The sequence below is a fragment of the Lysobacter sp. Root983 genome, from assembly GCF_001429345.1.
Taxonomy (GTDB): Bacteria; Pseudomonadota; Gammaproteobacteria; order Xanthomonadales; family Xanthomonadaceae; genus Lysobacter.
The window spans coordinates 169,080-284,422 of sequence record NZ_LMJO01000016.1 but is presented as its reverse complement, the minus strand read 5'-3'; the positions used below and the strand labels follow the sequence as shown (position 1 = coordinate 284,422).

At 69.3% G+C, this 115,343-nt stretch carries 92 protein-coding genes, 1 tRNA gene, 1 pseudogene and 1 riboswitch (2 of these 95 cut by a window edge); of the genes and pseudogenes, 64 read left to right on the top strand and 30 right to left on the bottom strand.

Features of this window, described 5'->3' with window-relative positions; translation table 11 throughout:
* A protein-coding gene (locus tag ASE43_RS13465) for an EAL domain-containing protein (protein WP_157499923.1) crosses the window boundary here: on the bottom strand, positions 1–4,524 show its 5' portion. The gene continues 15 nt to the left of window position 1, outside the view; 4,524 of the gene's 4,539 nt are visible here — the first part of the coding sequence; the start codon lies at positions 4,522–4,524; its stop codon lies beyond the left edge, outside the window.
* A gap of 120 nt (positions 4,525–4,644) precedes the next feature.
* Between ASE43_RS13465 and ASE43_RS13460 the strand changes: the two genes are divergently transcribed.
* Both ASE43_RS13460 and ASE43_RS13455 read left to right on the top strand, forming a co-directional pair.
* On the top strand, positions 4,645–5,184 hold the full coding sequence (locus ASE43_RS13460) for a UPF0149 family protein (RefSeq protein WP_200944038.1): 540 nt from the start codon (positions 4,645–4,647) through the stop codon (positions 5,182–5,184).
* A 19-nt stretch (positions 5,185–5,203) separates the two neighbouring features.
* Positions 5,204–6,532 (top strand): aminopeptidase P N-terminal domain-containing protein, encoded by a 1,329-nt coding sequence (locus ASE43_RS13455; protein WP_057160847.1) that lies wholly within the window; start codon positions 5,204–5,206, stop codon positions 6,530–6,532.
* Positions 6,533–7,705: 1,173 nt separating this feature from the next.
* On the opposite strand, the gene ASE43_RS13450 is transcribed toward ASE43_RS13455, so the two are convergent.
* Positions 7,706–8,596 (bottom strand): LysR family transcriptional regulator, encoded by an 891-nt coding sequence (locus tag ASE43_RS13450; protein ID WP_057160846.1) that lies wholly within the window; start codon positions 8,594–8,596, stop codon positions 7,706–7,708.
* A 98-nt stretch (positions 8,597–8,694) separates the two neighbouring features.
* On the opposite strand from ASE43_RS13450, the gene ASE43_RS13445 reads away from it, so the two are divergent.
* On the top strand, positions 8,695–9,291 hold the full coding sequence (locus ASE43_RS13445; protein ID WP_057160845.1) for a short chain dehydrogenase: 597 nt from the start codon (positions 8,695–8,697) through the stop codon (positions 9,289–9,291).
* Positions 9,292–9,374: 83 nt separating this feature from the next.
* Here ASE43_RS13445 and ASE43_RS13440 read toward each other — a convergent pair.
* Together ASE43_RS13440 and pepQ are read right to left on the bottom strand one after the other, a co-directional pair.
* Positions 9,375–9,686: pseudogene (locus tag ASE43_RS13440) on the bottom strand (phosphotyrosine protein phosphatase).
* 37 nt (positions 9,687–9,723) lie between these two features.
* Positions 9,724–11,049 (bottom strand): Xaa-Pro dipeptidase, encoded by a 1,326-nt coding sequence (gene pepQ, locus ASE43_RS13435; protein ID WP_057160844.1) that lies wholly within the window; start codon positions 11,047–11,049, stop codon positions 9,724–9,726.
* 360 nt (positions 11,050–11,409) lie between these two features.
* On the opposite strand from pepQ, the gene ASE43_RS13430 reads away from it, so the two are divergent.
* From ASE43_RS13430 to ASE43_RS13395, 8 genes are all read left to right on the top strand, one after another.
* Positions 11,410–11,979: a sigma-70 family RNA polymerase sigma factor gene (locus tag ASE43_RS13430; protein WP_162250682.1), complete on the top strand. Its 570-nt coding sequence runs from the start codon at positions 11,410–11,412 to the stop codon at positions 11,977–11,979.
* A gap of 82 nt (positions 11,980–12,061) precedes the next feature.
* Entirely contained in the window at positions 12,062–13,138 is a 1,077-nt protein-coding gene (locus ASE43_RS13425) for a FecR domain-containing protein (protein WP_057160843.1), read from the top strand.
* Positions 13,139–13,451: 313 nt separating this feature from the next.
* On the top strand, positions 13,452–16,865 hold the full coding sequence (locus ASE43_RS13420) for a TonB-dependent receptor (protein ID WP_082607284.1): 3,414 nt from the start codon (positions 13,452–13,454) through the stop codon (positions 16,863–16,865).
* A gap of 231 nt (positions 16,866–17,096) precedes the next feature.
* A complete protein-coding gene (locus ASE43_RS13415; protein ID WP_056182505.1) occupies positions 17,097–17,657 on the top strand; it encodes a hypothetical protein in 561 nt (186 codons plus the stop codon).
* 296 nt (positions 17,658–17,953) lie between these two features.
* Complete coding sequence (locus tag ASE43_RS13410) at positions 17,954–18,880, top strand: hypothetical protein (protein ID WP_200944035.1); 927 nt, start codon at positions 17,954–17,956, stop codon at positions 18,878–18,880.
* Positions 18,881–19,034: 154 nt separating this feature from the next.
* Positions 19,035–20,003 carry a hypothetical protein gene (locus ASE43_RS13405; protein WP_056182500.1) on the top strand — a complete coding sequence of 323 codons (969 nt, stop codon included), beginning with the start codon at positions 19,035–19,037 and terminating at the stop codon, positions 20,001–20,003.
* 88 nt (positions 20,004–20,091) lie between these two features.
* On the top strand, positions 20,092–21,075 hold the full coding sequence (locus tag ASE43_RS13400) for a hypothetical protein (protein WP_056182497.1): 984 nt from the start codon (positions 20,092–20,094) through the stop codon (positions 21,073–21,075).
* A gap of 494 nt (positions 21,076–21,569) precedes the next feature.
* Positions 21,570–24,182, top strand: a complete 2,613-nt coding sequence (locus ASE43_RS13395; RefSeq protein WP_235568750.1) for an EAL domain-containing protein — start codon at positions 21,570–21,572, stop codon at positions 24,180–24,182.
* Between the two features lie 219 nt (positions 24,183–24,401).
* Here ASE43_RS13395 and ASE43_RS13390 read toward each other — a convergent pair whose 3' ends face one another.
* The 7 genes from ASE43_RS13390 to rph form a co-directional block, all read right to left on the bottom strand.
* Positions 24,402–24,752 carry a PilZ domain-containing protein gene (locus ASE43_RS13390; protein ID WP_056182494.1) on the bottom strand — a complete coding sequence of 117 codons (351 nt, stop codon included), beginning with the start codon at positions 24,750–24,752 and terminating at the stop codon, positions 24,402–24,404.
* On the bottom strand, positions 24,749–27,010 hold the full coding sequence (locus ASE43_RS13385) for a DUF1631 domain-containing protein (RefSeq protein ID WP_056182492.1): 2,262 nt from the start codon (positions 27,008–27,010) through the stop codon (positions 24,749–24,751). The genes ASE43_RS13390 and ASE43_RS13385 overlap by 4 nt, the downstream gene beginning before the upstream one ends.
* Before the next feature lie 207 nt (positions 27,011–27,217).
* Entirely contained in the window at positions 27,218–28,372 is a 1,155-nt protein-coding gene (hemW, locus tag ASE43_RS13380) for a radical SAM family heme chaperone HemW (protein ID WP_057160842.1), read from the bottom strand.
* 4 nt (positions 28,373–28,376) lie between these two features.
* Positions 28,377–28,919: a hypothetical protein gene (locus tag ASE43_RS13375; RefSeq protein WP_057160841.1), complete on the bottom strand. Its 543-nt coding sequence runs from the start codon at positions 28,917–28,919 to the stop codon at positions 28,377–28,379.
* Positions 28,920–29,156: 237 nt separating this feature from the next.
* On the bottom strand, positions 29,157–29,753 hold the full coding sequence (gene rdgB, locus ASE43_RS13370; RefSeq protein WP_056182482.1) for an RdgB/HAM1 family non-canonical purine NTP pyrophosphatase: 597 nt from the start codon (positions 29,751–29,753) through the stop codon (positions 29,157–29,159).
* Complete coding sequence (locus ASE43_RS13365; protein ID WP_056182611.1) at positions 29,750–30,142, bottom strand: VOC family protein; 393 nt, start codon at positions 30,140–30,142, stop codon at positions 29,750–29,752. The genes rdgB and ASE43_RS13365 overlap by 4 nt, the downstream gene beginning before the upstream one ends.
* 11 nt (positions 30,143–30,153) lie before the next feature.
* Positions 30,154–30,906, bottom strand: coding sequence for a ribonuclease PH (gene rph, locus ASE43_RS13360; RefSeq protein ID WP_056182608.1), 753 nt, complete (start codon positions 30,904–30,906; stop codon positions 30,154–30,156).
* Between the two features lie 68 nt (positions 30,907–30,974).
* Between rph and ASE43_RS13355 the strand changes: the two genes are divergently transcribed.
* The 4 genes from ASE43_RS13355 to ASE43_RS13340 all read left to right on the top strand — a co-directional run bounded on the left by ASE43_RS13355 (position 30,975) and on the right by ASE43_RS13340 (position 35,707).
* Positions 30,975–31,850 (top strand): YicC/YloC family endoribonuclease, encoded by an 876-nt coding sequence (locus ASE43_RS13355; RefSeq protein WP_056182480.1) that lies wholly within the window; start codon positions 30,975–30,977, stop codon positions 31,848–31,850.
* Between the two features lie 123 nt (positions 31,851–31,973).
* Entirely contained in the window at positions 31,974–32,594 is a 621-nt protein-coding gene (gene gmk, locus ASE43_RS13350; protein WP_056182477.1) for a guanylate kinase, read from the top strand.
* Positions 32,595–32,860: 266 nt separating this feature from the next.
* Positions 32,861–33,160 (top strand): DNA-directed RNA polymerase subunit omega, encoded by a 300-nt coding sequence (rpoZ, locus tag ASE43_RS13345; RefSeq protein ID WP_055900332.1) that lies wholly within the window; start codon positions 32,861–32,863, stop codon positions 33,158–33,160.
* Positions 33,161–33,523: 363 nt separating this feature from the next.
* Entirely contained in the window at positions 33,524–35,707 is a 2,184-nt protein-coding gene (locus tag ASE43_RS13340) for a bifunctional (p)ppGpp synthetase/guanosine-3',5'-bis(diphosphate) 3'-pyrophosphohydrolase (RefSeq protein WP_057160840.1), read from the top strand.
* A gap of 279 nt (positions 35,708–35,986) precedes the next feature.
* On the opposite strand, the gene ASE43_RS13335 is transcribed toward ASE43_RS13340, so the two are convergent.
* On the bottom strand, positions 35,987–36,874 hold the full coding sequence (locus tag ASE43_RS13335) for an outer membrane protein assembly factor BamD (protein WP_056182472.1): 888 nt from the start codon (positions 36,872–36,874) through the stop codon (positions 35,987–35,989).
* Positions 36,875–36,954: 80 nt separating this feature from the next.
* Between ASE43_RS13335 and rluD the strand changes: the two genes are divergently transcribed.
* The 9 genes from rluD to clpB all read left to right on the top strand — a co-directional run bounded on the left by rluD (position 36,955) and on the right by clpB (position 47,041).
* Entirely contained in the window at positions 36,955–37,929 is a 975-nt protein-coding gene (gene rluD / locus ASE43_RS13330) for a 23S rRNA pseudouridine(1911/1915/1917) synthase RluD (protein WP_056182469.1), read from the top strand.
* A gap of 3 nt (positions 37,930–37,932) precedes the next feature.
* Positions 37,933–38,694: a peptidoglycan editing factor PgeF gene (gene pgeF, locus ASE43_RS13325; protein ID WP_057160839.1), complete on the top strand. Its 762-nt coding sequence runs from the start codon at positions 37,933–37,935 to the stop codon at positions 38,692–38,694.
* Positions 38,694–39,512 (top strand): hypothetical protein, encoded by an 819-nt coding sequence (locus tag ASE43_RS13320; protein WP_157499919.1) that lies wholly within the window; start codon positions 38,694–38,696, stop codon positions 39,510–39,512. Before pgeF ends, ASE43_RS13320 begins: the two co-directional genes overlap by 1 nt.
* Before the next feature lie 100 nt (positions 39,513–39,612).
* A complete protein-coding gene (locus ASE43_RS13315) occupies positions 39,613–40,146 on the top strand; it encodes a DUF4166 domain-containing protein (protein WP_162258793.1) in 534 nt (177 codons plus the stop codon).
* Positions 40,136–40,585 (top strand): thiol-disulfide oxidoreductase DCC family protein, encoded by a 450-nt coding sequence (locus tag ASE43_RS13310; protein ID WP_057160836.1) that lies wholly within the window; start codon positions 40,136–40,138, stop codon positions 40,583–40,585. The genes ASE43_RS13315 and ASE43_RS13310 overlap by 11 nt, the downstream gene beginning before the upstream one ends.
* Before the next feature lie 391 nt (positions 40,586–40,976).
* Entirely contained in the window at positions 40,977–41,423 is a 447-nt protein-coding gene (locus ASE43_RS13305) for a DUF3574 domain-containing protein (protein ID WP_057160835.1), read from the top strand.
* A 74-nt stretch (positions 41,424–41,497) separates the two neighbouring features.
* Complete coding sequence (locus tag ASE43_RS13300; RefSeq protein WP_057161128.1) at positions 41,498–43,090, top strand: hypothetical protein; 1,593 nt, start codon at positions 41,498–41,500, stop codon at positions 43,088–43,090.
* A 55-nt stretch (positions 43,091–43,145) separates the two neighbouring features.
* Positions 43,146–43,676 carry a lactoylglutathione lyase gene (gloA, locus tag ASE43_RS13295; RefSeq protein WP_057160834.1) on the top strand — a complete coding sequence of 177 codons (531 nt, stop codon included), beginning with the start codon at positions 43,146–43,148 and terminating at the stop codon, positions 43,674–43,676.
* Positions 43,677–44,455: 779 nt separating this feature from the next.
* Positions 44,456–47,041 (top strand): ATP-dependent chaperone ClpB, encoded by a 2,586-nt coding sequence (clpB, locus tag ASE43_RS13290; RefSeq protein WP_057160833.1) that lies wholly within the window; start codon positions 44,456–44,458, stop codon positions 47,039–47,041.
* A 232-nt stretch (positions 47,042–47,273) separates the two neighbouring features.
* Here clpB and ASE43_RS13285 read toward each other — a convergent pair whose 3' ends face one another.
* Both ASE43_RS13285 and ASE43_RS13280 read right to left on the bottom strand, forming a co-directional pair.
* Positions 47,274–49,319: an amidohydrolase family protein gene (locus ASE43_RS13285; RefSeq protein WP_057160832.1), complete on the bottom strand. Its 2,046-nt coding sequence runs from the start codon at positions 49,317–49,319 to the stop codon at positions 47,274–47,276.
* Positions 49,320–49,538: 219 nt separating this feature from the next.
* Entirely contained in the window at positions 49,539–51,938 is a 2,400-nt protein-coding gene (locus ASE43_RS13280) for a TonB-dependent receptor (protein ID WP_057160831.1), read from the bottom strand.
* A gap of 249 nt (positions 51,939–52,187) precedes the next feature.
* A riboswitch (cobalamin riboswitch) is annotated at positions 52,188–52,419 on the top strand.
* A gap of 151 nt (positions 52,420–52,570) precedes the next feature.
* Here ASE43_RS13280 and btuB point away from each other — a divergent pair.
* The 13 genes from btuB to ASE43_RS13215 all read left to right on the top strand — a co-directional run bounded on the left by btuB (position 52,571) and on the right by ASE43_RS13215 (position 65,110).
* Complete coding sequence (gene btuB / locus ASE43_RS13275) at positions 52,571–54,388, top strand: TonB-dependent vitamin B12 receptor (protein ID WP_057161127.1); 1,818 nt, start codon at positions 52,571–52,573, stop codon at positions 54,386–54,388.
* 49 nt (positions 54,389–54,437) lie between these two features.
* The gene (locus ASE43_RS13270) at positions 54,438–55,028 is read left to right on the top strand and encodes a hypothetical protein (protein WP_057160830.1); all 591 of its coding nucleotides are present in this window, start codon (positions 54,438–54,440) and stop codon (positions 55,026–55,028) included.
* Positions 55,029–55,034: 6 nt separating this feature from the next.
* On the top strand, positions 55,035–55,649 hold the full coding sequence (locus ASE43_RS13265) for a hypothetical protein (RefSeq protein WP_057160828.1): 615 nt from the start codon (positions 55,035–55,037) through the stop codon (positions 55,647–55,649).
* Positions 55,646–56,263 (top strand): cob(I)yrinic acid a,c-diamide adenosyltransferase, encoded by a 618-nt coding sequence (cobO, locus tag ASE43_RS13260; RefSeq protein WP_056182434.1) that lies wholly within the window; start codon positions 55,646–55,648, stop codon positions 56,261–56,263. The genes ASE43_RS13265 and cobO overlap by 4 nt, the downstream gene beginning before the upstream one ends.
* Before the next feature lie 127 nt (positions 56,264–56,390).
* A complete protein-coding gene (locus ASE43_RS13255; protein ID WP_057160826.1) occupies positions 56,391–57,710 on the top strand; it encodes a cobyrinate a,c-diamide synthase in 1,320 nt (439 codons plus the stop codon).
* Between the two features lie 23 nt (positions 57,711–57,733).
* A complete protein-coding gene (cbiB, locus tag ASE43_RS13250; protein ID WP_057161126.1) occupies positions 57,734–58,645 on the top strand; it encodes an adenosylcobinamide-phosphate synthase CbiB in 912 nt (303 codons plus the stop codon).
* Between the two features lie 35 nt (positions 58,646–58,680).
* The gene (cobD, locus tag ASE43_RS13245; RefSeq protein ID WP_057160825.1) at positions 58,681–59,679 is read left to right on the top strand and encodes a threonine-phosphate decarboxylase CobD; all 999 of its coding nucleotides are present in this window, start codon (positions 58,681–58,683) and stop codon (positions 59,677–59,679) included.
* Positions 59,676–61,166 carry a cobyric acid synthase gene (locus ASE43_RS13240; protein ID WP_057160824.1) on the top strand — a complete coding sequence of 497 codons (1,491 nt, stop codon included), beginning with the start codon at positions 59,676–59,678 and terminating at the stop codon, positions 61,164–61,166. Before cobD ends, ASE43_RS13240 begins: the two co-directional genes overlap by 4 nt.
* Entirely contained in the window at positions 61,154–61,675 is a 522-nt protein-coding gene (cobU, locus tag ASE43_RS13235; RefSeq protein WP_057160822.1) for a bifunctional adenosylcobinamide kinase/adenosylcobinamide-phosphate guanylyltransferase, read from the top strand. The genes ASE43_RS13240 and cobU overlap by 13 nt, the downstream gene beginning before the upstream one ends.
* A 20-nt stretch (positions 61,676–61,695) precedes the next feature.
* Positions 61,696–62,745 (top strand): nicotinate-nucleotide--dimethylbenzimidazole phosphoribosyltransferase, encoded by a 1,050-nt coding sequence (gene cobT / locus ASE43_RS13230; RefSeq protein WP_057161125.1) that lies wholly within the window; start codon positions 61,696–61,698, stop codon positions 62,743–62,745.
* Positions 62,742–63,311: a histidine phosphatase family protein gene (locus tag ASE43_RS13225; RefSeq protein ID WP_057160820.1), complete on the top strand. Its 570-nt coding sequence runs from the start codon at positions 62,742–62,744 to the stop codon at positions 63,309–63,311. Before cobT ends, ASE43_RS13225 begins: the two co-directional genes overlap by 4 nt.
* Positions 63,308–64,051 carry an adenosylcobinamide-GDP ribazoletransferase gene (locus tag ASE43_RS13220; protein WP_057161124.1) on the top strand — a complete coding sequence of 248 codons (744 nt, stop codon included), beginning with the start codon at positions 63,308–63,310 and terminating at the stop codon, positions 64,049–64,051. The genes ASE43_RS13225 and ASE43_RS13220 overlap by 4 nt, the downstream gene beginning before the upstream one ends.
* 105 nt (positions 64,052–64,156) lie before the next feature.
* The gene (locus ASE43_RS13215; RefSeq protein ID WP_057160819.1) at positions 64,157–65,110 is read left to right on the top strand and encodes an AraC family transcriptional regulator; all 954 of its coding nucleotides are present in this window, start codon (positions 64,157–64,159) and stop codon (positions 65,108–65,110) included.
* 7 nt (positions 65,111–65,117) lie between these two features.
* On the opposite strand, the gene ASE43_RS13210 is transcribed toward ASE43_RS13215, so the two are convergent.
* Both ASE43_RS13210 and ybaL read right to left on the bottom strand, forming a co-directional pair.
* Complete coding sequence (locus ASE43_RS13210) at positions 65,118–65,798, bottom strand: YceH family protein (RefSeq protein ID WP_082607277.1); 681 nt, start codon at positions 65,796–65,798, stop codon at positions 65,118–65,120.
* A gap of 89 nt (positions 65,799–65,887) precedes the next feature.
* On the bottom strand, positions 65,888–67,579 hold the full coding sequence (ybaL, locus tag ASE43_RS13205; RefSeq protein ID WP_057160817.1) for a YbaL family putative K(+) efflux transporter: 1,692 nt from the start codon (positions 67,577–67,579) through the stop codon (positions 65,888–65,890).
* Positions 67,580–67,866: 287 nt separating this feature from the next.
* Here ybaL and ASE43_RS13200 point away from each other — a divergent pair, with 287 nt between their 5' ends.
* A complete protein-coding gene (locus ASE43_RS13200; RefSeq protein ID WP_056182590.1) occupies positions 67,867–69,735 on the top strand; it encodes an ABC-F family ATP-binding cassette domain-containing protein in 1,869 nt (622 codons plus the stop codon).
* Positions 69,736–70,513: 778 nt separating this feature from the next.
* On the opposite strand, the gene ASE43_RS13195 is transcribed toward ASE43_RS13200, so the two are convergent.
* Complete coding sequence (locus ASE43_RS13195) at positions 70,514–72,610, bottom strand: NHL repeat-containing protein (RefSeq protein WP_057160816.1); 2,097 nt, start codon at positions 72,608–72,610, stop codon at positions 70,514–70,516.
* Between the two features lie 217 nt (positions 72,611–72,827).
* Between ASE43_RS13195 and ASE43_RS22920 the strand changes: the two genes are divergently transcribed.
* Positions 72,828–75,299 (top strand): zinc ribbon domain-containing protein, encoded by a 2,472-nt coding sequence (locus ASE43_RS22920; RefSeq protein WP_343123560.1) that lies wholly within the window; start codon positions 72,828–72,830, stop codon positions 75,297–75,299.
* A gap of 81 nt (positions 75,300–75,380) precedes the next feature.
* Here ASE43_RS22920 and ASE43_RS13185 read toward each other — a convergent pair whose 3' ends face one another.
* Complete coding sequence (locus ASE43_RS13185; protein ID WP_235568748.1) at positions 75,381–76,295, bottom strand: DUF3011 domain-containing protein; 915 nt, start codon at positions 76,293–76,295, stop codon at positions 75,381–75,383.
* Positions 76,296–76,547: 252 nt separating this feature from the next.
* Here ASE43_RS13185 and aspS point away from each other — a divergent pair, with 252 nt between their 5' ends.
* Positions 76,548–78,314, top strand: coding sequence for an aspartate--tRNA ligase (gene aspS, locus ASE43_RS13180; RefSeq protein WP_057160814.1), 1,767 nt, complete (start codon positions 76,548–76,550; stop codon positions 78,312–78,314).
* 205 nt (positions 78,315–78,519) lie between these two features.
* Entirely contained in the window at positions 78,520–79,047 is a 528-nt protein-coding gene (locus ASE43_RS13175) for a GNAT family N-acetyltransferase (RefSeq protein ID WP_057160813.1), read from the top strand.
* A 183-nt stretch (positions 79,048–79,230) separates the two neighbouring features.
* Here ASE43_RS13175 and ASE43_RS13170 read toward each other — a convergent pair whose 3' ends face one another.
* Complete coding sequence (locus ASE43_RS13170) at positions 79,231–80,697, bottom strand: DUF4832 domain-containing protein (protein ID WP_057160811.1); 1,467 nt, start codon at positions 80,695–80,697, stop codon at positions 79,231–79,233.
* A 341-nt stretch (positions 80,698–81,038) separates the two neighbouring features.
* Between ASE43_RS13170 and ASE43_RS13165 the strand changes: the two genes are divergently transcribed.
* The 17 genes from ASE43_RS13165 (at position 81,039) to ASE43_RS13085 (ending at position 94,877) form a co-directional block, all read left to right on the top strand.
* A complete protein-coding gene (locus ASE43_RS13165; protein ID WP_057160810.1) occupies positions 81,039–81,671 on the top strand; it encodes an alpha/beta hydrolase in 633 nt (210 codons plus the stop codon).
* 105 nt (positions 81,672–81,776) lie between these two features.
* Positions 81,777–82,508 (top strand): YebC/PmpR family DNA-binding transcriptional regulator, encoded by a 732-nt coding sequence (locus tag ASE43_RS13160; RefSeq protein WP_057160808.1) that lies wholly within the window; start codon positions 81,777–81,779, stop codon positions 82,506–82,508.
* A 9-nt stretch (positions 82,509–82,517) separates the two neighbouring features.
* Positions 82,518–83,045 carry a crossover junction endodeoxyribonuclease RuvC gene (gene ruvC / locus ASE43_RS13155; protein ID WP_056182394.1) on the top strand — a complete coding sequence of 176 codons (528 nt, stop codon included), beginning with the start codon at positions 82,518–82,520 and terminating at the stop codon, positions 83,043–83,045.
* A 34-nt stretch (positions 83,046–83,079) separates the two neighbouring features.
* The gene (gene ruvA / locus ASE43_RS13150) at positions 83,080–83,670 is read left to right on the top strand and encodes a Holliday junction branch migration protein RuvA (protein WP_056182392.1); all 591 of its coding nucleotides are present in this window, start codon (positions 83,080–83,082) and stop codon (positions 83,668–83,670) included.
* A gap of 36 nt (positions 83,671–83,706) precedes the next feature.
* Entirely contained in the window at positions 83,707–85,671 is a 1,965-nt protein-coding gene (locus ASE43_RS13145; protein ID WP_056182388.1) for a potassium transporter Kup, read from the top strand.
* A 126-nt stretch (positions 85,672–85,797) separates the two neighbouring features.
* Positions 85,798–86,289, top strand: a complete 492-nt coding sequence (locus ASE43_RS13140; RefSeq protein ID WP_057160806.1) for a cupin domain-containing protein — start codon at positions 85,798–85,800, stop codon at positions 86,287–86,289.
* Between the two features lie 68 nt (positions 86,290–86,357).
* Positions 86,358–87,386, top strand: coding sequence for a Holliday junction branch migration DNA helicase RuvB (gene ruvB / locus ASE43_RS13135; protein ID WP_057160805.1), 1,029 nt, complete (start codon positions 86,358–86,360; stop codon positions 87,384–87,386).
* Positions 87,387–87,390: 4 nt separating this feature from the next.
* Positions 87,391–87,825, top strand: a complete 435-nt coding sequence (gene ybgC, locus ASE43_RS13130) for a tol-pal system-associated acyl-CoA thioesterase (protein WP_235568746.1) — start codon at positions 87,391–87,393, stop codon at positions 87,823–87,825.
* A gap of 37 nt (positions 87,826–87,862) precedes the next feature.
* On the top strand, positions 87,863–88,642 hold the full coding sequence (gene tolQ / locus ASE43_RS13125; protein WP_057160802.1) for a protein TolQ: 780 nt from the start codon (positions 87,863–87,865) through the stop codon (positions 88,640–88,642).
* A gap of 95 nt (positions 88,643–88,737) precedes the next feature.
* Positions 88,738–89,187 (top strand): protein TolR, encoded by a 450-nt coding sequence (gene tolR / locus ASE43_RS13120; RefSeq protein ID WP_056182375.1) that lies wholly within the window; start codon positions 88,738–88,740, stop codon positions 89,185–89,187.
* On the top strand, positions 89,184–90,128 hold the full coding sequence (locus tag ASE43_RS13115; protein ID WP_057160801.1) for a TonB C-terminal domain-containing protein: 945 nt from the start codon (positions 89,184–89,186) through the stop codon (positions 90,126–90,128). Before tolR ends, ASE43_RS13115 begins: the two co-directional genes overlap by 4 nt.
* Before the next feature lie 124 nt (positions 90,129–90,252).
* Positions 90,253–91,566, top strand: coding sequence for a Tol-Pal system beta propeller repeat protein TolB (gene tolB / locus ASE43_RS13110; RefSeq protein WP_057160800.1), 1,314 nt, complete (start codon positions 90,253–90,255; stop codon positions 91,564–91,566).
* 82 nt (positions 91,567–91,648) lie between these two features.
* On the top strand, positions 91,649–92,191 hold the full coding sequence (gene pal / locus ASE43_RS13105; protein ID WP_056182367.1) for a peptidoglycan-associated lipoprotein Pal: 543 nt from the start codon (positions 91,649–91,651) through the stop codon (positions 92,189–92,191).
* A gap of 15 nt (positions 92,192–92,206) precedes the next feature.
* Entirely contained in the window at positions 92,207–93,046 is an 840-nt protein-coding gene (ybgF, locus tag ASE43_RS13100; protein ID WP_057160799.1) for a tol-pal system protein YbgF, read from the top strand.
* A gap of 165 nt (positions 93,047–93,211) precedes the next feature.
* Positions 93,212–93,889: a 7-carboxy-7-deazaguanine synthase QueE gene (gene queE / locus ASE43_RS13095; protein ID WP_057160798.1), complete on the top strand. Its 678-nt coding sequence runs from the start codon at positions 93,212–93,214 to the stop codon at positions 93,887–93,889.
* Between the two features lie 121 nt (positions 93,890–94,010).
* Entirely contained in the window at positions 94,011–94,709 is a 699-nt protein-coding gene (gene queC / locus ASE43_RS13090; protein WP_056182358.1) for a 7-cyano-7-deazaguanine synthase QueC, read from the top strand.
* 92 nt (positions 94,710–94,801) lie between these two features.
* Positions 94,802–94,877: transfer RNA gene (locus tag ASE43_RS13085), tRNA-Lys, on the top strand.
* An 87-nt stretch (positions 94,878–94,964) separates the two neighbouring features.
* Here the strand turns inward: ASE43_RS13085 and ASE43_RS13080 are convergent.
* Positions 94,965–95,840 (bottom strand): MBL fold metallo-hydrolase, encoded by an 876-nt coding sequence (locus ASE43_RS13080; protein ID WP_162258792.1) that lies wholly within the window; start codon positions 95,838–95,840, stop codon positions 94,965–94,967.
* A 52-nt stretch (positions 95,841–95,892) separates the two neighbouring features.
* Entirely contained in the window at positions 95,893–96,312 is a 420-nt protein-coding gene (locus ASE43_RS13075; protein ID WP_057160796.1) for a nuclear transport factor 2 family protein, read from the bottom strand.
* A gap of 153 nt (positions 96,313–96,465) precedes the next feature.
* Between ASE43_RS13075 and ASE43_RS13070 the strand changes: the two genes are divergently transcribed.
* Complete coding sequence (locus ASE43_RS13070) at positions 96,466–97,965, top strand: PLP-dependent aminotransferase family protein (protein ID WP_057160795.1); 1,500 nt, start codon at positions 96,466–96,468, stop codon at positions 97,963–97,965.
* 50 nt (positions 97,966–98,015) lie between these two features.
* Here ASE43_RS13070 and ASE43_RS13065 read toward each other — a convergent pair whose 3' ends face one another.
* On the bottom strand, positions 98,016–98,741 hold the full coding sequence (locus tag ASE43_RS13065) for an alpha/beta hydrolase (protein ID WP_057160794.1): 726 nt from the start codon (positions 98,739–98,741) through the stop codon (positions 98,016–98,018).
* A gap of 96 nt (positions 98,742–98,837) precedes the next feature.
* On the opposite strand from ASE43_RS13065, the gene ASE43_RS13060 reads away from it, so the two are divergent.
* Together ASE43_RS13060 and ASE43_RS13055 are read left to right on the top strand one after the other, a co-directional pair.
* Positions 98,838–99,710, top strand: coding sequence for a LysR family transcriptional regulator (locus tag ASE43_RS13060; protein ID WP_057160792.1), 873 nt, complete (start codon positions 98,838–98,840; stop codon positions 99,708–99,710).
* A 286-nt stretch (positions 99,711–99,996) separates the two neighbouring features.
* The gene (locus ASE43_RS13055; protein ID WP_057160790.1) at positions 99,997–101,100 is read left to right on the top strand and encodes a hypothetical protein; all 1,104 of its coding nucleotides are present in this window, start codon (positions 99,997–99,999) and stop codon (positions 101,098–101,100) included.
* A gap of 19 nt (positions 101,101–101,119) precedes the next feature.
* Here ASE43_RS13055 and ASE43_RS13050 read toward each other — a convergent pair whose 3' ends face one another.
* Entirely contained in the window at positions 101,120–101,905 is a 786-nt protein-coding gene (locus ASE43_RS13050; RefSeq protein ID WP_057160788.1) for a GAP family protein, read from the bottom strand.
* A 210-nt stretch (positions 101,906–102,115) separates the two neighbouring features.
* On the opposite strand from ASE43_RS13050, the gene ASE43_RS13045 reads away from it, so the two are divergent.
* Positions 102,116–102,709, top strand: a complete 594-nt coding sequence (locus tag ASE43_RS13045) for a hypothetical protein (RefSeq protein ID WP_057160787.1) — start codon at positions 102,116–102,118, stop codon at positions 102,707–102,709.
* A 152-nt stretch (positions 102,710–102,861) separates the two neighbouring features.
* Here ASE43_RS13045 and ASE43_RS13040 read toward each other — a convergent pair whose 3' ends face one another.
* The 5 genes from ASE43_RS13040 to ASE43_RS13020 form a co-directional block, all read right to left on the bottom strand.
* Positions 102,862–103,377, bottom strand: a complete 516-nt coding sequence (locus tag ASE43_RS13040; protein ID WP_057160785.1) for a hypothetical protein — start codon at positions 103,375–103,377, stop codon at positions 102,862–102,864.
* Between the two features lie 47 nt (positions 103,378–103,424).
* Positions 103,425–103,847 carry a hypothetical protein gene (locus ASE43_RS13035; RefSeq protein WP_157499914.1) on the bottom strand — a complete coding sequence of 141 codons (423 nt, stop codon included), beginning with the start codon at positions 103,845–103,847 and terminating at the stop codon, positions 103,425–103,427.
* Positions 103,848–103,889: 42 nt separating this feature from the next.
* Complete coding sequence (gene pip, locus ASE43_RS13030; protein WP_056182318.1) at positions 103,890–104,843, bottom strand: prolyl aminopeptidase; 954 nt, start codon at positions 104,841–104,843, stop codon at positions 103,890–103,892.
* A 444-nt stretch (positions 104,844–105,287) separates the two neighbouring features.
* On the bottom strand, positions 105,288–107,099 hold the full coding sequence (gene recQ / locus ASE43_RS13025; RefSeq protein WP_057160783.1) for a DNA helicase RecQ: 1,812 nt from the start codon (positions 107,097–107,099) through the stop codon (positions 105,288–105,290).
* A 259-nt stretch (positions 107,100–107,358) separates the two neighbouring features.
* Complete coding sequence (locus ASE43_RS13020; RefSeq protein WP_057160781.1) at positions 107,359–107,934, bottom strand: Dps family protein; 576 nt, start codon at positions 107,932–107,934, stop codon at positions 107,359–107,361.
* Between the two features lie 142 nt (positions 107,935–108,076).
* On the opposite strand from ASE43_RS13020, the gene hrpA reads away from it, so the two are divergent.
* A complete protein-coding gene (hrpA, locus tag ASE43_RS13015; RefSeq protein WP_057160779.1) occupies positions 108,077–112,309 on the top strand; it encodes an ATP-dependent RNA helicase HrpA in 4,233 nt (1,410 codons plus the stop codon).
* 265 nt (positions 112,310–112,574) lie between these two features.
* Here hrpA and ASE43_RS13010 read toward each other — a convergent pair whose 3' ends face one another.
* Together ASE43_RS13010 and ASE43_RS13005 are read right to left on the bottom strand one after the other, a co-directional pair.
* Positions 112,575–113,081, bottom strand: coding sequence for a hypothetical protein (locus tag ASE43_RS13010; protein WP_057160777.1), 507 nt, complete (start codon positions 113,079–113,081; stop codon positions 112,575–112,577).
* Between the two features lie 498 nt (positions 113,082–113,579).
* Positions 113,580–114,074 carry a hypothetical protein gene (locus tag ASE43_RS13005; RefSeq protein WP_056182307.1) on the bottom strand — a complete coding sequence of 165 codons (495 nt, stop codon included), beginning with the start codon at positions 114,072–114,074 and terminating at the stop codon, positions 113,580–113,582.
* A 76-nt stretch (positions 114,075–114,150) separates the two neighbouring features.
* On the opposite strand from ASE43_RS13005, the gene ASE43_RS13000 reads away from it, so the two are divergent.
* Positions 114,151–115,343: the 5' portion of a bifunctional (p)ppGpp synthetase/guanosine-3',5'-bis(diphosphate) 3'-pyrophosphohydrolase gene (locus ASE43_RS13000; RefSeq protein WP_057160775.1), read on the top strand. The gene runs 988 nt beyond the window's last position; only the first 1,193 of its 2,181 coding nucleotides appear in the window; it begins with the start codon at positions 114,151–114,153; the stop codon falls past the right edge of the window.

Sequence of the window (115,343 nt, the reverse complement as noted above, 5' to 3'; positions counted from 1 at the left end):
CGGGGGCGCGGCCACGGCGGGCGTGCGCGCGAGGATGAAGGCCAGGCATTGCTCGACCTCCAGCGGCCGCGCCAGCCAGTAGCCCTGGATCTCGTCGCAGCCGTGTTCGCGCAGGAACTCCATCTGCGCCTCCGACTCCACGCCCTCGGCGACCACGTTCAGGCCCAGCGAGTGGGCCATGGTGATGACGGTGCTGGTGATCGCCTCGTCGTCGGGGTCGCGGCCGAGGTCGCCGACGAACTCCTTGTCGATCTTGAGGGTGTTGATCGGCAGGCGCTTGAGGTAGGCCAGGGAGGAGTAGCCGGTGCCGAAATCGTCCACCGCCAGGCCGACGCCGAGGTCGCGGATCGCCTGCAGGGTGGCCGCGGTCTGGACCGCGTTGGCCATGATGACGCTCTCGGTGAGTTCCAGCTCCAGGCGCCAGGCGGGGATGCCGCTTTCGTCGAGCGCGCGTGCGACCGTGCGCGGCAGATCGCTGCGCAGCAGTTGCAGGGCCGAGACGTTGACCGACATCGACAGCTGGTCCAGGCCCTGTTGGCGCCAGCGTTCCAGGGTGCGGCAGGCCTCGTGCATGGCCCATTCGCCGATCTCCAGGATCAGCCCGCTTTCCTCGGCCAGGGGGATGAACTGCGCCGGCGAGATGTCGCCGTACTCGGCGCTGCGCCAGCGCAGCAGGGCCTCCACGCCGGTGATGCGTTGGTCCTGCAGCGACAGCCGCGGCTGATACACCAGGCGCAGCTCGCCGCGGTCGAGGACCTTGCGCAGCGCCGCCGAGATGGTGGCGCGGCGACGGATCTCGACGTCCATCGCCTCGGTGTAGCGCATGTAGGTGCGGCGGCCGGCGGCCTTGGCCTGGTACATCGCGGTGTCGGCGTGCTTGAGCAGGTCGGTCGGGACCTGGGCGTGATCGGGGTAGAGGCTGATGCCGATCGAGGGCGAGATCGACACGTCGTGGCGCTCGTCGAAATCCAGCGGGGTCTCGAACGCGCGCATCAGCCGGCGCGCGACCGCCTCGGCGTCCTCGGGCGTGTCGATGTTTTCCAGCACCACGGTGAATTCGTCGCCGCCCAAGCGCGCGACGGTGTGCTCGGCGCCCACGGTTTCCTGCAGGCGGGTGGCGGCGGCGCGCAGGATGCGGTCGCCGGCGGCGTGGCCCAGCGAGTCGTTGATGTCCTTGAAGCGGTCCAGGTCCAGGAACAGCACCGCGATGCGGTGACCCTGGCGGCGCGCGCGCACGATCGCGCGCGACAGCCGCTCCGACAGCAGCGTGCGGTTGGGCAGGCTGGTCAGGGTGTCGTAGTTGGCCAGGTAGCGCAGTTCCTGCTCGGCGCGCTTCTGGTCGGTGATGTCGCTGAGCACGGCGACGTAGTGGCTGCGCTGGCCGCCGGTATCCAGCACCGCGCTGCCTTGCAGCCAGCACAGGAACTCGGCGCCGTCCTTGCGCGACTGCCAGATCTCTCCCGACCAGCGCCCGCTGCGCTGCAGTTCGGCGCGCATCTCCTGGTAGAACTCGGGGTCGTGCTGGCGGCTGTCGAGCAGGCTGGCCGAGCGCCCGATCACCTCGGCATCGCCGTAGCCGGTCATGTGGGTGAAGGCGGGGTTGATCGAGACGAAGTTGAAGTCGCGGTCGATTACCGCCACCGCCTCGGCCATGCTGCGCAGGACCTCGCTGGAGATGCGGCGATCGCGCTCGGCGCTGCGGTTGGCGGTGATGTCGCGCGCGGTGCCGGCCACGCGCAGGGCGCGGCCCTTGGGGTCGCGCTCGACCACCCTGCCGCGCGCGCGGATCCAGCTCCAGCCGCCGCCTGGGTTGCGGATGCGGTGCTCGGACAGGAACAGCGCGGCGTCGCCGCGCAGGTGCTGCTTGAGCAGGTCGAGCACGCGCGCCTGGTCGTCGGTGTGGATCTCGTGATCGTCGACCACGTGGGTCTGGACGCCGATATCCGGGGTCTGCGCGTGCTGTTCGTCCACGCGCATGCGGTGCATCTCGCGCCGGCTCAGGTCGTAATCCCAGAACTGCTCGCCCGATGCCCACAGGGCCAGCTTCAAACGCTCCTCGCGCTCGCGGATCTGCTGGAAGTAGCCGCGCTCGCGTTGGCGCGCGCGGTGCCAGCGCCAGCCGGCGCTGGCGAGCAGGGCGACCAGGGCCAGGACCGCGGCCAGGATCACCATCGGGTGCCGCCACAGCGGCGGCGCGACGTGGATCGGGATGACCAGCTCGCGCGAGTTCCACACCCCGTCGCGGTTGGTGGCCTGGGCGCGGAAGGTGTAGCGGCCGGCGGGCAGGCGGGTGTAGGTGATGTCCTGGCGCATGCCGTTCTCGATCCAGCCGCGATCGAAGCCGTCCATGCGGTAGCGGTAGCGGATGCTGGAATCCGGCGCGAAATCCAGCGCGCCCACGCGCAGGCGCAGGATGCCGGCCGCGGCGGGCACGTCCAGGCGCGCGGGCTGCCACAGCGCGCCGCTGTCGACCGTGGCCTCGGCACCGATCCAGGCCCCGAGCAGGCGCACCGGCGGGGTGTAGCGCGAATCCACCATGCGCGCGGGCAGGAACAGGTTCAGACCGCGCACGCCGCCGAACACGAAGCGGCCGTCGCGCAGCTGGGTGACCGCGCCGCCGTTGAACTCCAGGTCCTGCAGGCCGTCGGCCAGGCCGTAGCGGCGCACCCAGCCCGGCGCCACGTCGAAGCGCAGGATGCCGGCGTCGGTGCCCAGCCACAGGCGCCCGTTCGGCCCTTCGGCGACGGTGAACACCACCGGCACCGGGCGTTCGTTCAAGGCCGCGCCCAGCGGATGCACGAAACGGATCTCGCCGCCGCGTTCGACCACGCGGTCGAGCCCGGCGTGGCCGCCGACCCAGACCGTGCCGTCCTCGGACTGGTGCAGGGCGCGCACCAGATTGCCGGCCAGGCTGTTGGGGTTGTCGGCCTGGTGGCGGTAGTGGCGCATGCGCCCGCTGGCGGGTTCCAGCAGGTCCAGGCCGTCGCCGGTGCCCAGCCAGATGCGGTTCTGGCGGTCCTCCAGCAAGGCGTGCACCACCGGATGGCTGAGGCCCTTGGGGTCGCCCTCGCGGTAGCCGTATTGGGCGATCGCGCCGCTGGCGGGATCGTAATGCAAGGCGCCGGTGCCGGTGCTGCCCAGCCACAGCGTGCCGTCGCGGGCGACGATCAGGCTGCGCAGCGCGGTCGCGCTGTACGGCCCCAGGTCGATGCGTTCGAGTTGGCGCGCGACCGGGTCGAGCCGGCGCAAGCCCTGGCTGGTGGCGACCCAGAGCCGGCCGCGGTCGGCGCGGCCGAAGGCCATCACCCGCACGCCTTCGCCGATCAGGCGGGTGTAGTCGTCGAACCGGTCCTGCTGCAGGTCGTAACGCAGCAGGCGCGCGTTGTCGCTGCCCAGCCACAGCGCGCCGCCCTCGTCCTCGATGATGGCGCGCATGCTGTCGTCGGCGGCGGCATTGCGTGGCCGCCCGCTGTCGATATCGAGCACGTAACTGAAGCGGGTGCCGCGCGGATCGGCCAGGGCGACGCCGCGGAAGGTGCCGCCGACCCAGAGCAGGCCGCCGTGATCGACCATCAGGCTGGCGATGGTGTCCTCGGGCAGGCCGGCGCCGATACCGGCGTCCTCGCGCACCGCTTCGATCCTGCCGCTATCGGGGTCGTAGCGGCGCAGGCCATCGCCGAACACCGACAGCCACAGGCGGCGGTCGGGCGCCTCGACGATCGCGCGCACGTCGGCGGGCGACGCCGGCGCGTCGGTGTCGGCCGGCAGGACCCGAATCAGGCTGTGGCCGTCGCTGTGCACGCGGAACAGGCCGTCGTTGCGGCCGACCCAGATCTGGCCGCGGTGGTCGCGCAACAGGCTGGCGACCGGCTGCGGCTCGATCCGCTCGACCCGGTCGTCGGTGCCGATCCGGTACAGGCCGGCGGCGTTGCCGTACCAGACATTGCCGTCCCTGTCCGACACCAGCTTCTGCCAGGGCCGGTCGCGCGTGCTGTCGGGCAGCTTCAGCAGGTTCTGGCGGCGGCCGCTGGCCGGGTCCAGGCGCTCCAGCCCGGCCACGCTGCCGACCCAGACCCGGCCACCGCGGTAGAGCAGGGCCATGACCTGGCGCGAGGTCTGGCTGCCGCCCGCGGCCGAGTAGCGGCGGATGCGGCCGGTGGCCAGGTCCAGCCGGGCCACGTATTCGGAGTAGGTGCCGACCCAGAGCGCGCGCTCGCTTTCCAGCGCCAGCGTGGTGACATAGCTGTCGGGCAGGCTGGCCGGATCGCGCGGATCGTGGCGATAGGGCACGAAGCGCTGGCCGTCGTAGCGGTGCAGGCCGCCCTGGGTGCCGACCCAGACGAAGCCCTGGGCGTCCTGGGCCAGTGCGGTCACCGAGTTCTGGGCCAGGCCGATTTCGCTGCCCAGACGGGTGAAGTAATAGTCCCGGGTTGCCGCTGCGACCGGCAACACCGTGCCCGCCAACACCAGCAGAGCGCTGAGCAGGCCGGCGACGCGAATAGCGGCGATGGAGGATGGACGCACGGACACCGGGGCACAGGGCGTGGCAACGCGCAGTGTAGGCAGGCGTCGTCCGCCGCAACAAGCCGCGTCGCTGCGTTGCTAAACTGACGCAACCCCCACGCAGCCATGCCAGTGCCCTCCATCGAACTGCCCGACCTGTCCGCCGTCGACGCTCAGAGCCGCCAACTCGCGCTCGCCGCGTCGCCTTCCGAACTCCATGGGGCCCTGTGCGGCTGGCTGGCCGGCGGCGGCGCCTCGCTGCGCGAATGGCCGGCCAAAGTGCTGGCCGACGATGCCCTGACCGCGCCGGAGGCCGACAGCGCGCTCGACCAGCTGCGTCTGGCCAGCGCCGCGCAGCTGTCCGACCGCAGTTTCGATTTCGCCCTGCTGCTGCCCGACGCCGAGGCCTCGCTGTCCGAGCGCAGCGGCGCGCTGTTCGAATGGTGCCGCGGTTTCCTCGGCGGATTCGGCCTGGCCGGCGCTTCGGCCAACGCGCTGTCGGTGGAAGGCCGCGAGGCGTTGGGCGATCTGGCCAAGCTCGCCGTCGCCCAGCCGCAGGACGACGGCGACGAAGAGGACGAGGAAGCGCTGGTGGAGATCGAGGAATTCGTGCGCGTGGCCGCGCTGCTGCTGCACGGCGACTGTGTGCTGGCCAGCCAGCACCGGCAACGTTTGAACTGAATCCAAGGGCGTCGCGACGATGACTACCGCCGGCATCGCCAGCCAGATTTCCGCCAAGGCCTACGCGCGCCGCCGCAAGCAGCTCATGCGCATGGCCGGCGACGACGCCATCCTGGTGCTGCCGTCGGCGAACGAGCTGATTCGCAGCCGCGACACCCATTACCCGTACCGGCAGGATTCCGACCTGTGGTACCTCACCGGCTTCCCCGAGCCGGAGGCGGTGCTGGTGCTGGTGCCGGGCCGCAAGCACGGCGAAACCCTGCTGTTCTGCCGCGAGCGCGATCTGGAGCGCGAAGGCTGGGACGGCCCGCGTTTCGGCCCCGAGGGCGCGGTCGAGGCCTTCGGCCTGGACGACGCCTATCCGATCGCCGATCTCGACGACATCCTGCCCGGCCTGCTCGAAGGGCGTTCACGGGTGTACTACCACTTCGGCCGCGATCAGGAGTTCGACCTCAAGCTGATCGGCTGGCTCAACCGCGTGCGCGCGATGGTGCGACAGGGCGCGCAGCCGCCGCACGAGTTCCTCGAGCTGGGGCATCTGCTCGACGAGATGCGTTTGTTCAAGGACCGCGACGAACTCAAGCTGATGCAGCGCGCGGCCGACATCAGCGTGCAGGCGCACGAGGTGGCGATGCGTGCCGCGCGCCCGGGCGTGCGCGAGTACGAACTGCAGGCCGAGCTGGAGCGCGTGTTCCGCATGCACGACGCCGAGCCGGCCTACGGCAGCATCGTCGGCGCCGGCGCCAATGGGTGCGTGCTGCATTACCGCGCCAATAACGGCGTGGCGCGCGACGGCGATCTGGTCCTGATCGACGCCGGCGCGGAATTCCGCGGCTATGCCGCCGACATCACCCGCACCTTCCCGGTCAACGGTCGCTTCAGCGCGGCGCAGCGCGCGCTGCACGATCTGGTTGGCGCGGCCCAGGCCGCGGCGCTGGCGCAGGCGCGCCCGGGCGTGGCCTACGAGGCGGGGCACAATGCCGCGGTCGAGACCTTGACCGAGGGTCTGCTCAAGCTCGGCCTGCTCAAGGGCAAGCTGGAGAAGAACATCGCCGACGGCAGCTACCGCCGTTATTACCGGCACAAGACCGGGCATTGGCTGGGGCTGGACGTGCACGACGTCGGCGAGTACCGAATCGAGGGCGAGTCGCGCCTGCTGGAGCCGGGCATGGTCTTCACCATCGAGCCGGGGTTGTACGTGTCGGCCGACGACACCAGCGTGGATCCGAAGTGGCGGGGTATCGGCATCCGCACCGAGGACGATGTGTTGGTCACCAAGGATGGCTATCAGGTGCTGACCGACAAACTGGCGCGCAGCGCCGATGAGATCGAGGCGTTGATGGGGTAGGGGGCGTTGTTTTCGCTCCGCGCCTCTCGTTCTGGTCGCTCGCTGTCGCTGTAGCCGTCGCCGTCGCTCGGCTGTGCTCACCACCTCTCGCGCTTCGGCTCGGCCTAAGGCCGGCTCTTGCTGTTGCTCGTCATCTCCGCGGGGGCAGGCTCCACTTTAGTTCGGCGGAGCCGAGCATCCAGTGTCTTTAGCATGCACTCACATGCAAGCCCGCTTTCCCTCCTTTGGAAAAGGGTGCAGTCGTGCGTTTACGAACCGCAGGTTCGTGCGCGGCTGAGCGCCGGCAGGCTCTTGCTCCAAGCTCCCTCCTTTGGAAAGGGTGAAGCCGAGCGGCTTACGAACCGCAGGTTCGTGCGCGGCTGAACGCCGGCAGGCTGTGCCTGCTGGCCGGGCGGGTTGGGGAGGATTTGCTGTTGTTTGCTTTCGTCTTTTCTGACCGAAGGTCAAAGGCTTCCGCCTGCTGCGCATGCGGGTTACTTTCTCTTGCTCCTAGCTCCCTCCTTTATCAAAGGAGGGTTGGGGAGGATTTGCTGTTGCTTTGCTTTCGTCTTTTCTGACCGAAGGTCAAAGGCTTCCGCCTGCTGCGCATGCGGGTCACTTTCTCTTGCTCCTAGCTCCCTCCTTTATCAAAGGAGGGTTGGGGAGGATTTGCTATTGCTTTGCTTTCGTCTTTTCAGACCGAAGGTCAAGGGCTTCCGCCTGCTGCGCATGCGGGTCACTTTCTCTTGCTAGCCCAAGAGTCCGTCTGGATTTCCTTCGGTCAAAAGTAACCAAAGAGAAGGGCTAGCGTGACCAAACCTCCCCTGCGGGTTCGGAGCTGGCGCGGGGATTTTTCGAATGGACGTCCCTGTCCATTCGAAAAACGGCGCGCGTCCTGCGCGCCGCCCTTCGGGTCTACGGTTGGTCGGGTTAGTGCGGGGCTTTTGGATTTGAATGCCGCGGCAACGGCAACGGCAACGGCAACGGCAACAGCAACAGCAACAGCAACAGCAACAGCAACAGCAACAGCAGCGGTAACGGTGTGCTGACGCTGTCTTGCGGACGCGATCGGGCTCGTAGGATGTGGTGAGCCGGAGGCGAACCGCATCGTTGCGTGGTGGCCGGTGCCGGCGAAGGGTGATGCAGGCTTTAGGTCGACATGCGCGGCGGCCAGCGCATGCCCGGCCCTCGGGCCTATGGCCCCATGGCGGCCAACACCGCGTCGACGAAGCGGCTGAGTTTGGGCAGGGGCTGGCGGTCGCGTGGGTACAGCAGGTGTACCGGGCGTGGCGGCGGTAGGTCGTGTTCGAACAAGGGCAGCAATCGGCCGGCGGCGAGGTCGTCGGCCAGCAGCACTTCGGGCTGCAGCAGAATGCCGCAGCCGTCCAAGGCCGCGCGACGCAGGGCGTCGCCGTGATTGGAGGCGAAGCGGCCGCGCAGGCGCAGCGGCTCGCCGCCCAGGCTGGCGAATCGCCAGCCCGCGTTGGGGTGCCAGAGCAGATGATTCAGGCAGCTGTGCTGGGCCAGTTCGCTCGGGCTGTGCGGCGTGCCGCGTTCGCGCAGGTACTCGGGCGAGGCGCACACGATCATGCGGTAGGGCCGCAGCGGGCGCGCCACCAGATGGTCGGAATCGGGCAGGGGACCGATGCGGATGGCGGCGTCGAAGCCTTCGGCGATCAGGTCGCTCATGCGGTCGGCCAACACCAGGTCCAGCGACACGTCCGGGTGCGCGCGCAGGAACGCGGTGGCCAGCGGCGCCACCGCGGCGGTGCCCAAGGTCAGCGGCGCGGTCACGCGCAGGTGCCCGCGCGGGCGCGCGTGGTCCTGCAGGCGTTCGGCCACGGTCTCGGCGCGGCGTACTTGCTCCAGCGCCTGCCGCGCCTCTTCCAGGAAGGCCGCGCCGACTTCGGTGAGCCGCTGCTTGCGGGTGTCGCGCTGGAGCAGGCGCGCGCCCAGGTGGGTTTCCAACTGATGCACGTGCTTGCCCACCATCACCGCCGACACCCGCTGCGCACGCGCGGCCGCGGCGAAGCTGCCGGTGTCGGCGACCGAAACGAAGACCGTCATCGCGCGCAGCAGATCCATGGCTAACTCGCAGTTAGGGGTGCCGGAAATGCTAGCGCATGCCCCGGCTCGGGTTCGGCGCGCAAACTGGACACCACTCCTACCGTAAGAGGTCCGTCATGAAGATCCTGCTAGTCGGCGCCAGCGGCACGCTGGGCCGCGCCATCGCCCAGACCCTGTCCCATCACGAGGTGCTGGCCGCCAGCCGCAACAGCGCCGAGTACCCGGTCGATATTACCGACGACGCCAGCGTGGCCGCGCTGCTGCGCAAGACCGGCAAGGTCGACGCCATCGTGTCCGCGGCCGGCGTGCTGCATTTCGGCCCACTGCCGGAAATGACGCCGGCGCAGTTCGCGATCGGCCTGAACGATAAGCTATTGGGCCAGGTGCGCTTAGCGCTGCTGGGCCAGCATGCGCTCAACGACGGCGGTTCGATCACCCTGACCAGCGGCATCGTCGCCGACGAACCGATCCGCGCCGGCGCCAACGCCAGCGCGGTCAATCGCGCCTTGGAAGGATTCGTGCAGGGCGCGGCGTTCGAACTGCAGCGCGGCGTACGCATCAACGCGGTCAGCCCGAGTGTGCTGGCCGAATCCTGGAGCGACTACGGCGCGTTCTTCCCCGGTTTCGAGCCGGTGACCGCCGCGCGCGCCGCGCTGGCTTACCAGCGCAGTGTCGAAGGCGTGCAGAGCGGTCGGGTGTATCGGGTCTGGTAAGAGCTTGCGGCGCCCGCGCGGACAGTGGCGTGGGCGCGGCGGTGCCGCGCAGGGAACCGCACTGGCCGTCGCGCGAACCTAGCTCACAAGTACTGCGGCACCTTCGCTTCCAACAGCCGCACCAGCGCCGGGTCCATATAGTCGTACTCGTCCGGTATATCCAGGCAAACCACGCGCTTGCCCAGCAGCTGCGCGCGAAAGCGCTGCTACAGCTTGGCGCGCTGCGCCTTTTCCATCACGAAGATCAGCTGCGCCCAGTCCACCAGCTCGGCGCCGAGCGGTTGCTCGGCGTCGTGCTTGAGGCCGGCCGAGGCGACCTCCAGATCGGCGCGGTCGCCGAACAGGTGTTCGGCGGTCGGGCTGCGCAGCCGGTTGTGGCCGCACACGAACAGCACACGATGCGGGGGCGTGCGTTGCAAGGGCGCGCGCGTCTCAGGCCGCTTCCGCGAAGCCGTCGCGGGTGAGGTTGATCGGGGCGCCGTCGGTGCAGACCACGTCGTCCTCGATGCGGATGCCGCCGTAGGGGCGGAACTGGTCGATCCGGTTCCAGTCCACCGCGTCGGCATGTGGGCCCTGCTTGAGGCCGTCCAGCAGCAGGTCGATGAAGTACACGCCCGGTTCGATCGTCACCGCCATGCCCGGCGCGAGCTCGCGGGTCAGGCGCAGATAGGGCTGGCCCTCGGGCTTGGCGATGGTGCCGCCGCGGTCGGACGCGGCGAAGCCGGCGACGTCGTGCACCTGCAGGCCGATGCCGTGGCCGATGCCGTGCGGGAAGAACACGTTGCTGACGCCGGTCTCCAGCGCCGACTCCGGCGAAAGCTTGATGACGCCGAAGTCCTTGAGGATGCCGGACAGGGCGAGGTGGGCGTCGAGGTGGATGCGCTTGTAGTCGTGGCCGGCGCGGACCTGGTCGCACATCTTCAGCTGGGCGGCGTCGACCGCGTCGATCAGGGCCTGGAACTCGCCGCCGGCGTCGGCGGCGTAGGTGCGGGTGATGTCGCAGGCGTAGCCGTGGTGGCTGGCGCCGGCGTCGATCAGGAAGCTGCGCAGCTGCGCCGGCGCCTCGCGCTCGAGTTCGGTGTAGTGCAGCACGGCGCCGTTGTGGTTGAGGGCGACGATGTTGTTGTAAGGCAGATCGGCGCCCTCCTGGCGCGCGGCCGCGCAGTACGCCAGATGGATGTCGAACTCGCTGGCGCCGTTGCGGAACGCGACTTCGGCGGCGCGGTGCGCGCGCACGCCGCGGCGGGTCGCCGCGCGCATCATCTGCACTTCGTAGGGCGTCTTGTAGGCGCGGTGGAACTCGAGATAGTCGATCGCGGCCTGCGGATTGTTGGGCACGTACGCACCCAGCGCGCTGCGCGGCTCGCCCAGGATCGCGCAGCGCGCGGGGTCGGCCGGCAGATGGGCCAGGGCTTCCTCGGGCTTGCGGATCACCACGATGTCGTAGTGGTCGACCCAATAGCCGCTCGGCGCCTGCGGCACCACGTGCCAGTAATCGAAAGGCTGCAGGTAGATCAGCTTGGGTTTGCGGCCGGGCGTCGCGACCAGCCAACTGCCGGGGTTGCGAGTCAGCGGCAGCCAGGCCTTGAACTGCGGGTTCACCGCGTATGGGTAGTCGCGGTCGTCGAACACCTGGTAGTGCGAGTTCCCGCTGGGCACGACCAGATGATCGAGGCCGGCGCGCTCCAGGGCCTCGTGTACGCGGCGCTGCAACTCGGCGAGGTGGGCGGGGTACAGGCTCGCTGGATCGTGGGACATCGTGGGAGGTCTCGTGGAGGGGCGTGCGGGGATTTTGACGGATTCCGCTCGCCGCCGCAGGTCGCGGCGATGCGCATCGCCGCGCGCGACTTTGCCGGATCGGTCGCTGCGGGTCGGGCGTGCGCGCGGCGGTCGGATGCGCCACGTCCGTCGAGGCTCCGCCGTCGCCGCAACTGGCTTGCGCGCATCCGAAATGCTGCGCCGCCGCATCGGATGGCGGTCGAATGAATCGCGGTTTTTCCCAGGAAAATCGCCGGTTCTCAACATCCGGCCGGACCGCGTGCGGGCCGATACACCCGCGCCGCTCCGACGGAGTATGCTGCCGGCCTGCGCATACCAACGCGTATGGGAGGGGACTCGATGGCCGATCCGGCGCCGTCTACGCGCGAACCGGCATCGCTCGCCGACTACGGCGAGGATTGCTCCAGTCAATGGGAGAACATCTCCCAGCAGTACCGCGCGCCACTGCGCGGATTCTTCTCCAAGCGAGTCAAGGATCCCGCCGAAGTTGAGGACCTGACTCAGGAAGTGTTCCTGCACCTGCTCCGGCGCGCGCGCGGCGGGCCGATCGAGCACGTCAAGCAGTACGTCTTCCAGATCGCCGCCAACGCCCTGCGCGACTGGGGCCGCCGTCGCCAGGCCCGCGACCAGGACGCGCACGTGTCCTTCGACGAAGAAATTCATCAACCCGCTACGGAAATCTCGCCGGAGCGCGTCTTACTAGGGGAGGAGGCGGTGAAATTGGCTGTCGCCGTCTTGCGCGCGCTGCCGCAGCGTACGCGCGACGTGTTCGTGTTGCGCACCATGGAGAAGCGGAAATATATGGACATTGCCAACATGCTGGGAATTTCGGTGCGCGCCGCCGAAAAGCACATGGCCAAAGCGCTGGCGCAGTTGGGCCGCGCGATGGACGCGGAGAAGCCGGAATGAGCCGGGCCACGCCGATCCGGGCCTGTGCCCCGGGCTCCTGGGGCCGCGCCGCCGGACCGAAGCGGTCGCTAGGGGGTGTCGGATGAAATGGCAGACCACCCCCATCGCCAACGGACCGGGCCCGCTGCCGGACGATATCGACGAAGCGGCCGCGCGCTGGAGCGAGGTCCTGAGCGACGCCGACGGCGCCGACGGCACCCTGCGCGCGGCCTTCGAGGCCTGGCGCGACCGTTCGCAGGCGCACGCCGCCGCGTTCCGGCGCGTGGAAGCCGCGCGCTCGCTCGCGCAGGCGGTCGCCGACGCGCCCGACATGCTGGCGCTGCGGCGCGAGACGCTGGCGCGCGCATCCAAGTCGCGGCTGTCGTGCGCGGCGCGCACCTATGGCTACTCGATCGCCGCCTCCCTGTTGGTGGTCGCCGCGGTCGGCCTGCTGATCCTGCGGCCCGACGCGCCCGGCCGGATGGTTCAGGGCGTGCAGGACGCGATCGCCGGCAATGTCCACGAGACCGCCGTCGGCGAGCGCTCGGAAGTGACCCTGGCCGACGGCTCGGTGATCACCTTGAACACCGACAGCCGCGTGTCCGTGCATTACCAGGGCAAGACCCGCGCGGTCACGCTGGAACGCGGGCAGGCCCTGTTCAAGGTGGCCAAGGACCGCACCCGGCCCTTCATCGTCACCGCCGACGGCCGCCAGGTCACGGCGCTGGGCACCGAGTTCGAAGTCCACATGTCCGAGCGCCTGTTCGAGGTCACCTTGCTCGAGGGCCGCGTAACCGTGACCCGCGAGCGCACTCAGACCGCCGCGATGGCCGCCGCGCCCACCGCGGAGCTGCAGCCGGGCCAGCAGTTCGTCGCGCTGGCCGCGACCGTGCCGCAGGTGCGTGTGGCCGACGTCAGGCGTGAAGTGAGCTGGCGGCATGGCCAGGTGGTGTTCGAGAACGAGAGCCTGGCCGACGCGGTGGCCGAGATCAATCGCTACTCGCGCAACCGCATCGTGCTCGGCGATACCCGTCTGGCCTCGTTGAAGATCAGCGGCGCGTTCAACACCGGCGATACCGACACCTTCGTCGAGGCGGTGACCGCGTACTTCCCGATCGAACGCGCGACCAGCAAGAACGCAGCGATCGTACTCAAGCCGCGCGCGCCCGAGCGCGGCTGATACCCGCGGCATCCCGACGCATGGCGCGGCGCAGCAATGCGCCATGCCGCCATGCGCATCCGCCGCCCCTCGCGCGCCCGCGCGCGGCGGCATTCTCAGGCAATGGGACGACGCAGGCCGATGCTGCGTCGGGGCGATGGCGCGCGCGAATTTGCTGCGCTGCAAAACGATTGCTAGGCGAAACACGCGTTATTCGCGGCCGCGATCGCGCGTGGCACCACGATCGTGCCGGGACGGGTTCGGGTTTTCGGAGACGCTGCGTCCCTATAGAGACCAGGCCACATGAAGTGGGCCCGCAACCGGAGGGGAGTCGATGCGAGTGGGAGACCAGAAGGGACTGTCGAGGCGTGTACTCAAACCCTGCGTGCTGTTGCTGGCGCTGCTGCCGTATCTGAGCGCCCACGCGCGCGGCGATGCGGCCACCGCCAAGTTCGACATCCCGCAGCAGCGCCTCGACGCCGCCTTGTCGGAGTACGCGCGCCAGAGCGGCCAGCAGCTGCTGTACGCGCCCGAGCTCGCGGTCGGCAAGACCGGGCGCGCGGTGCGCGGTGAGAAGCCGGCCTTGCAGGCGCTCGACGAACTGCTCAGCGGCACCGGTCTCCAATACTCCACCAGCGCCTCCGGCGCGATCCTGATCAACGGCAACGCGGGCGGCAGTTCGGCGGCAGGGGACGCCAAACCGCCTTCCGACGCGGTACCGCCGGGAAACGCAGAGGGGACCGCTGAGACGCAGCCGGCAGCGGATTCCCAGGCAGAGTCGACGGCGCCCAATCCCACCGCCGCGGCCAATGCGCAGGCGGCGACCAATCTCGACACCATCGTCGTTACCGCGCAGAAAAAGGTCGAGAACATCCAGAAGGTGCCGATCGCGATCAGCGCCTTCAGCGGCGACGATCTGGGCAGCCGCAAGATCGAAACCGGCGGCGACCTGGTCACCGCGACCCCGAACGTCAGCTTCAGCAAGACCAACTTCGCCAGCTACAACTTCCAGATCCGCGGCATCGGCACCCAGGCCTTGTCGGTCACCACCGACCCGGCCGTGGCGATCAGCTTCAACAGCACGCCGATGATCCGCAACCGCCTGTTCGAGCAGGAGTACTTCGACGTCGAGCGGGTCGAGGTGCTGCGCGGTCCGCAGGGAACCCTGTACGGTCGCAACGCCACCGCCGGCGTGGTCAATATGATTCCCAATCTGGCCAACCTGGATGGCTTCGATGCGGACGTGAAGGCCGAGGTAGGCAACTACAACACGCGACGAATCAACGGCATGATCAACGTGCCGCTCAGCGATACCTTCGCGCTGCGCCTCGCCACCCAGTACACCAAGCGCGACGGCTACGACCACAACACGGTCACCGGCAAGGACATCAACGATCGCGATCTGCTTTCCACCCGCTTGTCGGCCAGCTATACGCCCAGCGACCGCTTCAACGCCAGCCTGGTGTGGGAGCACTTCCAGGAAGACGACACGCGCTCGCGCACGGGCAAGCAGCTGTGTCACAACGATGCCGGGCCGACCTCGATAGGCAACGTGACATTGCGGCCGAACGACGTCGGATTCCTGAGCCAGGCCTGTAAGGACGGATCGCTGTACGACAACGATGCTTTCGGCGTGCCCAACGGCAACAGCCTGCCGTCGGTGCTGGCCGCGCAGACCACGGCGGGCGCCCTGGGATTCTTCGCGGACAACTTCAATCCGGCATACCTGATCTCGCAAGGCGTCGATCCGTATTCCGGAGTCAAGCAATCGCGCGATCTGCGCGAGATCGCGACCAGCTACGATCCGAAGTTCCACGCCACCAACGACATCCTGCAGTTCAATTTCGATGTCGGAATCGGCGACCACCTGAACTTGGTGTCGCAGTCGCTGTATACCCGCGATCAGTACTATTCCACTCAGGACTACGGGCGCTTCCAGTCCAACCCGATCTTTACCGATTCCAACAAAGTGGTTCAGTTCGATCCGGACGGAAACCTCGTTCCCGCCTATCCGCTTACGCCCGGCGGCGTGTTCTGCGACCCGCAATTGGGTTGTTCCGACCGCCTGCTGCTGGTCGATCTGGTCGATGCCGACAGCCGGCAGTGGTCGCAGGAGTTCCGCCTGCAGTCCTCTTACGACGGTCCGTTCAATTTCAGCGTCGGCGCGAACTACCTCGAATTCAAGATCGACGAGAGCTACTACGTTTTCAGTAACCTCTTCACTGCTGCTGCTCAGAACTTTTTCAACGGAAGAGGCGGTGTGCTGAGTCCAGCCACCTGTACGCCAGGGACGGCCCTTTCGGTGGAGACTGACTTCTTCGGAAGGCATTTTCCTTGCGTGTACATCGATCCCAATCCCTTGGGATCCATCAACGGCCAAGGTCACAACTACTTCCGTAGCCGCAACATCGCCAACACCCGCTCCTCGGCGGTCTTCGGCGAGGGCTACTGGCAGATCAACGACAAGTGGAAGTTGACCGCCGGCCTGCGCTGGACTCGCGACGTCAAGACCACCACCCCGGTGCCGAGCCAGCTGCTGCTGGCGAGCTCCACGGATCCGGACTTCCCGCTGCTGGGCGGCGGCTATGTCGGTTACGGCTATCCGGCCGTCGGGACGATCAAGCAGACCTGGAACGAGCCGACCGGGCGTCTGGTGCTGGACTGGTCGCCCGATCTTTCCTTCACCGACAGCACCATGGTCTATGCGTCGTTGTCGCGGGGCTACAAAGCCGGCGGCACCAACTCCCCGGGCATCGGCGCCAATCCGGAGGTGTTGTCCTTCATTCCGAAAGACCCGCGCTTCAAGGCCGAGTACGTCAATGCCTTGGAAGTCGGCATGAAGAACGTGATGGGCGGCGGCCGGTTCATCCTCAACGCGACCGCCTTCTACAACGATTACAAGGGCTATCAGGTCTCGCAGATCATCGACCGGCAGACGGTGAACGAGAACTTCGACGCCAAGACCTGGGGCGCCGAGATCGAAGCGGTGTGGCGGCCTACCTCGCAGTTCCAGCTCAGCGGAAACGTCGGCCTGTTGCGCACGCGTATCGGCGCCAACCAGTACTCCATCGACGTGATGGATAGGACGGCGGGCAATCCCGACTGGGTGGTCGTGCGGCCGTGGATGCAATTGGCGTCGAACTGCATCGCGCCCAAGGCGATGGTGGAGCGGTTCTTCGAGAATTTCTACCAGATATTCGACGAGAGCAGCCTCGCCAATTACTTGAACAGCTTCTGCACGGTCAATCTCCCCACCGGCCTGGGCGGCTTCACCCAGGATCGTGGCCTCAATGGCGGCCCTGGCGACAATGCGTGGTTGCTGGGCGGCGCTTTCTACAATCCGGAAATCGATGCGCCCAACGGAGGCGCCGGATTCGCCAAGAACGTGGGCGGCCACGAATTGCCGAATGCGCCGAAGATCACCGTCAGCCTCAGCCCGCAGTACACGTTCGCGCTGGCGGAAAGCGACCTGACCTTGCGCGCGGACTTTTATTACCAGGGCAAGAGCTGGGCGCGCGTCTATCAGGACCGGATCGATCGCCTGCACGACTGGGGCAACGTCAATCTGTCGCTGACCTGGTACAAGCCCGAGCAGGATCTGACCGTGCAGCTGTACGTCAAGAACGCGCTGGATGGCGAGGCGATCACCGGCACTTTCCTCAACAGCGACGACAGCGGCCTGACGTCGAACGTGTTCCTGCAGGACCCGCGCATCTTCGGACTCTCGATCCGCAAGGGGTTCTTCTGAGTAGCGGTTTCACCCCATCAACCGCCCGCATCCGTGGGCGGTCGATACAGACCAAGGACGCATCTGTTTCAGCGCTCTGGCGAATGAGAGCAAGAGTTCGAACAGGCTGATGTTCGGTGCCCCTCGGTTCGGTGCCGCCACGGCACTTGCCTTTCCCCCGTGGCACGACCTCCGCGCGCTTCGCGTTCGGGGATTTCGATTATCGACTGTGGAGCAAATACGATGACTAAGTTGAAAGCCACCCTTCTCGCCTCCCTGATCGCGGTGGGCCCGCTCGTGGCCTCGCCCGCGTTCGCCGGTTGGGAGTATTGGAACGGTAGCGCCTGGGTGGACACCACGCCCGCCGGTACTTACGTGACGATCACCGGCAGCACCACCGCTACGGTCTCGGGTATCGCGGTTCCGTGTTCCAGCGCCACCTTCAACATGCAGCTGACCAGCGGCGCTGCGTCGATCGCCAGCGCCACCTTCACCGGCGGCTCGGCCTGCACGGGCAACGTGACGGCGGAGAACCTGAGCTGGGGCGTTTCCCCGGGCGTGGGGTCGGGCGCGACGAGCTCGAGCGTGACGATCGGCGGAACGTCCTATCCGAACCCGATCCAGGTCAGGTTCAACACGCCGGCGCGCGTGTGCACGGGCGGCGTCGCCGCCGGTTCGCTCAGTAACCTGAACAACACCGCGACCAACGCGACGTTCACCTTCACCGCGCAGTTCCTCCCCGCACCGTCGCCTTGCACCAACGTCAGGTCCACCTCGACGCTGACGGCCAACGCGCCGCTTCGCTTCATGTAAGTAGGGCGCGAATCTCCTCGCTGCTTGGAGCGATTGCCGAGGGACGCGGGGATGTCGTGGAAATAGCCGCTTAGCCATCCGCTGCATCAGGCGCGCGAGACACGCGCCTGATGCGGCGTTCTTGGCGGGCGGTATCGAAGGCGCTGGGGCGGAGCATCGGGCCCCTCCGGTTGGATGGGGCTCGATCGAACCGGCGCATGCAGCGATAGCCCGGTGATGCGGCGATCGCCAACGGGCGGCGGACTTGCGTCCGCTGGGCGCAGATCAGGATTCTTCCTTAGATTCAGGAGTTCATCATGTCCAAGGCATTGCTATTCACGGCCCTTGCCACGGCGTTGGCCGGAGTCGTCGTCACGCCTGCCGCGACGGCGGCACCACCGGCCGCAGGTTACGAGAGGTTCCAGTTCTGCCCGTACGAAAGCCTGCCCCTTCAGGAAGAAGGGACCGCTTGCGTGCACAGCGTCACCACCTCGGGCTCGTTCACCATCGGCACCACCACCTTGCCGATCGACAAGCCGATCGTCTTGCAGGGCGGTATCACCGGGATCCAGCCTTCGCCGCTGTTCGAGGCGGTAGGCGCGCCGACGCTCAATTCCCCGCCGGGCAAGGTCCCGGGCGGCCTGCTCGGCATCGTCAACCCGGCGCCGAATTGGCCGCTGCCCTTGTGGCAGGCGTTCTGGAGCGTGGTCAATTCGGTCAACGACGTGACCGCCACGATGGAGCCGGTGCAGACGATACAGACCGATTTCGGTGCGGCGCTCAACCCGAACTGGGGTGGCGACCCGACCGCGGTGAGGCTTGCGCTGCGCGTGCGCCTGCAGAATCCGTTCCTCGGCAACTCCTGCTACATCGGTTCCGCGCAGAATCCGGTCGTGGTCAAGCTGCAAACCGGCACCACCGCTCCGCCGGCGCCCACCGCGCCGATCTCGGGCAGCCCCGGCAGCCTGGATTCCATCCAGGTCGGTAACGACCCGTACGCGTATTTCCAGAACACCGGCAATATCCTGGTCGACAATACGTTCGCCGTGCCGGCGGCGAAGGGCTGCGGCAACATCGCCCTGGGTTTGCCGATCCTGACCCAGTTGCTCGACTCGCTGGTCTCGGGCGCGGTTAATCTTAAGGTGGGATTGCCGTCGGCCGCAGGCAAGAACCAGGCGATCTTGAAGGGCGATACCGGCATTGCCGCCGCCGCATACGTGCGGGACGGTTCGCCGTACCAGTAGCGCTTCACCGGTGAGCGCAGGGCGGCCTCGCGAGGGGCCGCCCTGTCCGGTTCGGCATTGATTGGGCGTCGCGACAGCGGCCGGCATCTCGCGACAACGGCAGGCGGCTAGTCCCGTTGCCGATGCTTCTTGCGGTTCTGGAGTGGATTCGGGAATGCAATTGCGCTACATCCTGATCGCCTTGTTCGGATTGGCCGCGCTGATCGGCGCCTACTTCCTGGGGCGAGGCCGGAGCCCGGAGGCACCGGCGGCGGCTGCGTCCATCGCCACCGCTCGGGGGCCGCAGACAGGCACGAATGCCGCATCGATCGACCCGGTCCGGATGATGGCGTCGCTGCCGTCACGCGACGTGCCGTTGAAGCGGATCTTCAACGACCTGCGCTCGCGCGCCGACGCCGGCGATGTCGCGGCGGCCACGCGCTTGTACCAGGACCTGCGCACCTGCGCCGGTCTCGACAATCTGGAATGGTTCCTGACACGGGTAGCGGACGAGACCCTGGCCGACAAGATCGACGGGACCAGCGCGCAGGCCTTGGAGCGCTATCGGGTGCAACTGGAGGCGGTGGAATCACACAAGCAGGCCATCCAGAAGACCCGCGCGCTCTGCGACGGGCTCGATCGCGGCATGCTGGATTCGCAACTGTCGAGTTTGCAAAGGGCGGCGCAACTGGGCGAGGCGCATGCGCGCGCCTGCTATCTCGCCAGCGGCCCAGGCTACGACGCACGCGGGCTCATGCGTCATCCGGAATGGATCCAGGAGTACCGCAGCAGCGTCAAGTCGATGGTGGACGCCGGCATGGCCGCGGGCGATTGGAAAGTGGTGGACATACTGCGCCGCTCGTATGAGCCTGGCGCGGATGGCATGCTCGCCGGCACCTTGGGTTCGGATGCCGTCCAGTACTACCGCTACCTCAAGCTCTACCGCCTCGGCGCGGAACGCGGCCGCGCCGCCGACATGGATCGGAAGTTGGCGCTGGCGGCCGCGCGGATCCAACCGGAACAGCGCGCGGATGCCGATCGGTGGGCGCAGGAAAAATTCCAGAACGAGTTCAGCAGCAGCAACTCCACCGATTCGACCGCACCCGGCTGGGATCCATGCTCATTCGCCACGTCTCAAGAATGAATGCTTTCTGGCTTCCATCGTTGCGGGTTTCGCTACGAATCGGCCACCGAATCGGGCCTGTGCCGGCCCCAGCGAGCAAGACTTCGACATGAGCCGATATCGACTACTGTTTCTGGCCGTCCTGGCCCTGGCGGCCATCGTCGGTGCCTACCTGTACGGCCGCAACCAAGGCGCGCGCGTGCCCGCGCCGCCGGTGTCGGCCGCGGCGACCGAGCAGCCGGTCGGCGGAGCGCCGGGCAGCAACCTGGCCATGGTCGCCCAGGCCTCGCTGACCTTCGATCGCGGCGCGCGGCTGCCGCCCTTGGACGCGCCGCTCAAGTCGGTGTACGCGCAACTGCAGGCGCAGGCGAACGCCGGCGACGGCCGGGCCGCGGCGCGCCTGTTGCGCGACCTCAACCGTTGCAGCCGCCAGCGCGCGATCGAGTGGTCGACGATGCGCAACACCCACGATCTCACCGAACAGAAGACCGAGAATCTGAGCGCGGCGCAGTTGCGCACCTACCAGGCCTTGCTCGACACCGCCGCGATTCGCCAACGCGACGTCGACCAGGGACGGACGCTGTGCGAGGGCGTCAGCGACGAGATACTCGATACCTTGAACGCGAACCTGGCGCAGGCGGCTCGGCTCGGCGACGCCGACGCGCGCGCCTGTTACCTCAGCCGCGGGCCGCTGTACGACACGCGCGGCCTGCTCAAGCAGCCCGGCGCGCTGGGCGTCTACCGCCAGCAGGCGACCCGGCTGATCCAGAGCGGCCTGGCCGCTGGCGACTGGCGCGTGGTGGACTTGCTGCAAAGCGCCTACGAGCCGGGCGCGCAGAGCATGCTCGCGGGCCTGGTCGGCTCCGACCCCTATCAGCACTATCGCTATCTCAAACTCTATCGTCTGGGAGCGGAGAGCTTCCGGATCGCCCAGATCGATCGCCAGCTCGCTCTGGCTGGCGCAAGCCTGAGCCCGGCGCAGCGCGGCGAAGCCGACGAATGGGCGCAGACGACGCTACGCGAGAACTTCAACGGCGATTCCACGGCCGGCACGCCGCAGGGCTGGGATGCCTGCGCCGCGCTCGGCGGATGATCCAGGTCGACCGCTGAGCATGAGCCCCGCCTAGCGCAACCTACGGCCCGATCGCTGCTGCGTTCCGGGTCTATCCAGCCGGCGAGCGTGGCACAGACACCGCCGATGCTCGCCGTGCTGTCGCCCACGTCACAAAATCGTGCTGCCCACGTCACAAAATCGAGCCGGCGCGCCGACACGATCGCGGCGCCTACGTCGCCGATGGCCGCTCGCATCGCCCTGATTGCGTAAGGCTTCTTATAGGTGTGTCGGTACCCGAGGCGCGGACGCAGTTCGCACGTGCCGTCGATGGCCACCGGCACGCCCAGGCTTTGTGAACGCAACGTCGAAGCTCAACGAGATCGACGCGGTATAGGATCGCCGGATCGTGGGACATCATGGAGGGTCGCTTGGGGACGTCCAGGGATTTATCAGGAGTCTCTTCGTCCTCGCAGGCCGGCGCCTTGGGCGGCGCTCGTCGCTATGGCGGCGCAGCCGAGCCGCCGGGCGGGGGCGTGCCCGAGCGGATCGCGCCGCTGGGCATCCCGGCCTGGGCCTGGAGCCTGCTCGCGCTGGCCTTCGGCGTCGGCCTGACCCTGTGGTTGGGCGGCGCGCAGCAGCGCCGCGTGGTCGACGACCGCACCGCCGCGCTCGACAGCAGCGCCGAGCGCGGCTACCACGCCATCGTCGACCGCCTGCAGTCCTGCGAACTGCTGCTGCGCTCGGTCCAGACCCTGTTCCTGACCTCGGACGCGATCACCGCCGAGGAGTACGCCAACCTCTACGCCAACGTGCGTCCGCGCGACCGCTTCCCCAGTCTGGAGGCCATGGCCTATTCGCGCCGCGAGTCGCGCGTGGACGGCGATCACTACATCACCGAGCTGGTCGCGCCGCTGCGCGGCAACGAGCGCCTGATCGGCCTGGACGTGAATCTGCAACCGACCAACCTGGTCGGCGTGCTGAGCTCGCGCGATAGCGACCAGGCGGTGCTGTCGGCGCCGTTCCGCCTGGCCCAGCAGGGCGCGGCCGATCCGCGCCGCGACGGCGTGACCATGCGCCTGCCGGTGTTCTCGGCCGGACCGCCGCCGCTGGATATCCAACAGCGGCGCGCGCGCATGCGCGGCTCGATCGCGATCTCGTTCCATGCCGGGCAACTGATCGAAGGCAGCCTGAGCGAGGACGCGCGCCGCGAGCTGCAGGTCGAGGTCAGCGACATGAGCGACGGCGCGGCGCTGTTGTTCGCGACCGGCCCGGCGCCGGCGACGGACACCGGCTATCGCTTCGAACGCCAGCTCGACTACGGCGGCCGCCGCTGGCGGGTGCGCATGCACGCGTTGCAGCCGATCGCCGACGTGGCCAGCGAGCGCAACTGGATTCTGTTGCCCGGCCTGCTCGCGAGCGTGCTGCTGGCCCTGCTGGTGTGGTCGGTCGCGCGTACCCGCCGGCTCGCGCTGGAGCTGGGCTCGCGCATGAGCCGGCGCTACCGCGAGAGCGAGGAGCGCTTCCGCGCGCTCAACGAACTGCTACCGGCGCTGGTGCTGCTGGCGCGCCGCGACGACGGCCGCATCTCCTACGCCAACCAGGCCTCGCGCGCGCGCCTGGGCGAGACCGTGTACGAAGTGCCGCTGCCGGAGCTGTTCGAGGATGCGCTGCTGCGCGACAAGCTGCGCGCGGCCGATCTGGTCGACTGCGCCAACGCCGAGGCGATGCTGCGCAGCGTCAACGGCGATCGCTTCTGGGCCAACGTGTCGATCACCAGCGTGGTCCTGGAGGGGCGCGCCCGGCTGTTGATGGTGGCCTCCGACATTTCCGAGCAGCGCCAGCTCACCGAACTGCTGACCTATCAGGCCAGCCACGACACCCTGACCGAGCTCTACAACCGGCGCGAGTTCGAGCGCCGGATCGAGCGCGTGCTGGCGGGCGTTGCCGCGGGCGGTTCGCCTTGCGCGCTGCTGTATATCGACCTGGATCAGTTCAAGCTCATCAACGACACCTCCGGCCACGTCGCCGGCGATCAGCTGTTGAGCCAGTTGGCGACCATGATGAGCAGTCACCTGCGCGGCGGCGACGTGCTCGCGCGCCTGGGCGGCGACGAATTCGGCGTGCTCGCCACCGAAGTCCACGACCAGGCCGGCGCGGCGCTGGTCGCCGAACGCCTGCGCGAGCACATCGACGGCTATGTGTTCGTATGGGAGCAGCGCACCTACACCATCACCGCGAGCATAGGCGGGGTGATGCTGGACCGGCCCAACGTGACCCTCAAGGACCTGCTGTCGCAGGCCGACACCGCCTGCTACATGGCCAAGGAGAGCGGACGCAACCGCGTGCATTTCTATTCCGAGCACGACGACAACGCCGCGCGCCGGCGCAGCGAGATGGAATGGGCCAACCGCCTGCGCTGGGCGATCGACGAGGGCCGCCTGCTGCTCAAGTACCAGGAGGTCTGGCCGCTGTCGCCCAGCGCCGAATCCGGCCTGCACCTGGAACTGCTGCTGCGCTTCCGCGACGAGGAGGGCCGGCTGGTGGTGCCCGGCGCTTTCATCCCGGCCGCCGAACGCTACGGCCTGATGCCGATGATCGATCGCTGGGTGATCGAAACCGCGCTGGCCAATTTCGACCGCCTGCATCCTTCGGGCGCGCAATTGCGCACGGCGACGATCAATCTGTCCGGCGCCAGCATCGAGGACGAGACCCTGGCCGATCTGATCCTGGAACTGCTCAAGCGCCACGCGGTCGCACCCGAGCGGGTCTGCTTCGAGATCACCGAGACCGTGGCGGTGCGCAACCTGGCCCAGGTCGCGCGCTTCATCGAGCGCCTGCGCGCGGTCGGCTGCCGCTTCGCCCTGGACGACTTCGGCGCGGGCATGTCCTCGTTCGGCTATCTCAAGAATCTGCCGGTGGACATCATCAAGATCGACGGCGCCTTCATCCGCGACCTGCTCACCGACCCGATGAGTCATGCGATCGTGAAGGCGGTGACCGACATCGGCCATCAGCGCGGCTTGAAGATCATCGCCGAGTGGGTGACCAGCGACGAGATCCTGCTGGAGCTGGGCGCGCTGGGCGTGGACTACGCGCAGGGCTACGCGCTGCACCAGCCCGAGCCGGTGCCGTTCCATCGACGTTGAGCGCCTTGATGCGGCGGTTCGGGCGGATGGCGATGGTGCGGTTGCCACCGCACCCTACGGCGGGCCGGCCAAGCCACCGAATCGGACGACGGACGTAGGATGTGGTGAGCCGAAGGCGAACCGCATCGTCGCGCCATTCCACGCATCGAACACGGCGCGCGTCGCAAGCGCCTCGCGCTCGCTACTCATTTCTCCCCGCTCACTCCTGCCTTACCCGCCTCACTCATAAGTGCCGCCCGGCGAATCCAGCCACTGCCGCAGCTGCAGCATCTCGCTCTCGAGCATGGTGATGAAGCGGAAGCCGCTCCAGGTCTGGCCGGGCATGCTGGTGCGGTCCTGCCACAGCAGGTGCGCGCCGACTTCGATCGGCGAAGCGTGGTGTGGGGCATCGCGCAGACTGAAGCGCAGCTGGTACAGCGCGTCGTCGACCAGCGGCGTGTTCGCGATCAGCAGCATGCCGGTCTCGGACAGATTGCTGAGTTGACCGATCACCACGTCGGTCATGGTGTCCACGACCTGCACGGTGTCCTGCACCCGGCGTCGGCGCACGCGGCGGAATTCCTCGCTCATGCCTGCGCCTCCTCGGTCTTCTGGCCGCCGACGAAGCCGCGCAGCACGCCTAGGGCCGCGTTCCAGGCCCGATCGACCAGACGGCCCTTCTCGGCGGTGACCACGCGCGCCTGGCCCTGCGCCATCATCCGCGCCAGGCTGTCCAGCGACTGCTCGCCGATGCGTTGGCCGCGCTGGTTCACGAACAGCGCGTTGTCGGTGACGGTGCTGAACCACGACAGTCGTCTGCGCACCGCATCGCCCTGCTGATTGACCACGAATTCGAACCAGGTGCCGAAGGGCAGGGTGCGGATGTGCTCCCAGCAGATCTGTTCCTGCTCGCCGCGCGGCGGCAGGTCGCGCTTGACCGCGCTGTTGTCCTCGCCCAGGCGCGCGCGCGCCTTGAGCTTCATCGCCAGCTCGGTGCGCGAGGCCACGTCGTCGTTGGCGGCCGTGGCGCCGACGGTGAGCTGGCGCGAAATCGCGTTGGCCTCGTCGGCGTGGTAGCCGACCAAGGTCAGGGCGTGTTCGATATCGCCGTCCAGTCCGCCGGGCGCCCGTTCGCTGGCGCCGACCACGTTGGCGGCGACGATCTGGCGGGTCGCCTCGACCTGGCGCCGCCATTCGTCCGATTCTTCGCCGTGGCGCAGCAGGGTCAGGGTCAACACGTCGGACCAGGCCTGGGTCAGCAGCGCCTGCACGAACTTGGGCAGGGCCTGGCCGTGCACCGCGGACTGGATCGCCTCGCCGGCCTGCTGCTTGGCCATCTCCAGTTTTTCTTTGCCGCGCGCGGCTTCGACGTGGCGACGTTCGGCGACTTCGGCCTTGCGCGCCATCGTGCGCAGATGGTCCTGCAGGCTCTGGTTGGCCGCCTCGAACACCGTGGCGTCGCCGTCGTAGTGCTCGACCACATGATCGACCGCGCGCCGCAGTTGCTCGTTGAGCTGGGGATCGGATTCCTCCTTCGGAATCCAGCTGGCGCCGGCTTCGGCGACCGCGTTCAACAACTGGCGCGCCGGATGCTGGCTGCGCACGAAGAAGGCGCGGTCCTGCAGCGCCAGGCGCAGCAGCGGCACCTGCAAACGCCCGAGCAGGCCGGTGGTGGCGGCGTCACCGCGCAGTTCGCGCTCGATCTCGCCGTAGAACAGGTCCAGCAGCTCGAAAGCGTCGCTGTCTTCGCGCGACAGGGTCGCGGCCTCGCCGCGTTGCTGGCGGGCCTGGGCGAGCAGGGTCTGGCGCAGGTCGGAGACGCTGCGCTGCGGCGGCGCGGCCTGCGCGGGCGTGGCCTGGAGCGCGCGCAGGGCGTCGATGAGGTCGTCGGTGGGCAGCGGCGGGCGCGCGGCAGGCTGCGCGCCGGGGCGCAGTTTGCCGAGCAGGTCGCGGCGCCCGGACAGCAGTTGCTGCAGCGAGGCGTAGTCGCCGCCCTCGTCGCCGCCGGCCGCGATCGCGGCGACGTCGGTCTGGCCGGTCCAGGCGGTGTACGGGCGCGCGCCGCGCGGCCCGCGGCTGCCGTCCTCGCGCGCGCTGCGCGGGTCTTCGCCGCGCTCGACGTTCTGCGCGGTCGGGCGGGCGCGGATCGGCACGAACGACAGGCTGGGCAGCACGTTCTCGCGCGCCAGCAGGGCATTCATGGTTTCGACCAGTTGCGCGTAGCCGGCCATCACTTGCACGTCGTAGATCCGGTACAGGTCGAGCTTGGCTTCCTGGCCGATCTGCAGCACCGAGCAGGCCTCGGCCAGGATCCGGCCCAGACTGTGCGGGCCCAGCGGCAGGCGCTCGGCGTCGTAGGCGGGTGCGCCGGCGAGCACGCCGAAGCGCTGGCCCAGCAGCATCAGCGGCAGGCCGGCGCGCGTTTCCTGGCGGGTCGCGATCGTGCGCAGGGCGGTGTGTTCGTCGATTTCGCGATCGTCGACCAGGCGCAGGTCGCGGAAGGTCGGCAGGGCTTGCTGATCCTCGGCGGCCACCACCGGCTCGCGCACCTTGGTCAGCGCGGTTTCCAGCCCGACCAGGTAGCGCGGCACTAGGTCGACCCGGTTCAAGCGCACCAGGCGCAGAGTTTCCAGGTGCACCGACTGCAGGCTGGGGTTGCGCGCCTGATCGGCCTGGCGGAACAGCTGCTGCTCGTACTCGATCAGCATCAGGTCCAGCGCCCGCGCCATTTCGTCGGAGACCAGGGCGTACAGATGCTCCAGCACCCGCCGCACGCGCTTGGGCATCGCCGCGGAGGCCAGCGTGGGCCGCGGAAACGATTTGCCTAGCGGTTCGAACGTCGCGGACATGCAGGACTCACCAATACCGAATCGGGCGATCTAATCACGCCCCCTTGAGACCCGCCAGCCCTGTCGCGGCCAAGCGGCCGGAATGGAGCGACCACCGATTCGAACGCGGGCCGGCGGCAGGCGCGGCCAGCGCGCGTTGGACGACAGTCGGGCGCCATGCTGCGGGACAGCACGGCGGGCGCGCGAAACGCGCGCGGTTGCGGGCGCTCAGTCCTCCAGGAACAGCGCGATCACGTCGTTGGTGTAGCGCCGGCCCAGCTCGGTCGGGCGCACGCGCGCGCCGTCGCGCTCCAGCCAGCCCTGGGCGTAGGCGGCCTGCAGCGGCGCGGCGATGCTGGCCTCGGGCAGGCCGGTGCGGGCCTCGAAATCGCTCAGGGCGAAGCCCTCGACCAGGCGCAGCGCGTTGAGCATGAACTCGAACGGGCGCCGCTCCGGCCCGATCCGGTCGTCGCCGCCGATCGCCTCGGCGCTGCCGGCGCGGGCCAGGTACTGGGTCGGATGCTTGAGCTTCCAGCGCCGCAGCACCGCCTGCTCGGCGCCCAGGGTGATCTTGCCGTGGGCGCCGGCGCCGATGCCCAGGTAATCGCCGTAGCGCCAGTAATTGACGTTGTGCGCGCAGCGCCGGCCCGGGCGCGCGTAGGCGCTGACTTCGTACTGGGCGTAGCCGTGCGCGGCCAACAGGGCCTGGCAATGCTCCTGCATGTCCCAGGCGCCGTCGTCGTCGGGGATGCCCTGCGGCGGGCGCGCGGCGAACACCGTGTTCGGCTCCAGAGTGAGCTGGTAGTGCGAGACGTGCGCGGGCTGCAGCGCGAACGCGCGCTCCAGGTCGCGCTCGGCCATGGCCAGGCTTTGCTCGGGCAGGGCGTACATCAGGTCGAGATTGAGGTTGTCGTAGCCGGCGTCCTGGGCCAGCTTGACCGCCGCTTCGGCCTCGCCGCTGTCGTGGATGCGGCCGAGGCGGCGCAGGCAGCCGTCGTCGAAGCTCTGGATGCCGAAACTCAGGCGGTTCACGCCGGCGCCGCGGTAGAGCTCGAAGCGGCCGTGTTCGGCGGTGCCGGGGTTGGTTTCCAGCGTGATCTCGCAGCCCGGCGCGAAGCGCAGACGCGCGCTCGCAGCCTGGAGGAAACGGTCGATGGCCTCGGGCGGGAACAGGCTGGGCGTGCCGCCGCCGAAGAAAACGGTCTGCACGGTGCGGCCCCAGACCAGGGGCAGGTCGTGATCCAGGTCGGCGAGCAGGGCGTCGACGTAGTCCGCGAACGGCAGCGGGCCGCGGCCCTCGTGCGAGTTGAAGTCGCAGTAGGGGCATTTGCGCACGCACCAGGGCAGGTGCACGTACAGCGACAGGGGCGGCAGCGACAGCATCGGCTTAGCGGGCGGCGCGCGGCTGGCGCGCGCCGAGGTCGATGCGGTAGTCGACGATGCGGATGCCGTAGTCGCGGCGCATCGACAGCGCATCCAGCAGGGCCGCGTCGTCGGCTTCGCCGGCGTCCGGGCCGATCGCCACGTAGGAGGGCTGGTCCTGGCCATGGTTGACCAGCAGTTCGCAATCGCCGGGGTCGTAGGCGACCTGGCGGTCCTTGCGCGGCGCGCCCAGGCCCACGTACAGGCCGCGGCCTTGGGCCAGGGACATGCTCCAGCGGTTGGCGTTGTCGCAGTCGCCCAGGTACTCGCGGCCGCGATAAACGCAGATCAGGCTGTTTTCGACCACCCCGCGGCGGCCGTCCTGTTCGTACTCGATCCGGAACGGGAACGCGTAGCGGCGCTGCGCGGGCGTGGCGTCGCCCTGTTCGCGGATCTCGTTGCGGCTGCAGGTCAGCGGCGACAGGCCGTCCAGGGAGCTGCAGGCGGTCAGGAGCAGCGCGCCGGTCAGGGCCAGCGCGGCGGGGCGGAACGGGAAGGAAGGCGGCATGCGGATCGGGTCGGTGGGATGGGGCGGACGCGTCGGCCCGGGGCAGCCGCGCGCTGGCGAAGAGGATACGCGGGTGGCGTTCGTCGGCCGGTGACGCCTGCCGCGTTCCGGCGCCGGGCCTTACTGGCCGCGCCTGCATGCACCGCGACGCGGCCGAGGCGGCGCCGGGACAGGGTCGCTGCGCCTACCTGCGCGTCGATCCGCGGGCAAAGCCGCCAGCGCAACGCGGAATGGTGCTTAACGTATCGCGTCGAGCAACTTCTCGCGCAGCGCGGCCAGGGCGCGGCCGCGGTGGCTGAGGCGATTCTTCAGCTCGGTGTCCATCTCGGCCGCGGTCAGGCCGTAGTCGGGGTCCAGGAACACCGGGTTGTAGCCGAAACCGCCGGTGCCGCGGCGCTGGTCGATGATCCGGCCCGGCCACACGCCCTCGGCGATGATCGGCTGCGGATCGCCGGGATGGCGCAGCAGCACGATCACCGCGTAGAAATGCGCGGCGCGCTGGCCTTCGGGCACGTCCTTCATCGCCAGCAGCAGTTTGTCGATATTGGCCTGGGCGTCGCCGTGCACGCCCGAATAGCGCGCCGAATACAGGCCCGGCGCGCCGCCCAGGGCGTCGACGCAGATGCCCGAATCGTCCGCCAGCGCCGGCAGCCCGGTGATCGCGCAGGCGTGGCGCGCCTTGAGCAGCGCGTTCTCGACGAAGGTGCTGGCGGTTTCCTCGGCGTCTTCCACGCCCAGATCGCTCTGCGCGACCAGTTCTATGCCGGTGTCGGCCAGCAGTTCGCGCAGTTCCACCAACTTGCCTGGATTGCTGCTGGCCAGCACCAGTTTCATCGCTTCAGCTCCAACAGATCCCAGCGGTTGCCGTACAGGTCCTCGAACACCGCCACAGTGCCGTAGGCCTCGTGGCGCGGCGCCTCCATGAAGCGCACGCCCTGCGCGCTCATCGCGGCGTGGTCGCGGGCGAAGTCGTCGGTGTGCAGGAAGAAGCCGACCCGGCCGCCGGTCTGGTGTCCGATCGCGGCCTGCTGCTCGTCGCCGACGGCCTGGGCCAGCAGCAGGGCGGTCTCATTCCCCGGCGAGGGCGACACCCGCACCCAACGCTTGCCGCCGCCCTGGTCGATATCTTCGAGCAGGACGAAGCCGAGCGCACCGGTGTAGTAGGCGATCGCCTCGTCGTAGTCGCGCACGACCAGGGTGAGGCTGCCCAGTGTGCGTCGCATCGCCGTCTCGCTCATCGCGCCAGGGCGTCGCGCTGGTGCTGGATCAGTTCGGCGATGCCGGCCTCGGCCAGGCCTAGCAGGCCGTCGAGTTCCTCGCGCCGGAACGCATGGCCCTCGGCGGTGCCCTGCAGCTCGATGAAGCCGCCGCCGTCGTTCATGACCACGTTCATGTCGGTGTCGCAGTCGCTGTCCTCGGCGTAGTCCAGGTCCAGCACCGGCACGCCGCGGTAGACGCCGACCGAGACCGCCGCGACCGCACCGAAGATCGGGTCCTTGGCGATCTCGCGGCGCGCCTGCAGCCAGCGCACCGCGTCGACCAGGGCCACGTAGGCGCCGGTGATCGCGGCGGTGCGGGTGCCGCCGTCGGCCTGCAGCACGTCGCAGTCCAGGGTGATGGTGCGCTCGCCCAGGGCCTTGCGGTCGATGCAGGCGCGCAGGGCGCGGCCGATCAGGCGCTGGATTTCCAGGGTGCGCCCGCCCTGCTTGCCGCGCGCGGCCTCGCGGTCGCTGCGGGTGTGGGTGGCGCGCGGCAGCATGCCGTACTCGGCGGTGACCCAGCCTTCGCCCTTGCCGCGCAGGAAGGCCGGCACCTTGTTTTCGACGCTGGCGGTGCACAGCACGCGGGTCTGGCCGAAGCTGACCAGCACCGAGCCTTCGGCGTGGGCGGTATAAGCGCGTTCGATGCGGACTTCGCGCATCTGCCCGGGCGTGCGCCCGCTGGGACGCGCGAAGGCGTCGGTGGGGGCGGCGGAAGTGCCGGTCATGGCCATGAGTTACCGTTTTGGTGGCCGGCGAGTTTACCATTCGCTCCCTGTAGGCCTTGGACCACCGCATGATCCGCAGCATGACCGCCTTCGCCAGCGGCGAACGCGTCACCGAATGGGGCACGCTCGGCTGCGAGCTGCGCTCGGTCAATCACCGCTTCCTGGAGCTGGGCCTGCGCCTGCCCGACGAGCTGCGCGCGCTGGAACCGGCGCTGCGCGAACGCATCGCCAGCCGCGTCAGCCGCGGCAAGCTCGATTTCGTGCTGCGCCTGCGCGCGCCCGAGGGCGCCGCCGCGCTGCAGCTCAACCCCAGCCGCCTGCGCGAACTGGGCGATCTGGCGATCGACCTGCAGGCGCGCTTCCCCGGCCTGCGCACCGAACTCACCGACCTGCTGCAGTTCCCGGGCGTGCTGCAGACCCCGGCCACCGACCAGGCCGCGCTGCAGGCCGCCGCGCTGGATCTGCTGGACGGCGTGCTGGACGAATTCCTGGCCGCGCGCGAGCGCGAGGGCGCCAAGCTGGCGACGGTGATCGCCGAGCGCGTCGACGGCATCGCCGCGATCGCCGCCGACGTGCGCGGCATGATGCCGGGCATCCGCACCGGTCAGCGCACCAAGCTGGAGGCGCGTTTGGCCGATCTGGCGCAGTCCAGCGGCGTCGGCGGTTTCGATCAGGGCCGGGTCGAGCAGGAACTGGTGCTGTGGCTGCAAAAGCTGGACGTGGACGAGGAGCTGGATCGGCTCGATTCCCATGTCGCCGAAGCCCGCCGCGTGCTCAAGCTGCGCGAGGCGGTCGGTCGCCGGCTGGATTTCCTGCTGCAGGAATTCAACCGCGAGGCCAACACCCTGGGTTCCAAGTCGGTCGACGCGCGCAGTTCGGCGGCGGCGGTGGAGCTGAAGGTGCTGATCGATCAGGTCCGCGAGCAGATCCAGAACATCGAATAGGGCCGGGATTCGGGATTGGGGATTCGAGATTGGCCAAAGCCATCGCGAATCGGCCGAACGCTCTGATCCCGCTGCTGGTTTGCTGTTGCTAATCCCGAATCCCCAATCACGAATCCCAGCCTAATGCGCGGAACCCTCTACATCGTCGCAGCCCCGTCGGGCGCCGGAAAATCCAGCATCGTCAACGCGGTGCTGGCCCGCGATCCGAATATCAGCCTGTCGATCTCGTTCACCTCGCGCCAGCCGCGGCCGGGCGAGCGCCACGCCGAGCACTACCACTTCGTCAGCGCCGAGGAGTTCGAGGGCATGGTCGAGGCGGGCGACTTTTTCGAGCACGCGCGCGTGCACGGCGATTGGAAGGGCACCGCGCGCCAATCGGTGGAGCCGCAGCTGTCCAGTGGCCGCGACGTGCTGCTGGAGATCGACTGGCAGGGCGCGCGCCAGGTCCGCAACAAGGTGCCCGGCGCGGTCAGCGTGTTCATCCTGCCGCCGTCGCGCCAGGCCCTGGAATCGCGCATGCGCACGCGCGGGCAGGACAGCGAGGAAGTCATCCAGCAGCGGCTCGCGGCCGCGCGCGAGGAGATGTCGCATTACGGCGAATTCGACTACGTGATCGTCAACGAGCACTTCGACACCGCGGTCGACGAGATGTGCGCGATCTTCGTCGCCAGCCGGCTGCGCCGCGATCCGCAGGTGGCGCGCCATTCGCGCCTGATCACCGCCCTGCTCGCCGACGAGGGCTGAGAGAGGTAGGCCGGCCTTTCCGCCTTGGGGTAGGAGCGGCGTGAGCCGCGACCCGGCGGTCCCTGGACCTACCCGTAGTGACGCCGTAGCCCATGGGCGCGGTCCCGGCTTGCGCCGCTCCTACAATCGCCGCACCGCTGTGGCGTGGTTAAGTGATTGATTCTTATTGCTGAAAGGGCCCGAATCTTGCTCTGGACCGCGGGCGGGGCTAAACTTCCCGGTCCCCATCCGCTGTAAAGACGGCCGCACCGGCCGCCAGGAGCCCCATGGCCCGCATTACCGTCGAAGATTGCCTGGAAGTGGTCGATAACCGCTTCGAACTCGTCATGCTGGCCGCCAAGCGCGCCCGTCAGCTGGCCAACGGCGTCGAGCCGCAGCTGGACAACAGCGAAGCCAACGACAAGCCGACCGTGTTGGCGCTGCGCGAGATCGCCGCGCGCCAGATCAACCCCGAATACATCGACGCGGTCGAGAAGTCCGAGCGCGAGCGCAAGGAGCGCGAGGCGCTGGAATGGGCCGCCGCCGAAGTGGTCGCCGACGACGACCTGTCCAAGGGCGACGACTGAATCCGGCCGCGGCCTCAGGGCCGCGCCCGCGAGACCAACGGCTCCGCCTCGGCGGGGCCGTTTTCGTATGCGGATGCGATTGCGGCGCCTTGGCGGCTGTGGCGTCGGTTTCGGGGCTTGATGTGGGAGCGGCGTAAGCCGCGATTGAATCCCGGGTCGGGACCGCGCGATCGCGGCTTACGCCGCTCCCGCAGGAAGCAGGGGAGTGCAGTCGCGGCCGCCGCGAACGGGCCTTCCCTTAGCCCCGGAATACCGGCCTTCCACATACGGATTCCGATAATCGCCACCATATTCATGTTTCCGGCGGCGGATTCGCATGCGACCGCGTTGCAAGCCGCGCCGCCGCCCGCGTAGATTGCCCTTATGACCCCCGCCGAGCCCGCGCTGCAGTCCTATCCGGTTCCCGCCCACGACGACGCGGACCTGCCGGACTATGTGCGCGAGTTCGAGCAATCCGCGCATTACCTGCCCGAGGCGCAGCGCCAGGTATTGCGGCGCGCCTGGGCGATCGGCGCCGCCGCGCACGCCGGCCAGACCCGCAAGTCGGGCGAGCCCTACATCACCCATCCGGTGGCGGTGGCCAAGGTGCTGGCCGACCAGGGCCTGGACGTCGAGACCCTGATCGCGGCGATCCTGCACGACACCATCGAAGACACACCGCTGACCCGCGAGAGCCTGGCGACCGAGTTCGGCGAGACCGTGGCCGAGCTGGTCGACGGCGTCACCAAGCTGGACAAGCTGCAGTTCCGCGACCGTCAGGAAGCGGCCGCGGAGAGCTTCCGCAAGATGCTGCTGGCGATGGCGCGCGACCTGCGCGTGATCCTGATCAAGCTCGCCGACCGCCTGCACAACATGCGCACCCTGGGCGCGCAGAGCGCCGAGGCGCGCGAGCGCATCGCCCTGGAAACCCTGGAGATCTACGCGCCGATCGCGCAGCGCCTGGGCATGAACCTGATCAAGGCCGAGCTGCAGGACCTGGGCTTCCGCGCCCTGCATCCCTGGCGCCACGCGGTGATCGAGAAGCGCATCCGCACCCAGCCGGTGGTGCGGCGCGAATCGCTGGTGCAGATCGAGGCGCACCTGGCCCAGCGCCTGGCCAAGGAAAAACTGCAGCACCGCCTGATCAGCCGGGTCAAATCGCCGTGGAGCATCTACACCAAGATGCACCACGAGCATAAAAGCTTCACCCAGGTCATGGACGTGTTCGGCTTCCGCGTCGTGGTCAAGAGCGTGCCGGACTGTTATCACGCGCTGGGCGTGGTGCATTCGGCCTATAAACCGCTGGACTCGCGCTTCCGCGACTTCATCGCCATCCCCAAGGCCAACGGCTACCAGTCGCTGCACACCGTGCTGTTCGGCCCCTACGGCTCGCCGGTGGAGGTGCAGATCCGCACCGAGGAGATGGACCTGATCGCCGAGCGCGGCATCGCCGCGCACTGGTCCTACAAGCACGGCGGGGAAGGCCCCAACAGCGCCCAGACCCGCGCCCACAGCTGGATCGCCAGCCTGGTCGAGTCGCAGCGTTCGACCGGTTCCTCGCTGGAGTTCCTGGAGAACGTCAAGGTCGACCTGTTCCCGGACGAGGTCTACCTGTTCACGCCCAAGGGCGACATCCTCTCGCTGCCGCGCAATTCGACCGCGCTGGATTTCGCCTACGCCGTGCACACCGACGTCGGCAACCGCGCGGTCGCCGCGCGCGTCGACGGCAAGCTGGTGCCGTTGCGCACCAAGCTGGCCAGCGGCCAGCGCGTGGAGATCATCACCGCCAAGTCCTCGACGCCGAAGCCGCAGTGGCTGGAGTTCGTGGTTTCGGGCAAGGCCCGCACCTCGATCCGCCAGCAGCTCAAGCAGCTCGAACACGAGGATGCGGTCCAACTCGGCCACCGCATGCTCGACCGCGCGCTGGAAGCGCTGGAGACCTCGCTGGACCGGGTGCCGGCGCTGCGGCTGGAAGCCTATCTGGGCGAGAGCCGCTACCCGCGCCTGGAGGCCCTGCTGGCCGACATCGCCCTGGGCAACCGCATGCCCAACCAGGTCGCGCTGGCGCTCGCGCGCGAGACCCCGGGCAAGCCGCGCGGTCGCGCGATCGACCGCCCGCGCATGACCGAGGACAAGATCCTGATCACCGGCGCCGAGCGCGGCGTGATCAGCTTCGCCAACTGTTGTCTGCCCTTGCCCGGCGACGAAATCATGGGCTACCACACCGCCGGCAAGGGCATCGTGGTGCACCGCCTGGACTGTCCCAACGTCGCCGACTACCGCAAGTCGCCCGACCGCTGGGTCGCGATCGGTTGGGACCGCCAGGTCAGCGGCGATTTCGGCGCCGCGCTGCGCATCGAGGTCGACAACCGCCCCGGCGCGCTGGCCCAGGTCGCCGCGGCGATCGCCGAGGCCGAGTCCAACATCGACCGCGTCGAGTACCTGGAGCGCGACTCCAACATCGCGATCATGCGTTTCTCGATCGAGGTCGGCGACCGCCGCCACCTCGCCGATGTGATGCGCAAGGTGCGCCGCCTCAACGTGGTGTTGGGCGTGCAGCGCATGTAAACGCGCCGACGCGCGATGCGGTTCGCCTACGGTTCACCGCATCCTACGGGCCGCGCGTAGACGACAGAGCGACGCGCAGCACCCCAGCAACCGCGCTGTCGGCGGGTTGGGGAGGTCTTTCTCTTTTGCTCGTCATCCCCGCGAAGGCGGGGATCCAGTGACTTCAGCGCCATGCTGCCAAAGCCGTCGGCGCGACGATCCCGAATCCGCCCACCACACCCCGCAAACGCAGACGCCGCCCGAAGGCGGCGTCTGTCGTATCCCGGCGCGGTCGCAGGCTTAGTTCGCCTTGCGGTCCTGGTTGTCCAGCGCCGACTTCTCGCCCGCGAACGGGTTGAGCTTGCGCCAGTTGCCCGGATAGTCCGGCCACTCGCCACTCTGCAGATACGGGTGGTTGGGGTCGTTCTGCTGCAGCACGCGCTTGGCGTCGGCGGCCAGGGTCTCGTTGCCCAGGCCGGCGTAGGCCACGGCCAGGGTGGCGACGGCGTCGTTCTGGTACTTGCTCTGCGGGTAGGTCTCGAGCAGGTACTTGGCGCGCTCGGCCGCGGCCACATAGGCGGTGCGGCGCAGGTAGTACAGGGCGACGTCGAGCTCGTGGCGCGAGAAGGTGTCGCGCAGCGCCATCATGCGCTGGCGCGCATCGGCGGCGTAGCGGCTGTTCGGATAGCGATCGGCCACGATCGAGAAGTCGTTGTAGGCCTGCATCGGCGTGGCCAGGTCGCGGCGGCTGGAGTCCAGGCGCCACACGCGCTGCAGGAACACCGTGTCGCGGCTGGAGTTCACCAGGCCGCGCAGGTAGTACATGTAGGAGGCGTAGCGGTGGGTCGGGTAGGTACGGATGAAGCGGTCGATGCTGCTGATCGCGTCGTCGTGCTTGCCGGACTTGAACTGGGCGTAGGCGGTCTCGACCAGGGCCTGTTCGGTGTAGGGGCCATAGGGGTACTGGGCGACCAGACGCTTGAAGGTGCTCTCGGCGGCGGCCCAGTTGCCGTTGGTCATCGAGGTGTGGGCCTTGTCGTACAACGCCTCCACCGGCTGGCCCTCGTCCGCGTCCTTGTCCTTGAACATCTTGCCCAACCGGCCGCAGCCAGTACCGGCGAGGACCACGATCAGCAGCAGGGACAGCAGTCGGACGAGACGGTGTGAACGGGCGAAACGAAGGGTCATGGCAGGGTTCGCGGGCGCCGGAGGCACGAAGCGCCGATAATAGCAGTCCCCGCGCCCAGCCCCTGAATCCTGCCCATCCGATGAACGAGTCCGTAAACCCCCTCCAGGCCACCGTGCCCGACAGCGCCGCCGGGCGCCGATTCGACGCGGTCCTGGCCGAGCTGTTCCCGGACTATTCGCGTTCCCGGCTGGCCGCCTGGATCAAGTCCGGCGATGCCCGCCTCGACGGCCGCGAAGTCCGCCCGCGCGATCCGGTGCGCGGCGGCGAGACCGTCACCCTGACCGCCGTGCTCGACATCCAGACCCATTCCGAGCCCGAGGACATCGCGCTGGACGTGCTGTACGAAGACGAGCACGTGATCGTGATCGACAAGCCGGCCGGCCTGGTCGTGCACCCGGGCGCCGGCAATCCGGCCGGCACCCTGGTCAACGCCCTGCTGCACCGCGACCCCGGCCTGGCTGCGCTGCCGCGCGCCGGCATCGTCCACCGCCTCGACAAGGACACCTCGGGCGTGATGGTGGTGGCGCGCACCCTGCCGGCGCACACCGCCCTGGTCGAGCAGTTGTCCTCGCGCGAGGTGCACCGCCAGTACCTGGCCGTGGTGGTGGGCGCGCTGGTCTCCGGCGGCACTGCTAACGCCCCGATCGACCGCCATCCGCGCGATCGCATCCGCATGGCGGTGCGCGAGGACGGCCGCGACGCGGTCACCCACTACCGCCTGCGCGAGCGCTTCCGCGCCCACACCCTGCTGGAGTGCCGGCTCGAGACCGGGCGCACCCACCAGATCCGCGTGCACATGGCCCACCTCAAGCACCCGATCATCGGCGATCCGCTGTACGGCGGCCCGCTCAAGCTGCCGCGCGGCGCCACCCCCGAGTTGATCGAGGCCCTGCGCGGTTTCCGCCGCCAGGCCCTGCACGCCGAAACCCTGGAGTTCGTGCATCCGGTGACCGGCGAACCGGTGCGTTGCAGCGCGCCGGTGCCGGCGGACATGCGCGCGCTGATCAAGACCCTGCACGACGACACCGTCGCGGCCGCCGAAAAGGCGCGCTGAGCCATGCGCGACGGCGACGCCTGGCTGCAAGCCGACTGGCCCGCGCCGGCCAACGTGCGCGGCTTCACCACGCTGCGCACGGGGCCGGGCGTATCGGCGCCGCCGTTCGACCGCTTCAACCTCGGCCTGCGCGCCGGCGACGAGACCGATGCGGTGCTGCGCAACCGCGCCGCGCTGATCGAACACGCAGCGCTGCCGTCGCCGCCGCGCTGGCTGCGTCAGGTGCATGGCGTCGAGGTGGCGCGCTTCGAGGGCGAGGCGGATTCCAGCGCCGACGAACCCGAGGCCGACGCCTCGGTGACCGCCACGCCCGGCTGCGTGCTCGCCATCCTCACCGCCGACTGTCTGCCGGTGCTGTTCGCGGCCGACGACGGCAGCGAAGTGGGCGCCGCGCACGCGGGCTGGCGCGGTTTGGCCGCGGGCGTGCTCGAAGTCACGGTCGCGGCCCTGCGCACGCCGCCGGCGCGGCTGCGCGCCTGGTTGGGACCGGCGGCGGGCCCGCGGGATTACGAGATCGGCGCCGAGGTCTTCGAAGCCTTCGTCGCCCAGGACCCCGGTGCCACCGAGGCCTTCGTCGCCACCCGCGCCGAACATTGGCGCGTCGATCTGTACGCGCTCGCGCGCCGCCGCCTGGTCGCGGCCGGCCTGGATTCCGCCCGGGTGTATGGCGGCGGGCTGAGCACGATCTCCGACCCGAAACGCTTCTATTCGCACCGCCGCGACCAACGCGGCGGGCGCATGGCCAGCCTGATATGGATGACGTGATGCGCGCCGCCCGCCGTTGCCTGCTGCTGTCTCTCTTGTCGATGGCCGCGCCGCTGCCGGCGATGGCCGCCGACTGCCAGTCGCGCGTCTACGAGCTGCTCCAGGCCGCCTATCCCGGCGCGCAAGGCGAAACCGGCGACAACGGCGAACTGTTGCGCCTGCCGGAATCGCCCGCGCGCTGGATCAACCTCGGCGAGGTGGTCTGCAAGGTCTGGCCGGCCGCGCCGGACAAGACCCTGCTGGCGTTCAAGCTGCAACACGAAGCCGCCACCGACCTCGAGGTGGAACCGGCCGATCTGGAGCTGCTGGTCGCCGACTCCGCGCACCCCCGAATCCTGCAGCGCTACCGCGAGGCCAATGCGCTGGACTCCGACGCGATCCGGGTCAGCGGCCTGAGCCTGGACACCGCGCGCTACCGCCTCGACGAGCGCACCACCGCCTTCGGCTTGCGCGTGAGCTACACCGGCGCCTCGCGCGCCAATCCCTACAGCAGCACCTCCTTGAGCCTGTACGTGCCCGACGGCGCCCGCCTGCGTCCGGTGCTGAGCCGGCTGCAGGTCGCGCTGGATCGCGGCGAATGGGACACGCAGTGCGCGGGCGAGTTCGAAAGCGTGCAGCGCACCGTCGCCATCGACGCCAAGCGCGATCACGGTTACGCCGGCCTGCTGGTGGCCAGCAGCGCCAGCGCCCATCGCAACGAACAAGCAAGCGACGGGCAGTGTTCGAACGTCGAAAGCCCCGCGCACAAAAGCCGCGAACGCCTGTATTACGACGGCCGCGAGTACGCGGTGCCGCCCGCGCTGCGCGGTCTGGATTGAAGCGAATGGCGCGCGCTGTCCACGCCGGATCTTCGTGCGCGTGCCGATGGATGCGACGGGCGCGTCGACCCGACGGGCGCTCGGCTCGGGGCCCAATCGGATGAGCGTCGCCGCGGTTTCGCTGTATCGGCAACTGCTGGGCGCGCGCTACGACGCTTTACCGCCGAGCGTGCGTGCCTTGCACGAACGCGCCGGCCTGCACCGCTATCGCGGCCAAGTCGAATCCGAGCGCGGCACCGGCTGGCTATCGCGTCTGTGCGCCTGGGCGACGCGCTTGCCGCCGGCCACCCGCGACGCGATCGAAGTGGAGATCGTCGCCAGCCCCGAATCCGAACGCTGGCTGCGCCGTTTCGCCGGCCACGACATGCCCTCGCGCCTGTGGGCGCAGGACGGCTTGCTGTGCGAACGCCTGGGCCTGGTGCGTTTCGGCTTCGCCCTGGACGTGGAGGACGCCGCGGTGCGCTGGCGCGTCGCGCGCGTGCACGCGCTGGGTTTGCCGCTGCCGGCGCGCTGGTTCGACGGCGTGAGCGCGAGCGAGTCCGAGCGCGAAGGGCGCTATCGCTTCGACGTGCGCGCGGCCTTGCCGCTGGCGGGGTTGTTGGTGCACTACCGGGGCTGGCTGGATGTCGCCTGAGACCCGCGAGCGCGCGACGACGACGCAGGATCGCGGCCCGCGCCACGACGCGATCATCGTGTTCGACGGCGTGTGCGCGCTGTGCAACGGCTGGGTGCGCTTCCTGCTGCGCCACGATCGCCAACAGCGCTACCGATTCGCGGCGATGCAGGGCGAGCAGGGCCGTGCCTTGCTGTCCGCGCACGGACTGGATCCGGACGATCCGATGTCGTTCCTGTTGATCGAGGGCGGGCAGGCCTGGATCGACACTGACGCGATCGCGCGCGTGCTGGTCGGTCTGGGCGGCGTCTGGCGCCTCGCGGCGATCCTGCGCTGGCTGCCGCGCGCGCTGCGCGATCCGCTCTATCGCCTGATCGCGCGCAATCGTTATCGCTGGTTCGGCCGTTACGAACACTGCCTGCTGCCGACACCGGAGCAGCGCGCGCGTTTTCTCGATTGAAGCCTTGCCAGCGCAGCGCAGGCCGACCAACGCCCGAATAGCAAATCCTCCCAACCCGCCCGGCCGACAGGCATAGCCTGCCGGCGTTCACTCGCGCACAAACCTGCGGTTTGTAACCCTACGGCTCCACCCTTTTCCAAAGGAGGGTGCAAAGCCCGGTGCCTCCACACTTTGGAACCCTCTAGCGAACCCCGGAATAGCAGCGCCGCCACCGGTCCTCCCCCTTTGAAAAAGGGGGATTGAGGGGGGTTTGCTTTTTTACCGTGCAAGTTCGTCGCGAGGCGCGACACCTCGCTACAAGCACGATGCGACACCCACCAACATCGCCTCCACCCTTGCGCCGCCCCGCCGGCCCGGCAACCATGCAGCGACCGCCCCGGAGCGCCCGACCATGCCACGTCACGGCCTGCTGCTGTCCCTGTGCCTAGCCCTGAGCGCCTGCGCCAGCGTCGCGCCGGCGACCGTCGATCCCGCCCTGCACGGCGATGCCGCGCGCCCGGCCGCGGCGCAGGCCTGGATCCGCAGCGAGCTCTACTTCAGCGTCGGCACCGAAGGCCAGGACCAGACCCGGATCGACGAGGCGCAATGGCGCGCCTTCCTCGACCGCGAAGTCACGCCGCGCTTTCCCGACGGCCTGACCGTGTTCGAGGGCTATGGCCAGTGGCTGTTCCGCGGCGCCGCCGCGCCCGAGCGCCAGCGCGCCAAGGTGTTGGTGGTGCTGCACGAGGACACGCCCGCGCGCAGCGCCGACATCGAGGCGATCCGGGTGGCCTGGAAACGCATGAGCGGGCACCAGTCGGTGCTGTGGTCGCGCCAACGGGCGGACGTTTCGTTCTAGCCCCGGCGCTGTTCGCGCGGCCCGTCCAGCCCGCACAATCCCAGGTCGTGCCCGCGTTCGCCCAGGATCCGCCGATGACCGCTTCCCCCTCGCGCCGCTGGTTCGTCGCCGGCGATTTCAACGGCTTCTTCGGCCTGGTCGTGGACAACCTGTCCATCCTGGGTTTCATCGCCGCGGCCCTGATCGGCATATTCGGCTTCCCAGCCGAGGTGGTGTACACGCGCATGTTTCCGGGCACCGCCTTCGGCGTGCTGGTCGGCAACCTGATCTACACGGCGATGGCGCGCCGCCTGGCCGCCAAGACCGGCCGCGACGACGTCACCGCGATGCCGCTGGGCCTGGACGCGCCGACCAGCATCGGCATGGCCCTGCTGGTGCTGGGCCCGGCCTTCGTCGCCTACCAGCAATCCGGGCTGGACCCGCAGGCCGCGGCGATCGCGACCTGGCAGTTGGGCATGGCTTCGCTGGTGGTGATGGGCGTGCTCAAGTTCGTGCTCTCGTTCGCCGGCGACGCGGTCACCCGCCTGATCCCGCGCGCGGGCCTGCTGGGCTCGATCGCCGGCGTGGCGCTGGTGCTGATGGGCTTCCTGCCGCTGGTGGAAACCCTGCGTTCGCCGCTGGTGGGCTTCGTCACCCTCGGCCTGCTGCTGTACGTGCTGATCGCCAAGGGCCGATTGCCGGTGCGCCTGCCGGGCGTGTTCGTGGCCTTCGTGTTCGGCACCGCGCTGTACTACGGCCTGGGTGCGCTCGGTCTGGGCGCGCCGGGCTTCCATTGGCCGCAGGCGGTGCCGCCGAGCCTGGTGCTGCCGTGGCCGAGCCTGGGCTTCATCGAGGGCCTGCCCGCGACCGTGCCCTATCTGCCGCTGCTGCTGCCGTTCGGGCTGCTGATGGTGGTCGGCGGCATCAACGTCAGCGAAAGCGCGCGCGCGGCCGGCGACGACTACCGCACCCGCGACATCCTGCTGGCCGAGGCCTTCTCGACCCTGGTCGCGGGCTTCTGCGGCGGCGTCGCCCAGACCACGCCCTACATCGGCCAGCCCGCCTACAAGCACATGGGCGCGCGCAGCGGCTACACCCTGCTGACCGGTCTGTTCGTGGGCCTGGGCGGCATGCTCGGCATCGTCTCCGGCCTGGTGCAGTGGCTGCCGCTGGCGGTGCTGGCGCCGATCATCGTCTACGTCGCGCTGGACATCACCACCCAGGCCTTCCAGGCCACGCCCAGCAAGCACGCCACCGCGATGGTGTTCGGTTTCCTGCCATCGGTGGCCTACATGCTGGCGATCAAGACCGGCAATCCGGGCTGGATCGCACCCGAACACCACGCCCAGCTGATGAGCGCGCTGGACGGCCACGGCCTGCCGGAACTGGCGGTGATCGTGACCCTGGGCAACGGCTTCATCATGACCTCGATGATCTGGACCTCGGCGGTCGCGGCCATGGTCGACGGCCGCCTGCTGCGCGCATCGGCCTTCCTGCTGGCGGGCGCGGCGTTGGCGCTGTTCGGCATCATCCACTCGGTGGATCCGCGCGGCGGCATCTATCTGCCGTGGGCGCTGGAAGGCCTGCCGCGCATCATCGCCTGGCAGTTCATCGGCGCCTATCTGGCGCTGGCGGCGCTGATGGCCGTGCTGTCGCTGCAGCGCCGCGGCGACGACGCGCCGGCTTGAGGCGGCCGTCGCGCGTCCTCATATCTTCGACTCCCCCTTCGACTCCGGCCCCGCCATGTCCCTGCAGACCGAACTAGACGCCGTGCCCGGCGTGACCGCCCGGCCCGACGCCGCCACCCGCGACTTCGTGTTCAACCACACCATGCTGCGGATCAAGGACCCGGCCCGGTCGCTGGATTTCTACACCCGCGTGCTCGGTTTCACCCTGGTGCGCAAGCGCGATTTCGCCGAGGCGCAATTCAGCCTGTACTTTCTGGTGCTGGTGGCGGACCCGGCCCAGATCCCGGCCGAGGAGCCCGCGCGCGGCGAATGGTTGCTGAGCCAGCGCGGCGTGCTCGAACTCACCCACAACCACGGCACCGAACACGATGCGGCGTTCGCCTACCACCACGGCAACAGCGAGCCGCGCGGCTTCGGCCACATCTGCGTCTCGGTGCCGGACGTCGCAGCCGCCTGCGCGCGCTTCGAGCAACTGGGCGTGGAGTTTCAGAAGCGCCTGACCGACGGCCGCATGAAGGACATCGCCTTCATCAAGGACCCGGACGGCTACTGGGTCGAGATCCTGCAGCCGACCAGCCGGGTCTGATGCCATTGCTGTTCCCCCCCTTTGAAAAAGGGGGGCTAGGGGGGATTTGCTCCTACCCGCGCAACAGCAAATCCCCCGCGCATCACCATCACAGGGCATCCAGCCATCCCAGGCGCCCGCCCCCTTTTCCAAAGGGGGCGATGACTGATTCTCTTCCCCCCTTTGATAAGGGGGGCTAGGGGGGATTTGCTCCTACCCGCGCAACAGCAAATCCCCCGCGCATCACCATCACAGAGCATCCAGCCATCCCAGGCGCTTGCCCCCTTTTTCAAAGGGGGCGATGACTGATTCTCTTCCCCCTTTGAAAAAGGGGGGCTAGGGGGGATTTGCTCCTGCCCGCGCAACAGCAAATCCCCCGCGCATCACCATCACAGGGCATCCAGCCATCCCAGACGCCTGCCCCCTTTTCCAAAGGGGGCGATGACTGATCCTCTTCCCCCTTTGAAAAAGGGGGCTAGGGGGGATTTGCTCCTGCCCGCGCAACAGCAAATCCCCCGCGCATCACCATCACAGGGCATCCAGCCATCCCAGGCGCTCGCCCCCTTTTTCAAAGGGGGCGATGACTCTCTTCCTCTCCTTTGAAAAGAGGGGAAAGGGGGGATTTGCTTCTGCCCGCGTAAGGGCAACCGATCGCGCCCGTACCGCAGCGCAGCCTGAAGCATCGCCCCAGCCGCGACCCTGCGCCGCTTGAATCGCCCCATCCAGCCCGCATTAACAGGTCATTCGCGGCCGTCGCGCGACACTCGCGCCGGGCCGCCACACCTTTCGGAGAAACCTCCATGCGGATGGACAAGCTCACTTCGCGTTTCCAGCAGGCGCTGGCCGACGCGCAATCGCTGGCGGTCGGTCGCGACCACAGCGTGATCGAACCCGTGCACCTGTTGACCGCGCTGCTGGAGCAGAGCGGCGGCAGCACGCGCCCGCTGCTGGCGCAGGCCGGGGTCAACGTGCCCCTGCTGCGCGAGCGCCTCGGCGAAGCGCTGGAAAAACTGCCCAAGGTCAGCGGCCAGGCCGGCAACGTTTCGCTGGGCAACGACCTGGCGCGCCTGCTCAACGTCACCGACAAGCTGGCCCAGCAGCGCGGCGACGCTTTCATCGCCAGCGAGCTGTTCCTGCTGGCCGCGCTGGACGACGGCGGCGAAGTCGGCCGCGCGCTCAAGGCCGCGGGCGCCAACAAGGCCAAGCTGGAACCGGCGATCGACAAACTGCGCGGAGGCGAGAGCGTGCAATCGGAAAATGCGGAAGAGCAGCGCCAGGCGCTGGAGAAGTACTGCATCGACCTGACCGCGCGCGCCGAATCGGGCAAGCTCGATCCGGTGGTCGGCCGCGACGAGGAAATCCGCCGCACCATCCAGGTGCTGCAGCGCCGCACCAAGAACAATCCGGTGCTGATCGGCGAGCCCGGTGTGGGCAAGACCGCGATCGTCGAGGGCCTGGCCCAGCGCATCGTCAACAACGAAGTGCCCGAAGGCCTGCGCGGCAAGCGCGTGCTGTCGCTGGACATGGGCGCGCTGATCGCCGGCGCCAAGTTCCGCGGCGAGTTCGAGGAACGCCTGAAGGCGGTGCTCAACGACCTGTCCAAGAACGAGGGCCAGGTGATCCTGTTCATCGACGAGTTGCACACCATGGTCGGCGCAGGCAAGGCCGAAGGCTCGATGGACGCCGGCAACATGCTCAAGCCCGCGCTCGCGCGCGGCGAGTTGCATTGCATCGGCGCAACCACTCTGGACGAGTACCGCAAGTACGTCGAGAAGGACGCCGCGCTGGAGCGGCGCTTCCAGAAGGTGTTCGTCGGCGAGCCCACGGTCGAGGACACCATCGCGATCCTGCGCGGCCTCAAGGAGCGCTACGCGGTGCATCACGGCGTGGAGATCACCGACCCGGCGATCGTCGCCGCGGCGACCCTGTCGCACCGTTACATCGCCGACCGCCAGCTGCCCGACAAGGCCATCGATCTGATGGACGAGGCCGCCTCGCGCATCCGCATGGAAATCGATTCCAAGCCCGAGGAACTGGACCGCAAGGAACGCCGTCTGATCCAGCTCAAGATCCAGCGCGAGGCGCTGAAGAAGGAGAAAGACGCCGAATCCAAGCAGCGCCTGGCCGACCTCGAAGCCGAGATCGCCACCCTGGAGCGCGACTTCAACGACCTCGAGGAAGTCTGGAAGGCCGAGAAGGCGACCCTGCAGGGCGCGACCAAGATCAAGGAGCAGATCGAGCAGGCCAAGCTCGAGCTGGAAGCCGCGCAGCGCACCCAGGATTTCGGCCGCATGAGCGAGATCCAGTACGGCAAGTTGCCTGAGCTGGAAAAGCAGCTCAAGGCCGCGCAGGAAGCCGAAACCCAAGGCTTCAAGCTGCTGCAGGACAAGGTCACCGCCGAGGAGATCGCCGAGGTGGTCGCGCGCTGGACCGGCATCCCGGTGTCGAAGATGCTGGAAGGCGAGCGCGAGAAGCTGCTGAAGATGGAGCAGGCTCTGCACCAGCGCGTGGTCGGCCAGGACGAGGCGATCCGCGTGGTCTCCGACGCCGTGCGGCGTTCGCGCGCGGGCCTGTCCGATCCCGACCGCCCCAGCGGCTCCTTCCTGTTCCTGGGCCCGACCGGCGTGGGTAAGACCGAGCTGTGCAAGGCCTTGGCCGAATTCCTGTTCGACTCCAGCGACGCCATGGTGCGCATCGACATGAGCGAGTTCATGGAGAAGCACGCGGTCAGTCGCCTGGTCGGCGCGCCTCCGGGCTATGTCGGTTACGAAGAAGGCGGCTATCTGACCGAGGCCGTGCGCCGCCGTCCCTACAGCGTGATCCTGCTCGATGAGGTCGAGAAGGCGCATCCGGACGTGTTCAACATCCTGTTGCAGGTGCTGGACGACGGCCGCCTCACCGATGGACAGGGCCGCACGGTCGATTTCCGCAACACCGTGATCGTGATGACCAGCAACCTGGGCTCGCAGATGATCCAGGAGCTGTCGGCCGACGACAGCGCCGAGAGCTACACCCAGATGAAGGCGGCGGTGATGGGCGTGGTGCAGGCGCACTTCCGTCCGGAGTTCATCAACCGCCTGGACGACATCGTCGTGTTCCATCCGCTGGACAAGAGCCAGATCCGTGAGATCGCCAAGATCCAGATGGTTGGCTTGGAGAAGCGTCTGGGCGAGCGCGGCCTGAAGCTGGCGTTGTCGGACGCGGCGCTGGCGTTGATCGGCAACGTCGGTTTCGATCCGGTCTACGGCGCGCGCCCGCTCAAGCGCGCGGTCCAGCAGCAGCTGGAAAATCCGCTGGCGCAGAAGATCCTCAGCGGCGAGTTCGTCAGCGGCGATGTCATCCAGGTCGAGGCCGAGGCGGGGCACCTGGTGTTCCGCAAGGGTTGAGGGCTGAGCGAAACGGCCCGCAGTGGCGGGCCGTTTCGCGCTCAATGATCTACGTCGTTTGTGGGATTCGATCGCGGCTTACGCCGCTCCCACACGCAGCGCGCGATCGCTCGCCGCTCCCACGCAGAGCGAGCCATCGCTCGCCACTCCCACACAGCGAGACCATCGATGTCGCGGGAGCGCCGCTTCCTGTGGGAGCGGCGTAAGCCGCGATCGAGCTACGGTCGCGATCTTATTCCGCGACCGCGGGCTTCTTCCTCGGCACGATCCCCAACGCCTGCTCGATCTCGCCCGGGTCGTAGCGCTTGCCACCCTTGAACACGGCGTCGACCTTGCGGATATCGCGCATGTCGGCGAGCGGATCGCCGTCGATCAGCACCAGGTCGGCGAGCTTGCCCGCCGCGATCACGCCGCGGTCCTTGTCCACGCCCAGCACCTGTGCAGGCGTCAGCGTCGCCAGCCGCAACACTTCAGCGTTGGCGATGCCGGCGCGCGCGTACACCTCGAGTTCGGCATGCAGCATGTAACCGGCCAGCGCGTCGGTGCCGGGCAGGATGGTCACGCCGGCGTCGTGCAGGGCCTTGAGCAGACGCATCATGCTCGGCAGCGCCTGCTTGTAGGCCTCTTCCTTGCCGTGCGGCGGCTTCAGCGCGCCCCAGCTCAGGCCGCGCTGGGCCTGCGGCGGGAAACGCTCGGCCACACCGCGCAGTCCGGGCGGGGTCTTGGCGTCGGGATCGCCGCTGTACAGGTCCTCTTCCAGCGCCATGGTCGCGTCGATGACGGTGTGGTGGCGCTTGAGGAAATCGATGAACTCGCGCACCTCCGGCTTGTCCGGCGGGAACTCGTAGGCGTGCTCGCCGACCTCGGTCAGGCGCGCCTTGGTACGGGTGTCCTGCACGCGCGGGTACATGAAGTTGAGTTCCACGAACAATAGATGCTGCAGTTCGTCGGCGCCGGCTTCGATGAACTGGCGCGCCGACATGAAGGCCGGCACGTGCCCGCTCACGCGCAGGCCGCGCGCGTGCGCGCGGTCGGCGATGATCGGGAACAGTTCCGGTTTCAAAGAGGAATAGGTCTTGATCTGCACGTAGCCGCGGTCGGCGTAGAAGTCCACCGCCTTGAGCGCTTCCTCGGGCGTGTCGACCAGCATCTTGGTCGGTCCGGCGTAGGGGCCGGGGCCGTCGATGAAGCCGGCCATCAGCACGCGCGGGCCGATTTCGCTGCCGGCGTCGAAGCGCTTCACGCGCTCGGGGAAGGTGTCGAAGTTGTTGGCGACGTCGCGCGCGCTGGTCACGCCGGCGGCGATGTCGAGGGCGCCGTCCTCGATGGACGCATAGTGCTTGTGCACGTCCCACAGGCCCGGCATCAGGAAGCGGCCGCGCGCGTCGAGGACCTCGGCGTTCTCCGGCGCCTTGAGCTGGGCGTCGGGTGCGACCCGGACAATGCGCTCGCCTTCGATCAACACGCTGGTACCGGGGGTGGCGGCCAGGTCGCGCGGATCGAACACGCGTGCGTTGCGGATCAGCAGCGGCCCCTTGGGCACATGGGTGAGCCGTTGGGTCATCTCGGCGGCCCACTTCGCGTCGGCCTGCTCCTGCAGCTCCAGCAGCTTCGGCAGCGCGCCTTGCAGATCGGCGTCGATGATCACGAACCAGCCCGAGGCGACGATCAGCGCGGCGGTTTCGCCGTCGCCGCGCAACCATACCGAGCGTGGGGTGAAGTCCAGGCCGACGATGCGCTGCAGGGTCAGCGACACCGGGCCGTTCTTGCCGGCGACTTCGTACTCGCCCAAGGTCTGCAGACGCGCCTCGCCGCCGGGCAGGATCGCGAGCTTGCGCTCAGGCGCCTGCAGCAGCGCGCGCGCGAGCGCGCCGGAGATTTCCGGCGCGGCCTGCAGCGGCAGGAAGAAGGCCGGCGCGGACAGCGCGCGCTCGCCGCTTTCGCTGGGGTTCTTCCAGCTCGCGCGGCCCTCGCGGACCTGATAGCGCTCCTCGAAGGGATTGAGCAGATAGTCGTTGCCGCTGCCCGCGTAGTCGGCCAGGGTGCCGTCGGCATTGAGCTTCCAACGCGTCTTGCTGCGGTCGCCGCGACCGCGGTCGGTGAAGTGGTATTCGACCTTTACGCTGCCGTCGGCCGCGGTTTCCACGACCTGCTTGCCGGCGACGTTGCCCTGCATCAGCACCACTTGTTCGCGGCGGGCGGCGAGGGCGTCGGAGATCGAGAAGGCGAGTACGGCGGGCAACGCGAACGACAGCAGCAGCGATCCGGCTAAGCGCATGGCGGCCCTCCTTGGGCGGAGACGTCGGAACCGCGCGCGGCTTCGGGAATCCGCAAGGCCGGCGCGGCGGGGTGACTCCTTATAGCCGATCCCGGGCCCCGCGAATGCGCCGCCGCCATCGTTTGGGCGCACGGGGGCGGCATTCGCCGGTCGAAAAAGACGACGGCCCGGGAGTCCGGGCCGTCGTCGCATATGGGCGTTCCAACCACGCCGTTCAGATCACCACTTGTAACCGGCCTTCACGTAGACGAAGGCGCCGTTGAAACCGAACGGCGAGGCGGTGTTGTAGGGCAGGTAGTTGCGCGTGCCCAGCACCAGCTTGGACTCGTCGGGGTACTCGTCGAGCACGTTGTCGCCGCCGACGGTGAAGTCCCACTGATCGAGGTGGTAGGTGGCGGCCAGGTCCAGCGTCCACTTCGCGCTGAAGGTCTGGTCCAGCAGCGGATTGGTCGCGTGCAGCTCGGTGAACTCGCCGTAGCGGGTGGCGGTGGCGTTGAAGCTCCAGTTGCCGGTATCCCAATCGCCGGCCAGGAAGAACTTGTCCTTGGGCGCGCCCTTGGTGATGCGGCCGATCTCGGTGCGGCCGATGCGCACCGCCGCCGGGTCGATCGCGGCCAGGCGCGCCGGGTTGGGCGCGATCTTCTCGATCTCGGTCTTGGAGTAGTTGTAGCCCAGGGTGAGGCCGAACTTGCCCGAGGTCAGGTCCCAGTTCTGGGTCGCGATGATGTCCACGCCCTGGGTCTTGGTGTCGACGGCGTTGGTGAAGTAGCGGCCGCCGCCGATGCCCGGGTAGCCGTTGGCCTGCAGGTAGTTGCGCACCGCGGTGCTGGTCAGGTTTTCCGACAGCAGGATGCGGTCGTCGACCTTGATGTGGTACGCGTCGATGGTGATGTACAGGCTGTCGCTGGGCTGCAGCACCAGGCCCAGGCTGTAGTTGGTGGATTCCTCGGCCTTCAGCGATTCCGAGCCCAGCGCGATCGCGGCGGGGTTGTCGACGCGGAAGGTGCCGATCTCGTAGGGCACGCCGCTGATGAAGTTGGTCGCGATCGACTGGAAGAACTGCTGCTGCAGCGAGGGCGCGCGGAAGCCGGTGGAGGCGGTGGCGCGCAACGCGACCTTGTCGGTGAAGGCGTAACGCGCCGACAGCTTGCCGGAAGTGGTGTCGCCGAAATCGCTGTAGCTCTCGAAGCGCGCGGCGATGCCGGCGGAGAACTTGTCGGTCAGGTCGGCTTCGACGTCGGCATAGAGCGAATAGCTATGGCGGTCGAAATCGCCGGCGTCGCTGGCGCGGAAGCCGGAGAACACCTGCGCGCCCGGGATGATCTGGCCGTTGGACGCGGGCACGCCGCCGTTGGCGTAGGACAGCGGTTCGCCGGCGCGCTGCGAGAATTCCTCGCCGCGCCACTCCGCGCCCCAGGCGAAGGTCACCGGATACTGCCATCCGAAATCCACCGGGCGCGCGAAATCCAGGTTCAGCACGTGCTGGGTGACCTCGAGCGCGCCGGCGTAAAACTCGGTGGGCGAGGTCGGGCCCAGGCTGCGGTTGAGGGTGTGCTCGATGTCGAAGCTGAGTTCGTTGTGGCCGTAGTTGTAGCTGAAATCGATCTGGGTGCCGCCGGCGGTTTCCGAGCGCAGGCCGACCACCGCCGAGCGGTCCTTGCTGACGTTGTGGATCTGCGGCAGGAAGCCGTTCGGGTAGATCGAGGGGATGTTGCGCGGGTCGGCGGCGAAGCGGAAATAGCCGTTGGAGAGCACGTCGCGCTTGCTGTAGCTGCCGAAGGAATAGAAGGTCAGGTAGTCGACCGGACTGTATTCGCCGTTGTAGGACACCGCGCCGCTATCGATCTCGGGATCGCCGTAGCGCTGTTCGACCACGCCTTGGAACGGGCGCGCGCGGTTGGTCTGGTCCTGGTGGCCGCCCTGCGCGGCCAAGTGCAGCTTGCCGTTTTCGCCGAGCTTGAAGCCGGCGTCGCCGGACAGCTGGTACTGCTCGCCGTCGCCGGCGCTGTATTGCCCGTAGCGCGCGGCGATGCTGCCGCCGTGGTCGCTGCCCTTGAGCACGATGTTGACCACGCCGGCGATCGCGTCGGAGCCGTACTGCGCCGAGGCGCCGTCGCGCAGCACTTCCACGCGCTCGATCGAGGCGATCGGGATCGCGTTGAGATCGACCGGCGAGGAACCGCGACCCTGGCTGCCGTTGAGGTTGATCAGCGCGGTGGTGTGCCGGCGCTTGCCGTTGACCAGCACCAGCACCTGGTCCGGCGCCAGACCGCGCAGCTGCGCGGGGCGGACCGCGTCGGTGCCGTCGGTGATGGCCGGGCGCGGGAAGTTCAGCGATGGCAGGGCGCGCGCCAGCGCGGTCGCGAGCTCGACCGTGCCGGTGGCCTCCAGCGCCTCCGGGGTGATGATGTCGATCGGCGCGCTGGACTCGGCGACGGTGCGATCGCTGACCCGGGTGCCGGTGACGATCACCTGGTCCAGGGTGTGGGCCTCGGAGGCGGGTTCGCCCGGAGCGGCCGCGTCCTGGGCGTAGGCCGGGGCGGCGAGCGCCGTGAGCAGGGCCAACGACAACGGGGCGAGGACGAGCGGACGGCGTACGGCACGGACGGCTACGGACATGGTGCGCGGCTCCTTGCGGCGGGGGGATTGGTAGCGATGTCATTTTGGTTTAACACGCTTATAACAACCCGGTCAAACCCACTTTCGTATAGGGAAATAGCCGTACGTCATGGTTTCGGGAATTGGGTGTGCCGCCGATCTGCCTGATGACACACCCGCCGGGTCCAGCGCGGCGGCGGGCGCCCATGACGCCCGGCCGCGGCCCGGCTCATGCCGTTTGCTCATGGCGGCGGAGCTGGCCCGGGCTGCTACCATGCGCGGGCTTGAGGTGATCGCCGGCCCCGCCGGCGATTGAAACGGGAATCCGGTGCGCCAGTCCTCCGAACGGAGCGACGGCAATTCCGGAGCTGCCCCCGCAACGGTAAGTAAGACGAACGATCCGCAACTAAGCCACTGTGCGCATGCATGGGAAGGCGCGGATCGGAGGGCTGGAGGCCCTCGCTTGCAAGCCCGGAGACCGGCCTGAGGCTGACCCGACACGCGGTGGGCGCTGTCATGGGGCTGCCTTGCGTCCGCGCGTCGCCGCCTCGTCGTTCCCTCCGCGTGTCTCCGACCCATCGTTTCCGCGCGGGTAGGCGCGGATCAGGAGCCATGCTTTGAATTTCCACCCTTACGCGCTTCGCCGCACTGCGCTGGCGACGGCGCTGCTGTCCGTCGTGGTCCCGGTTTGGGCCGCCGACGCCGCCACCGACCTCGACCAGGTCGTGGTGACCGCCAGCCGCACCGCGCAGACCCAGGACGCGACCCTGGCCTCGGTCACCGTGATCGACCGCGACGACATCGAACGCCTGCAGCCGGCCAACTTGCCCGACCTGCTGCGCGGCACGCCCGGCCTGTCGATGGCCAACAACGGCGGCCCCGGCAAGTCGACCTCGCTGTTCCTGCGGGGCACCGAGTCCGACCATGTGCTGGTGCTGGTGGACGGCATCAAGATCGGCTCGGCCACCAGCGGCGGCGCCTCGCTGCAGGACATTCCGGTCGAGCAGATCGAGCGCATCGAGATCGTGCGCGGCCCGTTCTCCAGCCTGTACGGCTCCGAGGCCCTGGGCGGCGTGATCCAGATCTTCACCCGCCGCCCGCAAGGCGCGTTCGCGCCGCACGCCAGCGCTTCGATCGGCAGTTGGCAGACGCGTCGCGGCACCCTGGGCGTGGGCGGTAAGGGCGACAACGGCTGGTACTCGATCAACGCCGCCAGCGAGGACACCGACGGCATCAACGCCTGTCGCGGCAAGCCCTCGCCGGGCGGCGCCGGCTGCTTCACCAACTCGCCCGACCGCGACGGCTACCGCAACCTGTCGCTGACCGCGCAGGGCGGCTACCGCTTCAGCGACGCCTGGGACGCCGAAGCGCGTGTGTTCCGCGCCGAAGGCCGCAACGAGTACGACGGCAGCACCAACAACCAGAGCGACACCGTGCAGCAGGTCGCCGGCGGACGCCTGCGCTACGCGCCCAGCGAACAGGCCACGCTGACCCTCAACCTGGGCCGCAGCAGCGACCTCAGCGACAACTACCGCAACGGCGTCTACTCCAGCACCTTCAATACGCGCCGCAAGCTGGGCTCGCTGCAGGGCGACTTCGGCCTCGGCGGCGGTCTGCTCACCCTGGGCTACGACTGGCAGCGCGACGAGGTGGAAAGCAGCACCGTCTACGCCCACGATCGCCGCATCAACCGCGGCCTGTTCGGCCAGTACCAGCGCGAATCTGGCGCGCACGCGCTGCAGGCCAGCCTGCGCCGCGACGACGACAGCCAGTTCGGCGGCCAGACCACCGGCAGCGCGCTGTGGGGCTGGAACCTCAGCGAACAGCTGCGCCTGACCGCGAGCTACGGCACCGCGTTCAAGGCGCCGACCTTCAACGAGCTGTACTTCCCCGGCTTCGGCAACGCCGATCTCAAGCCGGAGGAGTCGCGCAGCTTCGAACTCGGCCTGCGCGGCGAACACGCCTGGGGCGGCTGGTCGCTCAACGCCTATGAGACGCGAGTCGATGAATTGATCGCGTTCGATGCTTCGATCGGTCTGCCCGGCAACATCGATCGCGCGCGCATCCAGGGCGTGGAGGCCACGGTCGATACCGTCCTGGCCGGTTGGGACCTGCGCGCCAGTGCGACCTGGCTGGATCCGCGCAACGACAGCCGTACCGCCAGCCGCGACAAGATCCTGCCGCGGCGCGCGCGCGAAAGCGCACGCTTCGACGCCGACCGTCGCTACGGCCGCTTCAGCCTGGGCGGCAGCGTCTACGTCGCCGGCGAACGTTTCGACGATCTGGCCAACACGCGCCGCCTGGACGGCTACGCCACCACCGACCTGCGCCTGGGCTTCCGTTTCGACGATTCCTGGAGCCTGCAGCTGGCGGCCAACAACGTGTTCAACCAGCGCTACGAGACCGCGGCCTACTACAACCAGCCCGGCCGCAACTACCTGTTGACCTTGCGCTACCGCGCGGCGAACTGATCGCCGCGCTTTCGCCACCACCGTCCCGTCCACGCCACCGAGGCCGCCGATGAACGCTCCCAGCCGATCCGTCCACTACAGTCTGTTCACCGCACTCGCCGCGGTCATGGTTGCCACCCGCTTCCACCACTTCGGCGACGCGCTGCACCTGCCCGATGCGTCGATGGCGGTGTTCTTCCTCGGCGGCCTCTGGCTGCGCAAGCACCTGGGTTTCGTCGCTTTCCTGGTGCTGGCGGTGGCGATCGACTGGATCGCGATCCAGGCCCAGGGCAAGAGCTTCTTCCAGCACTACTGCGTCACGCCGTCGTACGCCTTCCTGCTGCTGGCGTACGCGGCGCTGTGGTACGGCGGCCGCGCCTATGCGCAGCGGCTGCAGGCGACCCCGCGCGCGCTGCTCGGTGCGCTCGGGGTCGGCCTGGTCGCGGCCACGGTCTCGTTCCTGATCTCCAACGGCGCGTTCTACTGGCTGGGCGGACGCTACGAGGATCCGAACCTGAGCCAGTACCTGGCGCGGGTCTGGCAGTGGGGGCCGCTGTTCGTGCGCACCACCCTGAGCTACATCGCGGTGGCGTTGGCCGCCTATGCGCTGATCGCGCGCGCCTTGCCGCTGCGGGTCGCGCCGCGCGACGCCCAGGCCTGATCGAGGATGACGAGCATGACCGCAAGCCCCACGCATTCCCTGCCGCTGAGCTCGCCGCGCGCGCAGATCCTGGTCGGCGTCGCGCTCGCGGCGCTGATGATCGCCACCCGCGGCCAGCACTTCGCCACCATCGACCGCCTGCCCAGCGCGTCGTGGGCGATCTTCTTCCTCGCCGGCGCGCTGCTGCGGCCGATGTGGATGCTGCCGCTGCTGTTCGTGCTGGCCTCGCTGCTGGACATCGTCAGCCTGGCCTCGGGCACGATCGGCGACTGGTGCCTGTCGCCGGCGTACTGGGCGCTGGCGCCGGCCTACGCGACGCTGTGGCTGGCCGGTCATTTCTACGCGCGCATCCACCGCGATCATTGGACCACGCTGCCGCGCCTGGCGCTGGTGCTGGCGGTGGCCGCGTTCGCGACCTATGTATTCTCCGGCGGCGGCTTCTACTTCTTCTCCGGCCGCTACCCGGATCCCACGCTGGCCGGCTTCGCCGCGCGCATCGGCCAGTACTATCCGCGTAGCCTCGGCACCCTGGCCGGCTACGTCGGCACCGCGTTCGCGCTGCTGGCGATAGTCCGCGGCATCGGCGCCCTACGTACCGCCCAGCAGGGAGCCCGCGTATGAGCGACACCGTCCCGACCCAGGAAGAACGCCACCGCGAACGCATGCAGCGCAAGAAGGAGCTGGTCGATCGCAAGATCGCCCGCGCCACCATCGAGCGCGGCGTGCTGGTGGTTAACACCGGCAACGGCAAGGGCAAGAGCTCGTCCGGCTTCGGCATGCTCGCGCGCTCGCTGGGCCACGGCTTCCGCTGCGGCGTGGTGCAGTTCATCAAGGGCAGCTTCTCGACCGGCGAGGAAGCCTTCTTCCGCCGCTTCGAGGGCGACCAGCTCGCCTACCACGTGATGGGCGAGGGCTTCACCTGGGAAACCCAGGACAAGGCGCGCGACATCGCGGCCGCGCAGGCGGCCTGGGCCAAGGCCGCGCAGATGCTGGCCGACGAATCCTGCGACTTCGTGCTGTTGGACGAGCTCAACATCGCGCTCGCGCATCGCTATGTCGAACTCGACGCCGTGCTGGCCGCGGTCGCCGCGCGCCCGCCCTTGCAGCACGTGGTCATCACCGGCCGCGGCGCGCCCGACCGCCTGATCGAGGTCGCCGACACGGTGACCGAGATGCGTGTGGTCAAGCACGCGTTCCAGGCCGGCATCAAGGCTCAGAAGGGCATCGAGCTGTGAAGCCGGGATTCGGGATCGGGGATTGGGGATTCGCAAAAGCGCAGGCTATGCGTGGCATGGCTGCCGACGGGGCAAAGCTCGATGGGCGTAGCTTAGGTCCGCGAATTCGGAATGCGGTGCGAGCGCTATGAGCGAATCCCCAATCCCCAATCTCGAATCCCCGCGCCGCTGCGCGGCGCTATTGGTGTCCGCGCCCGCGTCGGGCCAGGGCAAGACCAGCGTCACCGCCGCGCTCGCGCGCTGGCATACGCGCCAAGGCCGACGGGTGCGGGTGTTCAAGACCGGGCCGGATTTTCTCGATCCGATGGTGCACGAGCGCGCCAGCGGCGCGCCCGCGTATCAGCTCGATCTGTGGATGTGCGGCGAGGACGAGGTGCGCGCGCGGCTGTACGAGGCCGCGGGCGAGGCCGATCTGATCCTGGTCGAAGGCGTGATGGGCCTGTTCGACGGCAAGCCGTCCAGCGCCGATCTCGCGCTGGCGCTGGGCCTGCCGGTGCTGACGGTGATCGACGGCTCGGCGATGGCGCAGACCTTCGGCGCGCTGGCCTTGGGGTTGGCGCGCTACCGCGACGGCCTGCAAGTGCACGGCGTGGCCGCGAACCGCATCGGCAGCGCCTACCATGCGCAGTTGCTGCGCGAGAGCTTGCCCGCGCCGCTGCATTGGCTGGGCGCCTTGCCGCGCGATCCCGCGCTGGCCCTGCCCGAACGTCATCTGGGCTTGGTGTCCGCGGGCGAGCTCGGCGATCTGGATGCGCGCCTGGACGCGCTGGCCGATGCCTGGGCCACGCACGCCGAGGCCGCGCTGCCGCCGCCGGTCGCCTTCGCGCCGGTAGAGCCCGCCGCCGTGCCGACGCTGCCGTCGGGTTGGCGCATCGCGATCGCGCGCGACGCGGCGTTCTGTTTCCTGTATCCGGCCAACCTGGATCTGCTGCGTGCGGCCGGGGCCGAGCTGAAGTACTTTTCGCCACTGGCCGGCGACAGCCTGCCCGACTGCGACGCGGTCTGGTTGCCCGGCGGTTATCCGGAACTGCATCTGGCGGCGCTGTCGGGCAACCAGGCCTTGCGACGCGACTTGCACGCGCACCGCGATGCCGGCAAGGCCCTGCTGGCCGAATGCGGCGGGCTGCTGTACCTGCTCGACGCGCTGACCGACAGGGACGGCGAGCGCCAGGCCATGGCCGGCCTGCTCGCGGGCAGCGCCGCCCTGCAGCCGCGACTGGCCGGCCTGGGCATGCAGTCGGTGAACCTGCCGGAAGGCGAGCTGCGCGGTCATACCTTCCACTACGCGCGCGCCGAGATCGCCGCCGAGCCGATCGCGCAAGCGGTCAATCCCAATGGCGGGCCCAGCCGCGAGGCGGTGTACCGCGACCGTCGCATGAGCGCGAGCTTCGTGCATTTCTACTTCCCGTCGAATCCGACGGCGGCGCTGCTCCTGCTGCAGCCGTGAGCGCCGTGCTCGCCGTCGCCGCGATGTGGGCCGCGCTGCTACTGGATCGCGTGCTGGGCGAACCGCGGCGCGCGCATCCGCTGGTCGGTTACGGGCGCCTCGCGCAGGCGATCGAACGCGCGCTGTATCGCGACAGCCGCGCGCGCGGCGTCATGGCCTGGTTGCTGGCGGTGTTGCCGCTGACCCTGTGCGCCGCGGCGTTGCAATGGGCGACGCTGCGGGTCTCGCCGTGGCTGGCGGCGCTCTACTCGGCGGGCGTGCTGTACCTGTGTGTGGGGCTGCGCAGCCTGGACGAGCACGCTGCGCCGGTGGCGCGCGCGCTGCGTGCGCAGGACCTGGAGGCCGCGCGCGCCGCGGTCGGACGCATCGTCAGCCGCGATACCCAAGCCCTGGATGCCGAACGCGTGGCCGCGGCGGCGACCGAGTCGGTGCTGGAAAACGGCAACGACGCGGTGTTCGGCGCGCTGTTCTGGTTCGCGTTGCTGGGCCCGGCCGGCGCGGTGCTGTACCGGCTCGCCAATACCCTGGACGCGATGTGGGGCTACCGCACCGCGCGTTACGAACGCTATGGCTGGGCCGCCGCGCGCAGCGACGACGCGCTCAACTATCTGCCCGCGCGCCTGACCGCGCTGACCTACGCCGCGCTCGGCAACGCCGGCGCGGCGCTGCGCTGCTGGCGCAGCCAGGCGCCGGCCTGGGACAGCCCCAACGCCGGCCCGGTGATGGCGGCCGGCGCGGGCGCGCTGCGCGTGCGACTGGGCGGTGCGGCGCCGTATCACGGCGTCTGGGAATCGCGCCCGCTGCTGGGCGAGGGCGACGCGCCCGACGCCGCGGCGATCGTGCGCGCGCAGTCGCTGGTACGGCGCGGCGCGCTGTTGTGGCTGTGCGTACTCACTGTGATCGCGGCGGTGGCGACTTATGTCTTCAACTACTGATCGCGTACCCGCATCGCCATCTGGAGCCTTCATCCATGCTTGAGCACGGCGGTCGTCTACTGCGCGCCGCGCAGCGCTACGGCATCGAACCCGCGGACTGGCTGGACCTGTCCACCGGGATCAATCCCGAGGCCTGGCCGGTGCCGGCGATCCCCGCACGCGCCTGGCATCGCCTGCCCGAGGACGAGGACGGCCTGCACGCGGCCGCGCGCGACTACTACGGCGCGCCGGAGGTGCTGGCCGTGGCCGGTTCGCAGGCCGCGATCCAGGCCTTGCCGCGCTTGCGCGCGCAGGCGCGGGTCGGCGTGCTCGCACCCGGTTACGCCGAGCACGCGCATGCCTGGCGCCAGGCCGGGCATACGGTCGAGCTGTGCGAGTCGGAGCGCTTGCTCGCGCAGAGCGAACGCTACGACGTCGTGGTGCTGATCCATCCAAACAATCCCGGTGGCGAGCGCTACGAGCGCGCGACCCTGCTGGACCTGCACGCGCGACTGGCCGCGCGCGGCGGCTGGCTGCTGATCGACGAGGCCTTCATCGACGCCACGCCGGAACGCAGCCTCTGCGCCGATAGCGCGCGCAGCGGGCTGATCGTGCTGCGTTCGGTCGGCAAGTTCTTCGGCTTGGCCGGCGCGCGCGCGGGCTTCGTCTGCGCCGCGCCGCCGTTGCTGGCCGCGCTGCGCGAACGTTTGGGCCCGTGGACGCTGAGCGGCCCCAGCCGGCATGCGGTGCAACTGGCGCTGGCCGACCGCGACTGGCAGGCGCGCATGCGCGCTCGTCTGCTGGCGCAGGGCGAGCGGTTGGGCGCCGTGCTGCGCGCGCGCGGTTTCGCGCCCGACGCCGGCTGCGCGTACTTCCAGTGGCGGCGTTGCGAGGACGCCGTCGAACTGCACGAGGCGCTGGCGCGGCGCGGCATCCTCACCCGCTTGTTCGAGACGCCGGCCAGCTTGCGCTTCGGCCTGCCCGGCGACGACGCGGCCTACGCGCGCCTGGACGCGGCCCTGGCCGAGATCGCCGCCGCTAGGAGCGCCGCATGAGCGCGCGCGTGCTCATGGTGCAGGGCTGCACCTCCGACGCCGGTAAGAGCGCGCTGGTCACCGCGCTTTGCCGCTGGCTGCAACGTCGCGGTGTGCGCGTGGCGCCGTTCAAACCGCAGAACATGGCCCTGAATTCGGCGGTCACCGCCGACGGCGGCGAGATCGGCCGCGCCCAGGCGGTGCAGGCGCAGGCCGCCGGGCTAGCGCCGCATACCGATTTCAATCCGGTGTTGCTCAAGCCCAACAGCGACACCGGCGCGCAGGTGATCCTGCACGGGCGCGCGATCGCCAACATGGACGCGCGCGGCTACCACGACTACAAGCGCGTCGCGATGCAGGCGGTGCTGGCCTCGCACGCGCGCCTGGTCGCCGGCTACGACGCGGTGATCGTGGAGGGCGCGGGCAGCCCGGCCGAGATCAACCTGCGCGCGGGCGATGTCGCCAACATGGGCTATGCCGAGGCGGTCGACTGCCCGGTGCTGCTGATCGCCGACATCGATCGCGGCGGCGTGTTCGCTCATCTGGTCGGCACCCTGGCTCTGCTGTCCGAGAGCGAACGCGCGCGCGTGGCCGGCTTCGTGATCAACCGCTTCCGCGGCGATATCGCCTTGTTGCAGCCCGGGCTGGACTGGTTGGAGCGCGAAACCGGCAAGCCGGTATTGGGCGTGCTGCCCTATCTGCAGGGCCTGCACCTGGACGCCGAAGATGCGCTGCCGCGCGAGCGCGAACGCAAGGCGCGGGCGACCTTGCGGGTGGCGGTGCCGGCATTGCCGCGGATCAGCAACCACACCGACTTCGATCCGCTGCGCGCGCATCCACAGGTCGAGCTGCACTACGTCGGTCCCGGCGAAGCGCCGCCGGCCTGCGACCTGATCGTGCTGCCGGGTTCCAAGTCCACGCGCGCCGATCTGGCCTGGCTGCGCGCGAACGGCTGGGAACAGGCGATCGCGCGCCATCTGCGTTACGGCGGCAAGCTGATCGGCATCTGCGGCGGCCTGCAGATGCTGGGGCGCGCGGTGCACGACCCGCTCGGCATCGAGGGCGCGCCCGGTTCCAGTGCCGGCCTGGGCTGGCTGGATCTGGAAACCACGCTGGAGCCCGAAAAGCAGCTGCGCAACGTCGCTGGCCGGCTCGCGCTGGACGACGCGCCGGTGCGCGGCTACGAGATCCATTGCGGGATCAGCCAAGGGCCAGCGCTGGCGCGCGCCAGCGTGCGCTTGGACGATGGCCGCAGCGACGGCGCCCGCTCCGAGGACGGCCAGGTGTTCGCGACTTATCTGCACGGGCTGTTCGACGACCCCGCCGCCTTGACCGCCTTGCTGCGCTGGGCGGGATTGAACGAGGTCGAAACTCTGGACATGCACGCCTTGCGCGAGGCCGGCATCGACAGACTCGCCGACGCGGTCGAAACCCACCTGGATACCGCCCGTTTGGCCGCGCTGCTCGGCCTCCCGGCCACGACCGGAGCGGCGCCATGCGCACCCTGATCCTCGGCGGCGCCCGCTCGGGCAAGAGCGCCCTGGCCGAACGTCTGGCCGCGCGCGATGCGGACGTGGTCTACATCGCCACCGCGCAAGCGCGCGACGGCGAGATGGCTGCGCGCGTCGCCCATCATCGCGAACGCCGCCCCGCGCATTGGCGCACCGTCGAAGAACCGCTGGCGCTGGCCGAGGCCTTGCGCGAGTACGCCCGCGAGGGGCGTTGCGTGCTGGTCGATTGCCTGACGCTGTGGCTCAGCAATCTGCTCGACGAAGCGCAGGCGGCGGATCGCTACGAACGCGAGCGCGACGCGCTATTGCACGACCTGCCCATGCTGCCGGGCGAAATCGTCCTGGTCAGCAACGAAGTCGGCCTGGGCGTGGTGCCGTTGGGCGAACTCACGCGGCGCTTCGTCGATGAGGCCGGGCGCCTGCATCAACACCTGGGCACGCGCTGCGAGCGCGTGCTGTTCGTCGCCGCGGGTCTGCCGCTGGCGCTCAAAGGAGATCTGCCTTGAACGATGTCGTGACCCCGTCGCTGTCGCGCGACTGGACCCTGGATGCCTGCGCCGTCGCCGACGCCGACTGCGAGGCGCAGGCCCTGGCGCGCCAGGCCCAGTTGACCAAGCCGCCGGGTTCGCTGGGGGCGCTGGAGGCGCTGGCGGTGAAGCTGGCGGCATTGCAGCGTCGTGCGCACCCGCGGGTGGAGCGGGTCTGGATCAGCGTGTTCGCGGCCGACCACGGCGTCGCCGCCGAGGGCGTGTCGGCGTTTCCGCAGGCGGTCACCGGCGAGATGGTGCGTAACTTCGCCGGCGGCGGCGCCGCGATCAGCGTGCTCGCGCGCGCGTTGGGCGCGACCCTGGACGTGGTCAACCTGGGCACGGTCAACGACCCGGGCGAAATCGCCGGCGTGCGGCGCGCGATCGTCGCCGCCAGCAGCGCCAATTTCTGCACGCAGGCGGCGATGAGCGCGGCGCAATTGCAGGCCGCGCTGGGTGCAGGCGCCGAGAGCGTAGGGCTGGCGCGCGCGTCCGGCGCGCAGCTCTACATCGGCGGCGAGATGGGCATCGCCAACACCACCGCCGCCACCGCGCTGGCCTGCGCGCTGCTAGGCCGCGCGCCGACCGAGCTGACCGGCGCCGGCACGGGGCTGGATGCCGCGGGTATCGCCCACAAGGTCGCGGTGATCGAGCGCGCGCTGGCGCTGCATGCCGACATCCACGACGCGCGCGAGCAGTTGCGGTGCCTGGGCGGTTTCGAGATCGCGGCCCTGAGCGGCGCCTTCATCGCCGCCGCCCAGGCCGGCGTGCCGGTGCTGGTGGACGGCTATATCGCGACCGTGGCCGCGCTGGCCGCGACCCGGCTCAATCCGGGGGTGCGCGAGTGGCTGCTGTTCGCGCATCGCTCGCACGAACGCGGACATGGCCTGTTGCTGCAGGCGCTGGACGCGCAACCGCTGCTGGACCTGGGCATGCGCCTGGGCGAAGCCAGCGGCGCGGCGGTGGCGGTGCCCTTGCTGCGCCTGGCCTGCGCGCTGCACGAGGGCATGGCCACCTTCGCCCAGGCCGGCGTGTCGGAACGCGCATGAGCGCCACCGCGATCGAGCTGCTGCGTCACGGCGACACCGGCCAGCGCAGCTACCGCGGGCGGCTCGACGATCCGTTGTTGGAACTGGGCTGGACGCAACTGCGTGCGGCCGTGGTCGGCCGTGACTGGGACGCGATCGTGTCGTCGCCCTTGCGGCGTTGCGCCGAGTTCGCGCGCGAGCTCGCGCAGGCGCGCGCGCTGCCGCTGCGCCTGGACGCGCGCCTGGCCGAGTACGACTTCGGCGATTGGCAGGGTGTGCCCATCGAAACCCTGGCGACCGAGCAGGGCGAGGCCTTGGGACGCTTCTGGGCGGACCCTGTCGCGCATCCGCCGCCGGGCGCCGAGCCCTTCGCGGCCTTCCAACTGCGCCTGGTCGCGGCCCTGGACGAGGCCGCGGCGGCCTGGCCCGCGCGGCGCGTGCTGGTGGTGACCCATGGCGGCGCGATCCGCCTGCTGCGCTGCGTGCACGAGGGCCGCGGTTTCGGCGACATGGCCAACATCGACGTCGCGCACGCGTCCTTGCATCCCCTGCAATGGAGCGGCGCGCATCGCGCCGTCTCGGTCTGATGCGCGCCTTCCTGCACGCGATCGGCTTCCTGACCCGCTTGCCGGTGCCGGCTTCGGTGTTCGAGGATTCCCGCGCGCGTTCGCGCTCGCTGGTCTGGTACCCCTGGGTCGGCGCGATCGTCGGCGGCCTCTTGTGCCTGCTCGCCTGGGCCTTGCAGTCGGCGCCGCCGTTGCTGGCGGCGGCCTTGATCCTGCTGGTGTGGGTGTCGCTGACCGGGGCGCTGCATCTGGATGGCCTGGCCGACAGCGCCGATGCCTGGATCGGCGGCATGGGCGCGACAGCGGCCGAGCGCCGCGAACGCACCCTGACCATCATGAAAGACCCGCGCAGCGGCCCGGCCGGGGTGGTCGCGCTGGTGCTGGTGCTGCTGTTGAAGTTCGCCACGCTCGCCAGCCTGCCTGCGCCGGCCTGGATTGCGTTGTTGCTGGCGCCGGTGCTGGCGCGCGCGGCGCTGACGCTGGCGTTCGTGAGCACGCCGTACGCGCGCAGCGGCGGCATCGGCAGCGCGCTGGTCGATGCGCCGCGCACGGCGGCCATGGCCAGTGTGTTGGCGGGCGTCGCGACCTGCGCGTTCGCGGGCTGGCGCGGCGCATTGGCGCTGGCGGTCGCGGCGCTGACGTTCGCGCTGTGGCGACGCGCCTGCCTGCGCCGCCTGCAAGGCATGACCGGCGATACCTGCGGCGCTCTGGCCGAAATCATCGAGGCCGTGGTGCTGGTGAGCTTGGCTCTATCGTACTGAGGTCGTCCGGCACGAACCGGGCCGCGCGAGAGCGCAAGATAGGAACCGCCGCCGGCGCGGGCGGCCGCCATGCTGGCGACCGACTCCCGACCCAGGTGCACGCCGATGGCCGCCGACTCCGACAACCCGCGTTCCGAACCCGACGCCACGCGCAAGGTCGATCCGCAGCGCGCCGATACACGCGACGGCTACCGGCGCCGCATCGAACGCGCGGTCGCGCTGATCGAGCGCGCGATCGCGCAGGGCGAGGATCCGCCCGAACTCGCGCGCCTGGCCGAGGCCGCGGCGTTCTCGCCCTTCCATTTCCACCGCGTCTACCGCGCCATGACCGGTGAGACCAGCGGCCAGACCGTGGCCCGTCTGCGCTTGCTGCAAAGCTTGCGTCTGCTCGCGGGCGAGGCCCGCAGCATTACCGACACCGCGCTCGCGGTCGGCTACCAGACCCCGCAGGCCTTCAGCCGCGCGTTCCGCCAGGGGATCGGCGCCACGCCCAGCGAGCTGCGCGCCGAACCCGAACGTCTGCGCCGCGAGATCGCGCGCTTGGCGCAGCCGCCGGGTAGCGCCGCTTCGAGCGCGCCGCTGCGGGTCGAAGTGGTCGAGGTCGATCCCTTCCAGGTGCTGGCGCTGCGCGTGACCGGCGGCTATCCGCAGCAGAACCACGGCTACGGGCGCCTGTTCGCCTGGGCCGCCGAGCACGAGCGCATGGAGCAGCTCAGCGGTTTGTACGGCGTGCCTTGGGACGACCGCCGCGACGTGGCCGTGGCCGACTGCGCCTTCGATTGCATGGTCGCTTTGAACGCGCCGTTCGAGCCCGAAGACGAGGCGTTCCGGCGCGTGCCGATGGGCGGCGGGCGTTATGCGCGCCTGCGTCACGTCGGCCCCTTCGACGGCCTGGAAGCGCTGACCGACGCGCTGCTCGCGCAGTGGCTACCCGACAGCGGCGAACGCCTGCGCGACGCGCCGCTGCACCACGAGTATCTGGACGATCCCGACGAAACGCCGGAGGCGGTGCTGCGCACCGATATCTTTTTGCCGTTAGCTGCGAGCCCTGCGACTTGAGTCGGACTCAGGCCCCGGCCGCATCCAGTCGCGCTTCCAATTCGGCGATCCGCGCTTCCAGCGCGGCCACGCGTTCGGCCAGCGCCGATCCGCCACCGCCACCGCCGCGGCTGTCTTCGTCGCCATCGTTGCTGGATGCGTTCCACACCGGTTCGCCGCTGAGCAGGTGGCCGTAGCGGTCTTCGCGCTGACCGCTCTGGCGGCCGAGCAGGCGCACCAGCGGCGGCGACTGCTGCGCCAGCCGTTCCAGCGCGTATTGGACGTCGCCGACATTGTCGAACTTGGCCATGCGCTCGCTGCGCGACAGCAGTTCGTGCAGGGTCTGCGGGCCGCGCAGCATCAGCAGGGCCAATAGCGCGGTCTGCGGCCGGGTCAGGTCGAGCAGGGTGCCGGCGCGGTGCGAGTAGCGCTCGGAGCGGCCGGTGTGCTGCGATTTCACCCAGCCGCGAGGCTCCAGCCGGCGCAGCACGTTGCCGACTTCGCCCTGTTCCAACTGCATCATCGGTTCGCGCGCGGTCTTCTGATTGCAGGCCACGACGATGGCGTTGAGGGTGAGCGGGTAGACGTCGGGCGTGGTCGCTTCCTTCTCGATCAGGCAGCCGATGATGCGCGCCTCGACCGCGGTGAGCCGCGCTTCGGGCGCGGCGTCGGCTTCGGTGGAAGGGGTGGGGCTGTCAGTCTCGCTCATGATCGCTCGCTGCGGATTTTTGGGGGTGTCTGGGTATATCGCGCTTTCGTCGACGATGCGGCCCTGGGCCGTAGGGTCGCGGACCGCGCTCAGACCAGCGCGGTGGAGGGCGGCAGGTTGCGTGTGCCGCGGTAGATCGGCGCGGCCAGCACCATTTCGGCCAGGCTGTGGGCGAGCTCGCGCTCGGCCATCACCGCGCCGTCGGCGCCGTGCTCGATCAGGTGGCGGACTTCGTTGTCGCTGTGGGCGCGCGCGACGATGCTGAGGCCGGGGTTGATCGCGCGCAGCTTGGCGATGATCTCGCCGGCCTCCAGCGCCTGCGGGATCGCCAGCATCACCGTGGTCGCGCGCTCGGGCACGGCCTCGCGCAGCACGCGGTCGTTGACCGCATTGCCCAGGATCGCCGGCAGGCCGGCGGCACGCGCCTTGGCGATCAGGCTGTCCTCGCCGTCGATCACCACCAGCGGCACGCTGCGCTCGGTGAGCAGCCGTGCCAGTTCGCTGCCGACGCGGCCGTAGCCGATCAGGATCACGTGGTCGGCGATATCGGCCGGCACCGGCGGCACCACCGGGTCGACCGCGGCTTCCTGCAAGGCGGCCGCCTCGCGCGCCTGCTTGCGGTCCAGCCAGGCGAACAACAGCGGGTTGACCACGATCGAGAGCAGGGCGCCGGCCAGGATCAGGTCCTGGCCTTCCTGCGGCAGGATCTCCAACTGCAGGCCGAGGCCGGCGAGGATGAAGGAGAACTCGCCGATCTGGGCCAGGCTGGCCGAGATCATCAGCGCGGTCGGACCGGGCTTGCCGAACGCGCGCACGATCGCGTACGCGGCGATGGACTTGCCGACCACGATGATCGCGAAGGTCGCCAGCACCGGCAGCGGCTTCTCGATCAGGATCATCGGGTTGAACAGCATGCCGACGGACACGAAGAACAGCACCGCGAACGCGTCGCGCAGCGGCAGGGTTTCGTTGGCGGCCTGATGGCTGAACTCGGATTCGTTGAGCAGCATGCCGGCGAAGAACGCGCCCAGCGCGAACGAGACCCCGAACAGTTCGGCCGAACCGAAGGCCACGCCCAGCGCGATCGCCAGCACGCAAAGGGTGAACAACTCGCGCGAACCGGTGCCGGCCACGCGCTCCAGGATCCATGGGATCACGCGCCGACCGACGATCAGCATCACCGCCACGAAGGCGCCGACCTTGGCGAAAGTCTTGAACAGCGCCGCCCAGACCTCGCTGGGGTCGCCGGCCTCGCCCTTGATCACGCCGGCCAGGGCCGGCAGCAAGACCAGCGCCAGCACCATCGCCAGGTCCTCGACGATCAGCCAGCCGACCGCGATGCGGCCCTTGACGGTCTCGACCAGGCGACGCTCCTCCAGCGCGCGCAGCAGCACCACGGTACTGGCCACCGACAGCGCCAGGCCGAACACGATGCCGGCGCCGTGCGACCAGCCCAGGAAACGCGCCAGCGCCCAGCCCATCGCGGCGGCGGCGGCGATCTGGACCACCGCGCCGGGCAAGGCGATCGCCTTCACCGCCAGCAGGTCGCGCATCGAGAAGTGCAGGCCGACGCCGAACATCAGCAGGATCACGCCGATCTCGGCCAGCTGCGGCGCCAGGGTCTGGTCGCCGACGAAGCCGGGGGTGAAGGGGCCGGCGATGATGCCCGCGATCAAATAGCCCACCAGCGGCGACAATCGCAGGCGTTGCGCCAGCGCGCCGAAGATGAACGCCAGTACGAAGCCGGCGACGAGGATCGCGATCAGGGAGGTGTGATGCATCGGATCTCCTGTCGTGTCGGCTTCCAAGAATGTGGGCCGACACCCCTCGATGCAAGTCGCGGCTCGAAGTTCGGGCCTGAAATTCGGCCGTAATCGCCGCGCGAGCGCCGATCCGGCACGCCTTGCCGCCCATCGGCGATAAGCCTGATCGCTCGTGGCGACGGGCGCGCCAGCGCGCCCGGAGGCGGCGCGCAGGGCCCGGCCCGGGCCCCGTCGGCGCCCCGCGCGTACGGGCCGGGGCGCGATCGCGCAGGCGGCGACGGCCTCGGTCCCGCTACACTATGCGCATGATTGCCTTCCGTGATTTCGCCCTTCGGCGCGGCGAACGCCTGCTCCTGTCCAAAGTCGACCTGACCCTGCAAGCCGGGTGGCGGATCGGCGTCATCGGCCGTAACGGCACCGGCAAGTCCTCGCTGTTCGCGGCGATCCAGGGCGAGCTGGAGTCCGATCTGGGCAACCTGGACATGCCCAGCCGCGTGCGCATGGCCAGCGTGGCCCAGGAAACCCCGGCGCTGGACGATCCCGCTCTGGACTTCGTGCTGTCCGGCGACGCCACCGTGTACGAGGTGCTGATGGCCGAGCGCGCCGCGGTCGAGCGCGAGGACTGGGAGGCCGTGGCCGAGGCCCACCATCGCCTGGAGGAGCTCAACGGCTACGACGCCACCGCGCGCGCCGGCAAGCTGCTGCACGGCCTGGGCTTCTCGCCCGACACCCACGAACGCGCGGTCAAGGAATTCTCCGGCGGCTGGCGCGTGCGCCTAAATCTGGCGCGCGCGCTGATGACGCCGTCGGACCTGCTGCTGCTGGACGAACCCACCAACCACCTCGACCTCGACGCGGTGCTGTGGCTGGAGCAGTGGCTGCTGAAGTACCCGGGCACCTTGATGCTGATCTCGCACGACCGCGAGTTCCTGGACGAGGTCACCACCCACACCCTGCATCTGCACGACGGCAAGGCCAAGCTCTACACCGGCGACTACACCGCCTTCGAGCGCCAGCGCGCCGAGCACCTGCGCCTGCAGCAGATCACCCACGAGAAGGCCCAGGCCGAGCGCGCGCACCTGCAGAGCTTCATCGACCGCTTCAGCGCCAGCGCCGCCAAGGCCAAGCAGGCGCAGTCGCGGGTCAAGCGCCTGGCCAAGATGGCCGGCACCGAGGCGGTGCGCGCCGAGCGCGCGCTGCGCATCGATTTCCCCGAGCCGTTGAAGCTGCCGCACGCGCTGCTGCGCCTGATGCACGCCGACTGCGGCTACGGCGACCACACCGTGCTCAACCAGGTCGGTTTCATCCTCGAGGCCGGCGACCGCGTCGCCTTGCTGGGCCCCAACGGCGCCGGCAAGTCGACCCTGGTAAAGTCGCTGGTCGGCGAGCTGGAGCTGCTCAGCGGCGAGCGCGGCGGCCACCCGGACCTGCGCATCGGCTACTTCGCCCAGCACACGGTCGAATCGCTGCGCGAAGGCACCACCGCGATCGACCACCTGGCCGACATCGCGCCGGGCGTGGCCACTCAGCAACTGCGCGACTTCCTGGGCAAGTGGAATTTCCCCGGCGACCGCGCCTTCGAGAAGGTCGATTCCTTCTCCGGCGGCGAGCGCGCACGCCTGGCCCTGGCCCTGATCGCCTGGCGCCGCCCGAACGTGCTGCTGCTGGACGAACCCACCAACCACCTCGACCTGGACATGCGCGAGGCCCTGGCCGAAGCGCTGAGCAGCTTCGACGGCGCGATCGTGCTGGTCTCGCACGACCGTCACCTGATCGGCCTGGTCTGCGAGACCTTCTGGCGCGTCGCCGACGGCGTCGCCCAGCCCTTCGACGGCGACCTCGACGCCTACGCGGTGTGGCTGCGCACCCGCGACAGCAGCAACGACGGCAAGGCCGCGGCCAAAGCGATCGCCGCGGCCGCCGCGGCGGTGGTGCCGGAGGCGCCGCCGAGCAAGCCGCGCGCCAAGGTCAATCCGCACAAGTTGGCCCAGGCCGAGGCGCGCGTGGCCGAGCTGGAGTCCAAGCTGCGTACGCTGGACATGGATCTGGCCGATCCGACCAAGTACGTGGGCGGCGGCGACAACGCGGCCGAGCTGGCGCGCAAGCGCGAAGCGGTGGCAGCCGAGTTGGCCCAGGCCGAGGCGGAGTGGTTGGCGCTGTACGACGCGGCTTGAGTTTCGTCGCGATCGGCTGATTCGATCGCGGCTTACGCCGCTCCCACAGAAGAATGCGGGCCACGTTCCCTTAGCTGTTGCTCGTCATCCCCGCGAAGGCGGGGATCTAGTGCCTTTAGCGCCCCCTTGCACGTAAGTCTTGCGACGTCGCCTTTGACTCTCTCCTTTGGAAAAGGGTGAAGCTGCGCGGCTTACGAACCGCAGGTTCGTGCACAGCTGAACGCCAGCAAGCTCTTGCTCTTAGCTCCCTCCTTTATCAAAGGAGGGTTGGGGAGGATTTGCTTTTGCTGTTGTTTCGTCCGCTTCGGCTCGAAGGTCAACGGCTTCCGCCTGCTGCGCATGCGGGTCACTTCCTCTTGCTTTTAGCTCCCTCCTTTGAAAAAGGAGGGTTGGGGAGGATTTGCTTTTGCTGTTGCCTCGTCGGCTCGGTCCGAAGGTCAACGGCTTCCGCCTGCTGCGCATGCGGGTCACTTTCTCTTGCTAGCCCAAGAGTCCGTCTGGATTCCCTTCGGTCAAAAGTAACCAAAGAGAAGGGCTAGCGTGACCAACCCTCCCCTGCGAGTTCGAGGCTTTCGCCGGGATTTTTCGAATGGACATCCTTGTCCATTCAAAAAACCGCGCGCGTCCTGCGCGCCGCCCTTCGGGTCTACGGTTGGTCGGGTGAGTGCGGGGCTTTTGGACTTCAATGCCGCGGCAACGGCAACGGCAATGGCTGCGTTCGAAGCAACTTCGAGGTCCGGAGCGGGGGCGACTGTTTTCGGCGTCGCTGTCTATAGCCTTACTGCAAACGTACTTCCAGATCGCGTTTGGCTCCGGCCACGTTGCCGCTGTAGTCCTTGGCCGTGATGCGCAGCGTGTAGTCCCCCGGCGGCAGCTCGGTCGGCACCCACAGGCCGGTCGCGAGCTTGCCGTCGCGGGCGGTGTTGGTCAGCACGTAGCGGAAGCGCGTGATCGCGCTTCCGTGCACGGTGATGCCGCTGCCGTCGGCGTAGATCACCTTGGTGGCCTCGTCCTCGGACGGCATGCGATCGAATTGGATGTTGCTGCGCGGCGTCTCGTAGCCCGGCATCGGCGTGCCCGCCGCGTCCAGCCACTGGTAGCCCAGCGCGTACAGCCCGAGCCGGCGGCGCGCCTGATTGCCGTCGACCTGATCCCAGGCGTCGACCACGATCTGCACGCCGGGCAGGGCACGCGACACCACCACGCGCCCTTGCTCGCGCTGTTCCAGCGGCTGGGCCGCGTCGTCCAGCAAGGCCACGCGCTCGATCTGCGGCGCGTAGCGGTCGGCGAAGCCCAGGAATCCCAGGCTGATCGCGTTGCGCTGGTAGCCCTCGGCGCCGACGATCAGATGCACATGGGCCATCGCGTTGATCGTGCCCAAGGCTTCGCCGACGCGGAAACGCGTACCGCGCGGGACCCGCACGCGTTCGAGCTTGCCGGTGTCGTCGAACAGCGGATGGAAGCGCGTGGGGTCGAGCGAGTCGCCGCGCGCATCGCGGCCCACGCGCATGTGCACATAGCCCAGCGTGTCCAGGCCCAGGCCTTCGCCCAACTGGCCCAGCCCCCAGGTCGCGTGCGGGCTGCTGACCTTGGCGTCGGCGATCGCGAGCACGCGTTGGCCGACGTCGCCGGCGATGTCGAGGCCGCCGTGCAGGTGGTGACGGCTCTCGCCATCGCCGTCGCCGCGCACTTCGCCCAGGGTGCCTACCACTTCGTGCCAAGCGGTCTGCGGTGCCAGCGGCCAGCGGCCCTCGCTGCGCGGCAAGGGGTTGAGCGGCGAGGGGCCGACCGCATCGGCGATCGCGGCCGCGCCGGGCACGGCCGGCGCCAGGCGGTGCACGCGATAGCCCAACGCATCGGCGACGTAGAGGCTGTCGCCGGGCGCGAGCGCCAAGGCCGACGGACGCGCGAGGCGCTGCCCCGCGACCGCGCCGCTGATGGTGCGCAGCACGCGATCGGCGCCGATCTGCAGTACGCGCCCGCGCGCCATCTCGCCGACGTAGATCACCCCGTCGTGGGTGACCGCCAGGCTGAGAGGTCGCCGTAACGCGTCCGGCGGATCCTCGGGCAGGCCTTGCAGCAGGGTGCTCACCGCGCCGTCCAGGCCGATGCGCCGGATCGCGTTGTTGCGCAGGTCGGCCACCAGCACGCGCCCGTGACGGTCCAGCGCGAGCGCGGTCGGGGTGTCGAAACGCGCGAACGCGGCGGGTCCGTCCTGGTAGCCCGGGCGTTCGCCGCCGGCCAGCGTGCGCACCTGGCCGTCCAGGCCGATCACGCGGATGCGGTCGTTGTAGGTGTCGGCGACGTAGACCTGGCCCTTGGCGTCCACGGCCACGCCGGTGGGCCCGTTGAAGCGCGCGACCTTGCCCGGGCCGTCGAGATAACCCGCGCTGCCGTCGCCGGCCACGGTGCTGACCGCGCCTTGCGGGTCGATCTTGCGGATCGCGTGGTTGCCGGTGTCGGCCACGTAGAGATTGCCGGCCGCGTCCAGGGCCAGACCCGAGGGCGTGTCGAACGCCGCGGCGGCGCCGACGCCGTCGCGGAAGCCTTCGTCGGAACCGGCGAAGGTGGCGACGCTGCCGTCGGCGCGGATCGTGCGGATGCGGTTGTTGTCGCCGGCGTCGGCCACGTACAGCGTGCCGTCGCGGCCCAGCGCCAGGCCGTAAGGATCGGAGAAACGCGCCTGCGCGCCGATGCCATCGCGCAGGCCTTGCACGCCGTCGCCCGCGCGCAACTGCAATGGTCCGCTCCAACCTAGCGGCGTGACCTTGGGGGGCGCGGGCTTGCGCAGCGCGCCGGGTTCGAAGACGTAGGTCGCGGCCAGGGCGGCGGCGGTAAGGCCGATCGCCAGTGCCAGCCAGAGATTTCGGGACATGCGTTTCCTGATGACGGCGGCCGCGCGCGGCGGACCTGGAGCGAACCGGGGATTCTAGCCGCGGGTCCGCGCGCGCAGTGGCCCGATTCGGCGCGCCGATCCACCGCCCGCAGCAAAGTCGGCGGTTTGCAGCCCGGCAAGTATCGACCCTGTGCTTATGCTGGTTTAGATTGCCGCGCGGCGCGATCGCTCGCTGCGCCTACCACTGGGGATGGGAATGAGTCGAAACAGGAAGTGGCTGGCGGCGACGGCCGCAGTCGTGATGGTGGCCGCGTTCGCGGCACCCGTTTTCCACAAGGCGATCCAGGCGGCGCTGGCGCGCGCCGCCAGCGTGCGCGTGGCGCTGCAGGCCGCGCCGGGCGATCCGGCCGAACCGATCGAGGCGCGCGGCTCGCAGCCCAAGCGACCGCCGGTCAGCCTGACCATCGCGGGCGAGATCAGCGGTTTGGCGCCGGGCGCGGCTCCGGAATCGATCCTAGTGCGGGTCGGCAACCGCAGCTTCGCCGGCCAGATTCAAGGCGGCGGCTACGTGGCGACGGTCGACGCCCTGGACCCCGCCGAGATGGTCGACGTCGAAGTGCTGTCGCAGCGCGTGCGCTATCGCAGCGTGGTCGGCAGCTTCGGCAAGCTGATCGCGCATACCGGCGGCGACCGTCGCGTCGACGCCGTCGAGCTGCCGACGCTGCGGGTATCGCCTTGGAGCAGCGCGCTGGCGTTTCTGGTGCGCACGGCGCTGAAAGGCCGCGATGCGGTCAGCGATCAGGAGTTCGAGCGCGCCACCCGCGCCGTGTCGGGCGCGGATTTGTTCACCGCCAACAATCTGCTGGCCGGCGTGGCCTCGGGCGCAGCGGCGCTACCCGGTGGCTACACCGACGGGCAGCAGTTTCTGCAAGACGAGAACGCCTATCGGAACTGGATCGGCAGCGTATCGTGGCCGGCCGATCCGGAGCTCGCGTTCGCGCAGGCCGACTACGCGCCCTTGCGCGACCTGTCCGAGTTGCCGTCGCAGATGCTGCTGATGGCGCCCGTGCAGTTGGACAACGTGCCGGTGTTCTCGTCGGCGCCGCAACTGCTGCTGGCCAATACCGACGGCAGCTACAGCCTGCACGATGGCCAGGCCGAGCCGGGGCGCCCCAATTACGACGCACAGCTGGATGCGTCCGGCGAGGTCGTGCTGCTGCCGAAGTCGCCGCGCGTGATCGACCGCTACGAAGGCATCGGGCGCACCCGAATGACGCTGGCGCGCATCGTGCTGCGACGCATGTTCGACGGCGATCGCCACGACTTGTGGGTCACGCGCGAAGAGTGGACGCGCAGTTTCCCGGACGATCCGTCGCGCGAGCCGCAGGCGTATCACCCGGTGAGTCTGTGGTCGGTGGCCGACCTGCATGCGATCGCACGCGCCAACACCTGGATCGCGGCGCCGAGCCGACGCGCGCTGCCCTGGGTCTGCGCGATACCGGTGAACATTCCGACCCACCACGAGCTGCTCGGCGAGTGCGGCTTCGTCCAACACCGCTTCGACCCGGGTGGCAGCGGCGTCACCGAGGACCACGGCAACAAGGTCGGCGCCAACATGCAGCCGCAGCCGGCCGGCGCCGGCAGCGACTTCGGCTGGATCGTCGAGCGCACGCAGTTGCTCGTGCAGACGCCGCAGGTGTCGCTGCGCTACTGGAGCATCGACGGCGAGGACTACGCCGATACCGTGATCTACCTGGCCACCGGCACCTCCAGCGGCGTGCTGGGGCAGACCGTGGTCGGCGTGAGCGGCTCGCTGGCGGTGGACAGCGTGCCGTACACCGCCGCGCAGGCGCAGGGCACCTGGACCCTGGGCACCGCGTTCGCGCAGGCCGCGGCCTATCCGAATCTGCACTACACGTTGGAAATCCAACGCAATGCCGACGGCAGCGGCGAGTACCGCGACGACAGCGTAGAAAGCGGCGCCTACACCATCCTCATGCGCTGGCAGGTGGCGAGCGAACGCCTCTACGAAACCCAAACCCGGGCCCGCTTCCCCAGCGGGGGCACGCGCTTCGTGAGCGACTGCGCCAGCGCCTTCGCCGACGGAGCGCAGGCCTGCGCGCCGACCCGGATCCGTTACTTCCGGCCGCTCAAGCGGGTGGGCGACCGCCTGTACGGCATCGAGGAGCTGCACACCCAGTTCGAGCTGAAGCCGCCCGGCTACACCGGCAACTACGAGGTCTACGTCAACGTACGCCCGACCTTCCAGCAGTGCCTCGGCGGGTCCTGCCTGGCGTCGCCGCCGGCCTTGCGCCTCCCCGCGAACCCGACCGCGGTTGAATCGGCGGTTAAAATCCCCATCCTTGCTGTCGTCCGTCCCGGAAAAACCCGAACCGCAATGCCTATCTACGCCTTCCAGTGCAGCGCCTGCGGGCACAGCTTCGACCGTCTGCAGAAGCTGTCCGACGCCGATCCCAGCGTGTGCCCGTCCTGCGGGGCGGAAGCCGTGAGCCGTCAGCTCACCGCGCCGCAGTTCCGTCTGGCCGGCGGCGGCTGGTACGAGACCGACTTCAAGAAGGACGGCGACAAGAAGCGCAATCTGGCCGATGCCGCCGGTTCCAGCGGCTCGGACAAGCCCAAGCCGGCCGAGAGCAAGACCGAAACCAAGGCCGAGCCGGCCAAGAGCGAGCCCAAGCCGGCCGCCAAGCCGGCCGCGTCCTCCGACTGAGCATCGCCCCGGAGCGATTCCGGGGCGGGTTCATGCGAGCCGGATGCGACGGGCGCCGTTGCGGCGCCCGCCACGGGGCCATCAGTTACCGAATTCGCCGCGGCAGCCGCGGCTGACCCAGATCGCGGTCTGCGAGCTGATGCCCCAGGTATTGCCCTGGATGCAGGGCTGCTTGGAGATCTGACGCAACAGGCGCGGCACGCCGTAGCCGGGCGGCCAGGCGCAGGTGGTGGTGCGGTTATCGACGCTGGAGCAGGTCACCCGACGCGCGCCGGGCTGCGGCGGCTGGATCTGGGCGCCGGCCACGAAGTCGGCGCGGCAGCCCTGGGTGACCCAGACCTGGCCGTTCTGCGACTGCCAGGTGCGGCCCTCGACGCAGGCCGAGCTGGACAGCTGGCGCGACAGCCGGGTCGGCCCGTACCAGGGCACCGAGCAGGTGCGCGGGCGGTTATCGCTGCTTTCGCAGCGCACGGTCTGGCCGACCGGCGGCACCGGCGGGCTCAGGCCCGGGCCGAACTCGCCGCGGCAGCCGCCGCTGACGTAGATGTTGCCGTCGCGCGACTGCCAGGTGCTGCCCTCGGTGCAGGGCGTCTTGGACAGCTGCCGCAGCAGGCGCGAATAGCCCGGCCAACTGGTGCGGCAGGTGCGCGGGCGGCCGTCGCTGCTCTCGCAACGGATCGTGCCGCCAGGCTGGGGGCCGATCCCGCCGCCGTTGCCGGTCAGGGACTGCGAGATGTCGGTCTTGATCCGGCTGAAGGTCCAGTTGGAGCGGTTGACTTGATCGATATAGAAGCGCAACTGGTCGTCCGGAATGCGCCGGCCGTTGGACTGTTCGGAGTACTCCAGGCTGATCACCCGGACCTGGTCGTTGTAGGACAGGTTGCGCAGGTTTTCGGGCGCATAGGCCCGCGCCTGGGGCTGGGCCAGGACCTGGACGGGCGCGGCCAGGGCCSCCAGACACAACGCCAGCGACAACGGTTTGAGCAGTTTCAGCATGGCCTATCCCCTAGCCGGATGGAGCACGCGGCGAACCGGGCCGCGGCCGGTGGTGCGGGTGCGTATGGGGCGGGCAGTGGGCGGATTCGATGTGGACGAAATCCAGCCTTGGGCGCCGCTGCGGGACAAGTAACCGGCTGGAGCCGTTAAGATAGCGTGTTCCTGGCCCAGGCCCGGACGCGCGCCGGCTCCGCCCGGCGCCCCCCACCGTGCCGGCCCTGCGCCGGCCGCCGTTTCGATCCCGGAGTTTCCATGCGTACCCACTTCTGCGGCCTCGTCGATGAGGCGCTGATCGGCCAGACCGTCACCTTGTGCGGCTGGGTCAACACCAACCGCGTCCAAAGCCACGTGGTGTTCACCGATTTGCGCGATCACGAGGGCGTGGTCCAGATCGTGGTCGATTCCGACATGGCCGAGCTGTTCAAGATCGCCAGCGACCTGAGCGTGGAGAGCTGCGTGCGCGTGACCGGCACGGTGCGCGCGCGCCAGGCCGCCAACGACAAGATCCGCAGCGGCAAGGTCGAGATCCTGGCCGCGACCATCGAGGTGCTGAACAAGGCCGAGCCGCTGCCGTTCCATGCCCACGAGAACGCCGGCGAGGAAACCCGCCTGACCTATCGTTACCTGGACCTGCGCCGTCCCGAGATGCAGAAGATGATGCGCACCCGCATCCGCCTGGTGCAGTCGCTGCGCCGCTGGCTGGACGCGCGCGGCTTCCAGGACATCGAAACCCCGATCCTGACCAAGGCCACGCCCGAGGGCGCGCGCGACTTCCTGGTGCCGGCGCGCATGCATCCGGGCGAGTTCTACGCCCTGCCGCAGTCGCCGCAGCTGTTCAAGCAGATCCTGATGGTGGCCGGCTTCGACCGCTACTACCAGATCGCGCGCTGCTTCCGCGACGAAGCCCTGCGCGCCGATCGCCAGCTCGAATTCACCCAGCTCGACATGGAGTTCGCCTGGGTCTCCGAGCGCGACGTGCAGGACACCGTCGAGGACATGATCCGGGTGGTGTTCAAGGAATCCATCGACGTCGAGCTCGACGCCCAGTTCCCGCGCATGACCTACGCCGAGGCGATGCGTCGCTACGGCTCGGACAAGCCGGACCTGCGCATCGAACTGGAGTTCGTCGACATCGCCGAGTTGGTCAAGGCCTGTGAGTTCAAGGTCTTCACCGACTGGGCCAACCACGCCGACGGCCGCGTGATCGCGCTGCGCGCGCCGGGCGCCGCGGGCTGGTCGCGCAAGCAGATCGACGACGCCGGCGCGCACGCCGCCAAGTACGGCGCCAAGGGCCTGGCCTGGATGAAGGTCGAGGACGCGTCCAAGGGCCGCGAGGGCGTCAACTCGCCGATCGCCAAGTTCTTCGACGACGCCACCCTGGCCAAGATCGTCGAAGCCAGCGGCGCCCAGAGCGGCGACGCGATCTTCTTCGGCGCCGCCGACTACAAGACCGCCAGCGACTTCATGGGCGCGCTGCGCCTGAAGCTGGGCCGCGACCTGGGCCTGATCGGCGAAGGCTGGAAGCCGCTGTGGGTCACCGACTTCCCGATGTTCGAGTGGGACGAGGAGGCGCAGCGCTACGTCGCCCTGCATCATCCCTTCACCGCGCCGGCGGTGGACGACATCGCCGACCTGCGCGCCAACGCCAAGACCGCGGTGTCTCGCGGCTACGACATGGTGCTCAACGGCAACGAGATCGGCGGCGGTTCGATCCGCATCCACCGTCCGCAGATGCAGTCGGCGGTGTTCGATCTGCTCGGCATCGGCGCCGAAGAGGCCGAGGCCAAGTTCGGCTTCCTGCTGGACGCGCTCAAGTACGGCGCGCCGCCGCACGGCGGCATCGCCTTCGGCATCGACCGCATCGCCGCGCTGATGGCCGGCACCGAGTCGATCCGCGACGTGATCGCGTTCCCCAAGACCACCAGCGCGCAATGCCTGATGACCGGCGCGCCGTCGCCGATCCCGGACGCGCAGCTGGCCGAAGTGCACGTGATGGTGCGTCCGAAGGATCCGGCCTAAGCCTCGCGCGGCCTTGGGGTAGGAGCGGCGCGAGCCGCGACCGCGCCCCAACGGCCGTCGGCGCCGCGGCGATCGCGCGGGCGGACACAGTTTCGCGACGCCCTGGTTGAGCGCATGCCATTGCGCGGTCGCGGTTCATGGCCGACGGAGTTCCCGTGGGAGCCCGCTCCCACACCAGGCAGACAGCGAGAGGGCAGGCAGCAGCATGAGCGACGACTACCGTATCCGCCGCGCCACGCCCGAAGATGCGGCGCTGCTGGCCGACCTGGCCGCGCGCACCTTCACCGAGACCTTCGGCCACCTGTATCCGCCGCAGGACCTGCAGCGCTTCATCGACGAAGCCTATTCGGCCCAGGCGCAGGCGCGCACCTTGGGCGACGCCGATTACGCCGTGTGGCTGCTGGAACGCGACGGCGTCGCGGTCGGTCACGCCCTGGCCGGTCCTTGCGGACTGCCGCACGCCGAGGTCGCGCCTGGCGACGGCGAACTCAAGCGCCTGTACGTGCTGCGCGAGGCGCAGAACGGCGGGCAGGGCGGGCGTTTGTTCCAGACCGTGCTGGACTGGTTGCTGCGCGACGGTCCGCGCACGTTGTGGATCGGCGTGTGGTCCGAGAACCACGGCGCGCAGCGCTTCTATGCGCGCCACGGCTTCGTGCACGTCGGCGACTACGATTTCGTGGTCGGCGACACCCGCGACCACGAGTTCATTCTGCGGCGTCCCGCTCAGGGCTAAGCGGCCGGCCGATACCTGCCGTGGGGTAGGAGCGGCGTAAGCCGCGACCGAGAACCCGCGCACACCGACGAGCTTTCGATTCCGCAGCGACCTGCGACCGCCTGCGCGATGGTCATCGCGCAGGCTATCGAGTCATGGCGGTCGCGGCTTACGCCGCTCCTACCCCAAAGCGGTGCGCAAGACTCAGCGCGCCGCCACCACGTCCACCGCACCCAAGGTCAGGCGCCCGTTACTGTCGCGGCCGACGTTCTGCGGGGCGATGCCGCGGCGGCCCGGCCAACTGTCGGCCAGCGCGAGCTTGAGCGTGTAACGGCCCGGCGCCAGCGTCGCCGGCACGTTCGCCTGCATGGCCTGACTGTGCGGCGCGCCCGGCAACAGCCCGGTCAGCGGATAGTCCAGCACCGACTTCGCGCGTAGCGTGCCGGCCGCGTCCAGCCAGTGCAGCTCGGCCTGGTAGACCTGGTACAGCGGCGCCACGCCGGTGTTCTCGATGCTCAGCGTGACCGGCAGGCTGGCGCCGACCACCGCCTGATCGGACCAGGCCACGCGGCGCACGGTGAACTCGTAGCCCAGCGCGCGCTTGATGCTGAGCAGCTTGGCGCGGAACGCCGCGGTGCCGGTGTTCTCGTGCTGCCCGGCCGGGCCCAGCCAGGTGAAGTGGTAGTCGCGCACCAGCTTGACGATGTCGGCGGTGCGGTCGGTCCACAGCTTCTTCTGATCGGCGTAGGGGCTTTCGCCGCCGATCGGATTGAGCCGCCAGTTCTCGCGCGCGGCCGGGACCTCGTTGCGATAACCCCATTCCAGGTTCCACCAGCCGGTGTCGTCGCAACGCTTGAGCACGGGCGAATAGGTATTGCACATCGCGGTGTAGGAGGGGAAGAAGTCCTCGCTGAAACCGAGCCCGGCGCCGCCGACGTCGCTGGCGCGCGCGTAGCGGGTGTGCAGCGGCGTCTGCGTGAAGGCGCTGGTATAGGCGTCGCGCACCAGCGCGCGCGTGGTCGCGTCGGGTTCGTAGCTGGCGCAGCCGGAGGTATGCCATTCGCCCCAGAAGCCGAGCAGGCCGACATGGACGGCGGTGATGCGCGGGTCGCCGTCGTAGCGGAGTGCGAACGCGCGCACGAACTGCTGCAACTGCTCGCGCATCGCCGGCGTGTTGTAGTCCGGCGCCACGCCCGGGCCGTCGCCGCCGCAGCTGGTGTAGACGCGCCCCGGAATGTTCAGCGGGGCCTGGCCGAGAAACTTGGGGTAGTCGCGCTCGGGCTGTTCGCTGTCGTAGTAGTGATGGATGTTGTTGCCGACGCTGTCGGGGTAGTCGGCGACCGGCCGCAGCACGAAGGTGGCGTTGGGATCCTCGGCCAGAATCGGCGCCAGGTGGCGCTGCTCGAAGCCGTCCCAGTCGTAGCGCTCGTCGGCGGTTTCGACTTCGCGCCAGGGCAGGTAGATCTGGTAGATCGACGCGCCGTAGTAGTTGTCGGGCAAGCCGCCGTCGGCGCCGACCGTGGTGCCCCACAGCAGGAAGCCGCGGTGGGGATTGGACAGGTCGTCGTTGCTTTGCGCGGGCGTGGTTTCGCCGGCGTGCGCGGGCGACAGAGCGAGCACGGCGGTCAGCGCGAAGGCGAGGGCGCCGGGTAGTACGGGTCGCAGGTCCATGTGGACTCCGTGAGTGGGGGGGGGCGCGGCGATGGTGAGCGCTGCCCGTATCGCCGGGAGGGGCGCGGCATCACAGTCCCAGGCGTCCCGTGGATGGGACAACCGTTTCGCTAGCCAGGTCACGCTTGTTCCACGCGATTTGCGCCGGCGCCGCCCGCCATCGCACGGCGCTTTGGGGTAGGAGCGGCCTAAGCCGCGACCCTCATGCTCGCGAACCTGCGCGGGTCGCCCGCGCGTCGTGGTCGCGACTCGCGCCGCTCCCGCACCCGACCGCCGCGGCGCGACTTGGTTAGCATCGCCGCAGACCCGATATCGCCTCAAAGGCGAACGACGGAGCGGCGATGGAGCGAGCGACGACGGATACCACGCGCAAGGTGCTGCTGATCCACGGCATCTGGATGCCGGCGCTGTCCATGCGCTGGATGGCCGCGCGCCTGGCCGAGGCCGGCTTCGAGCCCGCCCTGCACGCCTATGCCGGCGCCGGCGGCGGCCCGGACGCCGCCCTGCCCGGGCTGGCCGAGCGTCTGAGGGACGGCCCCACCCACGTCCTGGCCCACAGCCTGGGCGGATTGATGACCCTGAGCGCTTTGGCCGCGCAGCCCGAGCTGCCGGTACGGCGCGTGGTCTGCCTGGGCTCGCCGTTGTGCGGCAGCGCCGCCGCCGGCGGCCTGGCGCGGCATGCCTGGACCGCGGCCGCGCTGGGCCGCAGCGCCGAACTGCTGCTGCGCGGCTGCCCGCCCTGGCGCGGGCGGGCCGAAGTGGCGGTGATCGCCGGCTCCACCCCGCACGGCCTGGGCCGCTATTTCGGCGATCTCGGACCGGACAGCGACGGCACGGTGGCGGTCGCCGAGACCCGCCTGGACGGGCTCAGCGACCATGCCGTGATCCCCGCCAGCCACACCGGCCTGTTGTTCTCGGCACAGGCCGCGCAGATGGCGGCGGCCTATTTCCGCCACGGCCGCCTGCGCGCCTGAGCCCCCGCCGGCCCGGTTCGGGCCTGGTTCGGACCCGGCGACCCGGTGGGCGCGCACTTATCGAGTAAAATCGCCGGCTTGTTCACAGATTGAGCCGGTAACGCCATGGGTAGAGGTCCGTCGATCGAAGCGCGCAAGAACGCCGAGGACGCGCGGCGCGGCAAGATCTTCACCAAGATCATCCGCGAGATCAGCGTGGCCGCGCGCCGCGGCGGCGGCGATCCCGGCGGCAATCCCAGCCTGCGCACCGCGATCGACAAGGGCCTGTCGGCCAACATGTCCAAGGACGTGATCGAGCGCGCGGTGAAGAAGGCGACCGGCGCCCTGGAAGGGGTGGAATACGAGGAAGTACGCTACGAGGGCTATGCCCCGGGCGGCGTCGCGGTGATCGTCGACTGCCTGACCGACAACAAGGTCCGCACCGTCGCCGACGTGCGCCACGCCTTCGGCAAGTTCGGCGGCAACCTGGGCACCGACGGTTCGGTCGCGTTCCTGTTCCAAAAGCGCGGCGTGCTGTGGTTCCCGGCCGGCTCGGACGAAGACAAGGTCACCGAAGCGGCGATCGACGCCGGTGCCGACGATGTCGTGGTCTATCCGGACGACGGCTCGATCGACGTGCTGACCGCGCCGGACGCGTTCGCGGCGGTGAAGGCGGCGATGACGGCGGCCGGTCTGGCGCCTGAGCAGGCCGAGGTCACCTACCGCGCCGAGAACGACATCGCCGTCGGCGGCGAGACCGCGCAGCAGGTGGTCAAGATGCTGGCCTGGCTCGAAGACCTGGACGACGTCCAGAACGTCTATTCCAACGCCGAACTCGGCGCCGACGCCTACGCGTAGACTGCCTGCGTGATCCGCATCCTCGGCATCGACCCCGGTTCCCAGCGAACCGGCCTGGGCGTCATCGACGTCGCGGCCGACGGCCGCTGCACCTACGTGCACGCGCATGCCTTGAAGCTGCTCGACGCCGAGGACTTCCCGTCGCGGCTGGGCTTGCTGTGCGAAGGCCTGGAGGCGGCGCTGGACGAATGGCAGCCGCAGCAGGTCGCGATCGAAACGGTGTTCATGGACAAATCGGCGATGTCGGCGCTGAAGCTGGGCCACGCCCGCGGCGCCGCCCTGGCGACGGTGGTGCGCCGGCGCATCCCGATCAGCGAATACGCGCCGCGCGTGATCAAGCAGTCGCTGGTCGGCCGCGGCGCGGCCGACAAGGAACAGGTCCAGCACATGGTGCGTCTGCTGCTGAACCTGCCGCAAATGAAGCTGCAGGCCGACGCCGGCGACGCCCTTGCGGTGGCCCTGACGCATGCGCATATGAGTGCTACCGCCGCCCGCACCGGCCTGACCGCGGCGCAACTGCGCAGGCGCGGCACGTGAGCGCGCCGTACCGTCATCCCAGGGGAGTGTGTCCGTGATCGGTCGTCTCAAAGGCATCCTGGTGCACAAGGCGCCCCCTTGGATCGTCGTGGACGTCAACGGCGTCGGCTACGAGCTGGAAGCGCCGATGAGCACCTTCTACGACCTGCCCGAACTGGGGCGCGAGGTCGCGTTGTTCACCCACTACGCGCAGAAGGAGGACAGCGTCTCGCTGTACGGCTTCCTGCGCGAGACCGAGCGCCGTCTGTTCCGCGACGTGCAGAAGGTCAGCGGCATCGGCGCCAAGATCGCGCTGGCCGTGCTGTCGGGCGTGCCGGTGGAGGAGTTCGCGCGCCTGGTCCAGGCCGGCGACGTGACCGCGCTGACCCGCATCCCCGGCATCGGCAAGAAGACCGCCGAACGCATGGTGGTCGAGCTGCGCGATCGCGCAGGCGATTTTGTGGGCTCCGGCGCCGTCCTCGGCGGCAACGGCGTGCCCGCCGACCCGCAGAGCGAGGCCACCGTCGCCCTGCAGCAACTGGGCTACAAGCCCGCCGAGGCCGCGCGCATGGCGCGCGATGCCACCGCCGCCGGCGACGACGCCGCCGCCATCATCCGCAAAGCGCTAAAGTCCGCGCTTCGCTGAGCCCACGGCGGACACCCCGCCCGGAGCACACGCACCATGGCTTCCACCGTTCCTTCCGCCAATGCGCAGCCGCGCAAGAAGTCCCATGACGCCCAGGGTCACGGCCACGGCCATGGCAGCAAGGGCTTGGCCGGATTGGTCGTGGGCGCGATCGGCGTGGTCTTCGGCGACATCGGCACCAGCCCGCTGTACACCCTGAAGGAGGCGTTCTCGCCGCACTTCGGCCTGATCGGTCCGCACATCACCCCGGCCGCGTTCCACGACACCGTGCTGGGCATTCTGTCGCTGGTGTTCTGGGCGCTGATGATCGTGGTCACCCTGAAGTACGTGACCATCATCATGCGCGCCGACAACGAGGGCGAGGGCGGCATCATGGCGCTGATGACCCTGGCCCAGCGCACCCTGGCCAAGGGCGGGCGCTCGGCTTATGTGGTCGGCATCCTCGGCATCTTCGGCGCCTCGCTGTTCTTCGGCGACAGCGTGATCACTCCGGCGATCTCGGTGCTGGGCGCGGTCGAGGGCCTGGAAGTCGCGGCGCCCGGCCTGCACCGTTTCATCGTGCCCATCACCGTGGTGATCCTGGTGATGGTGTTCCTGGCCCAGCGCTTCGGCACCGAGAAGGTCGGCCGAGTGTTCGGCCCGATCACCGTGCTGTGGTTCCTGGCCCTGGCCGCGATCGGCATCCACAACATCGTCGACGCGCCGGAAGTGCTGCAGGCGCTGAACCCGATTTGGGGCGCGCGCTTCTTCATCGACCATGGCCTGCACTCGGTGCTGATCCTGGGCGTGGTGGTGCTGGCGGTGACCGGCGGCGAAGCCTTGTACGCTGACATGGGCCATTTCGGCGCGCGCCCGATCCGTTACGCCTGGTACATCATGGTGCTGCCCTGCCTGATGCTGAACTACCTGGGCCAGGGCGCGTTCGTGCTCGGCCACCCCGACGCGGTGCGCAATCCCTTCTTCGAGGCGGTGCCGTCCTGGGCCCTATACCCGATGATCGTGCTGGCGACGATGGCGGCGGTGATCGCCTCGCAGGCGGTCATCACCGGCGCCTATTCGGTGGCGCGCCAGGCCATGCAGCTGGGCTACATCCCGCGCATGCAGATCAAGCACACCTCGCACGACACCATCGGCCAGATCTACGTGCCCTACATCAACTGGATCCTGGCGATCACGGTGATCGCGGTGGTGCTGGCCTTCCGCAGCTCGACCGCGCTGGCCACGGCCTACGGCATTTCGGTGTCGGCGACGATGCTGATCGATACGCTGCTGCTGGCCCTGGTCGCGCGCTCGCTGTGGCCGCGCTGGCGCGCCTGGGTGCTGCCGCTGTGCGTGGTGTTCTTCATCGTCGACGTCGGCTTCGTGGTCGCCAACGGCGCCAAGTTCTTCGACGGCGCCTGGTTCCCGGTGGTGCTGGGCCTGACCGTGTTCACGGTGATGCGCACCTGGCGCCGCGGCCGCGAGCTGCTGCACGACGAGGTGCGCAAGGAAGGCATCCAGCTCGACAGCTTCCTGCCCGGCCTGATGCTGGCGCCGCCGATCCGCGTGCCCGGCACCGCGGTGTTCATGACCGCCGACAAGGGCGTGGTCCCGCATGCGCTGCTGCACAATCTCAAGCACAACAAGGTGCTGCACGAACGCAACGTGTTCCTGACCGTGGAAACCTTGAACGTGCCGCACGCGCCGCGCGAGAAACGCCTCAAGATCGAGGCCATCGGCGACGACTTCTACCGCGTGCTGATCCGCTTCGGCTTCATGGAAGTGCCCGACGTGCCGCTGGCGCTGATGCGCTCCTGCGACGCGGGCGGTATCTACTTCGATCCGATGGACACCACCTATTTCGCCAGCCGCGAGACCGTGGTCGCCAGCCGCCACCGCGGCATGCCGATCTGGCGCGACCGCCTGTTCGCCTTCATGCACCGCAACGCGGCGCCGGCGACCGGCTTCTTCCGCATTCCGGGCAATCGCCTGGTCGAGTTGGGCGCGCAGGTCGAAATCTGATCCGCAAGCCCGGCCGCGCAACGCTGCGATGCGCGCGGCGGGACGGGAATGAGCCTTCCAGCGCATGGATTGCCGCGCCGCGCGCGGCTGCCTAGCCTCGAGCGCTCCTCCCCTCGAGACCCGGCGATGTCGAACGCCAGCGCGGTATCCGATCCCGATGCGTCCTCCCAGCCCAAGGCCTACCTGGTCCAGGAGCGCGACGCCGAAATCATCGCCGGCAACGGCAGCCGCCTGTGGCTGCTCGCCGACGCCAGCGACTGCTGCGGCGCGCTGGGCGCCAATCGCCTGCGTCTGGAGGCCGGCGCGGCCGGCGCCAAGCCGCACTATCACGCGCGTTCCAGCGAAGCCTTCTACGTGCTCGACGGCGTGCTGCGCATGGTCGTCGACGGCGAAGCGGTGAGCGTGGAGCGCGGCGGCCTGGTGGTGATCCCGCCCGGCGTCGTGCATTCCTTCGGCGCCGGCCCCGACGCGGTCGCCGACGTCCTGGTCACCCTGACCCCGGGCGTGGACCGTTTCGACTATTTCCGCCTGCTGCCCAAAATCCTGCGCGGCGAGGCCGACCCACGCGCGCTGGACGAGGCGCCGCAGCGCTACGACGTGCATTTCGTCGACGCCTGAACCGCCGCGTCGCCGGAACGTGCGCCGCGCCGTGGGCGGCTCGCGCGCGGCCATGCGAACATAGGCGCATGACCGACCACCGCATCATCGCCCCCGGCGCGACCCGCGAGGACGAGGCCCTGGAGGCCTCGATCCGGCCCAAGCGTCTGGACGAGTACCTGGGCCAGCAGCCGGTCCGCGAGCAGCTCAAGATCTACATCGAGGCCGCCAAGGGCCGCGGCGAGGCCCTGGACCACGTCCTGATCTTCGGCCCGCCCGGCCTGGGCAAGACCACCCTCAGCCACGTGATCGCCAACGAGTTGGGCGTGAACCTGCGCCAGACCTCGGGCCCGGTGATCGAGAAGGCCGGCGACCTGGCCGCGCTGCTGACCAACCTGCAGCCGCACGACGTGCTGTTCGTCGACGAGATCCACCGCCTCTCGCCCGTGGTCGAGGAGGTGCTGTATCCGGCGATGGAGGACTACCAGATCGACATCATGATCGGCGAGGGCCCCGCGGCGCGCTCGATCAAGCTCGACCTGCCGCCCTTCACCCTGATCGGCGCCACCACCCGCGCCGGCCTGCTGACCGCGCCGCTGCGCGACCGGTTCGGCATCGTCCAGCGCCTGGAGTTCTACAGCGCCGAGGAGCTGACCAAGATCGTGCGCCGCTCGGCCCAGATCCTGGGCATCGACTGCGTGCCCGAGGGCGCGGCCGAGATCGCCAAGCGCTCGCGCGGCACCCCGCGCATCGCCAACCGCCTGCTGCGGCGCGTGCGCGACTTCGCCCAGGTGCGCGCCAACGGGCGCATCGACAGCGAAACCGCGGACGCGGCCATGGCCATGCTCAAGGTCGACCCGCAGGGCTTCGACGAGCTCGATCGGCGCCTGCTGCTGACCATCATCGAGTCCTTCGACGGCGGCCCGGTGGGCGTGGAATCGCTGGCCGCCGCGCTCAGCGAGGAGCGCGGCACGCTCGAGGACGTGATCGAGCCCTATCTGATCCAGCAGGGCTATCTGGTCCGCAGCGCGCGCGGCCGCATGGCCACGCCCAAGGCCTACCGGCACGTCGGCCTGAGGCCCAAAGCCAATGCCGTCGGGCTTTTCGAAGAGGATTGAGCGAGTGATTGCACCGGCGTTCAGTTGGCCGACACGCGTCTATTGGGAAGATACCGACGCTGGTGGCGTGGTCTACCACGCGCAATACCTGGCGTTTCTGGAGCGCGCGCGCAGCGAATGGGTGCGTGCGCAGGGTTACGGCCAGGAGCGGTTGCGGCTGGAGTTCGAGCTGGTGTTCGCGGTGCGCGCGATGCAGATCGACTTCCTCAAGCCCGCGCGCCTGGACGACGCCCTGTCGGTGTCGGCGCAACTGCGCGAGTGCCGCCGCGCCAGCCTGGTGTTCGCGCAGGCCATCCACCGCGGCGAGGAGCGTCTGTTCACGGCGACGGTGCGCTTGGCCGCACTGGACCCGCGGGACTTCCGCCCGCGCCCGATTCCGGCGGCGCTGTACGAGCCGCTGCAAGCGTTGGTCACCCCGGCGCCGCAAGAACCAACGTAACCATCAGGCCCGTGTTGCGGGCTACGGAGAAACAAGCATGACGTCATCGTTGATCGCGCTACTGGCCACGACCGTGGAAGCCCTGCCGGAAGAGGCCGCCAGCGCGGTGACGCAGGCCGCGACCGCCGCCGCGGGCGGCGACTTCAGTCTGCTGGCGCTGCTGCGCGACGCCAGCCTGCCGGTGCAGTTCATCATGGCCCTGCTGGTGTTGGCCTCGGTCACCTCCTGGATCATCATCTTCCGCAAGTGGAAGGTGATCCGGCGCGCCAAGCACGAGGCCGATCAGTTCGAGGAGCGTTTCTGGTCGGGCGCCGAGCTGAGCAAGCTCTATGCCGGCACCACCGAGCGCGGCCGCGGCGTCGGCGGCCTGGAGGCGATCTTCGAAGCCGGTTTCCGCGAATTCAACCGCATCCGCCAGCGTCGCGGCGTGGATGCGCGCGCCCAGCTCGAAGGCGCCCAGCGCGCGATGCGCGCGACCGGCTCGCGCGAGCTCGACGGCCTGGAGCACAACCTGGAACTGCTGGCCAACATCGGCTCGACCTCGCCCTACATCGGCCTGGTCGGCACCGTGTTCGGCATCATGGTCACCATGCATTCGCTGATCTCGACCACCAAGCAGGTCGGCATCGCCGACGTCGCCCCGGGCATCTCCGAGGCGCTGCTGGCCACCGCCATGGGCCTGTTCGTGGCGATCCCGGCGGTCTGGGCCTACAACCGCTTCGCCACCGGCGTGGAACGCCTGTCGGTGCGCTACGACGCGTTCTCCGAGGAGTTTTCCTCGATCCTGCAACGGCAGTCCCACCTCGACGAAGGCTGATGCGGGCCCTCCGCACGCATCCGCACCCGAGCGCGTACTCGCGCCTGCGCCTTCCGCCCCCGCGGAAGGCCTCGTAAAGAAAGAGAGGTAAGGCCATGTCCGGCATCTCCGCGCGCCGCCATCGCAAGCGCAAACTCAAGGCCGAAATCAACGTCGTGCCCTACATCGACGTGATGCTGGTGCTGCTGATCATCTTCATGGTCACCGCGCCCCTGCTGACCCTGGGCATCGACGTCGATCTGCCCAATTCCAACGCCAAGTCGATCGAGACCAAGAACGATCCGGTGGTGGTGCAGGTCGACGCGGCCGGCAACTACTTCCTGGCGGTCAAGGCCGACAAGAAGGAAGGCGTGACCGCGCAGACCCTGCGCACGCGCATGAGCGCGCTGGTCGCCGAAAACGGCAAGGACAAGGTCCAGGTCTACGTGGCCGGCGACGGCCAGTCGAACTACCAGCGCGTGATGGACGTGATGAACATCCTGCAGGGCGCTGGGGTCGAGAAAGTCGGCCTGATCAGCCAGCCCGAGAAGAGCAAAGCCCGATGAGGGAAACCAAAGCCGACACCGCGCAAGCCGTCGGTTTGGCCCTGGCGCTGCACGGGCTGCTGATCGTGGCGCTATTGCTGAGCGCATTGCAGTGGGGTGGCGCGCCGGAAGGCGGCGGCTCGCCCATGGCCACCGAACTGACCGACGCCTCCGACCTGTCGGCGGCGATGCAGCGCACCCTGCGCAGCAAGGTCGCGCCGGTGCAGGATCCGTTGCCGCAGCCCGAGCCCGAGGACGCGCTGCCGCAGCCGGAGCCCGAGCCGATCCCGCAGGACGCGCCCACCCCGCAGCAGCAGGCGCCGCAGGACTTCATCCCGGTACCCGACGACAGCGTCCAGGAGCAGGTGGTCGACACCCCGACCCCGAACAAGGCCACCGAGCAGACCGTGCAGGAGGCCAAGCGCCAGCAGGATCAGGTCGATCTGACCGAGCAGGAGCGCCAGCTGGAGATCCAGCGCCAGCAGCGCCTGACCGCGATGGAACTGGAGCGCCAGAAGCAGCTCGAGGACATCCGGCGCAAGCGCGCCGCGGCCGCGCGCGAGGCCAGCCTGGCAGAGCAGCGGCTGGCGCAGCTCGCCGACGCCCAGGCCCGCAACGCCTCCTCGGCCCAGGCCGACGCCAACCAGCCCACCCCCGGCGCGGGTGGCCAGGGCGATCCCGGCCTGATGGCGGCCTACCAGGCTGCGCTGCAGGCGGCGATCCTGGCCAAGTGGACCCGACCCGACAGCGTGCCGCTGGGCGCCAAATGCCGTCTCGTGATCCGCCAGCTCCAAGGCGGCACCGTCATCGACGTGCAGGTATCGTCGCCGTGTTCCTACGACGAGCAGGCCCGGCGCTCGATCGAGGCCGCCGTGCTCAAGGCCCAGCCCTTGCCTTACGCGGGCTTCGAGAAGGTGTTCAACCGCCAGCTCAACTTCAATTTCACCGCCCAGGACCAGTAAATCGGGCCTGATTGGGCGGTTCAGCCTGAATTCGTTCAGCTTTGAGGCGGCGTTCACCTCCAAACTGTTAAGAATCCCAAGCTGAACAAGTGCCCGCGTCCGAATGACCCGTAATGGAGTGCCGATGAACCGACCCCTGTCCTGGCTGGCCGCGCTGCTCGCGCTGCTGCTTCCGTTCTCCGCCGCCGCCCAGGGGCTGGATGTCGATATCGTCGGCGGCAAGGCCGCGGCGCTGCCGATCGTGGTGGTGCCTATGCCGTATCAGGGCGCCGGCACCGCGCCCAGCACCGATATCGCCAAGGTGATCCGCGACGACCTCAACCGCTCGGGCCAGTTCCGCGGCCTGCCGGTGGAGCGCATGGCCAGCCAGCCCAGCCGCGGCAGCGACATCAACTATCCGGAATGGCGCGCGATCAACCAGGACTACATCGTGGTCGGGCGCGTGGTCGACGGCGGTGCCGGCGCCTACCGCATCGAGTACGAACTGTTCGACGTCGCCAAGCAGCAGCGCCTGGCCGGCTTCGCCTACACCGCGCGCGCCAACGTGGTGCGCGACGCCGCCCATCAGATCGCCGACGCGATCTATCAGAAGATCCTCGGCGTGCGCGGCGCCTTCTACACCCGCATCGCCTACGTCACCGCCAACGGCACCGGCCGCGGCGCCGACTACGTGCTCAAGATCGCCGACTCCGACGGCTTCAATCCGCAGCCGGTGGTGCGCTCGCCCGAGCCGCTGCTGTCGCCGGCCTGGAGCCCGGACGGCAATCGTCTGGCCTACGTGAGCTTCGAGGGCGGCAATTCCTCGATCTATATCCAGAACATCAGCTCCGGCAGCCGCGAGCTGGTGGCCAAGTTCCGCGGCATCAACGGCGCGCCGTCGTTCTCGCCGGACGGCCGCCGCCTGGCCCTGACCCTGTCGCGCAGCGGCAACCCCGAGATCTACGTGATGGACCTGGGCAGCAAGGCGCTGACCCAGCTGACCAACCATTTCGGCATCGACACCGAGCCGACCTGGAGCGCCGACGGCAGCAAGATCTATTTCACTTCCGATCGCGGCGGCAAGCCGCAGATCTACCAGGTCGCCTCCAGCGGCGGCGGCGCCACCCGCGTGACCTTCCAGGGCAGCTACAACGCCACCCCCAGCGTGTCCTCGGACGGCAAGAAGATCGCGGTCGCGCAGGGCGCGGGCAACACCTATCGCATCGCGATGATGGACAGCAGCCTGGGTTCGGCGCGCTGGAGCACGCTGTCGCCGGGCTCGCTGGACGAGTCCCCGACCTTCGCTCCGAACGGCGCCATGATCATTTATGCTGCGCGCGAAGGCCGCCGCGGCGTGCTGTATTCGGTTTCCGCCGACGCGCGCGTGCGCGAGCGCGTGGTGCTGGACGACGGCGACGTGCGCGAACCGGCGTGGGGTCCCTACCGCACGCCGCAGTGAATCCGCGCCCTCTCCCTAATCGATCCCCCGGCACCTGTTGTCCGCTAATCCTGCCCCCTGTTCCACCAGACGAGGAAAACCCATGAACAAGATCGCTCCCGCCACCGTCGGCAAGGTCGTGCTCGCTGCACTGCTTTGCACGCTCGCCGTCGCCTGCTCGAAGAAGGTCAAGGAAGTTCCGCCGACCGACAGCGGCACCGGCAACACCGGCACCACCCAGCCGTCCGACGGCGGCGGTCCGGTCGCCTCGGGCGCGTACGGCCCGAACGATCTGGACACCGACGCCTGCCTGCGTCAGCGCGTGGTCTACTTCGATCTGGATCAGGACAGCCTGAAGCCGGAATTCCAGGCCATCGTGGGCTGCCACGCCAAGTACCTGCGCGACCGTCCGTCCTCGCGCATGACCCTGGAAGGCAACGCCGACGAGCGCGGTAGCCGCGAGTACAACCTCGGCCTCGGCGAGCGCCGCGGCAATGCGGTGTCCTCGGCGATCCAGGCCAACGGCGGTTCGGGCAGCCAGATCACCGTGACCTCCTACGGCGAAGAGCGCCCGGTCTGCACCGACTCCAACGAGGACTGCTGGGCCAAGAATCGTCGCGTCGAGATCGTGTACACCGCCAAGTAATCGGACCCACGATCGATGCGCACGTTCGCACAGACCCTAGCGGCTTCGATCGTCTGCGGAGCGGCGGCCCTCGCGGCCGCCGCCCCCGCTTACGCCCAACGCGCCAGCCTGGCCGACCGCGTCGCGGTGCTGGAGCAGCGCGCGGCCAACAATCAGGCCAACGTCGACCTGTTGAATCAGGTGACCCAGCTCAAGTCCGAACTGCAGGCCCTGCGCTCGCAGGTCGAGGAATTGCAGCAGCAAAACCAGCAGCTGCAGCAGTCCAGCAAGAACCAGTACCTGGACCTGGACGGCCGCCTCAACCAGCTCGAAGGCGGGGCGCCGCCGGCCCCGGCCTCCGCGCCGGCCGCCGCCGCGCCCAAGCCCGCCGCGCCCACCGTCGCAGCGCCGCCGCCGGCCGCGCATGCGGCCGCCCAGGACCGCCCGCCGGCGGTTTACGGCGATCCCGGCGCGGTGGCCCAGAGCGCCGACGAGCGCAGCGCCTACGACATCGCCTTCAACGCGCTCAAGGCCGGCCTCTACGCCGACTCGGCGCGCATGTTCCAGGCCTTCATCGAGACCTACCCGAACGGCACCTACACGCCCAACGCCTTGTACTGGCTGGGCGAGAGCTACTACGTGACCCAGAACTACCAGCTCGCGCTGGTCCAGTTCCAGTCGCTGTACGAGCGCTACCCGACCCACGACAAGGCCCCGGGCGCGCTGCTCAAGCTGGGCCTGTCCCAGCAGGGCCTGCGCCAGATCGACGCCGCCGAACGCACCCTGGGCGAAGTGGTCGCGCGTTTCCCCGGCACCGACGCCGCGCGCGCGGCCTCCGACCGCCTCAACGCGCTCCAGCTCGGCCGCCTGCGCTGAGCCGGGCGCCAAGCCGCTCCCCGTAGGAGCGGCGTAAGCCGCGACCGCGCCCAGCGGATCGCCGGCGGCCTGCGGGTTGCCGACCTGGCCCACCGTCGCGCTCGCGCGCCGCAGCATTCCAGCGCCGTTCGGGCCGGCGGGGTCCGGCTCCGATAAACTAGGCGCATGAACGCCGTATCGACCGACGCGGCCCTGGCGTCGCCCGAGCGCCTGCGGCTGACCGAAATCTTCCTGTCCCTGCAAGGCGAAGCCCGCAGCATCGGCTGGCCGACCGTGTTCGTGCGCCTGACCGGCTGCCCGCTGCGCTGCCAGTACTGCGACACCGCCTATGCCTTCCACGGCGGCCAGTGGTGGCAGATGGACGACATCCTGGCCGAGGTCGCGGGCCACGGTGCGCGCCACGTCTGCGTGACCGGCGGCGAGCCGCTGGCGCAGAAGCGCTGCATCGGCCTGCTCGAGCGCTTGTGCGACGCCGGCTACGAGGTGTCGCTGGAGACCTCCGGCGCGATCGACATCGCCGAGGTCGACCCGCGCGTGTCGCGCGTGCTCGACATCAAGACCCCGGATTCCAAGGAAGCGCACCGCAACCTGTGGAGCAACCTGGCCCTGCTGACCGCGCGCGACCAGGTCAAGCTGGTGATCTGCAGCCGCGAGGACTACGACTGGGCCAAGGACGTGGTCGCGCAGCATCGCCTGACCGAGGTCTGCGACGTGCTGTTCTCGCCCAGCTTCAGCCAGATCAAACCCAGCGACCTGGCCGACTGGATCGTCGCCGACCGCCTGCCGGTGCGTTTCCAGCTGCAGCTGCACAAGATTCTTTGGAACGACGAGCCGGGGCGTTGACGGCCGGGATTGGGGATTGGGGATTCGGGATTCGCAACAGCGGCTTCCGACTCCGCCGGATTCTGCGTTCTTCCCATCGCCCGCTCCGACCAATCCCTAATCCCCAATCTCGAATCCCGAAATGAAAAAAGCCGTCGTCCTCGTCTCCGGTGGTATGGACTCCGCCGTCGTCATCGCCATCGCGCGCGAGCAAGGCTATGCCGTGCATGCGCTGAGCGTGCGCTACGGCCAGCGCCATACCTCCGAGCTCGACGCCGCCGCGCGCGTGGCCCAGTCCCTGGGCGCGGTCGCGCACAAGACCGTCAACGTCGATCTGCGCAGCATCGGCGGCTCGGCCCTGACCGACGAGGCGATCTCGGTGCCGCTGGACACCGACCACCACCCGGTCGGCGTGGACGCGGCCAAGGACGACATTCCGGTCACCTATGTGCCGGCGCGCAACACCATCATGCTGTCGGTGGCGCTGGGCTGGGCCGAGGTGCTGGGCGCGGCCGATATCTACTGCGGCGTCAACGCAGTCGACTACTCGGGCTACCCCGACTGCCGCCCCGAGTTCGTCGAGGCCTTCGAGCGCCTGGCCAACCTGGCCACCAAGGCCGGCGTCGAGGGCGCGGGCCTGCGCGTGCGCGCGCCGCTGCAGTACATGAGCAAAGCCGACATCGTGCGCGAGGGCCTGCGCCTGGGCGTGGATTTCGCCCAGACCGTGTCCTGCTATCAGGCCGACGACGAGGGCCGCGCCTGCGGCCATTGCGACGCCTGCCGCCTGCGCGCCGACGGCTTCGCCGCCGCCGGCGTGGCCGATCCCACGCGCTACGTCTGAACCGCCTGGCCGGGCCGCGCAGAGCCGGGGCCTGACTCCGCGACTAGGGCTTGTTAGAATGTCCGACTCCGGCGCGTTGCCGGCGTTGCACCGGGCCGTTAGCTCAGTCGGTAGAGCAGAAGACTTTTAATCTTTTGGTCGTAGGTTCGAATCCTACACGGCCCACCAAATACGCAAGACGCCCGGGAGCGATCCCGGGCGTTTCGCTTTTTTGCCTCTGGCCGAGCGCGCAAGAGGCCTGCGCTGGCGAGGCCCTCACACGCCCATCGCGATCTCCAGCAGGACCCGCCAGGCGTTCATGGGCAGCCAGGCCTCGTAGCCGTCCCAGTGCGCGTATTGCGGCAGTTTCACCGTGTCGGGAATCTGCATGAACGGCGTGCCCTGTTCGAGTTCGGCGGCGATCGCCGCTCTGAGGTCGCGCAGAAATCGCAGCTGATCCGCCACGCTGGTCCTGGGGCCTACCGGCGCGTTGTGGGCGTACATCACCCGATCGAAGTCGAGCGCGTCCATCTCGGCCAGCGTGCGTTCCCATTCCCGCGGAGCGAAGTCGGGCATGTAGGCGAAGGCCACCCGCTTAGGCACCACCAGGTCGACGGTGTAGATCGTGCGCTCGCGCGGAAACCGGAACACGGTCATGCCTGCGCCGTGGTTCTCGCCGAAGTACAGCAGCTCGATTCGGCCGCTGCCCAGCTTCAATTCCGACCTGGCCCCGGACCAGGTTTCGTCGGGTGGGACCACATCCGGGCTGGGGTGGCGCTTGAGCCAATCGGCGCTGGTCGCGTGGCTGAGGATCGTGGCGCCCGCCGCCTTGAACACCGCGCCGCCGCTGATGTGGTCGTAGTGGTTGTGCGAGTAGATGAGGTATCGGATGGGGCGGTCGGTCACCTTGCGGATGGCCGCCAGCGAGGCGGCGGCGAAGTCCTGGTCGAAGCTGTCCATGACCACGACGCCCTCGTCGGTGACCATGAAGGCGTTGAAGGCCATGCCGGCGCCGAAGCTGTACAGGCCGGGCGCGACCTCGGTGGTCCGGTAGGCCGGTTTGGCGGGCTGAGCCGACGCGGCCGGGCTGTAGGCGCCCGCCGCCAGAGCGACGAGCGTCAACAGCGTGGCGAGCGATTTCATGAGCGACATGAGGGGCGACTCCATAGCGGACTGCGTCGAGCGACATCTCGGCGCGTGGCGTTCAAGGGACGCGCGTCACCTGCGCGTAAGTGGCCAGCCAGCGACCGTCGCGCTTGGCCCAGACATAGGCCACGCGCAGCCGGCGCGTCTGCCGCGTGCCGTCCTGAGTCCAGCGCAGGTTCACCAGTCCGCCGATCACCGCGCCGTCGCCCCAGACCTTCCGCACCGGTTGTTCGATCGTGTAGGGCTCGATCTTGAATCCGGGCAGATGGAAGTCGGCGAGAAATTGCCGCTTGTCCTCCACCGACGCGTTCGAATTCACCAGCACGTAGTCGTTGTCGACGAGTCGCGCGAGCGTGGCGACGTCGTTGTCGAATTGCGCGCGGTCGTAGGCCGCCACCGCCTGGGCCAGATCCGGCGGCAGCTCGGCGGCCAGCGCCGGCGATGGGCCCAATGCGAGCAGAAGCGCGGCTAGTGTCATGACGGTCTCCGTGGATCGATAGCGGGCTTGGCGGGTGCCACGGTTGGTGGCTTGCCTGGCCGCCCTGCGCGGCGTCGCGTGGGCGTGGCGCTCAAAGTGCCGTCCAGGCGGTTATGACACAATGACCACTAGGCCTGTTTCGTGGATAACCACTTGGGCAAGCGGTCCGCACGCGAGACCTTCGTTCCCTTCGTCGCCGTAGCGGCGGATGCGCGACCGCTCTATCGCCAGATCTACGACGGATACCGTGTGGCGATACTGGAGGGCCGCCTGCGCGCCGGGCAACGGATTCCCTCGACCCGGGCGCTGGCCCTGGAACTCGGCATTTCCCGGCTGCCGGTGCTGACCGCCTTCGAGCAATTGCTGCATGAGGGCTATCTGGAAGGGCGCTCGGGCTCGGGGACCTTCGTGGCCTCGTCCATACACGAGCTGCCGGCCGCGGCCACGCCGGGCGCGCGCGCCGCGCACCCGCGCAATCCACGTCGCCGCGCGATCGCTACCGCAACCGCGACCGCATCGTCCGAGGCAGCGCGGGCGCAGGAGCGAAAAGCCGAGTTGGGTGCATTCCGGGTCAGCCTGCCCGCGCTCGATCAGTTCCCGAACCGGCTATGGGCGCGCTTGGTCACGCGACATGCGCGCGGCATGTCGGCCGAATCGATGGCCTACGGCGATCCCGCCGGTTACCTGCCGCTGCGTCATGCCGTGGCCGACTACCTGCGCACCGCGCGGGCGGTGGCCTGCGATGCCAGTCAGGTGCTGATCGTGGCCGGATCGCAGATGGCGCTGCATCTGTGCGCGCGCGTGTTGCTCAAGCCGGGGGACACGCTCTATTTCGAGGATCCCGGCTACCCCGGCGCCCGAACGGCGTTGGGCGCGACCGGCGCGGCGGTGCGGCCGGTGCCGGTGGATGCGGAGGGGCTGGCGGTGAAGGCGATGCGCCCCGCCAAGGATGGCGCCAGCGCGGTTTACGTCACGCCGTCGCATCAGTATCCGCTAGGCGTTTCGATGAACGTGTCGCGACGCTTGGCGTTGCTGGACTGGGCGCGGCGTCACCGGGCCTGGATCGTCGAGGACGACTACGACAGCGACTACCGTTTTTCCAGCCGCCCGCTCGGCGCATTGCAAGGCATGAACGGCGCGGATCGGGTCATCTACACCGGCACCTTCAGCAAGGTGCTGTTCCCGGCGCTGCGCATCGGTTATCTGGTCGCGCCGCCGTCGCTGGTGCAAGCCTTCATCGCCCAGCGCCTGGCCCTGGATCTGTTTCCGCAGACTCTGGACCAGTTGGTGCTGACCGACTTCCTGTGCGAGGGGCATTTCGCCCGCCATGTGCGGCGCATGCGCGCGATCTACCAGGGCCGTCGGGATGCGCTGGTCGCGGAAATCCAGGCGCGTCTGAGCGGCGTGTTGAGCATCGTCAACGCGGACGCGGGCATGCACCTGACAGCGCGGCTGCCGGCGGGTTACGACGACGCCGAAGTCGTGCGGCGCGCCCGTGCCCGCGGCATCAGCGCGATCGCGCTCTCCAGCTGCTATGTCGCCGACAGCCGCGACCCCGGTCTGGTCCTGGGGTTCGGCGGGGTGCCGGAGGCGGACATCGTGCGCGGCGTGCAGACGCTGTCCAAGGTGCTGGCGGAGATCGCTCGCGGTTGAGAGGCGGCCCGGGAGCGATCCCGGAGCCGCTCTCGTTCGGCGCCTGCGACTCAGGCGCAGGCTTCCAGGATCGCGACCAGTTCGTCCGGCCTGTCGACCGGCACGTCGTGTCCGCAGTCGATTTCGTAGGCGCTCCAGCCCGGCGTGCTGCGCGCGTTTTGCAGCGCCTGCGCGAACGGGCCGTCCCAGCCGGTGGCGAGCACGAAGGCCTTCTTGGGCAGGTCGCGATAGGCGCCGCCGACGCGCAATTTCTGGGTGAAGCTGCCGGTGGGTTGCGGCGTGGCCTTGGCGTCGACCCAGGCGCGGTCGCTTTCGCGCAGGTAGTCGCCGGGCGAAGAGGGCGGGACCGGCGTCATCGGCACAGAGGGGTCCATCCAGGTGGCCAGGTCCGCGAACGATTGCCCGTCCTCCGGGATGAAGGCCTCCAGGTAGACGATCGAAGCGATGCGCGAGGCGATGCGCTCGGCCACGCCGGTGACCACGAAACCGGAATAGGAATGGCCGACCAGCACGATGCCGTCGAGGTCGTTCCAGAGGATCTCGTTGACCACGTCGTCGATATGGGTGTCCAGGTCGATCACGTGGCCGGGCAGGTGCGAGCGTTCGCCCAGGCCGCTGAGGGTGGGTACGTGCACGCGATGCCCGCGCGCGCGCAGGCGCGCGGACACGCCCGCCCAGGCCCAGGCGCCGGCCCAGGCGCCGTGCACGAGCACGAAGGTGGCGCCGGTGGGCGCGCTGGCGGCATGCGGATCGGCGTGGTGCGAAGGGTGGCTCATGAGGGCTTCCTGTGGATGTTGGCGTCTTGCGACGCTATCGCCGTGCCCCCATGCTGATCCAGCCAATTTTCTTGCTGGCGCTCATTAGGAAATCGAATGGCGACAGGCGTACGCGATATCGACATAGCCCTGCTGCGCGCCTTCGTGGCGGTGGTGAGCACGGGCAGCATGACCGCCGCCGCGCGCGTGGTGCATCTCAGCCAGGGCGCGGTGAGCCAGCAGATCAAGCGTCTGGAAGGACTGCTCGACGCCATCCTATTCGATCGCGGCGGCGACAGCCTCAAGCCCACGCCCGCCGGCCATCGCCTGCTCGCCCATGCGCAGCGGCTGATCGCGCTCAACGACGAAGTGGTGCGCGCCATGCGCGGTGCCGACGAGCCCGGCGAGATCCGTCTGGGCGTAGCGCACGACGTCGCCGAACTGATGGCGCCGACGGTATTCCAGGCGTTCCGCCGCCGCCATCCGGAAGTGCAGCTGACCCTGCTCAGCGACAATAACCAGAGCATGCGCGAGCTGCTGCGCGGCGGACAGGTCGACCTGGCGGTGCTGGCCGAACGCGAGCCGGGCCAGGGCGAGGAGCTGCTGCTCAGCGACGATTTGGTCTGGGTGGGCGCGCGCGGCGGCGAGGCGCCGCGACGCCGGCCGCTGCCGGTCGCGGTCTGCCACGAAGAACGCTGCGGCGTGCGCGCGGCGACCATCGAGGCGCTGGGCCATGCGGGCATTCCGTGGCGCCCGATCGGCCACCTCGGCCATCTCGAATCGGTGACCGGCACGATCGAGGCCGACATGGCGGTGTCGACCTTCCTGGCCAACAGCGTGCCCGATGGTCTGGACGTGCTGCGCGGTCACGGCCTGCCCGCGCTGCCGCACTACTACGTCAATCTGCGCCGCCTGCCCGGCGCGGACGGCGCCGCGCTGCGCACGCTCGAAGGCTGCATACGCGCGAGCTTCGCGCGCGGCGAGGCCTGAGCGCGGCAAAACGCTCTCGAGGCGCCGCGGCCGTTCGCGCGTGCGGCTCGTCGCCCGCCGTGCGGGCGCAAAGGCGGGTGGGCGAGGGCCTGCTCACCGAAAGGGTGTTTAGCGAAGATCGGATAGGCGCGCTATGCCATGCGCGGTGGTAGCGCCGGCCGCCGGCCATGTCTGGGAACGGAAGTTTGCGCCGAAATGCGCGGAGTTTGCGCTGAATCGCGGGGCGATCGCCTCGACTTCGATCGCCGCATGACTCACAGTTTTCGCCAGTGCGCGGGAGCCCGATATGAAGAAAGGCAGGATGGTCGTCGCGGTCGTGGCCGCGATGATGGCAACGCCCGCGATGGCGGGCGAATGGTGGCTGGTGTTCATGGGCGGCGAGAAGCCCGGGCGCCTGATCGTGGCGGTCGACGAGGCCTTTCTCGACCCGGTGCCCTTCGCCAAGAACACCTACAAGCTGGAAACCTTCTCGCTGATGGAGCATCCGAAGTCGCCCGACTCGGTGACCTCCAACATCTTCATCGATTGCGACCGGAAGACGCTGGAGGAAAAGCTGATTCAGGTCTCGCCGCGCGACGATTTCATCCAGACCGTGCCCGACCAGCCCGCGCATCCGCCCAAGGATGCGGTCGGCCACAAGCTGGTCGAGTTCGCCTGCGAGATGGGGCCGAAGAATCAGGCCGAGCGGAAGGCCATGCGCGCGCTCAACAACAGCGAGCGCGGCTTGCTGTTCATGGGGCCGCTTACGACGTCCGACATCCGCGAGTTCGCCTGGAAGAACTTCTGGAACGACGGCAAGCGCCCGGTGGTCGCCAGCAAGCGGTCCAAGCAGGAGATGGACGCCAAAATGGCCGAACTCGCCGAGCGCAGGAAAGCGGCGCTCGCCGAAGCCAACGCCATCGCGGGCCAGGTCGTCGAGGCCGATAAGCAGGACCAGCAGCGCACCGCCGACGTAATGGCGCTGACCGCGGCGAACGCCAGCATCGCCAAGGCGCGCAAGAAGCGGGAGCCGCGCGAAGTGCGCAACGGCCTCGATCCCTGGATCGGGCATGGCGAAACCGAACTGGTCGGCGCCTGGGGCAAGCCGACCACCTTCGAGGACAAGGGCGCTCAGCGCATCCTGCACTACTACAAGGCCACCGTTCTGCTCGGGCCCGATCCGTCGCAGGGCTGCGGGGCGGGCAATATGTACGTGCCCGATCCCAACTCCAGGAACGGCGGCATGATGTGCGTGGGCGGCGCGCCGGCGCGATCGGAAACCAACGTCGATTGCACCGCCAGCTTCGAAATCCGCGACGGCATGATCGTCGACTACGTCACCAAGGGCCAAAGCCTGCAGAGCCTGAGCTACAGCAACAGTTGCAGCGCGATTTTCGGGAAATCGAACTGAGGTCGGCGGCAGCGAGCGACTAAGCCTGCTCCGCCAGGCCGACGCACACGGCATGGTGCGGGCGCGCTGAGCCGGCATGGGCCATGGGCTCGCGTGCGGCGGCGTTGCAGCGCTCGCGGGCGAGGATCTCGTCCAGGTCGCCGCGCTTGCCCATGAATCGGCTGGCCGCGTCGCCGGCCAGGGCCACGCCGGCGATCGCCACGATCCACAGCAGGGTTTCGCGCGCGCCGCGCTGCAGCGACAGCCGCCAGCGTTCGAAGCGGCCCTGCAGGCGGCGGCCGGCGAACAGGTACAAGGCCAGCAACAGCAGCGGCGGCGCGACGAAGATCGCGTTGTAGACAAGCAGCAGCGACAGCCATTGCCAGTACGCAAGCGAGGCCGAGGTCATCAGGGCGATCGCGGCGAAGTAGGGCAAGGCGGTGACCATCTCGATCGCGGTCACCGTCATCCCCAGCAGGACCATGCCGATCAGGCCGCCGACGCGCGGTTGCGGCTGTTCGGGCGCGTGCTTGCCCTGCTTGGGCGCGAAGATGCCGTAGCCCAGCATGCCCAGGCCGAGTGCGAGCTGTAGCGCCAGCACCACCGGATGATCGAAGACCGAGCCGTAGCGCTGCATCGTCGCGCCCAGGCCCAGCATCAGGGCGATGCCCAGCACGGTGTAGGTCAGTGCGATGCCGGCGATGTAGGCCAGCAGGCGCGGCCCCGCGCCCGGGCGCGCCATCCACCACAGCGCGACGGCCAGTGCGGACGGGTTGACGCTGTCGACGACGGCCAGGCCCAGTACCGGTAGAGCGATGTCGGTCATGCGGTCCCGATCGCGCGAGTGGACGCGAATTGTGCCGGAAGCGCGGGTATCGGTGCGAACGCGGCCGGCGGCCGAATCGACGACACCGCCGATCGCGCGAAGGCCGCGCGCTTGCCGCTGCGGCGTCCGGTTTGCGATTGTCGAAGACCTCGGCAGCGTCTATCGTGGCCCGCGCCCCTGCGGCGTTCATCCCCCATCGAAAGGAATCCCATGCTCCGTTCCTCGTTCTGCCTGTTGCTGGCGCTGGCCGCCGCGACGCCGGTTCACGCCGAAAAGATCGCCACGCCCGCCATCGCCGCCCCCGATGTCGCTCACGCTAAGCAATACGCCCAGGACGGCATCAGCGTTTCGCTGCCGGGCAACTGGACGGTGACCGAGAACACCGCCATGGACGAGGGTGGCGGGCGCGCGCTGGGTATCGAGGCCGACAAGCCGGACTTCGAAACCCTGGGCCTGGAAATCACGCTGCAGGTCTATCCCGACGACATCGCGCCGTCGCTGGAGGGCGCGGCCGAGTTCCTGGTCCAGCGCCAGATCGACGGCTCCGAGAACTACTCGGAACCCAAGCACGCCGACTACAAGTTGGGCGGCCGTTTCCCGGCGCTGGTGTCGCGTTACACGCATACCGTGTTCGGCGCCGATTCGCCGTACGCCAAGCGGGTCGACCTGTATGCGCTTAAGCCTTGCGGCGACGGTTGGGTCTGTCTGATCTACGCCCAGACCCTGGCTGCGAACGAGAGCGCCGCCAGCGCCGGCATGGCCAAGCTGTACGAAACCATGAAGTTCGCGCCTGCGCGGGAGTGAGCGCATCCGCGGCGGCGCGCGTTGCGCGCGTCGCTGCATGCCGGTGGGCGCCGCCGCGCGCAGGCGGCGTCCGTCGCGGGCTTCAGGCCCGGTCCGCGATTCGAACGGCGGTGCGGGCGTCAGCGCCGCCTGCGTAGGCGACGGCGTGCCGATCACCAGATCTTCCAGAACGGCTTTTTCCTCGGTGCGGGTTCCTCGGCTTCGCCCTCGGGCGGCGTGTAGCCCAGATACGCAATGGGCTTGCCGCTGAAGCCGTCGATGCCCATCGGCAACGGCTCGAAGTTCCGGCTCAGCCAATCGGCGTGCTGCCGCCGCGCCAGGTCGGCTTCCGTGTTCGTCAGCACCAGGAATCCGTGCGTGTCGGAGCCGCCGTAGGAATCGCTGTGCACGAACACGCTGTAGCGGTCTTTGAGGATCTGCGCGATCGACGCGATCATGACGTAGCGGTCGCGACCGCTCTCGGTCAGTGGGATCGCATAGGTCGCGCCGCGATGGACCAGCTCCCGGGGCTCGTCCTCGTCCAGCATGCCGATCGCGTCGTCTTCGGCCACTTCATCGGAAAAGCCGGTGACCACCTCGGACTCGAACGAGCGCCAGTCGATCCAGATCAGCGCCTCGGACAGATCGTCCTCGTCGAGGGCGACCAGAGTGGCTAGCGGGGTGCGCATGAAGTACTCCTGTAACGCCAAAGGCCGTGAGCGAGCGTTCGGAAAGCCTAGGGCATCCGATCGCAATTTAGTGCCATCCGCTTGCAGCGCGGGCAGGCATCGCCGGCATGGAGTTCGACCTTAAGCACGCCCTGTGCGCAACAGGCCGGGCAGGCGGTGGTGGACAGCGTGAAGAGGTCGGACCAGGTCGCGGCGTCGGCGAGCTCGTAGAACTCCAGATACACGCCGCTGCCTTGCAGCCGGACCTGACCCCGCTCGGTGGACACGGCGCACAGCTCCATGCGCTCGCCGTCGGCGGGGCCGCGCGCGCCGCGGGTCGGCACCATATGCTGCACCGCGCAGTCGGCGCACACCACATAGAAATATCCGCCCATCGGCGGGTCGCCGCGATAGCTGCCGTGCGAATGATGGCTTGAGAACCGGAACTCGCAGTTCCGGCACTCGCAGGTGCTGCCCCAGAGCGACCCCATGATTCCGATGAGCTCCTTCGGTGCGACCGGCCAGGTGGCCGATTACGCGAACCGATCGGCCAGAGCGTCGGTCGCAGCGACCAGCACGTCCACGATCGCCGGATCCGCCGCGCTGTGCCCGGCCAGCACCACGCGGAACTCGGCTTCGGGCCAGGCCTGGGCGAGGTCGTAGGCGCTCTTCACCGGGCAGATGACGTCGTAGCGGCCCTGCACGATGGTGGCGGGGATATGACGGATGCGGCCGACGTCGCGCAGCAGTTGATCCGGTTCCAGGAACACGTCGTGGCGGAAGTAATGCGCTTCGGCGCGCGCCACGCTGATCGCCAGGTGCGGTTCCTCGAAATTGCCGGCCTCGTCGGGGTCGTGGATCAAAGTGGTGCTGCCGCCCTCCCAATAGCCCCAGGCCTGGGCGGCGGCCAGGCGGACGGCCGGATCCTCGCTGTCGAGGCGGCGCCAGTAGGCCTCGGTCAGGTGGTCGCGTTCGGCTTCGGGTATGTGCGCGACATAGCGCTCCCAACGCTCCGGGAAGATCCAGCGCGCACCGCCGTCGAGTTCGTTGAACCAGCGCAGCTCGCCGGGCCGGCCCAGGAAGATGCCGCGCAGCACCAATCCCAGGCAGCGCTGGGGATGGGCCTGGGCGTAGGCCAGGGCCAGGGTCGATCCCCAGGAGCCGCCGAACACCACCCAGCGGTCGATGCCGAAGTGTTCGCGGATGCGCTCGATGTCGGCGACCAGGTGCCAGGTGGTGTTGTCGCGCAGCTCGGCATGCGGCGTGGATTTGCCGGCGCCGCGCTGGTCGAACAGAACGATGCGGTAGCGCGCCGGATCGAAGAAGCGGCGGTGGTAGGGCGAGACCCCGGCACCGGGGCCGCCGTGCAGGAAGATCACCGGCAGCCCGTCGGGATTGCCGCATTCCTCGATGTGCAGCTCGTGCAGATCGTCGACCGCCAGGCGATGCGTGCGGTAGGGCTGGATCTCGGGGTACAGCTCGCGCATGGCGCCGCTCCTTGGGTGTTGCGCCAAGCATACGGTGAGGCGGCCATGCGGACGATGGTGGGGCGGTAGTCGGGCGGTGGGCCGGTAGGCAGAGGCGACGCGGGCGATCGAGAGCGAGATTCCTACCCTGTGGGAGCGGCATAAGCCGCGATCGGGTGGCGGCGTGTCGCGGCGGAGCGTGGCTCGCGTCGATGGGGGAATTTCGCGATCGCGGCTTACGCCGCTCCCACAGGGAGCAGGGAGGGCGTCGCGATGCTGGGCTTGCGCCGGAGGGTGAGGTGCGTGGTCGCGGCTTGCGCCGCTCCTACAGGGGGCAGGGAGGGGCGTCGCGATGCTGGGCTTGCGCCGGAGGGTGAGGTGCGTGGTCGCGGCTTGCGCCGCTCCCACAGGGGGCGGGGCAGGTTGGTTGCGATGGGTGGTTTGCGCAGGCGGTGGTGGTGCGGCTTAGGCGTGATCGAGCAGGTGCTGCAGCACGGCCTCGCCGTAGCGGTCGAGTTTGCTGGCGCCGATGCCGGGGATCTGCGACAGGTCGTCGAGGTCGTCGGGCGCGGCCTCGGCGATCGCGCGCAAGGTGGCGTCGTGGAAGATCACGTAGGCGGGCACGTTCTGTTCGCGCGCGGTGCTCGAGCGCCATTCGCGCAGGGCGTTGAAGCGCGCCAGCGAAGTCGGGTCGAGGTCGATCATCGGCGCCGCGGCGGCGCCGGCGCGCGGTTTGCGGCTGCGCGCGGTCTTGGGTTGTTCGGTGCGGAAGCGCAGGTCGCGCTCGCCGCGCAGCACCGGGCCGCTGTCGGCGGTGAGGCGCAGGGCGCCGTGGCGTTCGATGTCGGCTTCGAGCAGGCCGCCGGCGACGAGCTGACGGAACACGCTGCTCCATTGGCGCGCGTCCAGGTCGCTGCCGATGCCCCAGGTGCTGAGGCGGTCGTGGCCGAACTTGAGCGCCTTCTCGGTCTCCACGCCGCGCAGCACATCGATCACATGGCCGGCACCGAAGCGCTGGCCGGTGCGGTACACGCAGGACAGCGCCTTGCGCGCGGCCTCGGTGCCGTCCCAGCTCTGCGGCGGCTCCAGGCAGTTGTCGCAGTTGCCGCAGGCGCCCGGGTGCGGTTCGCCGAACCAGCCCAGCAGCGACTGGCGCCGGCATTGGGTGGATTCGCAATAGCCGAGTAGGGCGTCCAGCTTGCGCAGCTCCAGGCGCTTGCGCTCCTCGCCGGCCTCGCCCTGCTGGATCAGCTGGCGCAGGTTGACCACGTCGCCCAGGCCGTAGCAAAGCCAGGCCTCGGCCGGTTCGCCGTCGCGGCCGGCGCGGCCGGTTTCCTGGTAGTAGCCCTCGATCGACTTGGGCAGATCGATGTGGGCGACGAAGCGCACGTCGGGCTTGTCGATGCCCATGCCGAAGGCGATGGTGGCGACCATGACCACGCCGTCCTCCTGCAGGAAGCGGCGCTGGTTGGCGGCGCGCGTGGCCGCGTCCATGCCGGCGTGGTAGGGCAGGGCGCGGATGCCGGCTTCGACCAGTTGCTCGGCCACCGCGTCCACCCGCCGGCGCGAGAAGGCATAGACGATGCCGCTGTCGCCGCGGTGGGCGGCCAGGAAATCCAGCAGCTGGCGGGTGCCGTTGTCCTTATGGACCACGCGGTAGCGCAGGTTGGGGCGGTCGAAGGAGCTGACGAAGCGGCGCGCGTCTTCCAGGTTCAGGCGTTCGGCGATCTCGCGCTGGGTCGGAGCGTCGGCGGTCGCGGTCAGGGCGATGCGCGGAATCTGCGGCCAGCGCTCGTGCAGTACGGTGAGTTCGCGGTACTCGGGGCGGAAGTCGTGGCCCCATTGCGAAACGCAGTGGGCCTCGTCGATCGCGAACAGGGCGATCGGGGCGCGGTCGAGCAGGGACATGAAGCGCCCGGTCAGCAGACGCTCGGGGGCTACGTAGAGCAGGTCGAGTTCACCGGCCAGGAGCTGGCGTTCGACCTCGGCCGCGGCGGTCGCGTCCAGGGTGGAGTTCAGGAAGGCCGCCTGCACGCCGAGCTGGCGCAGGGCTTCGACCTGGTCCTGCATCAGCGCGATCAGCGGTGAGACCACGATGCCGCAGCCGTCGCGCAGCAGCGAGGGCAGTTGGTAGCACAGCGACTTGCCGCCGCCGGTGGGCATCAGCACCAGGGCGTCGCCGCCCTCGCTGACGTGGTGGACGATCTGCGCCTGTTCGCCGCGGAAGTCGGAATGGCCGAAGGTGCGGCGCAGCAGGTCGAGGGCGTGGTCTGACATGGCGCTAGTGTAACGAGCGTCGCCCTTATGGCCGCTAAGCCGATGCCGTGGCCCGCTGTAGGAATTCGCCGCGGGCGGCCCAGGGCGCGCTATCCGGGGCACGCGGCCGCCACCGGCCGTCGGGGGCGGCGATGGCCGGCGGCCATCGGTGCCTGCCCCTGTGGGAGCGGCGTGAGCCGCGATCAGGTCGGGGCCGCCGCTGCGCGGGCGCCCCGAATCGCGGCTCACGCCGCTCCCACAAGGGGCTAAGGCTAATCGCTTACTGCAGCAGCGAGCGCAGCATCCAGGCGTACTTCTCGTGGGTCTGCAGGCGCTGGGTCAGCAGGTCCTCGGTCGGGGCGTCATCGACGTCGTCGGCCTGGTCGAGTACCTTGCGCGCGGTGCGGCAGACGGCTTCGTTGCCGACCACCAGCTGGCGGACCATCTCGCGCCAGTCGGCGGCGTCGCTCAGGCCCGGTTCCTCCGGGATCGAGCTCAAGCGCACGAACTCGGCGTACGAACCCGGCGCATTGAAGCCCAGCGCGCGGATGCGCTCGGCGATCTCGTCCAGCGCGGTCCACTGCTCGGTGTACTGGGTCTCGAACATCACGTGCAGGGCGTTGAACATCGGGCCCGTCACGTTCCAATGGAAGTTGTGGGTCTTCAGGTACAGGGTGTAGCTGTCGGCCAGGAAGCGCGACAGGCCCTCGGCGATCTTCTTGCGATCGGCCGGCGAGATCCCGATATCGATGGACGGCGCGCTGCTGCCCGGCGCGGGCGAGGCGGCCTGCGCCAGCGGCTTGGCGGCCTTGGTTTTGCTGGTTTTGGTCTTGTCGGACTTGTTCGGCTTGGCCATGGGGGGCTTGTCCTTGTGTGGGATGCGAGAGGGTGGCGAACGGCGCCGGATAGGGTTTTTACGGCATTGCGACGACAATAGGCGCTGTCGCCGCCGATGTGAAATGGTTTGTGCCTAGCGCTGCGATGCAGACGATCTATCGATGAAGAACGAGTCCTCCAAACAATCACCTGCCGACGATGCTAGCGCCACGAACGCTAGCGCCGCGTTACGCCAGGCCCGGCGCGCCATCGACGGCGCGATGAGCCGCGATCGCGGCCGCCTGCACGGGCTGTGGTCGCGTTGGAACGGCAAGCCCGCCGATGCGGCCGCGCGCGAGGCATTCGCGCAGGCCCTGGCGGTGTCGGTGGCGCAGCGCGAGGCGCGCGCCGCGGCCCTGCCCAGCGCGCCGGTGGAGGCCTCGCTGCCGATCGCGGCCGAGGCCGAGCGGATCGTGGCGCTGATTCGCGCGCACCCGGTGGTGGTGATCGCCGGCGAGACCGGTTCGGGCAAGACCACCCAGCTGCCCAAGCTGTGCCTGGCGGCCGGGCGCGGCGCGGCCGGCATGATCGGCTGCACCCAGCCGCGCCGGATCGCCGCGCGCGCGGTGGCGCGGCGCGTGGCCGAGGAGCTGAACACCCCGGTCGGCGGCGCGGTCGGCTACCAGGTACGCTTCAACGAGAACGTCGGCGAGCGCACCGCGATCAAATTCATGACCGACGGCATCCTGCTGGCGGAGATCCAGTCCGACCGCTGGCTGTCGGCCTACGACACCATCCTGATCGACGAGGCCCACGAGCGCAGCCTCAACATCGACTTCCTGCTCGGCTATCTGAAGCAGCTGCTGAAGAAGCGTCCCGACCTCAAGCTGATCGTGACCTCGGCGACCATCGACACCGAGCGTTTCGCCGCCCATTTCGACAATGCGCCCGTGGTCAGCGTGGAGGGCCGCGGCTATCCGGTGACGGTGCGCTATCGTCCTTTGGACGATACGGGAATGGGGAATCGGGAATCGGGAGTCGAAAAACCGAGCCGTCGCGAAGCCGCTGCTACGACTCCCGATGCCCGATTCCCGACTCCCGGCCTTTCAGTCAACGACGGCATCGTCGCCGCCTGCGACGAGATCACCCGCGAGGATCCGCGCGGCGACGTGCTGATCTTCCTGTCCGGCGAACGCGAGATCCGCGACGCCCACCAGGCCCTGGAACGGCGCAAGTACCGCGAAACCGAAGTGCTGCCGCTGTATGCGCGGCTGTCGGTGCGCGATCAGGACCGGGTGTTCAACCCCGGCCCCAAGCGCCGCATCGTGCTGGCCACCAACGTCGCCGAGACTTCGCTGACGGTGCCGCGCATCCGCTACGTGGTCGACCCCGGCCTGGCGCGGGTGAAGCGCTACAGCCCGCGCGGCAAGCTCGACCGCCTGCATATCGAGCCGGTGTCGCAAGCCAGCGCCGACCAGCGCAAGGGCCGCTGTGGCCGCATCAGCGAGGGCACCTGCTACCGGCTCTACAGCGAGGCCGATTTCGAATCGCGGCCGCGCTACACCGATCCGGAAATCCGCCGCGCCGCCCTGGCCGGGGTGATCCTGCGCATGCTTTCGCTGGGCCTGGGCAGCATCGACGGCCGCGTGGGCAAGCGCGCGGGCGATGCCGAAGCCGGCGGCGCGGCGCGCATCATCGAGGACTTCCCGTTCCTGGAGCCGCCCGACAGCCGCGCGATCGCCGACGGCTGGCAGCAGCTGACCGAACTGGGCGCGGTCGACGAGCAGCGCCGCCTGACCGCGGTCGGCCGCAGCATGGCGCGCCTGCCGGTGGACGTGAAACTGGCGCGCATGCTGGTGGCCGCGCAGGCCCACGGCTGCCTGCGCGAGATGATCGCGATCGCCGCCTTTCTCGGCATCCAGGACCCGCGCGAGCGCCCGGCCGATCAGCGCGGCGCGGCCGACGCCGCGCACGCCGAGTTCGCCGATCCGCGTTCGGAGTTCATCGGCATCCTCAAACTGTGGGACGCCTACCAGAACGCGCACGAGGAGCTGACCCAGTCCAAGCTGCGTAGCTGGTGCGAAAAGCACTTCCTGGGTTTCCTGCGCATGCGCGAATGGCGCGAGCTGCATCGCCAGCTCAAGCTGTTGTGCGAGGAACTGGGCTGGGCGAGCGACCGCGCTCACGAGCCATCGGCTCGTGCGGTCGCGAGCGAACGCAGCCGCGACGCCGCGCAGCTGCCGTTACAGCGCCAGGGTCATCGTCAGGGAGGGCAGGCGCGCAAACCCGACGAAGACGCCGCCGGCGGCTACGACGCCTCCGCCTACGCCACCTTGCACCGCGCGCTGCTGGCCGGCCTGCCCAGCCAGATCGGCCAGCGCGGAGACAAGGGCTTTTACGACGGCCCGCGCGGCCGCAAGTTCCAACTGTTCCCGGGGTCGCCGCTGGCCAAGAAGCCGCCGCCGTGGGTGCTGGCCGCGACCTTGCTGGACACCGAGCGGGTGTGGTCGATGACCAACGCCGGGATCGAGCCGGATTGGGCGATCCAGGAGCTGCCGCACCTGCTTGCGCGCCGTTATCACGACCCGCGCTGGGCGCGTTCGCAGGGGCGGGTGGTCGGCAGCGAGCAGATCAGCCTGTTCGGCCTGGTGCTGGCGCCGAAGCGGCCGGTGCACTACGGCGCGCTGTTCCCGGAGGAGAGCCGCGCGATCTTCGCCCGCGATGCCCTGGTCACCGGCGAGATCAACACCCGCGCCGCCTTCCTGCAGCGCAACCTGGCCACGCTTGCGAAGGCGCTGGACGAAGAGGCCAAGCAGCGCCGCGCCGGCCTGGTGGTCGACGAGGAATGGATGGCGCAGTGGTACCTGGACCGCTTGCCCGCGCAGATCCACAACGCGCAGGCCCTGGACGCCTGGTACGCCAAGCTGCCCGCGGCCGAGAAGGCGGCGCTGGAATGGTCCAATGCGGACCTGATGGTCGGCGGCGAGAGCGAGGCCGCGCGGTTCCCGCCTTATCTGCAGCTCGGCAACGCGCGTCTGGCGGTGCGTTATCGCTTCGAGCCGGGCGCGCCCGACGACGGCATGACCCTGGCGGTGCCGCTGCATCTGCTCAACGCGCTGGACCCGGCCCAACTGTCCTGGCTGGCGCCGGGTTTCGTCGCCGACAAGGCGGCAGCGCTGATCAAGTCCTTGCCCAAGACCCTGCGCCGCAATTTCGTGCCGGCGCCGGATTTCGCCAAGGCCTTTCAGCAAGCGCACACCCAGCCCGAGGCCGACGATCTGGCCGGCGCGCTCGCGCGCTTCCTGCGCAAGCTGACCGGCACCGAGGTCGCGGCCACCGACTTCGATCCGAGCGCGATCGAGGCGCATCTGCGCATGAACCTGCGTCTGCTCGATGGCGGCGACGACAAGGGTGGCGGCCGCAAGAGCGAACCGCTGGTGCTGGCCGAGTCGCGCGATCTGGACGAACTGCGCGCGCGCTTCGGCGAGCGCGCCGCGCGCGCATTCGCGGCACGCGCCGCCGACGGCTTGGGCCAGCGCGGTCTGGTCGCGTTCCCGGAGCAGCCGATTCCGGTGTCGGTGCCGGGCGCGGCCGGCGTGCCCGCGTTCCCGGCCCTGCACGACGACGGCGACAGCGTGTCCCTGCGCGTGCACGCCGAGCGCGAGGCCGCGCTGCGCGCGCATCCGGACGGCGTGCGCCGATTGCTGGCGATCGCTTTGGCCGACAAGCTCAAGCAGGCGCGCAAGCAACTGCCGGTATCGCCCAAGACCGGTCTGCTGTACGCGGCGATCGAATCGGCCGCGCCGCGCGCTGACGGCCCGCGCGACAGCGACCGTTTGCGCGACGACCTGGCTGGCGGCGCGCTGCGCTCGCTGCTGGGCGACGACGACGAACTGCAGCAAGTGCGCGATGCGGCCGCGTTCGAGGCGCGCCGCGAGACGGCCGCGCGAAAACTGTTCCCGGAAGCGATGGAGCGCCTGCGTCAGGCCGAAGTCATCCTGGGCGCGGTCGCCGAGGCGCGCGCCAAACTGGAATCGCCGTTGATGGGCTGGGCCAGCGGCAACCTCGACGACATGCGCAAGCAACTGGCGACGCTGACCCCGCCGGGCTTCCTGCGCGAGGTGCCGGCCGAGGCGCTGCGTGAATACCCGCGCTACCTCAAGGCCCTGGCGCTGCGCGGCGAGCGCGCCCTGCGCGACCCGGTGCGCGACCAGGCGCGGATGCTGGAGCTCAAGCCTTTCGCCGACGCCCTGGCGGCCGCGAACGCCGCCGGCACGGCCGGATCGACGGGCTGGCAGGCGCTGCGCTGGGACCTGGAGGAACTGCGGGTGTCGCTGTTCGCGCAGGAGCTGGGCGTGCGCGGCGGGGTGTCGCCTAAGAAGCTGGCGAACCGGTTGGCGCAGTTGCGGAATTAGAGCGCGGCGATCAGGCGTTTTCGCTGTTTGCTATTTGCTATTCGTCGTTTCTTCTGCTTTCGCTTTTGCTCGTCATCCCCGCGTAGGCGGGGATCCAGTGACTTCGGCGCCATGAGGGCATGCGACTTGGCTCGCCCCAAGCGAAAGTCCTGGGCACGCGCCGGCCGCGCTGAGCGCTGTTGAGAATGTGTCGGCGCTCTGGACCGCTGCCTCCGCGGGGGTGAGGTTTCGGCGGAGCCACGCGCTGCGCGCGTGGGCCGAAACCTCACTTGATGCGCTGCACCCGCGCCTTCGGCAGATCCTCGTCTACCTGCAGGAACCAGCGCCCGCTCACGCCCGGCACCACCACGATCTGCGGACCCTGCATCGGTTTTGTCAGCTTCAGCGCGCCCTTGAGCACGCGCCACTGCTGGCCGTTCTCCAGCGCGAACACCGTGCCCGGCGCCCATTCGGACACCGTGCCGACCAAGCGGCTGCGGATCGGACCGTCGGCGGCACCTTCCAGCAGGCCGGCGTCGTCGCGGGCGGGCGCCGCGCTTGCGTATGCCGGCGTGGCTGCGGGCGGCGCGGCCGCGGCCTCGCGTTCGGCATCCTCGCGCAGCAGGCGGTTGAGCAGGGCCAGCTGCGCCGGGGTCAGCGCGTCCAGGCCGGTCTCGCGCAATTGTTCGGGGCTGAGGCGGCGTTCGACCTCGCGGTAGGCGGTCTGCGCGCCGGCCAGAGCGGGCAGCAGAGCGAGCAAGAGCAGCAGGGCGGTGCGGGGGAGACGAAGCATGGATTCGGGCCTGGCGACGGCGGAGTCGGATTCGGGCGGGCCGCCAGCCAGTATGCGGCGATGGCGGGCGGCGCTCAGGCCGCCCACACTATTGCGGTGGCGTGACAGTTTCTTGACACGGGCGAGGGTGGCCAGCGGCCGCGCAGCCGAGACTGCGGGCGTCGTCGTCAGCGTTGCCGTTCGCTCGTCATCTCCGCGAAGGCGGGGTGGGGGCTCGCGAGCCATGCGCTCGGGCTGTAAAGAGCGACCCTGGCGTCGGCGCCATTGGTACGACGCGATTCGTTATTCCGCACCGGCCCGAGCGCATAGCGCTCGGGCGTTCGCGGCTGCGCGAGCCAGTGGCACGCAGGCGCATCCGCTCACACCCGTCTGCGCGGGGGTGGCAGCAATGGCAAGGCCATGCGCTGCGCGCACGGGAGTGCGTTGGCGCTCTGGACCCCCGCCTACGCGGGGGTGACGCAATGGCAAAGCCGTGCGCTGCGCGCACGGGCCATTGCGTCACTTGATGCGCTGGACCTTGGCGCGGGCGTTGTAACCCTGCACCGACAGATACCAGACGTTGCCGATCAGGCCCGGATTGATCTTCACTTCCGGATTGCTGAGCTTCACGCCGGCCAGCGAGGCGTCGTCGGACTGTTGCCAGACCTGGCCGTTGTCGAGCGTGTACTGACGGCCGCGGCCGAAACCGCGGAACTCGCCGCTGATGCGCGAGGCGATCGGGTCGCTGGAACCGCCGAAGTTGAAGAAACCGCGGTGCTCGGTTTCGATCACTTCCTTGGCGCTCTTGGCGGCCTTGGCGCTCTCGTCGCCGATCTTGCGGTTGAGCCAGTCGTTGAGGCGGCCCAGCTCTTCCGCGCTGAGCTTGTCCAGGCCCGCGGCCTTGAACTGCTCGGGCGTCATCTCCTGTTGGATCGGCGGCAGCGATTGGGCGAAAGCCGCAAGCGGTGCCAGCGCGAGCAGGGTGGCGACGATCAGCGGACGGGTGCGGAGCATGTGCTGTTCCTCGGGTCGGTTGGCGGCTAGTGTAGACGCTCCCCCAAACCGCTTCGATCCCGATACGCAATCCGCGATGAACGCATCGCCTTCCGCCCCCGCTCCGGTCCAGACCGCGCTTGCGCACGCCTCGGCGGCGACGATCGCCGGCCCGCTGCGGCAGCGCCTGGACCAGGCCGCGCTGGACCCGGCCGCCGCGCGCGATGCGCTGGACGCACCGCCGGTGGTCGCGGCCACCCTGGACGCGCTGGGCCTGCTCGGCGCCGACGGCGACACCGTCGCGGCCGCGCTGCTGCACGCCTATCCGGGGCTGGCGGCGGCGCTGGGCACGGCGCTGGACAAGCAGTTCCCGGCGGTGGCGGCCCTGCTCGACGGCCAGCGCGCCGCCGCCCAGGTCTGGACCCTGCACGCCGAGCACGGCGGGCGCTCCGGTCACGAAGGCCTGCGCCGGCTGTTGCTGGCGATCGTGCGCGACCTGCGGGTGGTGCCGATCCTGCTCGCGCGCCAGCTCGCGCGCATGCGCAACGCCGACGCCCTGGCGCCGGATGCGCGCCGCGAACTGGCCGCGCTGACTCGCGACATCCACGCCCCGCTGGCCAACCGGCTCGGCATCTGGCAACTGAAATGGGAGTTGGAGGACCTGGCGTTCCGCTATCTGGAACCGCAGACCTACCAGAAGATCGCGCGCCTGCTCGACGAGAAGCGCGGCGACCGCGAGCGCTACATCGAACAGGTCAAACGCACCTTGCGCGGGGCCTTGGCCGCAGCCGGCCTGCAGGGCGCGGAGGTCGCCGGCCGGCCCAAGCACATCTACAGCATCTGGAAGAAGATGCAGCGCAAGGACGTGCCGATCGGCGAGCTCTACGATCTGCGCGCGGTACGGGTCATGGTCGAAGACCTGGCCGCCTGCTACACCGCGCTGGGCGTGGTCCACGCCCAGTGGGCGCCGATCCCCAGCGAGTTCGACGACTACATCGCCCGGCCCAAGCGCAACGACTACCGCTCGCTGCACACCGCCGTGGTCGGGCCGGAAGGCAAGACCCTGGAAGTGCAGATCCGCACCCACGACATGCACCGCCAGGCCGAACTCGGCGTGGCCGCGCATTGGAAGTACAAGGAGGTCGGCAGTCAGGCCGCCGACGCCTCCTTCGACCGCAAGATCGCCTGGATGCGCAAGCTGCTCGACGCCCATGGCGAGGGCGGCCGCGACGGCGGCGACGCGACCCTGGCCGGCGAGCTCGACACCGAGCTGGTCGAGGACCGGGTCTA

Bases quoted from the DNA above. Each gene is read 5' to 3' on its own strand.
- ASE43_RS13455 (WP_057160847.1), top strand. From the start codon at position 5,204: ATGACTACCGCCGGCATCGCCAGCCAGATTTCCGCCAAGGCCTACGCG.
- ASE43_RS13450 (WP_057160846.1), bottom strand. From the start codon at position 8,596: ATGGATCTGCTGCGCGCGATGACGGTCTTCGTTTCGGTCGCCGACACC.
- ASE43_RS13445 (WP_057160845.1), top strand. From the start codon at position 8,695: ATGAAGATCCTGCTAGTCGGCGCCAGCGGCACGCTGGGCCGCGCCATC.
- pepQ (WP_057160844.1), bottom strand. From the start codon at position 11,049: ATGTCCCACGATCCAGCGAGCCTGTACCCCGCCCACCTCGCCGAGTTG.
- ASE43_RS13430 (WP_162250682.1), top strand. From the start codon at position 11,410: ATGGCCGATCCGGCGCCGTCTACGCGCGAACCGGCATCGCTCGCCGAC.
- ASE43_RS13425 (WP_057160843.1), top strand. From the start codon at position 12,062: ATGAAATGGCAGACCACCCCCATCGCCAACGGACCGGGCCCGCTGCCG.
- ASE43_RS13420 (WP_082607284.1), top strand. From the start codon at position 13,452: ATGCGAGTGGGAGACCAGAAGGGACTGTCGAGGCGTGTACTCAAACCC.
- ASE43_RS13410 (WP_200944035.1), top strand. From the start codon at position 17,954: ATGTCCAAGGCATTGCTATTCACGGCCCTTGCCACGGCGTTGGCCGGA.
- ASE43_RS13405 (WP_056182500.1), top strand. From the start codon at position 19,035: ATGCAATTGCGCTACATCCTGATCGCCTTGTTCGGATTGGCCGCGCTG.
- ASE43_RS13400 (WP_056182497.1), top strand. From the start codon at position 20,092: ATGAGCCGATATCGACTACTGTTTCTGGCCGTCCTGGCCCTGGCGGCC.
- ASE43_RS13390 (WP_056182494.1), bottom strand. From the start codon at position 24,752: ATGAGCGAGGAATTCCGCCGCGTGCGCCGACGCCGGGTGCAGGACACC.
- ASE43_RS13385 (WP_056182492.1), bottom strand. From the start codon at position 27,010: ATGTCCGCGACGTTCGAACCGCTAGGCAAATCGTTTCCGCGGCCCACG.
- hemW (WP_057160842.1), bottom strand. From the start codon at position 28,372: ATGCTGTCGCTGCCGCCCCTGTCGCTGTACGTGCACCTGCCCTGGTGC.
- ASE43_RS13375 (WP_057160841.1), bottom strand. From the start codon at position 28,919: ATGCCGCCTTCCTTCCCGTTCCGCCCCGCCGCGCTGGCCCTGACCGGC.
- rdgB (WP_056182482.1), bottom strand. From the start codon at position 29,753: ATGAAACTGGTGCTGGCCAGCAGCAATCCAGGCAAGTTGGTGGAACTG.
- ASE43_RS13365 (WP_056182611.1), bottom strand. From the start codon at position 30,142: ATGCGACGCACACTGGGCAGCCTCACCCTGGTCGTGCGCGACTACGAC.
- rph (WP_056182608.1), bottom strand. From the start codon at position 30,906: ATGACCGGCACTTCCGCCGCCCCCACCGACGCCTTCGCGCGTCCCAGC.
- ASE43_RS13355 (WP_056182480.1), top strand. From the start codon at position 30,975: ATGATCCGCAGCATGACCGCCTTCGCCAGCGGCGAACGCGTCACCGAA.
- gmk (WP_056182477.1), top strand. From the start codon at position 31,974: ATGCGCGGAACCCTCTACATCGTCGCAGCCCCGTCGGGCGCCGGAAAA.
- rpoZ (WP_055900332.1), top strand. From the start codon at position 32,861: ATGGCCCGCATTACCGTCGAAGATTGCCTGGAAGTGGTCGATAACCGC.
- ASE43_RS13340 (WP_057160840.1), top strand. From the start codon at position 33,524: ATGACCCCCGCCGAGCCCGCGCTGCAGTCCTATCCGGTTCCCGCCCAC.
- ASE43_RS13335 (WP_056182472.1), bottom strand. From the start codon at position 36,874: ATGACCCTTCGTTTCGCCCGTTCACACCGTCTCGTCCGACTGCTGTCC.
- rluD (WP_056182469.1), top strand. From the start codon at position 36,955: ATGAACGAGTCCGTAAACCCCCTCCAGGCCACCGTGCCCGACAGCGCC.
- pgeF (WP_057160839.1), top strand. From the start codon at position 37,933: ATGCGCGACGGCGACGCCTGGCTGCAAGCCGACTGGCCCGCGCCGGCC.
- ASE43_RS13320 (WP_157499919.1), top strand. From the start codon at position 38,694: ATGCGCGCCGCCCGCCGTTGCCTGCTGCTGTCTCTCTTGTCGATGGCC.
- ASE43_RS13315 (WP_162258793.1), top strand. From the start codon at position 39,613: ATGAGCGTCGCCGCGGTTTCGCTGTATCGGCAACTGCTGGGCGCGCGC.
- ASE43_RS13310 (WP_057160836.1), top strand. From the start codon at position 40,136: ATGTCGCCTGAGACCCGCGAGCGCGCGACGACGACGCAGGATCGCGGC.
- ASE43_RS13305 (WP_057160835.1), top strand. From the start codon at position 40,977: ATGCCACGTCACGGCCTGCTGCTGTCCCTGTGCCTAGCCCTGAGCGCC.
- ASE43_RS13300 (WP_057161128.1), top strand. From the start codon at position 41,498: ATGACCGCTTCCCCCTCGCGCCGCTGGTTCGTCGCCGGCGATTTCAAC.
- gloA (WP_057160834.1), top strand. From the start codon at position 43,146: ATGTCCCTGCAGACCGAACTAGACGCCGTGCCCGGCGTGACCGCCCGG.
- clpB (WP_057160833.1), top strand. From the start codon at position 44,456: ATGCGGATGGACAAGCTCACTTCGCGTTTCCAGCAGGCGCTGGCCGAC.
- ASE43_RS13285 (WP_057160832.1), bottom strand. From the start codon at position 49,319: ATGCGCTTAGCCGGATCGCTGCTGCTGTCGTTCGCGTTGCCCGCCGTA.
- ASE43_RS13280 (WP_057160831.1), bottom strand. From the start codon at position 51,938: ATGTCCGTAGCCGTCCGTGCCGTACGCCGTCCGCTCGTCCTCGCCCCG.
- ASE43_RS13270 (WP_057160830.1), top strand. From the start codon at position 54,438: ATGAACGCTCCCAGCCGATCCGTCCACTACAGTCTGTTCACCGCACTC.
- ASE43_RS13265 (WP_057160828.1), top strand. From the start codon at position 55,035: ATGACGAGCATGACCGCAAGCCCCACGCATTCCCTGCCGCTGAGCTCG.
- cobO (WP_056182434.1), top strand. From the start codon at position 55,646: ATGAGCGACACCGTCCCGACCCAGGAAGAACGCCACCGCGAACGCATG.
- ASE43_RS13255 (WP_057160826.1), top strand. From the start codon at position 56,391: ATGAGCGAATCCCCAATCCCCAATCTCGAATCCCCGCGCCGCTGCGCG.
- cbiB (WP_057161126.1), top strand. From the start codon at position 57,734: ATGTGGGCCGCGCTGCTACTGGATCGCGTGCTGGGCGAACCGCGGCGC.
- cobD (WP_057160825.1), top strand. From the start codon at position 58,681: ATGCTTGAGCACGGCGGTCGTCTACTGCGCGCCGCGCAGCGCTACGGC.
- ASE43_RS13240 (WP_057160824.1), top strand. From the start codon at position 59,676: ATGAGCGCGCGCGTGCTCATGGTGCAGGGCTGCACCTCCGACGCCGGT.
- cobU (WP_057160822.1), top strand. From the start codon at position 61,154: ATGCGCACCCTGATCCTCGGCGGCGCCCGCTCGGGCAAGAGCGCCCTG.
- ASE43_RS13225 (WP_057160820.1), top strand. From the start codon at position 62,742: ATGAGCGCCACCGCGATCGAGCTGCTGCGTCACGGCGACACCGGCCAG.
- ASE43_RS13215 (WP_057160819.1), top strand. From the start codon at position 64,157: ATGGCCGCCGACTCCGACAACCCGCGTTCCGAACCCGACGCCACGCGC.
- ASE43_RS13210 (WP_082607277.1), bottom strand. From the start codon at position 65,798: ATGAGCGAGACTGACAGCCCCACCCCTTCCACCGAAGCCGACGCCGCG.
- ybaL (WP_057160817.1), bottom strand. From the start codon at position 67,579: ATGCATCACACCTCCCTGATCGCGATCCTCGTCGCCGGCTTCGTACTG.
- ASE43_RS13200 (WP_056182590.1), top strand. From the start codon at position 67,867: ATGATTGCCTTCCGTGATTTCGCCCTTCGGCGCGGCGAACGCCTGCTC.
- ASE43_RS13195 (WP_057160816.1), bottom strand. From the start codon at position 72,610: ATGTCCCGAAATCTCTGGCTGGCACTGGCGATCGGCCTTACCGCCGCC.
- ASE43_RS22920 (WP_343123560.1), top strand. From the start codon at position 72,828: ATGAGTCGAAACAGGAAGTGGCTGGCGGCGACGGCCGCAGTCGTGATG.
- aspS (WP_057160814.1), top strand. From the start codon at position 76,548: ATGCGTACCCACTTCTGCGGCCTCGTCGATGAGGCGCTGATCGGCCAG.
- ASE43_RS13175 (WP_057160813.1), top strand. From the start codon at position 78,520: ATGAGCGACGACTACCGTATCCGCCGCGCCACGCCCGAAGATGCGGCG.
- ASE43_RS13170 (WP_057160811.1), bottom strand. From the start codon at position 80,697: ATGGACCTGCGACCCGTACTACCCGGCGCCCTCGCCTTCGCGCTGACC.
- ASE43_RS13165 (WP_057160810.1), top strand. From the start codon at position 81,039: ATGGAGCGAGCGACGACGGATACCACGCGCAAGGTGCTGCTGATCCAC.
- ASE43_RS13160 (WP_057160808.1), top strand. From the start codon at position 81,777: ATGGGTAGAGGTCCGTCGATCGAAGCGCGCAAGAACGCCGAGGACGCG.
- ASE43_RS13145 (WP_056182388.1), top strand. From the start codon at position 83,707: ATGGCTTCCACCGTTCCTTCCGCCAATGCGCAGCCGCGCAAGAAGTCC.
- ASE43_RS13140 (WP_057160806.1), top strand. From the start codon at position 85,798: ATGTCGAACGCCAGCGCGGTATCCGATCCCGATGCGTCCTCCCAGCCC.
- ruvB (WP_057160805.1), top strand. From the start codon at position 86,358: ATGACCGACCACCGCATCATCGCCCCCGGCGCGACCCGCGAGGACGAG.
- tolQ (WP_057160802.1), top strand. From the start codon at position 87,863: ATGACGTCATCGTTGATCGCGCTACTGGCCACGACCGTGGAAGCCCTG.
- tolR (WP_056182375.1), top strand. From the start codon at position 88,738: ATGTCCGGCATCTCCGCGCGCCGCCATCGCAAGCGCAAACTCAAGGCC.
- ASE43_RS13115 (WP_057160801.1), top strand. From the start codon at position 89,184: ATGAGGGAAACCAAAGCCGACACCGCGCAAGCCGTCGGTTTGGCCCTG.
- tolB (WP_057160800.1), top strand. From the start codon at position 90,253: ATGAACCGACCCCTGTCCTGGCTGGCCGCGCTGCTCGCGCTGCTGCTT.
- pal (WP_056182367.1), top strand. From the start codon at position 91,649: ATGAACAAGATCGCTCCCGCCACCGTCGGCAAGGTCGTGCTCGCTGCA.
- ybgF (WP_057160799.1), top strand. From the start codon at position 92,207: ATGCGCACGTTCGCACAGACCCTAGCGGCTTCGATCGTCTGCGGAGCG.
- queE (WP_057160798.1), top strand. From the start codon at position 93,212: ATGAACGCCGTATCGACCGACGCGGCCCTGGCGTCGCCCGAGCGCCTG.
- queC (WP_056182358.1), top strand. From the start codon at position 94,011: ATGAAAAAAGCCGTCGTCCTCGTCTCCGGTGGTATGGACTCCGCCGTC.
- ASE43_RS13080 (WP_162258792.1), bottom strand. From the start codon at position 95,840: ATGTCGCTCATGAAATCGCTCGCCACGCTGTTGACGCTCGTCGCTCTG.
- ASE43_RS13075 (WP_057160796.1), bottom strand. From the start codon at position 96,312: ATGACACTAGCCGCGCTTCTGCTCGCATTGGGCCCATCGCCGGCGCTG.
- ASE43_RS13065 (WP_057160794.1), bottom strand. From the start codon at position 98,741: ATGAGCCACCCTTCGCACCACGCCGATCCGCATGCCGCCAGCGCGCCC.
- ASE43_RS13060 (WP_057160792.1), top strand. From the start codon at position 98,838: ATGGCGACAGGCGTACGCGATATCGACATAGCCCTGCTGCGCGCCTTC.
- ASE43_RS13055 (WP_057160790.1), top strand. From the start codon at position 99,997: ATGAAGAAAGGCAGGATGGTCGTCGCGGTCGTGGCCGCGATGATGGCA.
- ASE43_RS13050 (WP_057160788.1), bottom strand. From the start codon at position 101,905: ATGACCGACATCGCTCTACCGGTACTGGGCCTGGCCGTCGTCGACAGC.
- ASE43_RS13045 (WP_057160787.1), top strand. From the start codon at position 102,116: ATGCTCCGTTCCTCGTTCTGCCTGTTGCTGGCGCTGGCCGCCGCGACG.
- ASE43_RS13040 (WP_057160785.1), bottom strand. From the start codon at position 103,377: ATGCGCACCCCGCTAGCCACTCTGGTCGCCCTCGACGAGGACGATCTG.
- ASE43_RS13035 (WP_157499914.1), bottom strand. From the start codon at position 103,847: ATGGGGTCGCTCTGGGGCAGCACCTGCGAGTGCCGGAACTGCGAGTTC.
- pip (WP_056182318.1), bottom strand. From the start codon at position 104,843: ATGCGCGAGCTGTACCCCGAGATCCAGCCCTACCGCACGCATCGCCTG.
- recQ (WP_057160783.1), bottom strand. From the start codon at position 107,099: ATGTCAGACCACGCCCTCGACCTGCTGCGCCGCACCTTCGGCCATTCC.
- ASE43_RS13020 (WP_057160781.1), bottom strand. From the start codon at position 107,934: ATGGCCAAGCCGAACAAGTCCGACAAGACCAAAACCAGCAAAACCAAG.
- hrpA (WP_057160779.1), top strand. From the start codon at position 108,077: ATGAAGAACGAGTCCTCCAAACAATCACCTGCCGACGATGCTAGCGCC.
- ASE43_RS13010 (WP_057160777.1), bottom strand. From the start codon at position 113,081: ATGCTTCGTCTCCCCCGCACCGCCCTGCTGCTCTTGCTCGCTCTGCTG.
- ASE43_RS13005 (WP_056182307.1), bottom strand. From the start codon at position 114,074: ATGCTCCGCACCCGTCCGCTGATCGTCGCCACCCTGCTCGCGCTGGCA.